A 115,343-nucleotide genomic window follows, 5' to 3' on the forward strand; every position below is an offset into this window, starting at 1 on the left:
TGGAAACCGCCGTCAACCGGATCGGCAACGACCTCAAGAGCCCGCCGATCGCCGAGAGCGGCAGCCGCGAGGTGCGCGCCGCCGCCAAGGCGATCAACGCCATGCAGGGGAGGCTGCGCGAATATGTCGAGGATCGTGAGCACCTGGCGGCGGCCCTCGCGCACGACCTGCGCACGCCGATGACCAGGATGCGGCTGCGCCTGGAGCTGTTGCGCAGATCACCGGCGCGCCAGGCCCTCGCCCACGATCTCGCCGACATCGAAAGCATCGCGAGTTCGGTGATAGACTTCGCCAAATTCGAGGTCACGGAAGAGAAGGCCGAACGGATCGATTTCTGGTCGCTCGTTGAATCGGTCGCCGACAGCTACGAGACGGTGTCCTTCGACAATGACGACATCCGCCCGCGCGGCCTGATCTGCATGGCGCGGCCTGTGGCGCTCAAGCGCTGTGTCACCAATCTGGTGCAGAATGCCGTCACCTACGGCAAGCAGGCGCATCTCAGCCTCAGCCGCTTGGACCGCACGATCACGCTCGCCATCCGTGACGAGGGACCGGGCATTCCCCAGGCCCAGATCGACGCCGTCTTCGGCTCCTTCGTCCGCCTCGAACAGTCCCGCAACCGCCAGACCGGCGGCCTCGGGCTTGGGCTGACCATTGCCCGCAACATCGCGCGCGCGGCGGGCGGTGAAGTGCGCCTGTCCAACCATCCGGACGGCGGCCTGCTGACGGAGTTGCGCCTGCCGATGGCGGTTTAGGACATAGCCGCCTAAGCGCATCGCGCCGAAGCGGATCAGGCGACGCGCTTTAGTCTTTGTTTTTGTGCATGTCTTCCCAAACCGAGGTCACGGTTGGGCGACATGCATCAGCGCCGCAGCACCGCGCTCAGCACATCGCGAATGCCGATCGCGCCGACGAAGCGCGACTGGTCGTCGAACAGCGCCACGGGTGCGGTCTGCGACCGGTGCATGGCCAGCATCACGGTCTTGAGCGAGGTGCCGGGATTGGCCCAGAACACCTGCGCCAACTCCTCCGGCTGGCTCTCGACATCGGCGCAGGACACCCACACGGCCGGCTTGCCATCGCGCTCGGCCGCCGCCACCAGCCCGTGCTCGTCGATCTTGAAGCGCGTCGTCTTGCGCCGGTCGAGCCACACCCAGCCGTCCTTGCCCTGTTCGAGATCGCGGCGGTCGCGCATCACGTTCCAGGCGGTCAGCACCGAGAGCGGGTTCACATTGGCGATAAAGTCGCGGACATAGTCGTTGGCTGGGCGCAGCACGATGTCTTCCGGTGCGCCGGTCTGGACAATACGGCCGCCCTCCATGATGGTGATGTGGCTGCCGATCTTCAGCGCCTCCTCGAGATCGTGGCTGACGAAGATGATGGTCTTCTTCAATTCCGCCTGCAGCTGCAAGAGTTCGTCCTGCAGCTTGGTGCGGATCAGCGGGTCGAGGGCCGAGAACGGCTCGTCCATCAACAGGATAGGCGCCTCGGTGGCGAAGGCACGTGCCAGGCCGACGCGCTGCTGCATGCCGCCCGACAGCTCATGGGCGTATTTGTTCGACCATTGGTCGAGATTGACCAGCTTGAGCTGGCGATGCACCCGCTCCTTGCGCTCTGCATCCGGCACCCCGGCGAGTTCGAGGCCGAGGCCGACATTCTCCTCCACCGTGCGCCATGGCAGCAGGCCGAACTGCTGGAACACCATCGCCACCTGCTTCTGCCGCAGCCGCCGCAAGGTCGGCTCGTCGCAGGTGACGACATCGACCGTGCGGTCACCGTCCTTGACCAGCACCTGGCCGCGCGACACCACGTTGAGCCGGTTGACCGCGCGAAGCAGCGTCGACTTGCCCGAACCGGACAGGCCCATCAGCACCGAGATCTCGCCTTCATGCACGGTGAGGCTGGCGCCGGCGCAGCCGAGCACATTGCCAGTCTTCTCGAGTATTTCGGCCCGGGTGGCGCCGTTGTCGATCATCGCCAGCGAGCCGGCCTGGTCGGCGCCGAAGACGATATCGACATTCCTGAAATCGACGGCGACGGTCATTTCTTGCCTCCAACGCCAATGCGGGTCATCCGGTCGAGCACGATGGCGAGCACGACGATGGCGAGACCGGCCTCAAGGCCCAGATCGATGCGGCGCGAACCGAGCGCCCGGTTGATTTCCGTGCCGAGCCCGCCGGCGCCGATCAGGGCCGCGAACACTACCATCGACAGCGACAGCATGATCGACTGCGTCAAACCCGCCATGATGGTGGGCAGCGCCGAGGGCAGCTCGACCTTCCACAACAGCTGGCTCTTGGTGGCGCCGAAGGCCTCGCCGGCCTCGATGATCGACTTCGGTACCGAGACGACGCCGAGATGGGTGAGCCGGACCGCGGTCGGGATGACGAAGATGATGGTGACGATCAGGCCGGGCGCGTTGCCAAGACCGAACAGCGTCAGCACCGGGATCAGGTAGACGAAGGTCGGCAGCGTCTGCATCAGATCGAGCACCGGCAGCATGATGCGATAGACCTTCGGCTTGTGCGCGGCCCAGATGCCGAGCGGCACGCCGATCGCCATCGCCGCCGCCGCCGCCGCGACAACCAGCACCAGCGTCTGCACCGTCTGTTTCCAAAGGTTCTGGTTGATGATGAAGATCAGCCCGAGGAAAACGCCGATGGCTAGCGGCCGCGAACGCTGCAGCAGCCAGGCGATGACGGCAATCACCAAAGCGAGCACCACCGGCGGCACCATCAGCAGAATGTTGACCAGCCCGTCGAGCAGGAAATTGAGGCCATTCGAGAAAGCCCTGAAGACCGTGTCGAAATTGTCGGTAAGGAAGCCGAAGAACGCCTTTCCCCAGGCGCCGATCGGGATCTTGTGATCGACCATGAACTTGGAAATCGGATCCATCTCACCCCTCGTTTGCCAGAGCTCTGCCTTCGGCCCCGTACTGTCGCGACGTCATCTTGTCACAGGATACGAAAAAGGGCAGCCTTTTCCACAAAGGCTGCCCTCTGTTTCGGTCACGCCGAAATCAAAAGTCGGCTCAGCTTCCGAGCGCGGTCTTGACCGCCGCCGCCGCGTCGCCGCCGTCGAAGGTGGTCACGCCGGCGATCCAGGGCTTGACCGCATCCGGGTTTTTCTTCAACCAGTCGGTTGCAACCTTGTTGGCATCGCTGCCCTTCAGGATGGCGTCCATCATCTGGCCTTCCATATCCAGATTGAACTTCAGGTTGGCGATGAACTTGCCGACATTCGGGCACTCGGTCATGTAGCCCTTGCGCACATTGGTCGAGACGGTGGCCGCGCCGAAGCCGCTGTCGCCCATGCCGTCGAGATAGGTGATCTTCATGGCGCCCATCACCGGATGCGGCGTCCAGCCGAGGAAGGCGATCCACTCATTGCTCTTCATCGACTGCTCGGCCTGCGTCAGCATGCCGGCCTCCGAGGATTCGACCAGTTCGAACCCGTCGAGGTTGTCCTTCGGGTTCTTGATCATGTCGAGGATGATGCGATTGCCGTCATTGCCGGCCTCGATGCCGTAGATCTTGCCATTGAACTTGTCCTTGAACTTGCCGAGGTCGGTCAGCGACTTGACGCCGGCATCCGCGACATAGGTCGGCACGACGATGCCGTAACCGGCGCCGGCCAGGTTCTGGCTGACGGTCTCGACCGAACCGTCGGCCGTATAGTCCTTGATGTCATTGGTCATCGACGGCATCCAGTTGCCGAGGAAGACGTCGAGGTCCTTGTTCTTCAGCGACGCATAGGTCACCGGAACCGAGAGCTGGATCACCTGCGGCTCGTAGCCGAGCGCGGTGAGCAGCACCGAGGCCAGCCCGGTGGTGGCCTGGATGTCGGTCCAGCCGACATCGGAGAGGCGAACCGCCTTGCAGCTTGCCGGATCGCCCGCGAAGGCGGCGCTCGTGGACAGGTAAGCGGCCAAGCCTAGGCCGGCTACGAAGGAATTCATACGCGACATCTGTATTCTCCCATTTCGATTCTTTGGCGACGCGAAGTTACGTTTTTTGTGCCCGCCTTGTTTCGTCAGCCAAACACCATTCTGGAGTGGTTTCAAGCGCTAAGACAATCACGATCAACGGCGCTGGCTGGCCCATCAGCGACACCGCTGACGCTTTCCGTGCCGAGCCCAAGCCCAATCTGGCTCGGCAACGGCGGCTTTTTCAGGGGAATGCGGCGCCGGCCCCTCCCCGAGGCGTGGCAAGTCGGCTTAAAAGGGCGGCATGGCCAAGCTTTACTTCCACTACGCGACGATGAATGCCGGCAAGACGACCATGCTGTTGCAGGCGTCGTACAATTACCGCGAGCGCGGCATGACGACGATGCTGTTCGTCGCCGGCCACTACNCATCGGTCTGGAAACGGAAGCCGAGATGTTCCGCGACGGCGACGACCTGTTCGCCCGCGTCGCCGAGCATCACCAGCACACGGCGGTACATTGCGTCTTTGTCGACGAGGCGCAGTTCCTGGAGGAGGAGCAGGTCTGGCAGCTTGCCCGCATCGCCGACCGGCTCAACATCCCGGTCATGTGCTATGGCCTGCGCACCGATTTTCAGGGCAAGCTGTTTCCCGGCTCGCGCGCGCTGCTGGCGATCGCCGACGATCTGCGCGAAGTGCGCACCATCTGCCGCTGCGGCCGCAAGGCGACGATGGTCGTGCGCCTCGGTCCCGACGGCAAGGTGGCCCGGCAGGGCGAACAGGTGGCGATCGGCAAGGACGTCTACGTCTCGCTCTGCCGTCGGCATTGGGAAGAGGAAATGGGCCGCGCGGCCCCCGACGACTTCATCGGCTTTATCAGCCGCTGAAGTGGCTCGCTGGGGCGTCGGCGTCTGGTAGCCGGCTGCCACCCCTTGCAGTCGCGCCGTTCTATGGTGCCTTTGTTAAGGTCAGCGCCCTATTTTCCCGTCCTCAGTCAGAGCTTCCCGGGGTTAGCCATGCTTCGAGCCGTCTTGTCCGCCAGCCTTCTTCTGCTTGCCACCTCCGTTACCGCCCAGGCCGGGGGCGACCCTGTGCTGGGCAAACATGTTTTTAACCGATGCATGGCCTGCCATGAGGCGGCGACCGACCGCGACAAGGTCGGCCCGCATTTGATGGGCGTCGTCGGCCGCAAGGCGGGAACCGCCGAAAGCTTCCTCGGCCATTATTCGGACGCCATGAAAAGCGCGGGGGCTGCCGGTCTCGTCTGGGACGAGGCAAATCTTGCCGAATACCTCAGATCGCCAAAGCTGAAGGTGCCCGGCAACAGGATGGCCTTTGGCGGCCTCAACAATGACGACGACATCGCCAACGTCATCGCCTATCTGAAGGCCGACCCCAAGCCCTGAGCAGACGCCGTTCGTCGTCGGACGGGCGGACTTGCGCCGCCGTGTGGGGCTGCAAATGGCCAGTTGTTGTCGGGGTTAGGAGCCATTCGCTTCCGCGTGGACTGATTGCTTTGCCGGCATCAAAGTTCAAAATCAGCTGAACAAGGTTCGGCCTGCCAGTTGATCACGCCATGACCACGGCTCCATTGGCTTTCAAGGGTTCGGCCGGATATTTGTTTTCGCGTCGTGCACTGTCTTCACGTCTTTCAATCCCCGGATACCCCACATATATTCGCCGCTGTTCGCAACCAGCGAGCGGAAGCCGAAGCGGGAGGCGCCTATGGCGACATTGCAGAATTTCGATGCCGAAATTGCCAAGACCAAGCAGGTCGTCCAGGACATGCGCACCAAGATCGAGCAATCCGGAACCGTGCTCGACACGCTCGCAACCGCCGACAAGAAGATCGGCGACGCCAATTTCGACATCGAGAACGCCCGCATCGAGGATGTACTGAAACAGCAGAAGGTGATGGAAGGCAACATCGCCGACCTGATCATCGGGCTGGAGGACGCCACCAACGTCTTCGGCGCCGAGTTCGAGAGCATGAAGAACTATACCGGCTGGGAAAACTTCGTCGGCGTTTTTTCGGCGCAGCGCAAGCAGCGCATGCGCACCGATCGCGTCCGCAACATGTCGCTCGCCGGCAACCTGCAGGAGCTGCTGGCCAAGTCCGATACCATCGTCGGCATATTGAAGGCGCAGAAGGAAATTCTCGACCATCGCTACAAGACCTCCGAGGCCAGCCTGTCGCAGGTGATCGAGCGCCGCAAGACCACCATGACCAACCTCGAAACCGTGCAGAAGCGCATCGAGGAGCTCAATCCGATGCTGCTCGACATCGAAAACAGGATCGCCGCCTCGACCAGCCAGAAGGACCGCACGCAGCTCGAGGGCGAGCGTTCCAAGCTCGCCACCGAATACAATGAAAAGCAGGCCAAGGAACAGGAACTGCTGGCCGAAAGCCAGACGCTGGAGCGCTATACCTCGATGTTCCAGACCTTCGTGGATTCGCTCAACAACCAGATCGCCGCGCAGTCGACGCTGATCAACAAGCTGACCATCGATACCGAACAGCGCATCGTGCTCTACAAGGCGCTCGAGGACTCGCTGAAGACCGCCGCCCAGCAGGACGTTGCCCACAAGATCAACACGCTGGGCAGCCAGGTCGACAACACGGCCGAGGAAACCATGGCCGGCATCGGCGCCGCCTCGCAGAAGCACATCGGCGATCTCTTGGAGATGCACGAAAAGAACATGGTCGCCAGCGCCGACATCCAGCGCCGCAAGAAGCTGGCCGACGATGCCTTTGCCCGCCGCTTCGACGAGGTGCTGAAGAAGCACAATTCGGCCAACTACGTGCAGTCATAATTGCCGCGCGCACCGGTGCGACAATCCCAGGACTGATAGCATGACCCCCGAAAACGACGCCGCGGCCCGGTATTTCTCGGCAATCACGGCCGCGCTCAGCGGCCTTGAAGTGTTCATGCGCGACGACCGCTCGCCGCTTTACCGGCACGGCATCGTCGCCAAGATCGTTGCCGAGTACATCGCTCGGCTCGACAAGTCCTTTTCCTGCTGGCGCAACCGGCTGGGCTTCATGGACACATTCCGCATTTCGCGCGCCGAGAGCGGCTACCCGGTGTTCCAGAACCTGCTTGAACTGGAAAACGACCGCCTGCAGGCCGACGCGCGGCTCGCCAACATCCCCCAGGCCGGCGAGCTGCGTGAGGAGATGGCCGACTTCATCCTGCGCCACAAGGAGTTCCCCGAGGCGCTGCAGAAATCGATGGCCGAGCGACTCTATCTCGAAGACGTCAAGAGCGAGCAGACCTTCGGTCCGTTCACGCTGGCGCAGACGGCCAAGGTGTCGGTCAATCCGAAGACGGCGCGGCCTTATTATCTCGTCCACTGGGCAACCTTCGACGGCAGCGCCAATCTGCCGCTGGTCTACATGGTGACGGTGGAGGATTCCTCGGAAAGCATGGTCCGCCAGCTTGTCGACCGGAGCGGCAAGCTCAATGACAAGGTCGACATTCCGCTGCCCGTCGACGGCCTGCTCAACCCCGAGCTTGCCCACCGCTTCGACGATTTCACCGAGAAGAATTCGGCCTATACGTTGTCGCCGGCGACCATCGCGGTCAATCTCGACAAGGATTTCGAGCCATTGCACCCCAAGCAGCTGAGGCGGGTGGTACTTGGCCCCTTCTACTCGGCAGGCATCACCGACAACAATTCGACGGTGACGGAAGTGCTGGCCAAGGTGCGCAGGCCCGAAAATGCCTGGCTTTTGACCTGGACCATCCAGGAAGTCTATTCCAAGGGCGAGAAGCCCGGCCGCAAGGGCCTGTTCTCCAGCGAGAAGACGACGCAGGAATTCTTCATCAACACCGACGACCTGGAAGCCGCGCGCCAGGGCGTGTCGAGCTATGAAAACCACGCGCTGATCCCGCACGAAGCCTACCAGGCGCTTTACGCCGCCGGCGAAGCACAGAAGATCTTTGGCGGCTACAAGGTTCACATCCTGTCGAATGGGCAGGTCATCTCAGACGTCTGACCGTCACACCACGGAGCACCCTTCATGGACACCGGCCTGACCACTATCCCGGAAGCGGCTATCGAAAAACACCGCGCCACCGCGCAGAGCTTCATCACCCGCATCGTCGTGCTGGAGGATCCATCACGCGAATCCGGCACGGCATTGGCCGGCACCAACCGCCGCTTCGTCTCCACCGTTTCGGTCGGTTCGGTGCGCCGCACCCGCGAGGTCGAGCTGTCGAAGACGGTCGGCGCCGTTCATCCCGACGACCAGTTGCTGACCATCCCGCAGCACACGCTTTTGTTTCGCGCCAGGCGCGGCACGGCAATTGCGCTGGCGGTATCGGACGTCTTCGCCGAAGGCACCGATCTCGAAAGCCTTCAGGCCAGGAATGTCCGCGCGCCACTTGAGGGCGATGACGCGTCCACCTTCAAGAAGCTTCTGTCGGCTTCGGCTTACATCTCGGCCTTCAGCCTGGTGTCCTATCTGTTCCAGCTCATCGACAGCGATGGCGAGGCGCCCAACGACATCCCCGAGCCGGATTTTCTCTTCGACACGCCACAGGATGCGGTGAAGTCGATCCTGGCCGGTCTCGACAAGGCGGTTACCGGCGCATCCGACGACACCGACCTAATGACCAGGTCGCGCGCCTTCGCCCGCGTCGCCATCGACGGGCTTTTGGCGCGCAAAAGCCGCTTCGACGGCATCGGCCCATTCGAGAACGCCCATATCCGCATCGACGCCGACGACTTCACCCTCGACGGCTTCGACGTCGCGCCCGGCAAGCGCTCCAAGCCGCTGGTGATGACCTTCAAGAAGCCGGAAGAGGTCGTCGGCAACCACATCGCCAAATACCAGTCGGTCAAGCTCGCCAAGATGCTGATGGCCTATGATTTCGAGCGAGAACTGAACCCGTTTGTCGAGCTCGGCGGCTTCCTGTTCACCTTCATCGGCGACGGCGCGCCCGGCACCGGCAAGACGACGCTGATCCAGATGATCGCCGGCCTCGTCAACGGCTATTGCCAGGTCGCCGGCTACCCTTTTGCCTATGAAAATTTCGGCGTCGACCAGATTTCGTCCTACCAGGGCAAGTCGGGCCAGAACTGCCGCCAGTTCATCAACAATGTCCTGAACCCGCGCGTCATCGGCTTCGGTACCATCGATGACATCGACCAGGTGGCCGCCCGCCGTTCCGACGACCGCGCCTCGGCCGGCCAGCAGGAGATCACCGGCGTGCTGATGGACGCCTTCGCCGGTGCTGCCACCGTGGTGCGCGGCAATTGCTCGTTCGGCATGTTTTCCAACTATCCCGAGAATGTCGACGATGCCCTGCGCCAGCGCGCCGGCGCCCGCTGGCTGGTCGACGGGCCGCAGACCCGCGACGACTATATCGACATTTTTGTGCTGCTCGCCGGCAAGAATCACGAAATCCCCGTGGGCAAGCACGAGCTCTACGCCGCGCAGGAGATCCAGCGCGCCGTGACCGAGGCCTATGAAGAGCATGAAAAGCCGCGGGAGGACGGACTGGTGAGGGTCTACGAGCGCTATATGAAGGAAAATGGCGCGCCCAAGACCATGGCCGACATTGGCACCTACCTGCACCTGATCAAGGATGCCGAGCCGCGCTTCACCGGCCGCGCCATCAAGAACGTCACCGACGCCANGCCTTCATGCACAAGGGCTACGACGACAAGAAAGCGATGATCGAGGAATTGCGCGGGCCGTTCTCGATGGACATGGTCATGCAGGAGATCAACCGTTACGCCGATTCCGAGTTCCGCTATTCCGACAAGTCCGACGATGCCGCGGTGGAGAAGCTGCTGCGCGACGCAAGGCTGCGCGAACGCGCGGCGCGTGAGATGGAGGAGATGAAGAAGAAGGGTCTGTGGAATGCGTGAATTTGCTTCGTTGCCCACGGGTGCCGAAAACTGTGGCTCCAACGTCGATGCCCCCCTCTCCCCGTCCTTCACGGGGAGAGGGGGACGTCAACGTTGGCGCTTCGCCTTGTCAGGCAAAGCCTTTCGGATTCTTTGACATGACCGTCCGCAAACCCGACCTTCTCCGTGACAACGAGCTCATCTATGGGCGGCTGCTCACGGTCGACGAGCCGCATCTCATCCAGCGCTACAACAAGGCGCTGACGGCTTTCGGTCTCAAGCCGACAAAGTTGAAGAGCTTCCAGATCGACCGCACCGGCTTTTCTCCTGATGTTGCGGAGGAATGCGGCGACCACGATTACCTCGATCCCAACGAGGTCAACCGCCGCTTCATCATCCTGACGCCNTCTCAAGCCGACAAAGTTGAAGAGCTTCCAGATCGACCGCACCGGCTTTTCTCCTGAAGTTGCGGAGGAATGCGGCGACCACGATTACCTCGATCCCAACGAGGTCAACCGCCGCTTCATCATCCTGACGCCTTCGCAGATCGACCTGCCGGTGGTGCACACGGCCTTCTCGAACACCTCGCAGTTGATGTTCGAATTCATGTCCACGAACCAGCGCGCCATAGACGCGCTGACCATCAAGGACGTGATCTATGGCGAGATCGAGGATTCCGTTCCCAAGGTGAACGACATCGAGGACCTGCTGTCGATCAGCCAGGTCGAGTTCAAGGTGCTGTCGGCCGAGGACGTGTTGGGCAAGGCTGCTGAACTCGGCAAGCTCGTCGACCGGCTGAAGCAGGAGCCCGACGCCTGGCGCGACAATGCCATGCTGACCCGCATGGTGGAACTTGCCAAGATCTGCGGCGACATCAGAGAGAACGCGCTGGTGCCCGACCAGGTGATCTTCCGCCACAACGCCTACTGGACCAGCCATTTCGGCGGCCTCTACGTGTTCGTCGATCCCGACATGACGACGGTGATCAGCGATCCGGCCGCCCCCGGTTTCCGCCGCTCGCGGCCCTGGCAGGTGAGCTATCTCTCCATCAAGGACGCCGACAAGGTGTTCAAATTCCTCGCCGCCACCGGCCGCATCGAACTGCCGCGCGCCTCCTGGATCGAAACCTCGGGCTATCTTGAGCACCGCGCCGAAATGGTGGTGCGCGCGCTGATCCGCGACGCCGAGCCGAACCGCAATTTGACCGATGTCGACAAGGTCTGGCTGCAGACCTGGATCCAGAGCCATGCCGACCTGATCACCAGGGACGGCAATTTTCCCTTCCTCAACGCCGCCAAGCGCGAGATTGCCCAGCTCGGCCATCTCAAGATCGAGGACGTCTTCCCGCAACAGCGCTTCCTGGTGGTCCGCGCCAAGCCTGACCATCCCGACGCCTGGCTGACCAACCGGCTGATCTCGGATTTCGTGCCGTCGGACTTCGTGTCCCGCTATATCTTCAACAAGGACGGCTTCTACAAGGACTATGACGGCTTCAGCGACGCCTGGCGATCTCATGTTGTGGACGTTCTGAAAACCACATATTTGAAGGAAAAGGCGGCGTTTCGCACACGCCTCTACGGCCTGACCGACTAGAACGATATGAACCGTCATTCCGTTCTAACTTGTTGTTTTGGTGCATGATGTTATCCAAAAAGTCTGCAACTTTTTGGCATCGTGCCGAGGGGGTGATACAGCCATGCTCGACCCGATCGTGAACTTCTTCGTCAGGCTGTTCCAGTGGATCGGCCGCGGCATCGGCCTTCTGATCGGCGTGATCCTGTGGCCCTTCATGTGGGCCGGCCGCTGGTACACGCAACGCGGCTGGATCCTGAAGGCCGTGGTCGGGCTGGCTCTTTTGGTGCTGATCGGCCTTTACGCCAACTTCTTCTACGCCACCCAGTGGTGGAACAAGTTCAATCCGAACTATCCCGACACCTACACGTTCGAGAAGCGCAACGTTTCCGCCGGTGAGCAGGTGTCCGCCGGCGCCGGCACCGACACGGCCAAGACTTGCGGCAACTCCGGCATCGCCCAGGTGGCGGCGGACCTGACTGACTTCAACGTCAACCAGAATGCCTGGATCTCGTCGATGATCCTCTACAAGCTCGGCCTGTTCGGCATCGACTGGGACAACACCCCGTGGATGGACAACAAGGCCTCTTTCCAGCGCGGCATCAACCAGGCGGTGCGACGCACGGCGACCGAGCTTGCCGACAATCTCGGCCGCGTGCGCACCACCTCGCAGATCGATGCCGACCTGCAGGACGCGCGTGGCAATCTGCAGTTCGACGAGTATACCTGGTATTTCGGCGTGAGCCCGTTTGGACCGAAGACACCGACGCCGAGCTACTATCGCGACGCCGTGCGCAAGCTGCGTTCGTTCAATGCCCGGCTCGCCACCTGCCAGGCCACTTTCGATGCCCGCGCCGACAATCTGAAGCAGTATATCGATCGCATTGCCAGTGACATCGGCTCGACCTCCGCCATCCTCAAGGAGCGTGCCGAGAACCACAACAATGGCTGGTTCGATACTCGCGCCGACGACCGCTACTGGTTCGCCTATGGCCAGCTCTATGCCTATTACGGCCTGATGAAGGGTGCCCAGGCCGACTTCGAGGACGTCATCAAGGAAAAGCACCTGCAGAGCCTGTGGGACACGATGGACGCGCAGTTCGTGTCGGCCTTGCGCATCCAGCCCTTCATCATCGCCAATGGCCGCGAGGACGGCTGGCTGCTGCCCACCCATCTGACGACGATGGGCTTCTACGTGCTTCGGGTGCGCTCGAACATGGTCGAAATCAGCAACGTGCTGACGCAGTAGCGCTGTCCCACAGCACACTCGCGATGGCGGATTTGCGTCGTCGCGTCTGTCGCATTCCGTGCATTGTGCGGCTGTTTTGAGACGGCGGAAGCGCCCCTGCTCTGGCTTCTATACGGCGCGGCAAGCGGAGCCATAAAGAACCGGGAATAGGTCGGCCCGCCGCAGAGGAATTTTCTCTATAGGAAACATAGTTGCATGAAAGTTGACGCCGCCGCAGCGACAGGGTTAGATGCCCCGCGCGTCCGGCTCCAGCCTTCTTGCGAGTAAGATCAACCCCGTCCCCTCCACCGTCCAATCCAGAGGAACGCCGTCATGGCCGAAGTGAAGTCCGACATCGAGATCGCGCGTGGCGCCAGGAAAAAGCAGATCCAGGAGATCGGCCAGAAGATCGGCATCCCGACCGAACATCTGCTGCCCTACGGCCACGACAAGGCCAAGATTTCGGCCGAGTTCATCAAGTCGGTGAAGGGCAACAAGGACGGCAGGCTGATCCTCGTCACCGCCATCAACCCGACTCCGGCCGGCGAGGGCAAGACCACCACCACCGTCGGCCTCGGTGACGGCCTCAACCGCATCGGCAAGAAGGCGATCGTCTGCATCCGTGAAGCTTCGCTCGGCCCGAATTTCGGCGTCAAGGGCGGTGCCGCCGGCGGCGGTTACGCGCAGGTCGTGCCGATGGAGGACATGAACCTCCACTTCACCGGCGACTTCCACGCCATCACCACGGCGCACAACCTTTTGTCGGCTCTGATCGACAACCACATCTACTGGGGCAATGAACTCGGCATCGACACCCGCCGCGTGGTGTGGCGCCGCGTCATGGACATGAACGACCGGGCGCTGCGCGAGATCATCTGCTCGCTCGGCGGCGTTGCCAACGGCTTTCCGCGCGAAGCCGGCTTCGACATCACCGTCGCCTCGGAAGTGATGGCGATCCTCTGCCTCTCCACCGACCTGAAGGATCTGGAAAAGCGCCTCGGCGACATCATCGTCGCCTATCGCCGCGACAAGTCGGCGGTCTATGCCCGCGACCTCAAGGCCGACGGCGCCATGGCCGTCCTGCTCAAGGACGCCATGCAGCCCAATCTGGTGCAGACGCTGGAGAACAACCCGGCCTTCGTGCATGGCGGCCCGTTCGCCAACATCGCGCATGGCTGCAATTCGGTCGTCGCCACCACGACGGCGCTCAAGCTTGCCGACTACGTCGTCACCGAAGCCGGTTTTGGTGCTGATCTGGGTGCCGAAAAGTTCTTCGACATCAAGTGCCGCAAGGCCGGACTGAAGCCGGCCGCCACCGTCATCGTGGCCACCGTGCGCGCCATGAAGATGAATGGTGGCGTCAAGAAGGAAGACCTTGGCAAGGAGAATGTCGAAGCCGTCAGGAAGGGCTGCCCGAACCTTGGGCGCCACATCGAGAACATCAGGCAGTTCGGCGTCCCGGCGGTCGTTGCCATCAATCACTTCTATTCCGACACCGAGGCCGAGATCCAGGCGCTCAAGGACTATGTCGCCTCGATGGGCGAGGAAGCGATCCTGTGCAAGCACTGGGCCAACGGCTCCGCCGGCATCGAGGAGCTTGCCAAGAAGGTGGTGGCGCTCGCCGAATCCGGCGCCTCGCAGTTCGCGCCGCTCTATCCCGACTCCATGCCGCTGTTCGAGAAAATCAACACTATCGTTCAGCGCATCTATCGCGGCTCGGAAGCCATCGCCGACAAATCGGTGCGCGACCAGTTGAAGGCCTGGGAGGATGCCGGTTACGGTAACCTTCCGGTCTGCATGGCCAAGACACAGTACTCGTTCTCGACCGACCCGAACCTGCGCGGCGCGCCGACCGGCCACACCGTGCCGGTGCGCGAGGTCAGGCTGTCCGCCGGCGCCGGCTTCGTCGTCATCATCTGCGGCGAGGTCATGACCATGCCTGGCTTGCCGAGCAAGCCGTCGTCGGAAAAGATCTTCCTCAACGAGGCCGGCCAGATCGAAGGCCTGTTCTGATCTTTTATCTCGACAAAACAAGAAGGGCGCCGCACCGCTGCGGCGCCCTTTGCGCGGATCGTGCTACGCGGCGCTGCGCGACAGCGCCCGCTGGTTGGACGCATGGATCGTGTCGCGTTCCGGCAGCGCGCCGGTCTTCAGGCAGTCGATCCATTCGGCGGTCTTGAGCACCGCGGCGAAGCGCGACTGCAGGATAATGCTCACCACGCGATGGATCTCCTCCGCGGAGGCGTAGCCCGCGCTGTTGGCATAAGGCACCGAACCGGTCGCGTCGGACAGGAACTCGACCGCGAAGCCCATGTGCACGGCATGGATGATGGTCGACAGGTCGCAATTATGCGTCATGTAGCCGACGACCGCGATCGTATCGATGGCGTTGGCGCGCAACCAGTCCTCGAGGTCGGTGCCGGTGAACGCGCTCGGCAAATTCTTCTCGACATAATGGTTGCGGCCACGCCTGGCGATCTCGGGATGCAGTTCGCCTCCATGGCTGCCCAGGGCGAAGATCGGCGACATCTCGGGCGCCATCTGCTTGACGACCACGACCTTGATGCCTGCTGCCGATGCGGCATCCATGGCGCGCGTCACGTTGACGACGCTGTCGCGGAACGGCGGATGCTGGATGGCCAGGTTACCGCCGTCATAGTCATTCTGGACGTCGACGACGATCAGCGCGCGGCGTGCCGCGGTGTTGGCTGGGGCAGACATGATGTTTCCTTTCAGGCTTGAAGGCGATGGGCCGAAAATAGCTTGCTGGCCTAGGCGCCGACAGTGGCCCGATTGACATCATCCGAAAGAATTGGGACAATCCTCTTACACACTGGAAACGCCTCATGACCGCCCCCATCATCGCCGTCCTCGCCTTCGACGGCATCAGCCCGTTCCATCTCTCCGTCCCGTGCCTGGTGTTCGGCGCCGACCGCACCAGGCTCGGCCTGCCGCGCTTCGACTTCCGAGTCTGCGGGCTGGAAGAAGGGTTGATCCAGACCGACGCCGGATTGAGCGTCCTGGTCCCGCATGGGCTTGCCGCGCTCCAAGACGCCGATATCGTCATCATCCCGAGTTGGAAGGATCTCGGAGCGCCTCTTGCCAAACCGCTCGAGGATGCGCTCGGCCGAGCCCACCGGCGCGGCGCGCTGATCGTGGGGCTCTGCCTCGGCACCTTTGCCATCGCCGCCGCCGGCCTGCTTTCGGGACGGAAGGCGACCACGCATTGGGCCTATACGGATCAGCTACAGGCTCTCCATCCCGACATTTCGGTCGATGCGGACGTGCTCTACGTCGACGGCGGCGACATCATCACCTCCGCCGGCGTCGCCGCGGGGCTCGACTGCTGCCTGCACATCGTGCGCGCCCGCTATGGCGCCGAGGCGGCACTGCGGCTCGCCCGGCACATTGTGCTTTCACCGCACCGGCAGGGCGGGCAGGCGCAGTTCATCGAGCGCCCGGTGGCGCCGAGCCCGGCCGCCGACCGCTTTACCCAGGCTCTCGACAAGGTGCGCGCGACCCTCGACGAACCGCACGGTCTCGATAGCGTCGCTGACGCAGCCGGTCTCACCCGCCGTACCTTTACCCGCCGTTTCCAGAAGACGACAGGTACCAGCTTCGGCGACTGGCTGGCCGACCAGCGCATCACGCTGGCGCAGAGGCTGCTGGAGACGACGGACAAGCCGGTGGACATGGTCGCCTTCGAGGCCGGCTTCGGCAGCGCAACATCCTTGCGCCAACATTTCGCCGCGAGGCTAAGGACATCGCCGGTGCAATACAGGCGCGAGTTTTCCAGGCGGGCCGGTGTCGGCGAGCGCAGGGCGCGCCTGCCGGCTGAATCGATTGGGCACGCAAGCGCGCTCAGCCCCGGCTGACCACCCGCGCCGGATTGCCGACCGCGGTCGTGTGTGCCGCCACGTCGTGCGTCACCACCGCCCCGGCGCCGACGATGGCGCCCTCGCCGATGCTGACGCCGCCAAGGATGACCGCGCTGCCGCCGATCCAGGCATTGTCGCCGATCGTGACCGGCCTGGCGATCTCCAGTCCCGCCTGCCGCCCTGCCGCCTCCTTATGGTGCTCGGCGCAATAGATCTGCACATTGGGGCCAAGCAGCGTCCCCTTGCCGAGGCGCACCGGTGCGGTGTCAAGAATGATGCAGCCGGCATTGAGGAAGGTGCCGGGGCCGAGAAAGATGTTGAAGCCGTAGGCGCAATGGAACGGCGCCTCGATGCGGGCACCCTCGCCCACGCCGCCCAGCAGCGCCCGCAGGGCCGGCCCGAGGTTCCCGCGTTGACGAGGCGGCAGCGTATTGTGCTCGAACACCGCATCCGCTGCCACGCCGCGCAACGCGCCAAGATCGTCGTCCAGGCACGCATACCATTCACCATCAGCCATTTTAGCGCGTTCGCTTTGAACCATGGCAGTGCCTTCGTTTTTTACATCATTGCGAACAGCGCCAAGGCGAGGACTAACGTCAAATCCATAAACCAGGATACGCGGCCTTGCTGATTGGCGGCCATTCGCGATCTGCTCCAGCAATGAAAATAGTTCAAGACCGATGTCGATTTCCGGGAAGCTCATTCGTCCTCGGTAGGAAGCTGAAAGAAATTCGCCCACGCAAGGAACAAATGCGATGACAATCACCATCACGGCATTTGAACGATCGCCCGATGGCGGCAAGGGACTGGCCCGCGATACGCGTGTTCGCTGGGCGCTGGAAGAAGTGGGGCAGCCTTACGCGGTCCGTTTTGTTTCCTTCGCCGGCATGAAGGCGCCTGACCATCTGGCCATCCATCCTTTCGGCCAGATCCCCACCTATGAGGACGGTTCTCTCTCGCTGTTCGAGACCGGCTCGATCGTCTTTCACCTTGCCGAGCAGCATGCGGGCCTGCTGCCGAAGGAGCGCGACGCCCGCGCGCGAGCGATCACGTGGATGTTTGCCGCGCTGAACACCATCGAGCCGCCGATCCTCGAACTGACCACGGCAAGAATTTTCGAAGCCGACAAGCCCTGGAGCGAGGCGCGCTTGCCGTTGGTAAAGGATCGTGTTCGCGCCCGGCTCGACCGCCTCTCGGCTCATTTGGGCGTCGCGGATTGGCTCGATGATGCGTTCAGCGCCGGCGATCTGTTGATGGTGTCAGTGCTGCTGCGACTGAGAATGTCAGGCATTCTGGACGAATACAAAAACCTGGCCGCCTACGTGGCGCGCGGAGAAGCTCGGCCCGCTTATATCAGGGCTTTCGCCGCGCAATTCGCGATCAACGCTCCATCAGCCAACTGACTCGCCTCGATCCGCTGTGGCTGTGCGCTTGTGAGTCTGCGGCCTAGCCAAATATCCGGCCTATGGTAGCTTGCCGTTTCAAGGCTGTACCGGCCTTCGAGGGGGATCGACCATGCTCTACATTCTTGCACTTCTGATCGGCGTCATTGCCGGACTGCGCGCCATGACGGCACCTGCCGCCGTTGCCTGGGGCGCCTATCTCGGCTGGCTGCCGGTTGCTGGCACCTGGGCGAGCTTCATGAGCCATTGGGCGGCTGTCGGCATCTTCACCATCCTGGCCATCGTCGAACTGGTCACCGACCAGCTGCCGTCGACGCCAAGCCGCAAAGTGCCGCAGCAGTTCGGCGCCCGGATCCTGCTCGGCGCCTTCAGCGGCGCGGTGATCGGCGCGACCAGCGGCGCCACCATCGTGTGCCTGATCGCCGGAGCGATCGGCGCCGTCATCGGCACGCTGGGTGGTGCCGAAGCGCGAGGCCGGCTGGCGGCCGTTTTCGGTAAGGATCCGCCCGCGGCCTTCATCGAGGATGCGGTGGCGATCATCGGCGGCTTGCTGATCGTGGCGGCGGTCGTATGACGGCCCAGACCTTAAACGCAAAGACCATAAACGCAAAGACCTTCGACGCCATCATCATCGGCGCTGGCCAGGCGGGATCGCCCCTGGCGGGCCGCCTGACCGCCGCCGGCATGAGCGTGGCGCTGATCGAGCGCAAGCTGGTCGGCGGCACCTGCGTCAACACCGGCTGCATGCCGACCAAGACCATGGTCGCCAGCGCTTATGCCGCGCATCTGGCGCGGCGCGCCGCCGACTATGGCGTGACGTTCCCGGGCCCCGTCGGGGTCGATTATAGCAGGATCAAGGCGCGCAAGGACAAGGTCACCGACGACGCCCGTGGCAATCTGGAAACCTGGATCGCCGGAATGGAGCGCTGCACGCTCTATCGAGGACATGCGCGCTTCGAATCCGCCAACACGGTGCGTGTCGGCGACGACCTGTTGACCGCCGAAAAGATCTTCCTCAACACCGGCGGCCGCGCTTCGGTGCCGGACCTGCCCGGCATCCACGACATCGACTATCTGACCAATTCGTCGATGATGGATCTTGACGTTTTACCGCGCCACCTGATCGTCGTCGGCGGCAGCTACATCTCGCTCGAGTTCGCGCAGATGTTCCGCCGCTTCGGCTCGGAAGTCACCGTCATCGAAAAGAGCCCGCGCCTGACCGGCCGCGAGGACGAGGACGTCTCGGCCGCCATCCTCTCGATCCTGGAAAATGAAGGGATCGCCGTTCATGTCGGCGCCGATGATATCGGCTTCGCCAAGCAGGGTGGGGACATTGCCGTGAGTTTCTCCGCGGGCCAGCCGCCCGCGGTCGGCTCGCATGTGCTGTTGGCGCTGGGCCGAACGCTCAATACCGACGATCTCGGTCTCGACAAGGCGGGCGTCGAGGTCGACGGGCGCGGCGCGGTTGTCGTCGATGACCAGCTGCGCACCAGCGTGCCAGGCATCTGGGCGATGGGCGACTGCAACGGCAAGGGCGCCTTCACCCACACCTCCTACAACGACTATGAGATCGTCGCCGCCAATCTGCTCGACAAGGATACGCGCAGGATCAGCGACCGCATCGAGGCGTACGCGCTCTACATCGATCCGCCGCTCGGCCGCTGCGGCATGACCGAGACGGCGGTGAGGAAATCCGGACGTCGCGCCCTGGTCGGCCAGCGGCCGATGACCCGTGTCGGCCGCGCCATCGAGAAGGGCGAGACGCAGGGATTCATGAAGATCCTCGTCGATGCCGACACCAGGGAGATCCTCGGCTGCTCGGTGCTCGGTCCCGGCGGTGACGAGGCGGTGCATTGCGTGCTCGACCTGATGTACGCCAAGGCGCCGGTCGACACACTGGCGCGCGCCGTGCACATCCATCCCACCGTCTCGGAGCTTCTGCCCACCATCGCCCAGGAGTTGAAGCCGCTGGCGTGAGACTGTCAGCCGACTTCCTGCCTCTTCAGTCCTCGCCTATGCCTGCCGAAGGCACCGTGATTTCACAGTCGTCATCACGCGATTATCGCTGGGGCCTCGGCCGGCTTCAAGATATCGTGTCGGCAGCAAACGGAACTGAGACGAAGCGACATCGTTTCAGCCCTTGAAGGATCGGCCTGCGTCGGGCTGGTGTAAGAGGAGAAGAGCATGATGAAGAAGAACTGGACGAAGCCAACAATGTGCCAGGTCGCCGCGAGCTTCGAGATTTCGCGCTATCTGCCGGCTGAAATTACGCGCAAGAAGTAGTTCCCGAAGGTGCATGCCCTTGGCGACACCGGCATGCACCTTTGTCGATCAGGTGAAAGCCAGGGCCAAGCGTATGCCGCGTGGCTCGTTGTGAAGCGCCTTTGGAGCAGAAAGCGCCATGCGCTTGAAGATCATCGGATCGGCGGCGGGCGGCGGTTTTCCGCAGTGGAACTGCAATTATCGACTGAGCAGCGCCGCGCGGACACGATCAAGCGGTCTGCGACCTCGGACCCAGTCGAGCCTCGCGGTCTCGTCGGATGGGGTGGGTTGGATCCTTTTCAACGCTTCGCCCGACATTCGCCAGCAGATCGCGCAGACACCGGAGCTACAGCCACCGCCGGATGGACCCGTGCGCTGCACCCCTATCCGCGCCGTGGTGCTGACGAACGCCGATGTCGACCACATTGCGGGCTTGCTCAGCCTGCGCGAGCGACAGCCCTTTGCCCTCTATGCGACCAAGGAGGCATTGGCGACGCTGGAGGCGAATTCGATTTTCAACGTTCTGGATCCCGAGATCGTGCCGCGACGGACACTGCCTCTAGCAGGCGAAACGGAGATTTGCGACGCGCAGGGGCGAGAGGCCGGCGTGACAGTGGAGAATTTCCCAGTCCCCGGCAAAGTGGCACTGTACCTCGAGGACAAAAGCCGTCCGGAGGCCAATTTCGGCTCCGACAGAGGAGACACGATCGGCGTTCGCATCAGTGGGGCGACAGGCAAGTCGGTTTTCTACATCCCCGGTTGCGCACGGATCGATGCGCTGCTGCGCGCTCGTGTCGAGGGCGCCGACTGCCTCTTGTTCGACGGCACCGTCTACACCGATGACGAGATGATCGCCGCCGGCGTCGGTGAAAAGACCGGGGCGCGCATGGGTCATCTGGCGATCACCGGGGATGCGGGCTCGATCGCCGGCCTGGCGAACGCGAACATTGCCCGCCGCGTCTTCGTTCACATCAACAACACCAACCCGGTTCTTGACGAGAACTCGGCTGAACACGCTGAGGTCAGGGCAGCCGGTTGGGAAGTTGCCCATGACGGCATGGAGTTGGAACTTTGAGCACCTTCCGCGATGCGGCCAAGGACGGCCTCTCCAAAGGCGATCTCGAAGCGGTTTTGCGACAGGTCGGCGTGGAGCGCTACCATCACCTGCATCCCTATCACCACAGGATGGTCGAAGGGGCATTGTCGAAGACGGAAATGCAGGCGTGGGCGCTCAACCGCTATTGCTACCAGGCGATGGTGCCGCGCAAGGACGCCATGATCCTGGCGCGTGCAACCGACCCGGCGTTTCGCGCCGCGTGGCGAATGCGCATCGAGGACCATGACGGCGACGATGGCTGGAGCGGCGGCATTGCGCGCTGGCTGCACCTGGCAACGTCGCTCGGCCTCGATACGGACAGTGTGAAGAGCGAAAGGCTGGCGCTGCCAGCCACGCGTTTTGCCGTCGGTGCGTATCTCACCTTCTGTACCGACAAGACCTTGCTGGAAGCGGTCGCGTCCTCTCTGACCGAAATGTTCTCGCCCGTCATCATCGGCGAGCGCATGTCCGCGATGCTGGCCAGATACGTTTACGTCACCGAAGACACGCTGGCCTACTTCAAGCATCGCCCGAAACAAGCGTCGCGCGATGCCGATTTCGCCCTCGCCTATGTGCTCGACCACGCCGACACGGCTGAGCGACAGCAGGCTGCCATCGACGCGCTGGTGTTCAAGTGCGACATCCTGTGGACGATGCTCGACGTGCTTCAGCATGCCTATGGCGAGGATGGCAACATACCGCCCGGCGCTTTCCGGCCGGAGCACGTGCAATGACGGCGTTGCGCGAAAGGACGATCGTCTCGCCGCATTCGGTGCCTTCGCTGCCGAAGCACGTTCGCATCCAGTACGATCCCGTACGCCAGGCCTTTGCGGTGCTTTCTCCCGAAAAGATCTTCTGGCCAAACGAAATCAGTCTCGACATCTTGCGGCACTGCGACGGAAACTCGACGGTCGCCCAGATCATCGCCGGCCTCTCCGCCGAATATGATGCTGGTCCCGAGGCTATTGCCGGCGACGTCGTCTCCTTCCTGCAGGAATGGTCCGACAGGCTGCTGGTGAGGTCATGACCGTGCCGCATCTTCCACCGATCGGCATGCTGGCGGAACTCACCCATCGCTGCCCGCTGCAATGCCCCTATTGCTCCAACCCGCTCGCATTGCTGAAAGCCAATCGTGAGCTCGACACCCGGGCTTGGCTCGACCTGTTTGGTCAAGCCGCGGATCTTGGCGTGTTGCAGGTGCATTTGTCCGGCGGCGAGCCGACATTGCGCCGCGATCTCGAACAGCTGATTGCCGGACTGGCGGATCGCAATGTCTACACTAACCTGATCACGGCCGGCGTCGGCATCGCGGACGGCCGCATCGAGGCTTTCGCCGAAGCAGGGCTCGACCATCTGCAGCTGAGCTTTCAGGGCGCGCGAGCGGCGACCACGGAACTCATCGGCCATCACCGCGGCAGCCATGAACAGAAACTGGAAACGGCAAGACGCGCCCGGGCGGCAGGGCTACCGCTGACCATCAACGCGCCGATCCATCGCCACAACATCGCGGAGGTTCCGGAACTCATCGAGCTGGCACTTTCGCTGGGCGCGGAGCGGCTGGAAATTGCCAACGTACAATATGGCGGCTGGGCGTTGGCCAACCGGGACATGCTGATGCCCGACCGGTCGGCGGTCGACCGGCAGGCCGACATCGTCGAGGCGGCAAGCCAACGGCTGAAGGGAATCATGAACATCGATTTCGTCACGCCAGACTATTTCGCCCACTATCCGAAGCCGTGCATGGGCGGGTGGGCGCGTGACGCCTTCATGGTGGCGCCCGATGGCACGGTCCTGCCGTGCCACGCCGCGCAGACAATTTCCTCTCTCCGTTTCGAGCGGTTCGGCGAGCGCTCGCTTTCGGAAATCTGGACAGATTCGCCGTCATTCAATGCGTTCCGCGGCACGGACTGGATGCAGGAACCTTGCCGCGGCTGCGACCGGCGCGAGATCGACTGGGGCGGTTGCCGCTGCCAGGCCATGGCGATCGCGGGAGATGCCGCCGCCGCGGACCCCGCATGCGCGAAGTCGCCGGTTCATGATCGTATGGCGGCACTCATCGATGAGGCTCGCCACGCTGCCGCCTCTCCCGGTGGAGGAAACGCCTTCCTCTACCGCCGCATGGGTACCGCGCCAAAACCCGTCTGATGGCTGGTTCGACCGGCGGCCCCATCCGCGGCGGCCGTCATTGCTCCGCCTCTTGGCGTCCGCTCCACGCTTTCTGCATTGCTGCATTGCGGCAATGTCTGTTGCCCCCGGCAGGGNGTCCTTCTGCATCGGCACCACCGAATTCGTCATCATGGGCCTGCTGCCCGAGGTCGCCGCCGATCTCGGCGTGACGATCCCCGCCGCCGGCCTGCTGGTCACCGGCTATGCGCTGGGGGTCGTCTTCGGCGCGCCTGTCGTGGCCATGGCCACCGCGCATCTGCCGCGCAAGCCCGTGCTGGTGGGACTTGCGGCCCTGTTCGTCGTCGGCAACCTCTTCTGTGCCATCGCGCCCAATTACTGGCTGCTGATGGCCGCGCGCGTCTTCACCGCTTTCGGCCATGGCGCCTTCTTCGGCATCGGCTCGGTCGTCGCGGCAAGCCTTGTGCCGCGCAACAAGCGCGCCAGCGCCATCGCGCTGATGTTCGCGGGCCTGACGCTCGCCAACATCCTCGGGGTTCCCGCAGGCACCGCACTCGGCGAAGCCTTCGGCTGGCGCGCCACCTTTCTGGCCGTGGTCGGCATCGGCCTGATCTCGGTCGCGGCCATCGCGTGGCTGGTGCCGTCCGACGTCACGGAACCGAGCGGCGGCGGTCTGCGCGCCGAAGTCCGCGTGCTCGGCAAGCTGCAGGTATGGCTGGCGATGCTGATCGCGGCGCTGACCTCGGCCAGCCTGTTCGCCGTTTTCACATACATAAAGCCATACCTCACCGACGTGTCGGGTCTGTCGAGCGCGGCCGTCACCTGGGTGCTTTTGCTGTTCGGCGCCGGCATGACCATCGGCAACATCATCGGCGGCAGGCTTGCCGACTGGAAACTGATGCCGACAGTGATCGCCACCTTGCTGCTGATGGCCCTGCTGTTCGTCGGCTTCATGCAGTTCGGGGCGATCGCCAGCATTGCCATCGGCATCGTCTTTCTCTGGGGCCTGCTCATCTTCGTCGTCGTGCCACCTCTGCAGATCCGGGTCGTCGAGGCGGCTTCCGAGGGACCGAACCTTGCAGCCACGCTCAATCAGGGCGCCTTCAATGTCGGCAATGCCGGCGGCGCATGGATCGGCGGCGTGGCGCTGTCATCAGGCGTTTCCTATGCCGATTTGCCGCTCGTCGGCGCCGTGCTAGCCCTGGTGGCGGTCGCCGTTGCGGTAGTGTCGGCGGCGCTGGACAGGCGCGCGCCTGTCCCGCTTCACGCTGCCGCGGAATAGGCCCTTGCGCCCATAGCGCGGCGGGCTGGACCAATCGACATCGGCACCTTCCAATGGGCATGTCTTCTCGCATTCATGGAGAATGTCATGCAGAAATCGATCGAACGCATCGCCGGCGACAGCGACGGCGTTTCCTACGAATTCCCGGTGCTCCGCTTGGCCGGCGCCGACAAGACAGCGCCTTCGGCCTACCTGCAGGCGGCGCTCCATGCCGGCGAATTGCCTGGCGTCGTCGCCATCGATGCATTGATGCCGATGCTGAACAAGGCCGAGGCCGAGGGTCGCATCAGGGGCAACATCACCATCGTGCCCTGGGCCAACCCGATCGGCCGCGCGCAATACCATTTCGGCGAGCACCAGGGTCGCTTTCATCTGGGCACCCGCACCAACTTCAACCGCGGCTTTCCGCTGCTGGCCGCGCCCGACGCCAAGCTCTTGCCGGACGCCACCTTTGGTGGCGCCGACCAGCAGCTGAAGTCGCGCCTGGTGCAGCTTTCGCTCGGCCATGACATCGTGCTCGACCTGCACTGCGACGATGAGGGCCTTGCCTATCTCTACGTCCACACCAGCCTGTGGCCTGAGATGGCTGATTGCGCCGCCGCCATGGGCGTCGAGGCCGTGGTGCTGTGGAGCGAGGACACCGACGGCACCTTCGAGGGCGCTTCGATCATGCCTTACCAGAACGCATCGGCCGATGTGGCGAAGTTCGACAGGCGCGTCGCCACCACTGTCGAATATCGCGGCATTCTCGATGTCGACGGCGCGCTGGCCAAGTCCGACGCCGAAGGCCTTTACCGGCTGCTGGCGGCGCGCGGCGTGATATCCGACACCGACCTGCCCGCGCCCGGCCCCTTCAAGGGCGTCGCGGCACCTCTGGAAAACATCGACATGATGCCGGCGCCCCGCGGCGGTGCGGTCCTCTACGACGTCAAGCCCGGCGACCGCGTCACCAGGGGCGCGCGGCTCGCCACCATCGTCCACGCGCCAGGCGAAGTTGATGGCCGCACGGAAGTGTTCGCGCCGCAGGACGGCATCATCCTGACCCGTCGCTCGCGCCGCATCATCCGCTCCGGCGAAGACCTGTTGAAACTGGTCGGCGACAGCAAGAGCGCCGATGCAAGGTCGGGTACGCTGGAGGATTGAGCCTGCGTCGAATCCAGTTGCGCGGCCGCCCAATCGCCGCTAAGGGAATCGCCATGAACATGCGTTCGATCAAGACCATTTGGTGGTGGGCCTGCTGACAGCGGCCTGTTCGAACGCGTGTGCGTGAAAATAGTGGGTGGCCGCAACGGAATGTCCGGGCGGCCATTTGTTTTTTAAAGCCATTCCCGGGTCCGTTGCCCAAGTAGCTGATGGAGACGGCAATGACGTTGAAGGTTCTGGAAAACGGCGCTGAAAGCTTCGTGACGGCGGGTGGCATCACCATCACCCGCGAGCGCCACGACCGCCCCTATGAAGGCGCGATCGACGCTTATGTCGAGGGGCTGAACTCGCGCCGGGGCGCGGTATTTTCCTCGAACTACGAATATCCTGGCCGCTACACGCGCTGGGATACGGCCATCATCGATCCGCCGCTGGTCATCTCGGCACGCGGCCGCGCCATGCGTATCGAGGCGCTGAACAGCCGTGGCGAGGCGCTGTTGCCGGTCATCGGCAGGACATTGGGCGGCCTCACCGAGGTCACGATCGCCGAGACCTCGAAAAAGCTGATCCGTCTCGACGTCGCCCAGCCTGGAAGGGTCTTCACCGAGGAGGAACGCAGCCGCGTTCCCTCCGTCTTCACCGTGCTGCGCGCTATCACCGCCCTGTTCAAGACGGCCGAAGACGCCAATCTGGGCCTCTACGGCGCCTTCGGCTACGACCTTGCCTTCCAGTTCGACCCGGTCGACCACACGCTCGTGCGCAAGCAAAGCCAGCGCGACCTGGTGTTGTTCCTGCCCGACGAGATCCTGGTCGTCGACCACTACTCGGCCAAGGCCTGGACCGACCGCTACGACTATGCGGGCGAAGGTTTTTCGACCGAAGGCCTGCCACGCGACCAAATCGCCGAACCGTTCAAGACCGCCGACCGCATCCCGCCACGCGGTGACCATGAGCCCGGCGAATATGCCAATCTGGTGCGCCGCGCGATGGACTCGTTCAAGCGTGGCGACCTCTTCGAGGTTGTCCCCGGCCAGATGTTCTACGAGCGTTGCGAGACCCAGCCCTCCGAGATTTCGCGCAAGCTGAAGTCCATCAACCCGTCGCCCTATTCCTTCTTCATCAACCTGGGCGAGAACGAATACCTGATCGGTGCGTCACCGGAGATGTTCGTGCGCGTCAACGGCCGCCGCGTCGAGACCTGTCCGATCTCCGGCACCATCAAACGCGGCGACGACGCCATCTCAGATAGCGAGCAGATCCTGAAGCTGCTTAATTCGAAGAAGGACGAATCCGAGCTCACAATGTGCTCGGACGTCGATCGCAACGACAAGTCCAGGGTCTGCGAGCCGGGCTCCGTACGCGTCATCGGCCGCCGCCAGATCGAGATGTATTCGCGCCTGATCCACACCGTCGACCACATCGAGGGCCGCTTGCGTGAAGGCATGGACGCTTTCGACGCGTTTCTCTCGCACGCCTGGGCGGTCACCGTCACCGGCGCGCCGAAACTGTGGGCCATGCGCTTCATCGAGCAGAACGAGAAAAGTCCGCGCGCCTGGTATGGCGGCGCGATCGGCATGGTCAACTTCAACGGCGACATGAATACCGGCCTTACCTTGCGCACCATCCGCATCAAGGACGGCATCGCCGAGGTACGTGCCGGCGCTACATTGCTCTTCGACAGCATTCCAGAGGAAGAAGAAGCTGAAACCGAACTGAAGGCATCCGCCATGCTCTCCGCGATCCGCGACGCCAAGACGGGCAATTCGACCAGCACCGAGCGCACCACGGCGCGCGTCGGCGACGGCGTCAACATCCTTTTGGTCGACCACGAGGATTCCTTCGTCCACACGCTGGCCAACTACTTCCGCCAGACCGGCGCCAATGTCTCGACCGTGCGCTCGCCGGTGCCGGAGGAAGTCTTCGACCGGCTGAAGCCCGACCTCGTCGTGCTGTCACCCGGACCCGGCACGCCGAAGGACTTCGACTGCGCGGCGACCATCAAAAAGGCTCGCGCGCGCGACCTGCCGATCTTCGGCGTGTGCCTCGGCCTGCAGGCACTGGCGGAAGCCTATGGCGGAGAACTCAGGCAGTTGCACATTCCCATGCACGGCAAGCCATCGCGTATCCGCGTCTCGAAGCCGGGCATCATCTTCTCCGGCCTGCCCAAGGAAGTCACCGTCGGCCGCTACCACTCGATCTTCGCCGATCCGGTACGCCTGCCCGACGATTTCATGGTTACGGCCGAGACGGAAGACGGCGTCATCATGGCCTTCGAGCACCGCAAGGAGCCGATCGCCGCGGTGCAGTTCCACCCGGAATCGATCATGACGCTCGGCCACAATGCCGGCATGCGCATCATCGAGAACATCGTCGCGCATCTGCCGCGAAAGGCCAAGGAAAAGGCAGCCTGACGCCAATGGCCGAAGCCGAGAACACGATGGCGATCGCAGCCAGGGCGGCCGCGAAGCGCAAGGTCGCCAACCTTGCCTTCTGGTCGATCGTGGTCGCTTTTGTCGTGCTCGCGCTGAAAGCCGCCGCCTGGTACGTGACCGGTTCCGTCGCGCTCTATTCGGACGCGTTGGAATCGATCGTCAACGTCATCGCGTCGATTGCCGCTTTCTGGGCGATCCAGGTCAGCCACAAGCCGGCCGACCAGGATCACCCCTTCGGCCATCACAAGGCCGAGTATTTCTCCGCCGTGCTGGAAGGCGTGCTGATCGTGCTCGCCGCGCTTTTGATTCTGAACGAAGTCTGGCGCTCCTGGCAGGCCCCGGCGCCGCTCGAACAGCCTTGTAAAGGCCTTGCCGTCAACGGCGTCGCCACCGCCATCAACGCCTTCTGGGCCTGGATGCTGATCCGCACGGGCCGGGCCGAGAAATCGCCGGCGCTGGTCGCCGACGGCAATCACATCATGACCGATGTGGTGACCTCGATCGGCGTCTTCGGCGGCCTGGTCGGAGCGATCCTGACTGGCTGGCAGATCCTCGACCCGGCATTGGCTGTCATCGTCGCGCTCAACATCCTGTGGCAGGGCTGGCATGTGATCGGCTCGTCGATGAACGGCCTGATGGACCGGGCCGTCGACACGGCGGAGCACATGCGCATCCGCGACATCATCTCGGCCAATTGCAAGGGCGCCATGGAGGTGCACGATCTCAAGACCCGCATCGCCGGCCGCGCCACCTTCATCGAGTTCCATCTGGTCGTCGACGCCGACATGTCGGTCGGTGCCAGCCATGTCATCTGCGATCGCATCGAAGACGCGCTGAAGGCCGACCTCCCCTCGGTGCGGGTGACCATCCATGTCGAGCCCGACGACGAAGCTAAGCTGCCCAAGGGCACGACCGCGGTGCCGTTCGCCTGAGGCGGGTCACTGTCGCGACCTTGGAGAGCAACTCCAGGAAAAGCGTGAGCGTTTTTCCGTCCGGAATTGCTAAAACAAAGAGCTAACCGGAGTTTCTCGACTTCGTCATCCTTGGGCGAAGCAGGAGCGCAGCTCCGTAGCGGAGACCCAAGGATCGCCATGAAGTGTGGCGGAGCAGAACTTTGCACCGTCGCAGCGCCTCGAAGTCACGGCATGGATCCCATGGTCCGCGCTGCGTCGCTTCGCTCCTTGCTCCGCCCTGGGAGGAGACGAAANTGAAGTGTGGCGGAGCAGAACTTTGCACCGTCGCAGCGCCTCGAAGTCACGGCATGGATCCCATGGTCCGCGCTGCGTCGCTTCGCTCCTTGCTCCGCCATGGGAGGAGACGAAACGCTGCTCACGGCGCGCAGGCGGATTGTGGCATTGGCTCCAGCCGATAGACCTTGTCGTCGGACGTCGTCTTGCCGTCGGCCGCCTTCGAGCACAGGTCGGCGATCGCCAGGCTGCTGTTGGGGTTCGCAAGCGTGATGGCGCCGTTCGCACCACGCTTGAGGAAGATCTCCTTTTGCGCGATGTCGCAGGAATAATTGCTCGTCTTTGAACTCGCGGCACAACGCCACTGGTCGGCCTCGCCCTGGCACGAATAAGTCTGCGTGACCTTGGCCCCCTTCTGCCGCGTCGTGACCGAGACCACGATGTCGGCGCCGTCGGGCCAGTTCGCGTCGTCGCCTGCCGAGGCGAAGGACGCCAGTTCCACCGGTCCTCGAAACACCCGGATCGACTGCGTCAGTTGGTCGGGATGCGAACTCATATGCGCTGCGTCATAGTCGCGCCCGTAGCAGAAGGCCTGGTCGGGCTTCAGCCGCTCGCGCAGCGGCGGCCCGAGCGCCGGGTCGATCGGATCGATGCGCGCGAATTCCGCCTTGCAGGTCGCCGCCGGCATCGGATCGAGGCGGAAATTGTCGTCTTCCTTGCCAAGCGCCTGCCTGTCGTATTCAGCCGCGCCGAGTTCTTCTTCCGAACCGGCGTCGAGGTAGATATCGGACGACAGGTCCGACAGGATCAACCGGCCCTTGCCGTCGACCTTCAGCGACGCCAGGGTACGGTCGCAGTCCATGCCGCAACGGATCGGGCCCGATTTGCCATCCTCGGACTCGTGATTGCACCAGCCTCCGGCCCATTCCGGCGCCTTGGCGCCACGCACCGTGGTGGTGAGGAATCCATTGTAGGAAGTATCGGAATTCGCGTTCGGTTCCTCATTCGGGCGGCTGACCGGATCATGGCCGTAGTAGAAGAAAATCCGCGTCACCTTCTGCTTCGGATGTGCCTTGAGGTGCGCCGCGTCATAGACCCGGCCGAAACAGGCGTCCGCCCTGTTAGGGCTGAGTTCGGTGAGTTTGAGCATATTGTCGGCAAAAGCAGAACCTATAAGTCCGACAATCAGTGCGGCGCCGAATCCGGCGCTGGCAAACGTCTTCCATTCCCTGGACGTCATGTGCCCCCCTCCGCGTCGACAAGACGTAACGTCAATTTATGCTAGTATTGGGGTCGCGGCCACGCAAATCGCGCTGAGCCGGCAAGCCAGGGAGGCACGCCATGCGCCGACGTGACATGTTCCACGCGGCTCTCGCCGGAGCCGGGACGCTTCTCGGCCTGCGGGCGGTGCAGGGGGCAACGACCGAGCCTGCCAGGCTGAAGGTCGCCTATCACCTCAGCGACCTCGACAAGGTCAATTTCGTGCTCGGCAACATCAAGAACCACTATGAGGGCACCGGCGGCAACGTCGATATCGCGCTGGTCGTGCATGGTCCGGCACTTGCCGGCTTCAAGTCGAAGGGCATATCGGCGGCGATTTCGGGGCGCTTTGCCGGTCTTGTCCAGCAAGGGCTCGAACCGCACGCCTGCGGCAACACCATGCACGGCATGGATATCACGCTCGCCGATTTGCTCGGCGGCTTCCATGCCGCCGACAGGGGCGGCGTCGTCAAGCTCGCCGAACTGCAAAGCCAGGGCCATGTCTATCTCAGGCCTTGAAGCGGCACTGACTTGAATGCAAGGGTGGCAACACCCGCCAAGAATCTCGGAAATTCCCCGGAGGAACAGAAGTGTCAGAGACAGCCCTTGGTCTTGTCATCCCCGATCTCGCCAGCAAGGCGGTGCTGGTCACCGGCGCCTCGACCGGCATCGGCGCGGCGCTCGCGCTCGCTTATGCCGAGCAGAAATGCAAGGTGGCGCTGCACTATAATTCCAGCCGCGACGCCGCCGAGAAACTCGGCCAGACCATTCGCGGCGGCGGCGGCGAGGTCTTCCTCGTCCAAGGCGACTTTTCTCTCCCCGCCGATGTCGAACGCGTCGTCGACGACAGCGCGCGGCAGTTCGGCCGGCTCGACGGGCTGGTCAACAATGCCGGCGGCATGCTTGGCCGCGTGCCCTATGCCGAGCAGACCGAGGCGCACTACGACGCGGTGATGGACCTCAACGCACGCTCGGTGCTGACCGCCTCGCGCAAGGCGATCCCCTGGCTGAAGAAACAGGGCGGCTTCATCGTCAACACCTCGTCGATCGCCGCGCGCAACGGGGCGGGCGGCGGCGCCGGCCTTTACGGCTCGGCCAAGGCCTTCGTCTCCAACGTGACGCGTGGCATGGCCAAGGAACTGATCGACTTCGGCATCCGCGTCAACGCCGTGGCGCCGGGCACCATCCTCACCCCCTTCCACGAACGCTATTCGACCGACGAGCAGATGAAGGGCATGGTCGCCACCATTCCGCAGGGCCGCGCCGGCACGGCGCAAGATTGCGTCGGTGCCTATCTGTTCCTCTCATCGGATCTGTTGAGCGGCTACGTCACCGGCCAGGTGATCGAGGTCAATGGCGGCCAGTTGATGCCTTGACCGGCGACCGGCATACTGGACACACTCCTTTCGCGCCAACCAAGGGGGAGACGAGGACATGTATGGACTGATCGGCAAGATGCGGGCGGCGCGTGGCCAACGCGACGCTGTCATGACCGTGCTGCGTGAGAGCACTGGCGCCCTGCCCGGCTGCCTGAGCTATATCATCGCCACCGACCCGGCCGACGCCGACGCGATCTGGGTGACCGAGGTGTGGACCGATCAGGCAAGCCACAAGGCCTCGCTGCAGCTTCCCGAAGTCCAGGCGGCGATCGCCAAGGCACGCCCCTTCATCGGCGGCTTCGAATTCCAGGTGGAAACGCATCCGGTGGGCGGCTTCGGCTTGGCTGAAGCCAAAACGGGCTAAGGCGGGCGCCCGAGGCGGAAACATGCTTTTCAGGCGCACTTGCGTTCGCATTTTTCGCGTCTGGGGTTAAGACCAGAACATGGATTCCGAGGCCGAGCAGCCATCTTCCGACCACCCCGCCATCGAGCGCATGAAGCGGCTGAGCAAGCCTTGGCAGTGGCTCTTCCTGCTGGTCATCTCCGCGCTCTTCGCCGGCGCGCTGGAACTCGCCGCTTTGCCGGCGGCGCTGCTGATCGGACCGATGCTAGCGGCCATCGTCGCGGGCACCAACGGCGCCACGGTGCGTGTGCCGCGGCTTCTGTTCGGCGCCGCCCAGCCTGTCGTCGGCTGCCTCGTCGCGGCTTCGATCTCGGCCGATATCTTTCCGGTCTTCTACAAGGAATGGCCGCTGTTCCTCGGCGTGGTGATCGCCACCGTCGCGGCCTCAAGCCTGCTTGGCTGGCTGATCAGCCGCTGGCGCATCCTGCCGGGCACCACCGCCGTCTGGGGCTCTTCGCCGGGGGCCGCCACCGCCATGGTGCTGATGGCCGGCGCCTTCGGCGCCGATCAGCGCCTTGTCGCCTTCATGCAGTATCTGCGCGTCATCCTCGTCTCGATGACGGCAGCCCTCGTCGCCAAGATGTGGGTCGACACCTCGGGCATCGAGGTCCCGCCCGTCGTCTGGTTCCCAGAGATCGATCCGCAACCCTTCGCCGCCACCATCGGCATGGCGCTCGTCGGCGGCCTCGCGGGCAGGCTTTGCCGGCTGCCTTCGCCCTTCTTCCTCGGCAGCTTCATCTTCGGCACAGTCATCCATCTCGGCCTCGGGGTGCCGATGCAATTGCCGCAATGGCTGCTGGCGGCCAGTTACGCGATGGTCGGCTGGGCGATCGGCCTGAACTTCACCAGGCCGATCTTGCGCCACGCGGCACGCGCTTTGCCGCAGATCATCGCTTCGATCGTCGCGCTGATCGCGTTTTGCGGCGGCCTTGCCTTCCTCATCAGCCGGCTCGCCGGCGTCGACCCGCTGACCGCCTATTTGGCGACCAGCCCTGGCGGCATGGACAGCGTCGCCATCATCTCCGCCGCCGCGCGGAACGTAGACATCTCCTTTGTCATGGCACTGCAGTCGGCGCGCTTCCTGATCGTGCTGCTTGTCGGCCCGAGCATTGCCCGGCTGGTAGCCAGAAGCATCAGGGAAGGATGAGGGCTGCCACCAGGGCACCGCTATCGCTCGGCTGCAAGGCGTTCGGGAAGAAAGTCGACGAAGACGCGCACCTTTGGCGACAGATGGCGATTGGAGGGCCATAGCATCCGGAACTGGCCGCGGCCGTCGACATGATCGTCAAGCACGGTGCGCAACCGGTCCTCGCGCAGCGCATCCCGCACCAGGAAATCGGGCATGCAGGCGATGCCGAGTCCGGCGATCGTGGCGCCTTTCAAAGCTTCCATGTTGTTGCAGGTCAGCATCGAACGGATCAGCGGTTGGGCGCTCCCGGTAATGAACGGCCAGCCCAGCAGCCTGCCGCTGTTGAGATAGCGGAAGTTTATGCCGAAATGCCTGATGAGATCCGCCGGCACGCTGGGAGTGCCATGGCGCTCGAGATAGGAGGGTGCCGCGCACAGCAGCATGCGGAAGGGCGCAATAGGTCTTGACACCAATCGTGAATCGGGCAGCTCGCCGCTGCGGATGGCGACATCGATGCCTTCCTCGATGACGTCGACGATCCGGTCGTTGAAATCGATATCGAGCTCGATCTCGGGATAGCGGGCCATGAACTCCGACAGCACCGGCAGCAAAAGATGGTAGGTGACGATCGGGGTCGAGACGCGCAACCGTCCACGCGGCGTCTCCCTTGTCCGCGACAGCATCGCCTCGGCATCGTCGATGTCGTCGAGGATGCGCCGCACGCGCTCGTTGAACAGCTTGCCCTCCTCCGTCAGTCCGATCCGCCGCGTGGAGCGCTGCAGCAGCCGAACGCCGAGTTCCTGTTCGAGCCGCGCGACGCTTTTGCCGACGGCCGAAGCAGAGATGCCGAGCGCCCGGCCGGCGGCGACGAAGCTGCCGAACTCGGCGGTGCGGGCGAAAGCCAGAAGGCCGCTGAGGCGATCCACCATGCTGCTCCATTCGAGCGTTTCAGTCCGTTATATCAGGATATTTAATAGTATTATTCCTGATCTGTCTCTGACCTATCTTGGTCCGCATGATCGGCGCCGCGGTTTCGCGCATGCCGGCGCGGACCGCTCAGATGGGAAAACCCATGACCTTGAAGACCATAACCGGCCCGGCCGATAGATGGCTCGTGCTCTTGTCGGTATGCCTTGCCGCTATGACGATGCCTCTGACCTTCACCGGCCCGGCCGTCGCGCTCTCCCGGATCGCGGCCGATCTCGGCGGCAGCCCGATCGCGCTCAACTGGGTGACCAACGCCTTTATGCTGACCTTCGCCGCCAGCCTGATGGCAGCCGGAGCGCTCGCCGATAATCATGGCCGCAAGCGAATCTTCCTCGTCGGTCTCGCCCTCTACATTCTCGCCTCGCTCGGCGCGATGCTGGCGTCCGACATCGCCTGGTTCGACATCTTCAGGGCCGCGCAAGGGCTCGGCAGTGCCTTGGCCTTCGCCGGCGGCGCCTCCGCGCTTGCCCAGGAATTCGAGGGACCATCGCGGCTGCGCGCCTTCTCCTTTCTCGGCACCAGTTTCGGCATCGGGCTGGCCTTCGGCCCGATCGCCTCCGGCCTGCTCATCTCCGCCTTCGGCTGGCGGTCGATCTTTGTTCTGGTCATGGCACTTGCGGCTGCCTCGGCAACCCTCGGCCTGCGCACCATCAGGGAATCGCGTGATCCGGATGCGACCGGCCTCGACTGGGCGGGCGCCGCCACGTTCACCTTCGCGCTGGCCTCGCTGACCTATGGCGTGCTCCAGGCGCCCCAGAGCCGCTGGGCCGATCCGCTGGTGGCAACGCTTCTCGTCGTCGCCGTCCTTTGCTTTGTGCTGTTTGTCGTCGCCGAGAGGCGCGCGCGCCGGCCGATGCTCGATCTCACCCTGTTTCGCTTTCCTCGCTTTGTCGGCGTCCAGTTTCTTGCGGCGGCGCCCGCCTATGGCTTCGTCGTCCTGCTCGTACTTTTACCAATCCGCTTCATCGGCATCGAGGGGATGAGCGAGATCAAGGCCGGGCAATTGATGATCTGCCTCTCCGGGCCGTTGCTGTTCCTGCCCTTGCTCGCCGGCCAGCTGGCGCGCTGGATCGCTCCGGCCACGATCTGCGGCGTCGGCTTGCTCGTCGCGGCGGCCGGCCTTGTCTGGCTGAGCCTGACGCCACCGGTTGACGTTGCGCTGGTCGCGCCGCTGACCCTGATCGGCGTCGGCATCGCCTTGCCTTGGGGGTTGATGGACGGGCTCGCCGTCAGCGTCGTGCCGACGGAGCGGGCCGGGATGGCGGTCGGCATCTTCAACACCACCCGTGTCGCTTGCGAAGGTGTGGCGCTGGCCATCGTCATGGCGACGCTGTCAGGCTTCACCGCCGCGCAACTCACCGGTCGAGGCGCTGCGTCTTCCAGCGACGCGGGCGGCGCGGCGCAATTGCTGGTGACCGGCAATGTCGGTGGAGCCGCGCACCATTTGCCGGCGGCCGGCGCCGTCGTGCTGGTCGAGGCCTACGAAACCGCGTTCGACAGGCTGCTGGTCGTGCTGGCGGCAATCACCATCGTCACCGCCCTCGTCGTCTTTCTCGGCCTGCGCCGCGGATCGGCGGCGGAGCACGACACCGAACCGCTGCCGGCCTGCCAGGAAGGGTAGGCGTCAGCCATTCTCAGGCCAGCTGAATATCAATGCACCTTAGTCCAGCCTGTGCATCAGATCGTCATCCAGCCAGCGGCCGAAGAAATAAGCCAGCTGCTTGTGCCACCACGGCCAGTCATGGCTGACGTCGCCGCCCCAATAGTCGACCCAGGCCGGAATGGATTTGTCGCGCAGGATCTGTTCCAGCTGGCGCGTCTCGACCAGCATGCGCTCCTCCCATGCGCCCTGCCCGCAGCAGAAGATCAGCCTGAGCGCCTTCAGCCGCGCCAGCAGTTTCGGGTCGACGATCCCTGGCAGATAATCCAGCGGCGAGTTGTAGAAGATGTCCCCGTCGAGCGCCTTGCCGAAAAAATCGCGGGCCGAATAGACCCCCGACAGCGAGATGACGCCGCTGGCGAGCTCGGGAAAACGGAAGACGAAGTTCGAGGAATGGTAGCCGCCCATCGAACAGCCCGAGAAGAGCGGTTTCAGCCGCCGTCCGCCATTGGCTTGCGCGGCGGTTTCCAGAAATTCCGGCAGCGCCTCCTCGCGCAGATAGCGGAAATAGGCCTCGTGCCGGTCGATGCGATGCACGGCATCGACATCCCTGGCGAAGAAGGATTCTGTATCGATGCCGTCGACGGTGAACAGCTGGATGCGGCCGGTATCGACGAACTCGGCGAGCGCCCCCACTCCGCCGGAATCCTCGAACTGGTAGAACCGGCCCTGAGAGGTCGGGAACACCACGACCGGCCGGCCGGCATGCCCGTAGCGCTTGTACTCCATGTCGCGGCCGAGATTACGGGCGAAAACCTTGTGATAGGAAATGTCCATGCCTCAAGCCTTTTCGGCGTGGATATAGGCCACCGCTTCGCGCAGATCAGCCTGATCCTTCGAGCGCATCTGGTAGGCGTAATTTCCCATGGCCCGGCTGAAAACCTCTTCTATCGGCTGATGATGGACGATCTTGTCGCGGTGGGCGGCTAGCACGTCCCCATGGCTGTGCAAATAGTCGATGTGGCGCTTGCGGCTGGCATAGGCGGTGAAATACTTGCCCTCATAAGGGCCGCCGGCAGCATCCTTGACCACCATGTCTGCCCATGCCGCGTAGACATCGATGTCGAAGGTGTAGTTGATCGCGTCGGTCATCCAGGCGCCGGGCGGCCGCATGTTGACCTCCAGCGCGATGATGCGGTCGTCCCTGGTCTCGAACAGTTCGATATGGAAAAAGCGTTCGCGCACGTCGAACGCCTTCAGAATCTTGCGGCCCGCCTCCTCGACGACGGGCCTGATCCGGGGAAAGCAGGTGTAGCTCATGTGGCGGTCCTTGTTGACCACGTCCATGACACTCTGGTCGTAGCGATGGCTGGCCGCCAGTACCACTTCGCCGTCGCGGTTGATCAATCCGTCATAGGTCACCACCAGCCCTTCGATGAACTGCTCCATGACGAAGGTCACGTCCTCCGGCTTGTCCCGGAAGAACTGGTCGAGCTCTTTCGCATTGGAGATCTTGAACGTGTTCGACGCGCCGGAGCCCGAATCCGGCTTCACCACCACGGGGTAGCCGACGCGGCGGATGAAGGTCATGGCGCCGGCCCGGTCGGAGCATTTGCGCTGCGCGATCGTCTCGACCCCGCTCTTGCGGAAGAAGGCGCGCATGCGGCTCTTGCGCTTCAGATTCTTCACGAAATCGAGCTTGGTGCCGTAGATGTTGAAGTCGGTGCGGATGTTGGCTTCCAGTTCCAGCCAGTGCTCGTTGAGCGATTCGAACCGATCGATGCGGCCCCATTTTTGGATGAAATGGCCTATCGCCCGGAACACCGGCTCGTAATCCTCCATGTCGGCAACGCGGTAGTATTCCGAAAGCGCCTGCTTCAGCTTGCCGTCGAGCGCATCATAGGGCGCATCGCCAATGCCGAGCACGGTCGCGCCGGCCTTCTTCAGCCGGTCGCAGAAATCGGCGCCATTGGCGGGAAAATGCGGCGAGAAGAACACGAAATTCATGAACGCCCCCTGCCGACGACACCCGCCGGTTCGCAAGTCTGGCCCATTTGCGGCGCGCGGGGAAGAGCATCCGCGCCAGGGATGATGTTCGACAGGGTCGGCACCGCTTGCCTCCCAAGGGCCGCTCCTGTATGAGAGCGGCCATGAACATGCGCGCCACCACCGCTTCCCGTCAGACCGGCTTTGCCGGCGAGACCGTGCGCGCGCTTGCCTCGACCCTGCTTCTTCTCGGCCTTATCGGCGATCGCCGGGTTCGCTGAAGGAGCGCCCGGCGGTCGAACCGCCGCGCAAGCGCATGCTCCTTGGCAGATCATATCAAGCGAACGAAATTCTGGTAAAGGCGCCGCTTGGCTCCACATCCGCCTGAAAGGTGGACCCGCCAGCCGCCGGGAGAAACGACGATGAACGCACGAGAAGACATCCGCGCCAGCGAGGCCGCGACCGGCAAGCAAATTGGCCGGGGCATGCCGGACGCAGCCCGAAAATATCAGCCCTACCCGACCGTCGGCCTCACCGACCGGACCTGGCCCTCGAAGGTGATCGACAAGGCGCCGATGTGGTGCTCGGTGGATTTGCGCGACGGCAACCAGGCGCTGATCGATCCTATGGGCCACGAGCGCAAGGCGCGCATGTTCGGCCTGCTGCTCGACATGGGCTTCAAGGAAATCGAGATCGGCTTCCCGTCCGCCTCGCAGACCGATTTCGACTTCGCGCGCTGGTGCATCGAGCAAGGCAATGTGCCGGCCGATGTGTCGTTGCAGGTGCTGGTGCAGTGCCGGCCCGAACTGATCAGCCGCACCTTCGAGGCGCTGAAGGGCGCCACCAACCCGATCGTGCATTTCTACAACTCGACCAGCGAGTTGCAGCGTCGCGTCGTCTTCGAGAAAGATGTCGGCGGCATCAAGCGCATCGCGACCGACGCGGCCAAGATGATCACCGACATGGCTGCCAGGGCTGGCGGCGGCTATCGCTTCGAATATTCGCCGGAGAGCTTCACCGGCACCGAACTCGAGGTCGCTCTGGAGATCTGCAACGCCGTCACCGAAATCGTCAGGCCGACGCCCGACAACAAGCTGATCATCAACCTGCCGTCGACGGTCGAGATGTCGACGCCCAATATCTATGCCGACCGCATCGAGTGGATGTGCCGCAATCTCGACAACCGCGAAAACCTGATCATCTCGCTGCATCCGCACAATGATCGTGGCACCGGCATCGCCACCACCGAACTCGGCCTGATGGCTGGTGCCGACCGGGTCGAGGGCACTCTGTTCGGCAATGGCGAGCGCACCGGCAATGTCGACATCGTCACCTTGGCGCTCAACATGTACACGCAAGGCGTCGATCCGGGCATCGACTGCTCCGACATCAACCGGATGAAAGATGTCTACGAGTATTCGAACCAGCTGAAGATTCCCGAGCGTCACCCCTACGTCGGCGAACTCGTCTACACTGCTTTTTCCGGCTCGCACCAGGACGCCATCAACAAGGGCATGAAGGCCTTGAAGAAGGCCAACACGCCGCACTGGGAAGTGCCATACCTGCCAATCGATCCGGCCGATGTCGGCCGCAGCTATGAGGCCATCATCCGCATCAACTCGCAGTCGGGCAAGGGCGGTATTGCCTATGTGTTGCAGGCCGATTACGGCCTCAATTTGCCGCGCAACCTGCAGATCGAATTCAGCCAGGCTATCCAGGCGATCACCGACGCCGAAGGCAAGGAAGTGCCGGCAAAGCGTATTCATGACCGCTTCCTCGAAACCTATGTCGACCAGCCTGGCGCCCGCCTGAAATTCCTCGATCATCACACTTATCCGGCCACCGAGGTGAAGGGCCGGCGCGTAGTCGAGGCGGTCATCCTCGACCACGGCAAGGAAGTGACGATATCGGGCACCGGCACCGGCCCGATCGACGGCTTCGTCGATGCGCTGTCACGCCATGTCGGCGTCGAGATGTCGGTGCTCGATTATTCCGAGCATTCGATGCAGCGCGGCTCGAATGCGTCGGCCATCTCCTATGTCGAGATGGAATATCCCGGCGGCAAGCTGTTCGGCGCCGGCATCAACACCAACATCGTCGCTGCCTCTCTGGAAGCGGTAACGTCAGCGGCCAATCGTATCGTCGGCCGCAACGCGCGATAGTTCGCCGTCGGCGCGAGAGCCGGGATTGCTCTCGCGCCGCTATTTTTCGGGCCTGAACAAGGTCTTGGCATCCATGGGATTCGATAAGGATTGCTCCGGCGTCCCTGGCCATCCTGTCGCGCGCTGCTCATTAACCACCGGCAAAATATCCGGTGGGGTAGGCGATCGCATAATGGGTGTATACTTGTATGGCGGTGCGGGCATTATATGATCAGCGCCTTAACCTGTGCCGACTTCGAGAGGATCGACACTTGCAGCATGCCACGCCTGCCGCCCCCGCAGTGCGCGAAACATTGGAGCGACTGCTTGCCAGCGAAACGTTCGGAAGATCCGAGCGGGCACGCAAGCTGTTGCGCTATCTTGTCGAGCGCGAACAGGCAGGCGAAGCCGACAGGCTCAAGGGCTTTTCCATCGCCATGGATGTCTTCGGCAAGGACGGCGATTTCGATCCTTCGACTGATGCGGTGGTGCGGGTTCAGGCCGGCCGGCTGCGTGACTTGCTGCAGCAATATTTCGCCAATGAAGGTGTTGCGGAGCCTGTCCGCATAGCCATTCCGCGCGGCGGCTACGTCCCGGCCTACGAGCTCAACGCGATCCGCTTGCCGGAGACGGCCGAACTCGCCACGCAGACGGGAGCGGCGGCGGCTCCATCGGCGCAACGCGGCACTGCCGAGAGCGCCACTCCGGCCCCTGCCTTATTGGCGCCGATTGTCGCGCCGGCGCCGTCGGTGGCACGTCACCTCCGATTCTTCTGGATGGCGATCGCTGTCGTCATCGCCATGCTTGGTGTTTTGATCCTGCGTCAGGGCGGCGGTGCGCTGCTGGCAGGCGGCGACTTTGCGGCCACGCTCGAGACCGCGGGCCTGGCCGGCGGCGTCGCGCCGTCTCCCGCCAGCGAGGCCTTGCCGCTCGTCTACATCGCCGACAAGGCCAGTGGCACGGATGCCAGCCGTGTCGCCGCATCGCTGCGCGCCGGCCTGAGCGGTTTCGATACGATCGATTTCATCGGTCGCGACGCGGTCGCCACAACCGATCCGGCCACCAATGCCACGAGCTTCATCTTCGATATTCTGCCTGGGCCGGATACGGGCGAAATCACGATTGAACTGCAGAGCGTGGCGACCGGACGGGTGCTTTTGTCGCGCAACCTGACCGCCGCCGACAGCGCACCGGCCGCCGTCGAGAACCGTATAGCCGGCATCTTGACGTCCACTCTTCCCGCTTCCGGCACAATCTACAGCTATCTCGAACAGAGCGGCATTCAGACCGTCCTCACGCAATGCCTGACGCTCAACGACAAATATTATCTCGACCAGAACGCCAGGACCCACGAAGCCGCCTATCGCTGCCTCGAAACCCTCGCCGAACGCGGCGCCAAGTCACCACTGGTCTATTCGGAACTCGCCTCGCTGCACCTGGAGGCCGTGAACGACCACTACGCCTATCCGCCGGATGCCACGATCGAGAAGGCGATGACATTTGCCCATCGCGCCGTGCAGATGGGACCGACCAGTCCTTATGCGCATCGCTCCTACGGCTACATCAACTCGCGTCTTGGCAACGCTGACGAGGCGCTGCGCTGGATGCGCAAGGCCTATGACCTCAATCCCTACGATCTCGCCATGGCCGCCGCTTACGGCTATGGGCTGATTTTCGCCGGCCGGTATGCCGAGGGGACGCCGATCCTGGCCCAGGCGGTGGACGCCTCCAGCGGTCATCCGACATGGTGGGATTTCGGACTTTTCGCCGGCGAACTCATGCTTGGCGACACGAACAAGGCCGCCATCGCCAGTTCCTCTTTGAGAACAACCGCAACCAAGTCGCACTATCTTGCCGCCCGGCTGATCGGCGCCAAGATCGCCGGCCGGGACAATCTGGCGCGCAAGCTGCTCGACGAGCTGACCGCCAAATTTCCGAAATTCGCCGCCGATCCGCGCGCGACCTTCGTCGAACGAAAATATCCGCCCGATCTGACCGAGCGGCTGGTTGGGGCCCTGCGCGCGGCGGGCCTCGGCAACGCGAGCTGACGTCCCACCAACGGGTTGTTTGGACCAACCGAATTGTTGCCCGCCGAAAGCAGGTGGCAAACCCCCGATTCGACTGATTTGCCGCCTTTGTCAGACGACTTCGCGAGGTCGAGAGCTCGCAACCGCCAGCCGTCGCGAAAATTTTACTGGCCATCGTGGACAAGGAGCAATCCAGCCGCATTCCCATCTTGCCGTCCCGTCATAAGCTTTCACATTTCATGATCGCATCGCTTCACGCCACCGAACAGGGTACTGGCTCGAAGGCCATCGCCTTGCTGCATGGTTTTGGCGGCTGCCATGGTGTCTGGCACGAAGTGATCCCGTCGCTGTCGCCTGCGGTGCGCACACTGGCTTATGATTTGCCGGGGCACGGGCTGTCGCTCGATCTGCCCGGCGCCGGCCCGGCCAAGGGGGCGGCAAGGGCCGTCCTGGCCGATCTCACCGCGCGATCGGTGAAGCGCGTTCATCTGGTGGGCCACTCGATGGGCGGCGCGGTGGCGACGCTGATGGCACTGGCGGAACCCGAGAGGGTGGCCTCGCTAACACTTCTGGCGCCGGGCGGCTTCGGCCCCGAGATCAACGGCCCGCTGTTGCGCCGCTTTGCCGCCGCAAGGGATTCCTCCGACATCCGGGCGTGCCTAAGCGCGATGTCGGGACCGCTGACGCGCCCTGTCGATGACACCGTGGACGCCCTCCGCGACATGCGCGGGCGACCCGGCCAGGTGGAGAAACTGATCGAGATTGCTGCCGCCATGACCAGCGACGACCGGCAGGGCGTCATCCCGCGCGACCGGTTGGACACACTGACCATGCCGGTGACGGTGGTATGGGGGAGCGATGACCCGATGCTACCCGTTACCCAAATGGATGGTCTGCCCGCGCGATTTCACGTGCACCACGTGCTGGAGGCTGGCCATATGCTGATCGAGGAGGCGCCCGATCTGGTCGCCATGATCATACAGCGCAACATGAACCGCCGCGCCAGGCCCTTGCGCCCGAAACTCGCCGCCACCGGCTGAGAGGTCCCGCGCGGCACCGAGCGGGAGCCCTGCCATTTTGATCTCGCCAGTGCATTTTGGCTTCGGCTGTGTTAACTGCCTGTTAACCAAAACCCCGCGAGGCCACGCCGATGAAGGACGCAGGCGAAAAGATCGATCCGTCAAAGAAACTGTCCGATGCCATCCGTGATGTGAAGAATGCCTTCGCTGACCGCGACGATGTCGTTGTCGACATGCGCGAGGCGCACCGCATGCGCCTGGACCTGCTGGCCGCGGACCTCGCGCCCATCTTTGCCGACGTTCCAGCCGACATGGACAATTTCGACTTTGTCGTCTCCTCGGGGCTGCAGCCGCGCCTGTGGATCGATGCCGTCAGCCATGTCGCGATGGGACGCGACCGTCGCACCTACCGTTTCCTCAAGGATACACGCATTGGCCGGGTCGTGCTTGCCGAGTCGACCGAGATGAAGCCGGTCGCCGATTCCGTGACGCGTTATGTGGCCGAGCGCATCGTCGAGCGCCAGAGGATGATGGAAGGTGGCGTCGAGCCGGCGGTCGCCGGTTTGAAACGCGCCGAGGTCGCGGAAGCCGAGCCACCGCTGCGAGCATCGACGCAAGGCAAGGGCTGGTGGGCCTTCCTGTCCGGGCTTGGGCTGGTCGCCGCCGGCGCGCTGGTTGGTCTGGCGTTGTCGGCCGCGCTGCTGTGGGACCGCATCTCGGCCATGGTTCTCAACTGGCGGCCATAGCCTCGCCGGGCTCGACCCCGAGTTCCAGGCTCTGCAGATCGGAAGGCGGTATCGACGGTCCGGTCAGACCGCGTCGCGTCAGGTGGATACGCCAGTTACCCTTTTCGCCGTCGATGTCGAACAGATTGTACTGTGCTGCCGGGTGATTGCCGCCCGGCGCCTGGCCGGCGGCCGCGACCCCGACGACCGGGATCTTTGCACCGCGAAGCCCAATCTGGAACAACGACGGCAGATGCGAATGGCCGTGCAGCACAAGCTCCGCGCCATGGCGACGGACGATTTTGTGGAAGCGGGCGATGCCGAACAGCCGCTTGTGCTGGGAGACGGCGCCCCGTAATGGCGGATGATGGATCATGATCGCGCGGAAAAGCCCTTGCTTCGCCGTGCTCTCGAGGATCTTGCCGAGCCGAGCCGCCTGCCCCTCCATGAAGAAACCATTGGCCATGAAGGGCGCCGTGGCGCGCGCCGTCGAGACCCCGATCAGCGCGATGTTGCCGCGCACGCGCAGATATGGGAAGGCATTGCGGTCGACCGGCGTGTTGACACCGTCGCCGCTCATCCACGCCGCCCACGACCGGCAGACCTTGTCGAAGGCGCCGGGCACATAGGCATCATGGTTTCCCGGCACGACCGAAACGTCATGCGGTGGCCCCAGCGTCTCGAGCCAGTGTTTGGCCATCTCGATCTCACCGTCGAGGGCGAGGTTGACGAGGTCGCCGGTGATGGCGAGATGGTCGGGGTTTTGCGCCTTGATATCGGCGACGATGGCGTCGATGACGGCATCGTGCATGTGGCGGCGGCGGTTGCGCTGCCAGTTGACGTAGCCGAGCACGCGCTTGGAGGCGAGATCGCGATAGGATACATCGGGCAGCGGCCCCAGATGGACATCGGAAATATGCGCGAGCCTGAACATCCCTCCTTCATAGGCGACGTGCGCGCCCCTTTCCACCCANGGTTTCGCTACTGATGGCGAGCGACGAGGAGGCTCCTTTCCGCCAGACCGGCTGGGCGGGTTTGAGGGCCTGGCTGTTCCACCTCTATTTCGTGCTGCGGCGGCCGATGACGCTCGGTGTGCGCGGCCTCATCCACGATGCCGGCACCAATTCCGTCTTCCTCATCCGCCATACCTATGTGCCCGGTTGGCAGCTTCCCGGCGGCGGCGTCGAGGTTGGCGAGACGATGGCCGAGGCGCTGGCGCGCGAACTTTACGAGGAAGGCAACATCCAGATCACGGACGCGCCCGTTCTCAAATCGATGCATTTCAACCGCCGTGCCAGCCGGCGCGACCATGTCGGCTTCTATCTCGTCGAACAGTTCAGCCAGACCGCACCGAAACTGCCCGACCATGAAATCGCCGAGGCCGGCTTTTTCCCGCTCGATCGCCTGCCGGAGGGCACGACGCCGGCAACGCTGCGGCGGATCGCCGAAATTTTCGCAAACGTGCCGGCATCGCCCTATTGGTAGTCAGGCGGCAGCCCTTCCAAAACGCGCCCGATCATGCGGCGCGCCATAGTCGAGCGCCGGCCCGACCGGCACGATCCGGGTCGGGTTGATGGTCTCGTGGCTGCCGTAATAATGCGCCTTGATGTGGCGCAGGTTCACGGTCCCGGCGACGCCAGGCACGCTATAGAGGTCGCGCAGATAGTTCGAGAGGTTCGGATAATCGGCGATGCGGCGCAGGTTGCACTTGAAGTGACCGACATAGACCGGATCGAAGCGCACCAGGGTGGTGAACAGCCGCCAGTCGGCCTCGGTGATGCGATCACCCACCAGGTAGCGTTGCCTGGAAAGGCGATGTTCCAGAGTGTCGAGCGCCGAAAACAGCGCGCCGAACGCCTCCTCATAGGCCGCTTGCGTGGTGGCAAAACCGGCACGATAGACGCCATTGTTGACGGCGGGATAGACCAGCGCGTTGATCGCGTCGATCTCGCCGCGCAGGGCCTCGGGGTAGAAGTCGAAGCTGGCGTTGCCCCATTCGTCGAAGGCCGAATTGAGCATCCGGATGATCTCGGAGGATTCGTTGGAGACGATCGTCTGTTCCTTCTTGTCCCACAGCACCGGCACCGTCACCCGGCCTGAATAGGCAGGATCGGCCTCGGTGTAAATCTGGTGCAGAAAGTCGAGACCATAGAGCGTGTCGCCGGTGGCGCCGTCCTCGGCGAGAAACGTCCAACCGTTCGCACCCATGAAATGGTGAACCACCGAGACGGAAATGATGCCTTCCAGCCTCTTCAGTGCGCGAAAAATTAGCGTCCGGTGCGCCCAGGGACAGGCGAGTGAGACGTAAAGGTGATAGCGGCCGGGCTCCGCCTTGAAGCCGCGGCTGCGGCCTTCGGCGGGTTTGCCGTCGTGCGTGATCCAGTCGCGCCATTGCGACTGCGCCCGCACGAACTTGCCGCCACTGTTCTTCGTGTCGTACCAGCGGTCCTGCCATTTGCCATCGACGAGCAATCCCATGAATTGTCCTTTCGCGTTTCCCGTCATGTAGGGCGCGCTACGGTAAGGCGGAAATCATCCAGGGCTGAACAGATCGTCAATCGGTAGTGCCGGCGAACGGGTCGATTGCGGCGGCGCAAAATTGATGCTAGCGGACACTCCGCATGTTCGACTTTGCCTTGATCCGGTTTGACCGACGACGAAAGGGCGCCCGCGCTTGATGAAGCGCTGACTGGCGAATGCTGCCGTTTGCAGCAATCTTTCCTCCTCTACCGGAACGCAAAGACCATGAGCCTTGCCGACGTGAAATACCTGCCGGAAACCCCGGCGCATGACCCTCAAATCGAAGCCATTAACGACGAGGCCTTCGGCCCCGGCCGTTTCGTGCTGGCCGCCTACAAGATCCGCGAGGCCGGCGGCCATGAGCGCGCCCTGTCCTTTGTCGCGGTCGACGGCGACCTCGTCGTCGCCTCTGTGCGCATGACGCGCATAGCGGCCGGGGCCGGCCGGGCGCTGATGCTTGGGCCACTCGCGGTACGGCCCGCCTTCAAGAACCTCGGCATCGGCCGCCGGCTGGTAGCGATCGCGCTGGAGGCGGCCGGCAAGGCTGGCGCGCCGGCCGTCATCCTGGTTGGCGACGAACCTTACTACGGGCCGCTCGGCTTCAAGCGCATCCCCCGTGGTCAGATTTCGATGCCAAGGCCTGTCGACCTCGACCGCCTTTTGTCGCACGAGATCACGCCGGGCGCGGTTGCCAGGCTTTCCGGCGAGGTTGGTCACGCCAGCCAGGCCAGGGCCGCCGAGCACGTCTAGGCGATGGCTTGACCTGGCCCGTCGATCCGGGCCTGATCCGTCCTATTTGATAGCAAGCCCATTCTCGCGGGAAGGATGACGCCATGAACCCCAGCGGCCAGATAGCAATCGTGACCGGCGGCGGCTCCGGCCTTGGCGAGGCAACGGCACGCGCGCTCGCCGCCAAGGGAGCCCGCGTCGCCATCTTCGACATTGGCATCGAGCGCGCGGCCAAGGTCGCGGCCGAGAGCGGCGGCATCGCCGTCCAGTGCGATGTCGCGAGTGCCGACAGTGGCGTCGCCGCCCTGGCCGAGGTTGCCGCCAAGCTGGGCGAGCCGCGCATCCTGGTCAATTGCGCCGGCATCGCCATCGGCGTGAAGACGATCGGCAAGGATGGACCGCATCCGCTCGACCAGTACCGCAGGGTGATCGAGGTCAATCTGATCGGCACGTTCAACATGATCCGCCTGGTCGCCGACCGCGCCGCGAAACTCGAGCCGCTACGGGGCGGCGAGCGCGGCGTCATCGTCAACACCGCTTCGGTCGCCGCCTATGACGGCCAGATCGGCCAGGCGGCCTATTCGGCTTCGAAGGGCGGCGTCGTCGGCATGACGCTGCCGGTGGCGCGCGATCTCGCCCGTTCCGGCATTCGGGTCTGCACCATCGCGCCCGGCATCTTCAAGACGCCGATGATGGCCGGCATGCCGCAGGACGTGCAGGATTCGCTGGGCGCCGCCGTGCCTTTCCCGTCACGGCTCGGCGAACCATCCGAATATGCCGCGCTTGCCCTGCACATCATCGAGAACCAGATGCTGAACGGCGAGACCATCCGCCTCGACGGCGCCATCCGCATGGCGCCGAGGTAAGGCGTGTCGCCCCAAGCTGCGAAGCGGTTTGCGCGGGTGGCTCCCCTTGCCAAGTCCGGCATCATCGGCTGACAAGCGGAATAGGAAATCAACTTGGCAGGGCGAGAACTTGGACGATCGAAAGAAGGATGTCATCCGCGAGACCGACGCCGAGGCGATCCGCTTGGCGAAAACGCTTCTGCGCAGTGCCCGTTTCGGCGCCCTGGCGGTGCTGGAACCGGGGACCGGGGCGCCGCTGGCCAGCCGGGTCGGCGTCGCCACCGACATTGGCGGCGCACCGCTCATCCTGGTGTCGATGCTCGCGGCGCACACGCCAGCCCTGCTTGCCGATCCGCGCTGTTCCCTTCTGCTCGGGGAGCCCGGCAAAGGCGATCCGCTGGCACATCCGCGGCTGACGCTGGTCTGCCAGGCATCGCGGCTGGAGCGCGGCTCGCAGGCGCATGCCCGCGCCGAGCGCCGCTATCTCAACCGCAATCCCGAGGCGAGTCTCTATGCCGGGCTCGGCGACTTTTCGATCTTCCGCCTCGACCCGCAGCGCGCCAGCCTCAATGGCGGCTTCGGCAGGGCTTATCTGCTCGACCGGTCCGATCTGGTCACCGCCGGGCCGATTGTCGAAGAGCTCGCGGCGAGCGAACAGTCGGCTGTCGAGCACATGAATGCGGACCATCTCGACGCGATCGCCAACTACGCCCATCACTTTGCCAAGGCGCCAGGTGATGGCTGGACCATCGCCGGGTTGGATGCCGATGGCATGGACCTGGTGTCTGGGAACGATGTTTGCCGAGTGTTCTTCCCGCAACCACTGGTGGACGCGAATGAATTGCGTCCCGCTCTGGTTGAAATGGCGAGGGCCGCCAGGGCGGCATCCTAGGCGCAAAGGGAGATTTAAATTGCATTTGATCAAAAGCAACGCTTGAGATTTGAAAGAAATGTTCTAGGCTTTAGGTGTGGTGCTGACTCGTTAGCATCTTCACAGTGAATTTATGGATTCAGGCACCATCGCCCCCATGGCGCCTCGATGAGCAAAAAGCATGGGGCATCAATGGTCTCGACAAAGCTAATCGCCAACGCCGAATCAGCTGCCGAATTTCTGATGCTGATGGGCAACGAAAAACGGTTGTTGATCATGAGCTATCTGATCGACGGCGAAATGTCGGTCGGCGCCATCGCCGAAAAGGTGATGCTCAGCCAATCCGCCCTCTCGCAGCACTTGGCCAAGTTGCGGGCGCTCGACCTCGTGGATACCCGCCGCGATCGCCAGATGATCTACTATTCCTGCAAATCCGATGCTGTACGCGAACTGCTTGCCATGCTGGAAGGCATTTTCGGTGGCGGTAAGGAGGATCTGTCCCAAATGGCGCAGAGGTTGCGCCGCGCCGGGACTTGACCGGGGGCTGCCGCAGCCATTTACCTCGCTGACGATTTCCGGAGCGTGGTTGGTGTGTCTTTCCCGGCGCACCAACCACGCTTTCGATTGTTGAGCGGGACATGGACCCAATTCGCATCGACGATCCACGCGATCCGCGTGTCGCAGCCTATCTCGATATCCGCGAGCGCGATCNGTGGAAGAGGTTCTGCGCAAGGCACAAGCGGACCTACCGGTCTACGTCGTCGCCAGTGGGGTGATGGACGCGATTGCCGGATTCCACATGCATCGCGGCGTCCTGGCCATCGGCCGCAAGGAGACGCCGCATCCGCCCGGGTCATTGCTGGATGCCTTGCCCGCTCAAGCCCTGATCGTCGTGCCTGTCGGCATCGCCAACCACGACAATATGGGTTCGATCTTCCGCAACGCCGCCGCTTTCGGGGCCGATGCGGTGCTGATGGACGGGACATGCTGCGATCCGCTGTACCGCAAGGCGATCCGAGTTTCGGTCGGCGCCGCGCTCAAGATCCCTTTTGCGTCCTTCACGGACACCGCGGACTTCACCGCGGAGCTCGACCGCCGGGGTTATCACCAGTTCGCATTGTCACCGCGCGGCCGGATCGACATACGCGATGCACGGCGCGGCGAGCGGCTGGCACTCTATCTCGGCACCGAAGGCGAAGGCCTGCCCGAAAGCCTGCTTGCCCGCTTGCAAACGGTGCGGATCACCATGTCGAAAGGCTTCGACAGCTTGAACGTCGCTGCCGCCTCAGCCATTGCCCTGCATCATTTCTCGCGCTGACGATCATGTGAGCCAGGACATGGCGAACGCGTCAGCCTGCACCGCGTCAGTTGGCTTCTGCTTTCTGCAAGGCGCGCACGCGATCGGCGAGGCTGCGGTCGTGGCCGGTGGAGCGGTTGTCCTGGGGTGCGGCGAGCACCTTGGCGATTGGTGAATCGGGCCCCTCGAGCTTGGCCGTCAGGTGGACCACCTCCGCCGCCAGCTCATTCATCTGCTCACGGAGCGCGGCACCATTGCCGTTCGTCAAACCCGACGATGCCGCGGCGCCGAGATCCGCCTTGAGGCGCTTGTTCTCGCGCGCCAGTGCCGTCAGCCTGGCCTCCAGCCGTTCGCGGTCGCCGTCAAGCTTGGCAATCGCCCGGTCCACGTCGTCGCGCCTGCCGGCCTCCTCGTGCCGGCCCGGGTCATCGGGCTTGCCGACCAGCCGCAGGGCCGGTGCGCCGTCCTCGGTTTTCGATTTTTCCCGCAACCGCGCCAATTCCTTTTCTCGCCGATCAAGCTTGTCCTCACGGTCAGCGAGCGCTGCCAGCAGCCGCTCGACCTTCTTGTCGAGCTCGGCGACCCTTTTCTTCTCGGCCTTCAAGGCATCGCGCGCGGCCTTGCTTTCGGCCGCGATCTCCTGGCTGCGCCGATCCGCTTCCTTGCGCTGGCCGCGCAGCAGCGAGATGTCGCTGGCAAGCTTCTGCAATTCGGATTCGCGGGCCACGAGTTCGATCTGGCGGCTGCTAGAGGCAAAACTGGCGTCGTCATACATGTGCTCCAGCTTCTCGAGATCGAGCGCCCGCCTTTCCAGCTTTCGTTCGGTTTCCTTGAGCCGCTCCGAAAGCTCATGCAGTTCCTCTTCGCGCTGTCGAAGAGCTTCGTTCTTGGCGCCGAGTTCGGCGAGCGCGTGGTTCTTGTCCGTGCGCTCCACCGCCAGCGCCTTCAGCGCCTCGCGGCCGCGATTGATCTCGACGAGTTGTTCGGCCGCCTTCTCGCGCAACGTCTTGACGTTGATTTCGAGGCGCCGGGTCGTCATGGCGTATTCGGCCCGGATCCGGTCCTTGTCGGCCTGAATCTCGGCTTGCGTCAGCGGAATGGAGGCTTCGATGCGCCTGCGGGTCAGGGCGACGGCACGCCGCCAGACGGCGGGAGCCACCATCAGCGCCAGAAAGCCGGCACAGAGAAAGCCGAGGGCAAAGAACAGGACCGACTGAACCAAAGGACTACCCGTTATCGACGACAACTTGGAAGGCTGGACCGTGCCATCTTGGCATGGCGGAAATCCGGCACCGCGGCAAGGGCTTGCCGCGGCCGATTCGGGTCGTAGGTTGAGGAATCCGATCGAACCGTCCGTGGCTCGCTCATGTCGGCCGGATCAGAACGGGTTCCAGGTCGCCCGCTCGGTCAGTTTCAGGTAGCCCAGATTGACGCCGAGCCGGGCGCCGACGCCGGTACGGATCGGCACCAGCAGCACATTGTTGTTCTTCAGCACGTTGAAGCCGACGCCCGCCACCACATAGGCCGATCCGGCGACGCCGCCATAGCGATTATAAAGGTTACCGACATCGTCGAGATTGTAGACCAGCATCATCACGCGTGACCCCTCGCCGCCGAAATCCCAGCCCAGCGACGGGCCTTGCCAGAACACTTTGTGATCGCCGGCATTCTTGGTGTAGAGCGTACCTTCCCCATAGGTCAGGCCGCCGATCAGCGCACCGGATCCCTCCTCCCCAAGCAGGTAGCCATTGGGCAGACCGTAGGAGGCGAAAATCTTCTCCACGACGGTGGCCAACCCGCCCGACGTCGCGCCGAAGAACTTGTGGCCGGAATCGACAATCTCCTGAGCGGTGTACTCCTGCGCCCGCAGGGGCGATGTCGAGAAGACGAGAACGCCCATGAGCGCGATCGCCATTGAGAGGACACGGAAAAAACTCCGGTCATAGATTCGGGAAAACATGCTTCCAATCTCCGTCATGAAGCACTTTCGCCGACGCCTCGCATCCGTGCGGCTCTTTTTAGGCGGCCGTTAAGGATGACTGTTAGGGGCAAACTATGCCGTAATCCTTTTTCAACCATTAAATTCCCACATGAAGATGGCGGTTCGAAGGCTCCTGGCCGCTCGAGGGACACGCAGCCTGCGTGAACGCGCCATATGCCACGACGACAATTTTGGATTTGTTGCTGCACGCGCGGGCGCTGTGTATTCAGAAAGCCTTGGGTTGAAGCGTGATTCGTGTGGGCAGGCGCGAAGATCGACCGCTCGGCCGTCAACTTGAAGATTTTGCAGGGATTTCGCCGATGGCCGATCTGTTCACCCTTACCGCTCCCGACCTGGCGGCGCTTTTGTGCAGTCGGGTCTGCCACGACATCATCTCGCCGGTCGGCGCGATCAACAACGGGCTTGAACTGCTCGACGAGGGCGGTGCCGACGAAGACGCCATGCGGCTCATCCGTCAGAGTGCAAAAAACGCTTCGGCCCGTTTGCAATTTGCCCGAATCGCCTTCGGTGCGGCCGGCTCTGCGGGCATGATGATCGACACCGGAGATGCCGAGGCCGTCGCCATTGCCTTCCTCAAGAACGAAAAGCCGGAATTGGTCTGGAAGGGAACCCGCGCGCTGCTGCCCAAGAACAAGGTCAAGCTGCTGCTCAACCTGCTGCTGGTCGCCAATGCCGCCATTCCGCGCGGCGGCAAACTGGTCGTGACGCTTGAGAATCTCGAAACCGAGCCGCGTTTTTCGCTTTCCGCAAGCGGTCCGATGCTGCGTGTTCCGCCGAAATTCCTCGAACTGCATTCCGGCCACAAGCCGGAAGAGCCGATCGACGCGCATTCGGTGCAACCTTATTACACGCTGCTGTTGGCCCGCGAGGCCAACATGACGATTTCGATCCACGCTACGCCTGAAGAAATCGTCCTCTCAGTGGCCTGAAAATCGGAGCCGGCAGCGCGACCGAATAAAGTATTTCAGTCTGAAATACTCATTGACGACGCAATCGCGGCGCGGTGACCTTTGCCCGCTCGTCAACACCGAAACATCCGCAAGGAAAAACCCGCCGAACGGCATCTTTGCAAAAATTTTACCTAACGGCTTTTCGGCTTCTTTACCAGATCGGTCTAGGCTGCGCCGTAGATGCCCCGCACGACCGGATCGCCCAACGGCAAAGAGGACGCGGAAATGAAGCGCTGCATGTTTGTCGACGATTCAAGCGTCATCAGGAAGGTTGCAAAACGCATCCTGGGCGGTTCCGACATGACTGTCATCGAGGCGGCCAGCGGGCTTGACGCACTGGAGATGTGCGCCGCCGACATGCCCGACATCATCGTCATCGACGGCGCCTTGCCGGACGTGCAGGCGGTCGACCTCATCCGGCGCGTGCGCGCCATGGAGAGCCCGATCAGGCCACAGATCCTGATCTCGCTGGTCGAACTCGATATCGCGTCGATCATGCGAGCCAAGCGCGCCGGCGCCCAGGGCTATCTGTTGAAGCCCTTCAATCGCCCGCAACTGCTCGAACGTTTTCGCGCCTTGAAAATCGCTGCCTGAACGGAAGCCGTTCCAGGCAAACCGCGCGGAGGTCTGTCGTCGGCACGCAAAAACAAATGATGGTCCACAATACAAAAACCCGGCCAAGCCGGGTTTTTTAGAAGTGCGCTGCCGACTGCGCTCAGGCGCTGACGCGGATATCTTCCGGTTCGCGCAGCACATAGCCGCGACCCCAGACAGTCTCGATGTAGTTCTGGCCCCCGGACGCGGCGTCGAGCTTCTTGCGCAGCTTGCAGATGAAAACGTCGATGATCTTCAATTCCGGCTCATCCATGCCGCCATAGAGATGGTTCAGGAACATCTCCTTGGTGAGCGTGGTGCCCTTGCGCAGCGAGAGCAGCTCCAGCATCTGGTATTCCTTGCCGGTGAGGTGCACGCGCTGGCCGCCGACTTCGACGGTCTTGGCATCGAGGTTGACCACCAGGTCGCCCGTGGTGATCACCGACTGGGCGTGTCCCTTCGAGCGGCGCACGATGGCGTGGATGCGCGCGACCAGCTCGTCCTTGTGGAACGGCTTGGTCATGTAGTCGTCAGCGCCGAAGCCTAGGCCGCGTACCTTGTCCTCGATGCCGGCCATGCCGGAGAGGATGAGGATGGGCGTCTTTACCTTGGAGAGGCGAAGCGTTCTCAGGACCTCGTAGCCGGACATGTCGGGCAGGTTGAGATCGAGAAGGATGATGTCGTAGTCGTACAGCTTGCCTAGATCGACACCCTCTTCGCCGAGGTCTGTCGTATAGACGTTGAAACTTTCCGATTTCAGCATCAGCTCGATGCTTTGTGCGGTTGCACTGTCATCTTCTATCAGCAGAACACGCATTTAATTCCCCTTTTCTGCCGCCGGACCATTTCACGACCCGTCCTGTCCCGGAGCAGTGGTTGCCTTGTGCAGAGGCTGCCATCGAATGGTTAACAAAACCTAATTTCCCGTCCAATACGGTATCAGATTTTTTAACCCCTTTCTACACCCTCTTGAATCCAATAACGAATCACAGACCAAATTCCTAATGCAGCACATTAATTACCTGGACTAAGTGACTCCAGGGACTCATCGACGCGGCTTCGCTTCGGCGGCCGGAATTTTTACCCGGCCTTAAGCCCTGACCCGTATGATTAACAATGCCCGTAAACGAATGGTTACCGTCGGCAAAAAACTTTAGGGTTTTGTTTCCCATAGTGCGGGGAAAGCCGGTGGATACGGGCAGCGCTTGGACCTTTCCAGGTGGTTTGGACGATATGTGCGGATGTGCGTTTCCGGGAGTACCGAATCATGAAGTCACGTGAAAACCTCGTTCGGCTGAAGCAATTTCAGGTGAATGAGAAGCGGCGCCAGCTGTTGCAGCTCGACATGATGATCGCCGAGTTCGAGCGCATGGCCGTCGAATTGGAGCTTCAGATCACCGCCGAGGAAAAGAAAGCCGGCATCACGGATATCAATCATTTCGCCTATCCGACCTTCGCCAAGGCGGCGCGCCTGCGCCGCGACAATCTCAGGAACTCGCAAGGCGACCTCGCCCAGCAGCGAAGCGCCGCCGAATCATTACTCGGCGAAGCTGAAGCGGAGCTTTCCAAGGCTGAGATGCTGGAATCACGCGATACCAAGGTCCGCGAGGCCGAAACAGGCGGCCGCAGCGCCATGATCGGCTGAGTCGGCCGACATCGGCGCTATCTGGCGCACAAGCGAGCCCTGTCGGGCGACAGCCTGAACCGGCAACAGCAAGCCGCCGCGAAAGCGTTGCTGGCACGCAAGACCTAGACCGCCCAATCCTCCTCATTTCTGGCGCTCGCCCTTGCCCGGGCATCCCTGATACCAGGCGCATGCTGCTCCGCCCATGATCTGATCTGGGTAAGCAGTCCGGCCAGGTTATGGCCGAGTTCGGTCAGTTCATATTGGACGCGTGGCGGAATGACCGGATAGATTTCGCGCCGCCACGCGCGCCGACGCCAGCTCGCGTAATATCAGGGTCGAACGCATGTGGGCGGTGCCCGACCGCGAGGGCCTGCTGGCGCTCGCCCGTTTGATCGAGGCGCAAAAGCTTGTCGTCCATGTGGCCAGGACCTTTCCGCTCGACCAGGCGGGAGCCGCCCACGCCTTTTTCGCCACCAAGCCGATCGGCAAGGTAGCGCTGACGGTCTGAGCGGCGACACTGACAGCAAAGGGCGCGGCATGCCGCGCCCTTTGCTTGTGGTGAGACCGGGCTAGTGCCGGTATTGCTGGATACGCGTCGTGCGCAGCCCGGCAAGGCCATATTCGTCGATCGACGCCTGCCAGGACAGGAATTCCTCCGTGGTCAGCTTGTAGCGCTGGCATGCCTCTTCAAGGCTCAAAAGCCCGCCGCGCACCGCTGCAACCACCTCCGCCTTGCGCCGGATAACCCAGCGACGCGTGTTCGTCGGCGGCAGATCGGCAATCGTGAGAGGGCTGCCGTCAGGCCCGATAACATATTTGACTCTAGGTCTAACCAGATCGGTCATCGTACTCTCTACAAAAAACTCAAAGACCCAATCCCCGCCACGTTACCGCCACAGCTTTAAAAATTGCCTAAGCAGACCCTAATGACTAGGTAAGGATCGTGAACGCCGCGTTAGTCTTTTAGCGGGCATTTGAAATATACGGCCGGAAGCCCTGTTTTAGCCGGGAGAAATGTGTCCCTCACAGCGTCCGCCACGCCGGTGTCGTCCTGCAAGCTGGCGCCGCATGAAAGCTTGACCTATATTCTCGACATTGGCATTTGAGCTGCCGCGAAATGAAAGCACCATGAACAGTCTCGACCTTCCCAGACGTCCCGAAGAGACCCGCGTCGTCGTCGCCATGTCGGGCGGCGTCGATTCATCGGTGGTCGCCGGCTTGTTGAAGCGCGAGGGCTACGATGTCGTCGGCGTCACCTTGCAGCTCTACGACCATGGTGCGGCAACGCATCGGGCCGGCTCATGCTGCGCCGGCCAGGACATCGACGATGCCCGCCGCGTTTCCGAGACGCTGGGTATTCCCCATTATGTGCTCGATTACGAGGAGCGGTTCCGCAAGGCGGTCATCGATCCCTTCGCCGAGAGCTATGTCGCCGGCGAAACCCCCATTCCTTGCGTTTCCTGCAACCAGACGGTCAAGTTCGCCGATCTCCTGGCCACGGCCAAGGATCTCGGCGCCGACGCGCTGGCCACTGGCCACTACATCCGCTCCGGCGCCAATGGCGCCCACCGGGCGCTTTACCGGCCGGTCGATGCCGACCGCGACCAAAGCTACTTCCTGTTCGCCACCACGCAGGCGCAGATCGACTATCTGCGCTTTCCGCTCGGCGGCCTGTCGAAGCCCCAGGTTCGAGCCATCGCCGAGGAGATGGGGCTGACGGTCGCCGCCAAGCAGGACAGCCAGGACATCTGCTTCGTGCCGCAGGGCAAATATTCCGACATCATCGCCAAGTTGAAGCCGACCGCGGCTAACCCGGGCGACATCGTTCATATCGACGGCCGCGTGCTCGGTCGCCACGAGGGCATTTTGCGCTACACGATCGGCCAGCGCCGTGGCATCGGCATCGCGTCCGGCGAACCGCTCTATGTCGTCCATCTCGACGCCGAGCGCGCCCGTGTCGTGGTCGGCCCGCGCGAGGCGCTGGAGACGCACAAGATCTATCTGCGCAACATGAACTGGCTGGGAGACGGAGGCCTCGCCGATGTGCCCGCCAGCGGTATCGAGCTGTTCGCCAAGGTGCGCTCGACCAGGCCGCCACGGCCCGCCGTGCTGCGTCACGAGGCAGGTGTGGCCTCGGTCGAATTGGCCGACGGTGAATCCGGCATCGCGCCTGGACAGGCCTGCGTGCTCTATTCGGACGACGGCAACGAGGCCCGTGTCTTCGGCGGCGGCTTCATCGTGCGCTCCGAGCGCGGCGCCGAAGCCGAAGCGATGCTGAGCCGGCTGGCCGCGAAGCCGGCGCAAGTTCCCGCCGAGTAGCTCTCCCCGGCCCGCCGTGCCAGGAGTGCGACGTACCAGGAGTACGACCTAGCCTTCCCCCTCAGGCCGTGGATTTGGTGTGGGTGACGGTGCCAGCCGTCAGGATGCGCAGCACCCTGATCGCTTCCTCGCCGCTGGTGCGCGGTTCGGCACGCGTTTCGATACAGTGGATGAAGTGCTCCAGCTCGCGCGTCAGCGGCATGCCCTGGGCAACCGCGACATAGGACGGCTCATTGGTGGTGAATGCCCACTGGCCGCTGTCCTGCCACACGGCGTGGCGGTAGACCGCAAGCTTGCGCTCCCATGGCTCGACATCGTCGAACACCGCCATCGCCTTGGTGCCGACCACGGTCAGCCGCCGCTCGCGATAGGGGTTGAGCCGCGACGTGAAAAGATGGCTGCGCAGTCCGTTGGGAAAGCGCATGTGCAGATGCGCGAAATCGCTGAGATTGTCGAGGAGTGCCGCTCCCTCCCCGCGCACCTCGATCGGCTCGGTGCCAGTGATGGCCAGGATCATCGACAGATCGTGCGGCGCCAGGTCCCATAGCGCATCGTTCTCGGTATGGAACTTGCCGAGCCCCAGCCGGTGCGAATGGATGTAGCGGACCTCGCCGAGCTCGCCCTTGTCGATCAGCCCTTTCAACGTCTCGAAGGCAGGATGGAAACGCAGGACATGGCCGACCATGAACACGCGCCCATTGTCCTTGGCCGCCTGAACCGAACGCTCGGCATCGGCCACCGTCAGCGCGATCGGCTTTTCCACCAGCACGTCCTTGCCGTTCTCGACGGCGCGCACGGCGAGATCGGCATGGAACTGCGGCGGCAAGGCCATGATGATGGCGTCGATGTCATCGCGGACGAACAGTTGGTCCGGCTCGATCGCCAGGCAGTCCTGTTCGCTGGCGAAGCCTTCGGCGCGAGCTCGATTGGTGTCGGAAACCGCGTGCAATGCGCCGAGCGCCTTGAGGGTGCGGATGTGGTTGGAGCCCCAGTATCCGCAACCGAGGACTGCAATGCGCGGCTTCATCTGTTTCAAACTCTAAAAACTCGTGGCCGAGACATAGCGACGTGCCCCGTCGAACTCAACCCCGGCGGCGCCAACCAGCTGTTCGTGCGGCAAAGCTTTTCCCCGTCGAGAATAGCCCCGATGTCGAATGCATCGAAGCTTGACAGGCTCGCCCTCCCAACCTTATATCCGCGCGACCTTGGCGAACGCCTCGAAATGCCTTTCGATTTAAGGCGGATTTTCGGGTCTGTCGCCGCCCTGGCGGGGTAGCTCAGTTGGTTAGAGCACGGGAATCATAATCCTGGGGTCGGGGGTTCAAGTCCCTCTCCCGCTACCATTACTTTCTGCAACGAACCCAACGATTTGACAGAGCGCTGGTCTTCTTAGCTGGCCGCTTTCATGTGGCGTCATGTTGCAATCGGTTACCGTTGATTTCCAAGGGTTTCCTACGACTCTCGGCAAGTCGACGCGACATGAAACGCGACGCGTGGCGAGGAACAATGTGAAACGCAATCGACCGGCGTCGAGGAGTTGATTGCGCGAATGGCCTGATCGGCCGAAAGGCCGGTCCCTCCGTCGCTCGCACCAGTGCATCAGGATCATCCAGACATCTGCGCTGGATCCGCTTCAACGTCAGCTACACTCGCAGCCGATGAGGCCTTGAAGGCGCAAAGGCCGGCAGCAGACCCGGTTGGGCCGAACGGTTAAGGCACCGGTCTTGAAATTCGCTTGTGGCCGTCCCGCTTTGTACCATCGCCTGCCCTACAAGCCCGGCCTTTCCGGCGTTTGGGCCGGTTTGCTGCCGTTCTGTCCCGCCTTGATTTAAGCATACCGTAGCGTTGCCTTGCTAAAAGCGTAGCAAGGTGTTTTGACATGTTCTCCCCTGACGGTTTCCGATAAAAAGGCCCGGTGCCCCGCCAAGTCAGACACACGCAAGCGCCGCGGTCGACCATGTAGCGGAACGCGTCTTCCTTGGTCTCGAAGGTATCCACGATGGTGCTGCCGTCGACCACCTGCCGGCCGCGTTGATATGCGAGACGAACCTTCAGGCGCTCGCTCATCCCCGGAACCTTTCGGTGTACCAGGTGATCTTGCCATCTACCTTCATCGGCTTGTGGATCATCAGCCTCTTGGGAAGGTGCTCGGGATGGACCTCGAGGAGCGTGATCTTGATCGATGGCTTGCACCGGTTGCAGTCGAATTTCAGCTTCATGGGATCGATGCCGCCGCCATAGACCATCATGAGATCGGCTGATCCGCAGTAGCGGACATTGCCGCAGTTGCATTCCACTTTCACAAGCATATTGTGCCGGGCCGCCTTACCCAGCGTGTCGATCGGATCGTGCGCCATGAGAACAGAAAAGGAACAAATTCCTTGTTCGTCAAGCCGTCCTGTGGAGTCTATCCGCGGATGAGTGACGAACCGATAAAGCTTGCCGAAGGCACAACGGCGGCACCGCGCGAGCGCCAGGGTACTCGGTCATGGCTGCGAGCATGATGGATGCGGCAGGCATGCCGGCTTTGGCTTTGCCCGGCCGCGTCAAGAACAGCACTGGTTCTGTTTCGAGCACAAGGCAGACGTTGAGCGGTACCTGTGAGGAGGATAGCGGCAGACCTAGCGGGGGTTGCGATTGGCGCAGTTGCAAGTTGTAGAGTGTTGCGCAGCTGCAACGCGCCGGACTGTTTGCCGAACGCTACCAGAATCCGGGTTGGCTACGCCTCTGAAGGAAGGTACTAGGCTGCTAACTGCATTCGATCGAAGGGGCTTTTCCATGAAAACCATTCTGCTTGCGACCACCATTCTGGCCGTAGTGTCCGGCAGCGCTTATGCGGCCGATGCCATAGTCTCGGAGCCTGTACCGGTTGCTGCCTCTTTTGACTGGACTGGCGCTTACATCGGCGTGAACGCAGGCGGCGGTTTTGGCACGTTTAATCTTGCTCCTTCTGGCGGCGCCCCTGGCTCGATCGACATTGATGCGAGCGGCTTCCTGGGCGGCGTTCAGGCCGGTTACAACTGGCAGGTTGGCCAATTCGTCTACGGCGTCGAAGCCGACTTCCAGGGTTCCGACATTAAGGCCGACCTATCTTTCGGCGGCCCCGGTGGTCTCGAAACAAAGGTTGACTGGTTCGGCACGGTGCGTGCTCGCCTTGGCTACACGCCCGTCGATCGTTTCATGGTCTATGGCACTGGCGGCTTGGCCTACGGTCACGAAAAGATTTCTGCCCCTGGGCTCGACTTGTCCAAGACCAGGGTCGGCTGGACCGTTGGCGCGGGCGCTGAATACGCCATCACCAACAATTGGTCGTTCAAGTCTGAGTATCTTTACACGGACCTGGGTAAAGAGACGTTCAACCCCGGCGGTTTGGGTGGTGTTGACGTCAAAGTCCCCTTCCACACCGTTCGCGTCGGTCTGAACTACAAGTTCTAGTACGTCGGCAAGCACGATAGATGGCCCCGGCACACCGCCGGGGCTTTTTCTTTTTGTGATCCCTTGCGTGAGTGTTCGTCGCGATATGGCGCATGCTTGCTCGCCTGTGCGCAGGCGCGATACTCCTTACCGACCGCCATCCTCGAAAATCCTGCATTGACGCATGGCGTAGGTCCTCCTCGCCGCGCAAGTGCTTCACACGGCCGATAAGGCCCGACTTCACCCATTGCGTCCGGGCCGCTTCAACCCTTTCGGAGGCGGCCCGGCACGCTCCTGCACACGCTTCCACAGCCGTTCTCGGATGGATCGCGAAGTACGGCAACGACCGCGACACGCTGGAACGTGAGGCGAAGAACCTCAGGGGTCGCTGAGCACCCAAATGACGAAGTATCAGGTGGAAGAGATCTACGGCGACACGGTCGTGTCATTGGGCATCGTGGTGGAGAACGATCCCATGAAGGCCGCCGAAGCGACGCCAGAGCCAAAGGGTCTCGCCGAGGGCACTGCAGGACCATTGGTTCTGGGTGATCATGAAGAGCAAACCGCCGTATACGAGTACAGCTTGGCCGGACCCGATCAGCGCCTAGACCTCTTGGAACGGAATGAGCTCACCGACCTTGGCCCGCCACTCCCCGGCAAACTGCACGGCGCCCCGGTGCGGGATGAGCGAGACCATTTCTATGCTTGCCCGAGTTGCGGTCAAAAGGTCGACATGCGCGATCTGCGGCAAGTTATCTGGCATGAAGAGCCGGGGCACGAGCCGCTGGAGCCGCAGCCTGAGGCGAAGGTGATCGAATTCCCAAAGCGGAAATAACAAAGTACGGGAGGTTAGTCCCCAGTGTCGCGCGGACCGGCACCCAACCTGAAAATCTCAAGTTCTTCTCCGTGTCAATGCGAGGTTGGACGCCGAGCAATGAGATTGACGACGTGACCTTTGCGGCAAATTGCCCGCCGCCCCATTCACGGCAGCGGCGGGCGTCCCTAGGGATGAATCAAGGGACTGCCCGGGCGTTGGTGACCCGGGCCGAGGATAGGATGCAATTCGGTGCACTCGAAACTGTGCCGCGATGAAACTGCGTCACCAGTTCGGCGGCAAGCGAGTCGCCGCAGCCTGAAACTCGGAACGAACCGGTATGCAGTGAGTTAACACCTAATGATGAACAGCACGAAACCCGACAAAGTCGACACATTGGCGTTGGAACAGCGCATTAGCCGGACTGAGCTCGCAATCGAACGCTCTGAAAAAATGCTGGCCGACAATATCGCCCTGCGCAACAGGATGCGAACTGTAGTCGAGGCCGCGGGCCGCTCCGTAAGGAAGACTTACAGCAATCGCGCGGGTTGACCCTCCAGCCCGGTCTCTCGTTTGTCGCGCCCGTTCGGGAAGCGCCTATGCCCTGTTCCAGCACCGCTGCCAGCGGCGTGCGCCTAGCGTCAAGGGCTTGGTCCATCCATATTCCAGTTGCCTGATAGGCGGCAAAAACCGCTCGCCTAGAACAGCAGCACCACGATTTCGAATAGAATGGTTGGCCTACGAGACCCGTCCGAAAAAGCCCGCTGGCTCGGCCAGCGGGCAGGTGACTTGGGAAGGCCGCTGGAGAGGGACGGCCCGCTCCCGAACCTTGGTCTCTGATATATGTTCCGCAGCTAAATTAGCTATCCATGAATCCGGGTTGCGTGCGCCGCGATGAAACAGCATTAAGAAAGCCCGCCGCGCGCGCTCCGGCGACGGGCCTCCTTATGGAGTGGCTACATCCCGGAGGGAATCGACCACCGTATGGTTTAACCTTCCTACGGGACAATGTTCCCGCACGTGAAAAAGCCCGCTGACCGGAGCCAGCGGGCCTAATTGATTGCATTATCGATCGGGTCAGACCGCGCTCGGGCCGGATAGGATGACCAGGGCTGCTGCGATGCTGCCCAAGCGCTCCGGCTTCTTCAGTTCTGGCTTTTCGTATTGCTTTTTCAAATGGTGCTGCCCGCGTTTTCCTGGGAGAGAAAATGCCTTGCGTCTGCGCTGTCTGTCAACCGCCAGCGATCAGGAGTTCGACCGCCACCAAAAGCCGCTTGCCATGAAGAGCAGCACCGCGATTGCGAACAGAACGATCCGCATGACATGCGTTCCTAGTTAGCACGCCCGAAACAAAAAGCCCGCCACCTTTCGGCAGCGGGCTCTTCGCAAGGCTTTGGAGAGTGCTGATAAGGCCCTGCGTGTGGTGTGCCTATCGGCGAGCGATCAACAGACAGAGCTGGCGCAGGTCGCGGTCATAGGTGCTTTCGCTGCTGAGTACGTCAGCGCAGCGCTTTTTCATACGAGCAACCTTGCTATCCGACATTTGAGCCACGACGGCTGTCAGGTGCGTGGTTGGGGTGGAAGGGTTGCTCGGGTTCGACGGATTGGACGGATTGCTTGGAGTGGTGACCCCACCGACCCCCAGGCCTATGCCGGTGCCGATGCCGCTGGTTCCGCCGACATCTGCGCCGAGCCCGGCAGTCACGCCACCAGCACCGCCAACGTTGGCACCCGCGCCGGCACTGACACCACTATTGCCACCGACCGATGCTCCAAGACCGGCTCTGACGCCACTCGCGCCGCCAACCGACGCACCTGCACCAGCCCTCAGGGTGGTGGGACCTCCCACTGTTGCGCCAAGTCGGGCCTTTAAGACCTTTGGGCCGCCCACCGTCGCGCCAGCGCCAGCAGCAATGCCATTGCTGCCGCCCACCGATGCTCCAACGCCAGCGTTGACGCCACTCGCCCCGCCGACTGAAGCACCCAAACCAGCGTTGACGCCGCCCGAGCCACCAACCGATGCTCCGACACCCGCATTCACACCGCCGCTACCACCCACGGAAGCACCTGCACCGACGCTTAGGCCGCCGGCGGTCACTGGAAGCGACAAGGAAATAATGAAAGCACTGCTAGCCAGAGTTCTGGCGAAGGTCTTCATGAAAGGCTTCATGATACTCTCCTGTTGCGTTGCCTCGACAGTCGGAATGTTGACTGTGCATTAGCAACGATGCAGAGAGCAATTCGGGTGCAACACAGCCGTGTTTACTGGGAACACAGCTTATCAGCAGTGAAGGCGACCGCTAAACTCTTAATGAGATTCACAGCGAAGGCGGCGGCAAATCGCCTTGCGAGAGCCAGCCTGTCAACTGTGGGCAATCACCATCTCGGAGGCGAGCGACAGCCGGTCTGCAACAAAAAAGAGCGGCTACTGCAACCAATCTCGGCCTGAAAAGTTTGCAGGGCCTATCGCCGTCAAGGAGGATTGACATTGAGCGCTTTCCTGCCTGTGCGGATTGCATTTATGAACCTCCAAACGACGACGGCCATCTCGTCGGTGGCCGAANTTAGTCGCACTGACGCTGGAAACAGCCATCAAGCGGACAGCCGACCAGCACAGATCAGCCTCCTCAAATGGCTACGTAGCATCATGGCGCGGTATCAATTAACGCCTCGCGGCCCAACAACATGAACGGGGAGCGAGTAATGTTGCTGGCTGTGATAATAGGGCAACCGCTATCTCGTGGTTGCGAGCAAAAGGCGCGGCTACTGCAACCAATGGCGGCCTGAAAAGCTTGCAGGGCCTATCGCCGTCAAAGAGGATTGACATTGAGCGCTTTCCTGCCTGTGCGGATTGCATTTATGAACCTCCAAACGACGACGGCCATCTCGTCGGTGGCCGAAGCCAGAGCGGCAATGAATGGCGAATGGAAGAACAAGAACTTGCATTCTTATCGACAGGCATTGCGTTTGCTGGAGGAGGCTCAGGCAGGAACCTGCCGGCAATCCGTCGCGTTTGCAGCCTTTGTCAAAGCCGCGAGAGATCAGGACATGGTTGGTCAGATCAGCCGAGTGAGGCGCTCAAGCGCCTAGACGTGCTGGCCATCCATGCCCAGGATCGCCAGTTGCCGCGCTCGGTTTGAGCGCGCGCCCTGCGACCCCGGAAGCCCGCGCCCCTCGGCAGAAAAGCGCGGGCCGACCAAGGTTATGCCGAACGTTGGCCAGCAGCCGGCCGCTGAAGCACCTGCCGCCTCTCCCGCCACCAATTTCTACAATGTTCTCAGATATCTAATGAGCTTGGGCGGAAGGTGGCTTGGTTTGTTATCCACGCAGCCATACCCGTTTGAGCGCCTAACGATCGAGTTCGCGGCGAATTTCCGCGCCGCCGTGTCAGCATCGGCGTGCTCAGGCTCTTGCCCTGCGGATCCCGCGCCAGCGACCGCATCACCTCGCCACCCAGCGGCAGATATCCGAACAGTTCGGCATGTCGCCGCGCGGCGTGCGCGCTAACAAAGGCTACAGGCTGTCCAGCGACGTAGCCGATGGAGGGCCGACACCGCGTATGGTTTGCCGGACTCGAACTCGATCCTGACGGAGTGATGGCCCCTGGCGTGCTCCTACTTGGCAAGGCGCGCGGCGTGCCATTTCAAATGGTCGTCCATGAAGGTCGAGATGAAATTATAGGAGTGATCGTAGCCTTCCTGCATGCGCAAGGTGAGCGCGATGCCGGACTTCTTGCAGACGTCTTCGAGAAGCCATGGCCGCAGGCCGTCCTTGAGGAAGCCATCGGCGGTGCCCTGATCGACCAGGAATTCGCCGAAGCGGTGCCCGTCTTCGATCAGCGCTGTTGCGTCGTAGGCGCGCCAGGATTTCTCGTCCTTGCCGAGATATTTTTCCAGAGCCGGTCGCGACCAGTCTGCCGTCATCGGCTGAACGATCGGCGCGAACGCCGAGCAACTTCTGAAGTGCTCGGAGTTCTTCAGCGCGATGGTCAGCGCGCCATGCCCGCCCATGGAGTGGCCAAAAATCGACTGGCGCTCCATGTCGGCGGGGAACTGGCTGGCGATCAGGGCCGGCAGCTCGTCGACGATATAAGAGTACATCCGGTAGTTCCCGGCGAATGGCTGCTGCGTCGCGTCGACATAGAAGCCGGCGCCCGAGCCGAACTGCCAATTATCCTTTTCGTCGGCCACGCCCTCGCCGCGTGGGCTTGTGTCCGGGCAGACCACGATCAGCCCGAGCTCGGCCGCCATGCCCCGGTATTCGCCCTTGTCCATGACATTGGCATGAGTGCAGGTGAGGCCCGACGATACCAAAGCACCGGCAGCGGCCCATCCTTGGCCTGCGGCGGCACGAAGACGGCAAAGGTCATGTCGCAGGCGCAGGCTTCGGAAGCGTGCGAATAAACACCTTGCACGCCGCCATGCGACTTGGACGTGGAAACAACTTTCATCAGCTCTGCCTTCTCGTCAAGAGATCCCGGCCCGGCATAGCGGCCGGATGCATCGCTCGCAACCGCGCGCCGCTAATCAGTCCCGGCGGCGTTATCGAGGTGCACCCTGATAACGCCGCCGGTAGACGCAAGGCTTTGGGACACGCTGACCTAGCCGGGAGGCTGGGGGCCAACGAAAAGCCAGACGTTTCGATGGCCGGCCATTCTAGGCCGGCAGGGCGCCGACTTCTTGGCCGTCCAGGTGGCGATGTAGTCCATCAGGCCCGGATTGAGGCAGTCATAAGGCTCCAGCCCGATCGTCCTCAGCCTGCCGCGTGAGCTTGTCGCCTCTCTCGGTGTCGGTGACATCGCCGGTGCCGGCGACCGCCGTCACCGAGGATACAGCACCTTCGGCTTCCAGCATTTTGGTGCAGCCGCAGGCGTGGTTGTGGGCGCTCAGGCGGTAGCAGCGAAGCCGGAACGGACGGTTCGAAGAGGGTGGGAAGGGCGGTAGCGCGATCTCGCTACCGAAACATCGCTAAATCTGACGATTGCCCTTAGTGCCTGATCATCCCGGCGTCGACATTCAACGTCTGGCCGGTGATCCAGCGGGCGTCCTCGCTGGCCAGGAACGACACGACATCGGCGATATGTTCGGGCTGGCCCTTGCCCTTCATCGCCTGCAGCATCTCGACGAAGCCGAACGCCTCGTTGTGCGGGCTCGCCTTGACGCCATCGCTCTCGATCAGGCCGGGTGTCACCGCATTGGCCGTGATGTTGTACTTGCCAAGCTCGGTGGCCAGCGCCCGGGTGAAGCCGATGACGCCTCCCTTGGCCGCGACATAGGCCGCCATGTTCGGCGTGCCGGCGAAGAAGGTGTTGGAGGCGATGCTGATCACGCGTCCGGCCTTTCCCGCCGCCCGCATCTGGTCGGTCGCCGCGCGGGTGACGATGAAGGTTCCCGTCAGGTTGACGTCGATGATCTTGCGCCAATGGTCGAGGTCGACATCGTCCCAGGCGACGAACGGCACGATGCTGGCATTGTTGACCACGATGTCGACGCCGCCGGTGAGCGACTGTATCTCGCCAAACAGCGCTTTCACCGAGGCCGGATCGGCGATATCGGCTGCAATCGCCTTCGCCTTGCCGCCGATTTCGGCGGCCGCGGCCTTGGCGCCCTTGGCATTGATGTCGCTGACGATGACAGTCGCGCCGTCGGCCGCCAGCCGCGCCGCGATCGCCTTGCCGATGCCCTGTGCCGCCCCCGTCACCAGCGCCGTCTTTCCCGCAAGCCGTTCAGTCATGAAATTTCTCCCTCGATGCGTAGTCTGTTGATGTCTGTTCAGGCGTCGGCGTCGATCACCGCCAGCGCCGCGTCTATGCCCTTGCCGACCGCAAGCTTCTGGCCAGCCGCGTTCATGGCGCCGCCAAGCGCCGTCAGCGCCGCGATCGCATAGATCGGCTGTGCCGTCGGGCCCATATGGCCGATGCGTGTAAGCTTCCCCAAAGTTTCGCCGCGACCCGACGAAAACACCACGCCGTAGCGGGCGCGCGCTGCCTGGCGAAGTGCTTTCTCGTCGACGCCATCGGGTGTGCGAACGGCCGTGGTGCTCGGCGAGGCGATTGCATCGCTGGCGGCCCAGATCGACAGGCCCATGGCGACGACGCCGGCCCGCATGGCCTTGGCCGTCAGTGCATGGCGCGCCCAAACCGCTTCCGGCCCCTCGTTGAGATAAAGATCGAGCGCCACATCGAGGCCGTTCACTTCGGCCACCGAGGGCGTGAAGGGGAATGGCTTGTCACGCGACCAGGCGTTCTCCCAGTCGACGATGCTCAGCATCGAGGCCCGGGGCGCCGCCTTGTTGGCCTTCATCTTGGCCCAGGCGCGGTCGCTGACGCCCATGATCGTAAGCGCCGGCGGCGCGCCAAGACATTTGCCCGGGCCGGTCACATAGATATCCGCCTTGCAGTCCTCCGGATGCGTCTTCATGCCACCGAAAGACGAGACGGCATCGACGATCAGGTAGCCGCCATGCGCCGACACCAGCGCGCCGATGGCATCGATCGGGTTGATCGTGCCCGACGGGGTGTCATGATGGCAGACGGAGACGACAGTGATTTCCGGATGCGCCTTCAGCATGGCGGCAACCGCCTGTGGGTCGATCGCCTCATTGTAGGGCACTTCGATTTCGAGGAGATGCGGTGAATAGCGCTTCGCCCAATAGCCGAACCCCTTGCCGTAGACGCCCGAGGCAAGGTTGAGCACGACGTCGTCCGATGTGATCAGCGACGCCGCCGCCGCCTCGAGACCCAGCACCGGCTCTCCGTGCAGGATGACCGGCTTGTTGGAAAGCCGCATCGCTTTTTGAGCCTTGTCGACGACCCTCTCGTAGAAGAGCTGGAAGGCCGGGTCATAGTCGTAGAGCACCGTGCGGCCGAGGCCCCGCAGCACCTCGGCATAGGCATTGACTGGCCCCGCCGTCAGCGTGAGGACCGGATCCGCGTGATCGGGATAGCGCATGGTCTTGGTCTCCGGGATTGGCGGCGATCAGCCGTAGAACTGTGTGCCGGTTTTGTAGGTCTTGAAGTTGTCCATGTCGTGCGAGTACATCAGCTCGGCGCCGTGATCCTCGGCAAGTTTCTTCACCCTGCGCATCGAATTGACGCCCGCGACCGGGTCGATATGGAAGGCCGCCTGGCAAAGCGTTTCCAGGCTCTTCTGCGTGTAGGCGGCGTCGATCGTGAACATGATCGGCTTGCGCTTGGGAAACTCGACCAGAAGGCTGTAATGACCGATCGAGTGGCCGGGGGTCGAGATCAGCCTGACCCCTTTGGCAAGCTCGACGTCGCCGTCTATCCCCTCGAAAGTTGAGTTGGCGCGTGTCGTGCCTTCCAGCAGCTGGGCGGTCGCGCCGCGCGCTTCGGCGGCCTCGGCCGAGAAGCTGAGGTCCGAATAGCCGAGATGTTCGAAGGGCTGCGGATTGCAGGCCTGCGGCACCTCCGAACGGTGGCAGATCTTCTTGGCATGCGGAAAATACTTGTTGCCGCCGCAATGGTCGAAATGGAAGTGCGAGTTGACGACGACGTCAATGTCCTTCGGCTCCAGCCCGAGCAGCGCCAGCGCGCCGGGAATGGTCTGGTGCTTTTCCTGGATCGGCTTCTCGAAGGGCAGCACCTTCATGACGTGGTCGTAGTCATAGCCGGTATCGATGAGGAAGCGGCCCTCGGCATGCTCGATCAGGATCGAATAGACAGGGAAGCGCACTTCGCCGCCTGGGCCGCGGTTCCAGAACACATGATAGCCGTCGAGGACAAGCGAGCCGCCGTCGAGCAGGTAGACCTTGGTATCCGACATTGTTGCCTCCTTTTTCCGGCGCGGGTTCATCCGCGCGTCTGGTTTTTCTCAGCGCGCGCCGCGCTCGTATGGAATGCCCAGTGCCGCAGGCAGGCTGGCTCGCCGCCCGAACAGCACCAGCATGATCATCACCGCCAGGAAGGGCAGCATCTGGATGACATCGGTCGGTATGTTGATGCCGGCCACCTGCATGGCCGTCGTCAGCGACAGGCACACGCCGAACAGAAGAGCGCCGAACAGCACCCAGATCGGCCGTCCCCGCGCCAGCATGGCCAGCACGATGCCGAGGAAGCCGGCGCCGTTGGTGATGAACGGAATGAACAGGCCAGCTCCGACATTGGCGAGATAGGCGCCGCCAAGCCCAGCCAGCGCGCCGGTCGTCAGCACGGCGGTGGTGCGTGTCCTGATGACGTCGATGCCGGCGACATCGAGGGCGGCCGGCTTGTCGCCCGCTGCCTGCAGATTGAGACCGAGCTGCGTGCGGCGGTAAAGGTAGCTCATGGCGAACACCAGGGCGACCGCCAGGTAGACGATCAGGTGATGCCTGAACAAGGCCGGGCCGATCACCGGAATGTCGGACAGCAGCGGAATGACGGTTGCGTCCGCCGCCGGCAGGCGGGGATAGCTGCGCGAGAACTGGAAATGATGGAGCAGCGCCGTCAGGCCTTCGAGACCAAGCGTCAGCGCGATGCCGATGACGATCTGGTTCAGCCCGATGCGCACGCAAAGCAGCGCCATGATCAGCGCTACCGCGATGCCACCCGCAGCGCCAGTGAGGAAGCCCAGCCACAGCGATCCCGAATAGAACGCGCCGACGAAGCCGAGATAGGCGCCGGCCAGCATCATGCCCTCGATGCCGATGTTGAGCACGCCGGCCTTTTCCGACATCTGCTCGCCAAGCCCGGCAAGCAGCAGCGGGATAGCGGCCGTGACGGCGCCAAACAGCAATGCGCTGAGAAAGACTTCGCTGAAGAGCCCGGTCATGCCCTAAGCCTTTCTCGACTGATGATAGCGGTGATCGACATATTCGGCCAAGGCGAGCACGATCAGCACGATGGAGACCAGCACCAGCGTGAAGTGATTGGGCACGCCAAGCCGCCGCGCCGCGCTCTCGCCGCCGATCGACAGCACGGAAAGCAGAAACACGAAGCCAATCGCGGCAAAGCCGTTCATGCGGGCGAGAAACACGGCCGGAATGACCGCCAGCCCATAGGCCGGATTCCAGTCGGCGCGAACATTGCCTTGCACGCCGATGATGTCGACGGCGCCGGCAAGGCCGGCGAGCCCGGCGGAAATGGCAAAGACGGCAATCGTCAGGCCGGGCACGCCCAGCCCCGCATGAACCGCGGCGCGCGGATTGGCGCCAACGATCCGCAATTTCAGCCCAAATGCCGTTCGCGTCATCACCAGGTGCACGATGATGATTGCCGCCAGGCCGAGCAGCAGGCCACTGGTAATGGTGGTTTCGAACAGGCGCGGAAGCCGGTCTTCCACCGGCAGCGTGCGGGTCTGCGGCACGGTCGTGCCGGGATCGCGAAACACCAGCTTGACCAGCACGTTGGCGAGCGACGTGCCGAGGAACGTCATCATCAGCGTGGTGATGATCTCGTTGACACCCTGATAGGCGCGCAGCAGCGCCGGCACCAGCGACCAGATCATGGCGACCACCATTGCGATCAGGAACGCGCAGAACAACGCCAGCCAGGCTGGCATGACCTGCACCAGCACCGGAGCACTGGCCGCCGCCGTGACCGCGCCGAGCAGGAACTGGCCGTCCCCGCCGAGATTCCACATGCCCGCACGGAAGGCCACGATCAGGCCGGCGGCGAGAAACAGCAGTGGCGCCATGCGCGTCAGCGTCTGCTGGATGCCGAGCGGCGAGAACAGGCCTTTTTCCAGCACGTAGCCATAGTAAGCGAGCGGGTCGACACCGACGGCAAGCAGGATGCAGCCGGCGATGACGAGAGCGGCAAGGATCGGCCCAAGCGTCATCAGCAGCCGGCGCACTATGTCTCGCCGCGTGGCGGCGGCGCTTGTGGCATCGAGTGCGGTGGCGCCGCCGGTGGGTGCTGTGTCGATGCTCATGCGGCAAGTCCGATCATCAGGCGGCCGACCCTGGTACGGACGTCGTCGGCATTCGCCACGGCGCCGACCAGCGCGCCATTGGCGATGACGGCGATACGGTCGCACATGCTGAGCAGTTCCTCGAGGTCGGTGGAGATCAAGAGTACGGCGAGGCCCCGCGCCGCCGTGTCGCGGATGCGCTGGCGCGAAGCCAGTGTGTTGGCAAGATCGAGCCCATAGGTCGGCTTGTTGAAGATCACCACCTTCGCGCCTTCAGCCAGTTCCCGCGCCAGCAGCACCTTCTGGATATTGCCGCCGGAGAGCCGCGCAACGGGCGTCTTCAAGCTTGGCGTGCGCACATCGTATTCGCGCACGAGCTCGGCGGCACGCCTGTCGATCTCGGCGCGCTGCTCGACGCCGCTGCGCCAGAAGGGCGCCGCCCCGACCTGCTTGAGGAAGAAGTTGATGGAGACCGGGAACGTGCCGACGGTGCCCTCGCCCAGCCGGTCGTCGGTCAGGTAGCGAAGGCCGCGCTGGCGGCGTTCGCCGACACTCAGCGCTTCGATGGCGATGCCCTCCAGCCGGACCGAGCCGCTGGTCGCCGCCCGTTGACCGGCCAAGGCTTCCGCCAGTTGTTTCTGGCCGTTGCCATCAATTCCCGCGATGCCGAGTATCTCGCCCGGGCGAATGTCGAAGGAGATCGACGACAGGCCGGGTGCATTGTCGGTCGGCGCGACCGTAAGATCCGCGACCTGAAGCAGAGGCGCGGCACTGGCATCGACCGCGCGGGGCGGACGTTCGACCGCTTCGGGATCGTCCTCCTGCTTGCCGAACATCAACTCCACGATCTCGGAAATGATCTCCTGCTCGTCGTGTGCGCGAAACCGCTCGGGCGGGATCTCGCCCACCTTGCGACCGAGCTTGAGAACCGAGATGCGGTCGCCGAAAGCGGCCGCCTCCTTGAGCTTATGGGTGATGAAGACGATAGCCAAACCCTGTTCGACGAGGCGGCGCATCAGCGCGCCAAGTTCCTCGATCCCCTTCGGCGTCAGCATCGAGGTGGATTCGTCGAGGATCAGCAGTCGGCTGTTGCGCACCATGGCGCGCAGGATTTCGACCTGCTGCTGCTCACCCAGCGAAAGTTCCGAAACCTTGGCATGCAGTTTTACCGTGATGCCGAGGCTGCTGGTGATCTCGGCGACGCGGGCCGCAAGCTCTTCGGTCCTGGGGCGCTGCCACCAGGGCCCGCCAAGAAGCAGGTTCTCGGCGACCGTCAGGGTGGGCACCAGCATCATGTGCTGGAACACCGTTCCGATGCCAAGCGCCAGCGCATGGCGCGGCGACGTGATCGGCGTCGGTTTGCCGTCGACAAGGATGCGCCCCTCGTCCGGCTGCTGCAGGCCAGACAGCATGCCGATCAAGGTGGATTTTCCCGCGCCGTTCTCACCGAGCAGCACATGCACCTCGCCAGGGCGGATCGACAGGTCGATGCTGTCGTTGGCGATAATGCCGGGAAAGCGTTTGGTCACGCCTTCAAGCGCGACGATGTCGCGGCTGTCGAGGGACGATGAAGAACGACTGCTCATGAAAGCCCAGCACTGGAAACGGGAATGGTCCGGAGGGGCGGACCGATCGCCCCTCCGGCAGTCGACTTCTGATCGCCCTACTGGGCGACGCTTGTCATCAGCGCCCTGACGGCGGCAGCGTCAAAGACTGGCTCGACCTTGATCTTGCCGGAGATGACGTCCTCGCGCAGCGCCTGGATTTCGCTCCAGACCTTGTCGGGGATGGCGGCGGTCTTCAGGAGCTGCACGGAATCGTCCTTGAGGCCGATCGAATAATGCTTGGTACCGAACGTGTCGGCCTTCAGGTCGGCGATCATCGCCGCGTAGACCGGTTCGATGTTCCACACCACCGACGACAGCAGGAAGCCCTTGTCGATTGGCGACTTGTCGCCGATGACGTCGATGAAATAGACCTTGCCGCCATCCGCTGCCTTGGTCGTCTCCACCGCCTGCAGCATGCCGAAGCTGGAGCCGTTGCCCTGGCCGAAAATGATGTCGGCGCCCGAGGCGATAACGCTTTCGGTGACGCGCTTGCCGCCGGCCGCGTCGCTGTAGGCGGCCGGCCCGATCACCGCATAGGTGATCTTGACGTCCGGGTTCTCCGCCTTCACCCCTTGCGCGAAAGCCGCTGACTGCGAGTTCCACGATGGCGGTTCGCCGGAGACGACGATGCCGACCGACTTCGAGCGCGACATCTTGGCGGCGAGACGGCCGGCCAGATAGGCACCCTGGTGACCGCTCAGCGTGTAGTCGGCGATGAGGCCTTTCTCCAACCCGTTCGGCGTGTCGACGATCGCTACCGGAACCTTCAGTTCCTTGGCGATCTCGGGCGCCGAGGTGTTGTAGCCGCTGGCATGCGCGATCAGCAGGCTGGCGCCGTCGGATGCGAGTTCGCGCAGCGTCGGACGGACATCGCCATAGCCGAGGCCCTGGGCCACGACCACCTCGACGCCGGCTGCCTTGCCGGCTGCTTTTGCAGCATCGATGCCTTGCTGGTTCCAGCCATAGTCGGTGCCTTCTTCAGGCGTGAGGATGGCGATCGACTTGACTTCGCCGGCAAGCGCGCCGCCCATCAAGATACCAGACAGTATTAATGCACTTACGCTGCTCTTCAGGATCTTTAACATGTTACCCTCTCTGTTTGCTTTTCCAATCAATATTTTTATTGTTATTGCGCACGAGCGAGATAGACTGCCTGAGAAAACTACCCATGGAGCTCAGGCAAAGTGAAAATCCGTTACGTTCTCCCCGTGATGTTGGCGTTCACATCGCTTGCCAACGCGGTTGAGTTGCACCAGGTGATCGTCCGCAAGGGCACCGATGGGCTCGACATGGTGCCGTTGACGATTTCGAATGCCGGCCAGGAAGGCGTGTCCTGCAACGCCGATTTTGCCCACTGGTATTCAGAAGGGATCGCCACGATAGAGCCGGGCATGAGCGCTTGCCTCGAACTCTGGTTCGATCCCAAGACCGGCACCTTCACCATTCTCAACGTCAAGCGCGAAAACCTGCCGGTCGAGCGCCTGTGGTGTGGCCTGGCGGGTCGCGCATATGCCACGCGCGTGCAGATCGCGCTCGACCGAACCGACGCCGCCAAAGGCGAGCGCGAGGTGTCCTGCGGCATGGAGCAGGACAGCCTGGCATGCCGGTAGGGGCTCATTGATCGGTCGGTCCGCGCCATCGTGCCCTATTCCTTCGCCAGGAACTTGTCGGTGAAGACATCGTCGGCCGACAGCGCCGCTTTGAGCACGCCCTGGTCGGTGAGCGTCTTCAGCGTTTCCTCCCACTGCGTCTTCGTCATCCAGCCGAGGCCATGGTCCTTGGTGTCGGGGCTGGTGAAGGTGGAGGCGATATCGGCGTTGATCTGCGCCAGCAGCACATCTTTCTTGTCGGCATAGCCTGGAGCAGCCTTTGCCGTGATCTCGGCGGCTTCTTCCGGATGGGCGACGACATAGTCGAAGGCTTCCCTGTAAGCCTTGACGAAACGCGCAACGACGTCCGGCTTGTCCTTGATGATTGTCTCCGAGGTGAACAGGCCGGAGCCATAAGCCTTCCAGCCATGGTCGGCGCCCATCATGATGCTGAGCGAACCGGGACCACCCGCCTTGGCCTCCAGTTCGGGAACCTCGGCGTCGACATAGCCGACCACCGTCTGGACCCGGCCGAGAAGCAGATAGCTTTCATAGGGCGGCGAGACACTGTTCAGCGTCATGTCCTTTTCGGTCAGGCCGTTAGCCGCCAGGAAACCCTTGAAGAAGATGTAGGTCGAGCCAGCTGGATGAATGCCGATGGTCAGGCCCTTGAGATCGGCCGGCTTGGTGAGTTTCACCGTCTTGGCGAGCGACATGATTGCCAGCGGCGAGTGCTGGTTGACGGCGGCCAACGCCACCACCGGAACGCTCTGCGAGCGGGCCACGGCGAGCGTGGGAAGATCGCCGAAACCGAAATCCGCGTTCCCGTTGCCCACCAGCCGCATGGCATCCGGCGAGCCCGAACCCTTGCGGATTTCGGCGACGTCGATGTCGTTCTTGGCGAAGAAGCCTTTTTCCTTGCCGACGAAGAACATGGCGTGGTTGCCGCGCACCACCCAATCGAGCTGGACGGTGACCTTGTCAGCCGCCAGCGCCGCGTTCGAGAAGCCAAGCGCGCCGGCAAAGGCCGCGAGCGTGGCTACCTTGATAAGTGAGCGTCTCAGCATTTTTGTTCCCTTTTATTGACGATGGTTGATCGAGAGGCCTAGGCCTGGCTGAATTTCGGTGCCCATGGCACCACGATGCGTTCGAGGATTTCGGCGGCGTAGTAGAAGGCGATGCCAAGCACGGAGACGAGCAGCAGCGCCGCGAAGACCAGCGCGGTGTCGAGTTGGGTCGAGGCGAACTGGATGACGTAGCCCAAGCCGTCCGAGGCGCCGGCGAATTCGCCGACAATGGCGCCGATCACGCTCAGCGTGGCCGCGATCTTGGTTCCCGCCATCAGGTTGGGCAGCGAATGCGGGACGCGGATCCTGAACAGGATCTGCGTCGGGCTGGCGCCGACCGAATTCATCAGCGACAGCAGCGAACGGTCAACCGACTGCATGCCCGCCAGCATCGACAATGTCACCGGGAAGAAGGCAATGACCAGGATCAGCCCGATCTTGGGCGCGAGCCCATAGCCGAACCAGAGAATGAAGATCGGCGCGAGCGCCACCTTCGGCACGTTTTGGAACAGCACCACCAGCGGATAAAGCGCTCGCCCCAGCCAGTCGAAGCGCACGATGACCAGCGCAATGGCGACGCCGACCACGACGGAGACAAGGAACCCGAACAGGATCTCGCCGGCCGTCACCAGTGTCGCCTGCATCAGCGTAGCCCATTGCGCGACCAGCGATTGCGCGATCTCCGACGGGGCGGGAATGATGAAGGCGGAGATAGCGAAAATCCGCACCACGGCCTCCCATACGACGATCGTCGCCAGCAAAAGTATGACCGCCGGCAGCCAGCTCCCGGTCGCGGCCACCCAGCCGGGGGCGCGCCGCGAGTCGGAGGGGTGGGTGAGGGGTTGATCGCTCATGACGCGCCTCCAGGTTGGTGGCTGGCGCGCAGCATCGTGCGCAGTTGAACCACCAGCCTGACGAACTCCGGATCTTCCGTCACCGACAGATCGCGCGGATAGGGCAGTCCAATGTCGAGGGTTTCGGTGATCCGGCCTGGCTTGATCCCCAGCACATGAACATGGCGAGACAGGTGAATGGCCTCGTCGATGGAGTGGGTGACAAGAACGATGGTCTTGCCGGTGCGCTGCCAGATCTCCAGCAGCGACTGACCCATCTGGTCGCGGGTGATGGCGTCGAGCGCGCCGAACGGTTCGTCCATCAGCAGCACCGCCGGATCGAGCGCCAGCGCCCGCGCGATCGCGACGCGCTGGCGCATGCCGCCCGACAATTCGTTTGGTCGCTTGTGGGCGCTGTCTCCCAGGCCCACCAGCTCAAGCATCTCCTGGCCGCGCGCCCGTAGTTGCGCGCGCGAAAGCGACTTGTCGGCGATTCCGAGCAGCATGGAAGCGTTGTCGACAGCGTTCTTCCACGGCAAAAGGTTGGCGTCCTGGAAGACGAGGCCGATCATGCGCTTGCGCGCCGCCTCGACCGGCGCAAGCCCGGCGATCGAAACGCTGCCGCTTGTCGGAGTTACAAGTCCGGCCAGCACCTTGAGCAAGGTGCTCTTGCCACAACCGGAAGGCCCAATGAGAGAAAGAAACGAGCCCTTCGGTACCGAAAGATCGATGTTCTCAAGCACCAATTGCCTGGCCATGACAACCGAAACGCCTTTGGCGGAGATCAGGTCGTCGTGACGTATATGGGCCGGCCGGCCGCCGGCTGCCCGGATGGTTTCAACACGCATGGCTTGGCCCTCCATGCGGCGCCCCAGCCCGACCGGCCTTGTGAGCACGATGTGCCATGGCTACTCCCGGCCCTCCAGGATGCGCCGCACCGCGACGAGCTTGCGCGCCCGTTCGCCTTGCAGCGCCTTTGTCTGCTCGGGCGTGTAGGAGAACATGCCCTCCCCCGACTTGATGCCGAGCTTCGACGCGTTCGTCTTTTCCAACACCATCGGCGCGACATCGTCGCGATTGGAGAGATCGGCGTTGAGGAAGGACGAGACGGACTTGTAGATATCGAGGCCCGCCATATCGAGCAGCGCCATCGGCCCGATCACGGCGATCTTGTAGCCGATGCCCCAGGACACGCAGGTGTCGAGATCTTCCGGCTCGATGACACCGCGCTCGACAAGGTCGACCGCTTCGCGCAGCAGCGCATAGAGCACGCGGTTTTCGACGAAGCCCGGAACATCCTTCTTCACCACCACCGGCAAGAGGCCGATCGAGCGGATCAGGTCGCGAATCGTCGTCACGATATGCGGCGCGGTCTTTTCACCGGCGATCACCTCGATCATCGGGATGATATGCGGCGGGTTCGACCAGTGCATGCCCACCATCCGCTCGGGATGGGAGATGTGCGCCTGCAGCTTGGTGATCGGGATGCCCGACGTGTCGGACGCCACGATCGTGTCCGATGCGATCAGGCTGTCGATCGTGCGATAGACATCGGCCTTGATCGAAATGTTTTCAGGAACGTTCTCGATGACGAGGTCGGCGCCCGATACCGCGTCTGCAATGTCATCCGTGAAGCGGACCGTTCCGGCGCCGGCCGGAGGCACCGCGATACCCAGGGCGTCGAGAACGCCCTCGGCCACGCCCAGCATGGACCCCGCGCGCTCGATCGCGCCCGGGGCAACATCGTAGGCGACGACCTGCAGGCCGCCCCTGGCGAGCCGAGCGGCCATGCCAGGCCCCATCGTACCCAGACCGATGATGGCGATACGCTGGATCATTATGCTGCCCTGCTTTGCGTTGCTGCTTTTGATGCCGCGATGAGATCGGCCGCTTTCTCGGCGATCATGATCACCGCCGCATTGATGTTTCCGCAGACCAGGTCGGGCATGACGGAAGCGTCCACCACCCTCAGGCCCTCGACGCCGCGAAGCCGCAATTGCGGATCGACGACCGAGGCCGCGTCGGCGCCCATCCGGCAGGTTCCCGCCGGGTGATGCACGGTGATGGAGGTCTTGCGGATATGCTCATCGATCTCGTCGTCGCTCTGGCACTTCGGGCCAGGGAAAAACTCCGCCTCGATGAAGGGCTGCATGGAGGGCTGCGACGCGAGGTCCCTCGCCACTCGGAAGCCGGCCCGAAGCGACTCCCAATCCTTCGGCGAGGCGAGGAAATTCTGGTGGATCAACGGCGCCGCGAGAGGATCGGCCGAGGCCAATTTCACCGCGCCCCGGCTTTCAGGCTGTGTCGCCACGATCCGTGTGGCGAACCCGTCCGGAAATGGCGCCTTGAACGGCTCGAAATACGGCCACGCGGCGAGCGGGGCGGCCGTGAACAGCAGTTGCACATCCGGCAACGGACGCTCCGGGCCGCTTTTCAGGAACGCGACCACCCCGCCTGGCACATCTCCCGAGAACCCTCGTCCCGTGAAGTAGGTCTTGGCGAAATCGAACCCGATCCGATCGGCACGCATGTTGCGAAGGAAAGGGCCGACCGGCCCGCGGCGCCGGTACATGAGGATGACCGAGACGTGATCCTGCAGGTTCTTGCCGACAGCCGGCAGGTTAACCCGCGTCTGGATACCGTGCGCCGCGAGTTCCTCTGGCGCCCCTATGCCGGACAGCATCAGAAGTTGCGGCGTGTTGACGACGCCGCCCGAGAGCAGGACTTCCTTGCGGGCGACGACCGACCGTTGGCCGCCGCCATGGTTCACAACCACCCCGGCGGCGCGCGTGCCCTCCAGCGTGATCTTTGTCGCCATCGCTCCGGTCAGGACAGTCAAATTGGGCCGCTTCAGGGCCGGCCGCAGATAAGCGGACGCGGTCGAGCTGCGCCGACCGTTCGAGATCGTCATCTGGAGGCGGCCGAAACCTTCCTGTCGCTCACCATTGTAGTCGTCCGTCTGTGGATATCCTGCCTGCACGCTCGCTTGCGCAAAGGCGTCGATCAGCGGGTCCTTGTAACGGCAGAACTGGGTGCTGACCGGGCCAGTGCCGCCGCGAAAGTGGTTCGCGCCTCCTTCCCAGCTTTCCTGCTTGCGGAAATAGGGCAGGACCATGTCGTATGACCAATCACGGAGCCCACTGGCCGCCCAACGGTCGTAATCGCCGCGATTTCCCCGCACATAGGCCATGGCGTTGGTCGATGAAGACCCGCCGATCACCTTGCCGCGGGCGCACTCGACCCTGCGTCCGCCGACATTGTCTTCCGGTTCGCAGAAATACATCCAGTCGTGGCGGCGCTCGGTCAGGATCTTGCCCCAGCCAAGCGGTATGTGGATCATGGGGTCGCGATCCCAGCCGCCGGCCTCGAGCAGCAGCACCGAACATCCGGGGTCGGCGCTCAGCCGGTTGGCGAGCACGCAACCGGCCGATCCGGCGCCAACGATGATGTAGTCGTAACTTTCCGTGTGCGGCATGGTGCGTTTCATTGCCTTGGTCCGGCGCTCCTGCGCCAGGGAACTATTGAAGCCGAGCCTGGACCATCCCGGCCACGGCCGGATGGACTAGGTATTCCTCAAGGCGGCCGGCACTAGGCCAGGCCGGCCTCTCTCAGACGCTGCGACCAGTGATTCCATCCTCGATCGATCTGGGCGCCGACGAGTTTTCCTGCCGTCTTTATCTCGCCCCGCGATAGATATTTGACATTGCCGATCCGCAGGCCGGCCGTGAGCGCTGCCGCTTCCTGCTCGAGATAGAACGCCCGGAAGACGACCTCACGCACGGAGTTGCCGACATTGACCACGCCATGCCGAGCCATGAGCACCACTGTCTGGTTGCCGAGACTTTCGGCGATATCCGCGCAAATCCCAGGGCTGCCGCCGAAGAGATCCGTCTCGTCGCCATTCTTGTCGCGAATCTCGTAGACCGGGACTTTCTCGCCGATGAAAGCTCCCATGTGGGTGACCGGCCGAAGCGGCGTATCGACGAAGCAGTACGGCAGGACAGCCGGAGAATGGGTGTGGAGCACACACTGAACGTCGGGCCGCGCCTTGTAGATCTCGCTGTGAATGTAGCGCTCAAGATAGGACGGGCGATTGTCCGACGTCTCGCCGTCGAGATTGAAACGCTGGATGTCGTCGACGGTTATCAGGCTCGGAGCAAGCTTCTGCGCCAGGAAGAAGCTTTGGGGATCCTGGGGGTCACGGGCACTGATATGCCCGAACGTATCCATGATGCCTTCGTTCAGAAGGATCTTCGTCGCCGTGACCAGCTCTTCGAAGACCGTCTGGTGCGCTGGGCTGTTGTCTTTCATTTCCAAATTCTCCCATTGCGCGGCGCTGGCGACTATTTTTGTTGTTGTTATCGGTCGCCGATGCCGCGGACTTCACTTGTTTTCGTAGAGGCCGACGATCCGATTTTGCTCGATGATGTTTCCGGCATATTTCTGCAGGAACTCCTCCCTGGTAGGCGTCCCTTCGACCTTGGTGTCCAGGGCATAGACCCAGAAGTAATAGTGATGTTGTCCATGGCCTACAGGCGGCTGGGGCCCGTAATACTGCTTGCCGCCGGCGCCGTTTGGCCCGACGCGAAATTTCTCCTGCGCGTCCGAAAGATCGGTCGTCGACGGATCGATGCCGTAGACGACCCAATGCGTGAAGCCGTTGGGCAAGGGAGCGTCGGGATCATGGCAGATGACCGCGAGTTCCTTCGTGCCTGCGGGCACGCCGCTGACCGTAAGCCTGGGCAACACATTACCTTTGTCGCCGGCATGCTCGTCGCGCAACTTCCCGAGCGGCTTGAAATCCGCCGACGTAATCTTGAGGTCCTTGATGTTCAGGGGCATGGAATTCGTCCTTCGCCAATTTCGATCGAACTAGACACCGGCCTTGAGGTCGGCGACGGATTTGCCCCCAACGCGCTGATGAACGCGCGGACCCGATGCGACGGCCACGCAGATCAAAAGCTCATCGGGGCGCGGGCCATCCGGCACGGAAAATGTGACGGCATCATAGTGGGAACGGATGTAGAGCTCGTCCTTATGGGCAAGCGGGATATCGATGGATGTGCCGGCTGCGGCGACCTTGCTGACCGACGAGATCCAGGCCTTGCCGCCGCCCACTTGCTGGCGAAGCGGATCTCCGAACACCGTGGTGATGCAGGCCACGACATGTTCCTGCTCGCCGGATGTGCCAGCAATACCGCCCTTGCCATAGCTTTCGACCGGCCTGTTGCCGAGCAGCGCCACGGCCCGCTCGCCGAGCGCATGACCGATGGCTGAACTGGGATTGGTAAGGTCGGACAGTTCGGCGACGAACTTTCCGGCGAACGGATTGCGGATGACCACGCCAGTCGCGACTTTGACGAGAGTCTCGCCAGGCTCGCCGCCATCATGCCGGCTTTCCTGGACCGAGGCGTACCAACCCCTGACATCGTAATCCCGTTCGACTTCACTGGAATAGTTCATCTTGGTNTTTCCTGGACCGAGGCGTACCAACCCCTGACATCGTAATCCCGTTCGACTTCACTGGAATAGTTCATCTTGGTCTCCTGAAGGGAGCGCAGCTTGCGCGCGCGCCGATTAATTCGTTGAGCGGCTCGTCCGATGCTACTGCGGCCATGAGAAGACGCCGCGCAGCGGGTCGTAGCGGGCTGCTTCCAATGCCGCCGGCGTGAACATGTTTCCCTTCGAGAGCGAGCGGTTCGCCGCATAGTCGCCGGACAGGGCCTGGCAGCGATCGGTGATCGGGCGAATGCGCTTTTCCCACGCGACGAGCGCGTCCTCGACCGAAGAGCCAGTCTCCAAATCTTGCGACAGGCTGAAGGCATTGACCATCGCGCAACCGGCGCCCTGGGCAAGAGCCGGACACATCGCATGGGCGGCATCTCCCACCAGGGCGACCTTGCCTCTTGTCCAGCTGTCAAGCTTGGTCGTTTCGTACTTGTCGTACCTGGCGGTTTTCAGCTTCGCCGCCTCGACCAGGCACGGCTCCAGGAAAGGGAACATCTCGACCCAGACCTCAAGGTCGATCGGCACCTGCGATCCCCGCGGATCGGCGGCTGGCGCCATGAGGCCGAGATAAAGTTCATTCTCGTTGCAGGGCGAGTAGAGTATCCGCTGAACGCGCGGCCAGAAGTTCCACATGTCTATTGTGTTGTCCCACTCGCCGTGACCGAGTTCCTTCTTCTTGCGAGGCACGATCAGCCGGATGAGGCCGTCCTTGGAAACCCATCGGTCCTGCTTGAAACCTATGGAGTCCCTGACCTTGGAGCCAACGCCGTCGGCACCGACGATCAGGTCGGCTTCGAGGACCTCTCCGCTCTGAAGCGTCATGCGGCCTTCCGGATCGGCGGCGACCGCTTCCGAGTTGACCGATATGTCGACGCCCAGCGCGCGGGCGCGGTTGACCAGGGCATCATGCAGGTGGCTCCGGGTCATGATGCGCCAAGGGAGACCGTTGAACGTCTCCTTGGAAACCGACTTGTTATGCATCCAGGTCTCGTAGGTCGGGGGCGTGTGCGAACCTTGGAGAACATCATCCAGGGCGCCCAGTCCTTCGAGCACGCGAAGACCATTGTGCCAGAGATAGATGCCCGCCCCGAATGCCCGCAGCTCCGAGCTCTTTTCGTGCAGCCTGACATCCCAACCGTTCTGCCTCAGAGCGATGGCGGCCGTCAGGCCGGCAAAGCCGCCGCCAGCGACCTCGGCACGGCGCGCCTTACCCTGGGTTTTATTTACATTGGCCATTTTCTATCCTGATGCTGCGTACAAGAAGACGGCATGCTGCGCCGTCAGGCGTCGATGAAATTCGTGATCGCTTTCAGCGTGATCTCGGGAGATACCTCATTGACGTAATGGTCGGCGCCCGGAACGACGACCACGGGCAGATCGGGCCGCAGCCGGCTTGTTTTCGCCAGCGCCGCCGCCGAAACCAATTTGCTCGCCTCGCCTCGAACGATGAGGACGGGCTTCGCCACATCCCGATAGGCGGGCACTAGGTCTGATCGCAGGCCCTTGGCCGTCTGGGCCATGGCCGCGGGTGACGCCAATGGCCGCAGCCCGCCGTCGACCCGATGATAGCCGCTCTCGGCTCGGATCCTGATGGCGTCGCCGGGAATGTTCGGATAACGGCCGGCAAGATATGCTTCTACGGCCTCGGTATCCTCGAAAAGCTGGCTTCCCGCGTTGACCCGGGCTTCCAATGCATCCAACGCTTCGGTCTCGATGTAGGGCGTGAAGTCGATTGCGATGACCGACCGCACCAGATCTGGATGTCGCACGGCGGCCGTGACGGAGTTTCTCGCGCCAAGCGAATGTCCGACGAGGATTGCAGGACCCCGGTCGAGGGTACGGATCAAGCCGGCAATGTCGTCGGCGTAGTCATTCGCCTCGTAACCGCCTTCCGGCTTGTCGCTGAGGCCGTGCCCCCTCTGGTCGACGGCCACGGTCGTGAAGCGATCCAAAAGCCGAGCCATCAACGGCGTGAAGACCGCGGAATTGGAGGTAATACCATGGAACAACAGCATCAACGGGCCGCTGCCCGCCTCGCGCACATTCAGGGCAATACGGCCGGTGTCGATGCGTCGCGAACCAAATTCGTCGCAAGCTATCTCCGCCGCAATGTTCATGATCCTCACCGTCACTGCCCGTCTCGGTCAAAAGGATCATACAGCCAGAAGGACGTCAAGCCGATTGTCTGACATTCTTGCAATCTTCAGATTTGACAATCTGGCTATTTCCCACGGCGTGACGTATGCTGCTTGGGAGATTGCGACTCAAACCGATGAGACGTTAGAGATGCCTCCAGATTTGAATTTGCGAATTTCCCCACGAACAGTTCAACGAGAGACCGTCGACAAGTTACGGCTCGCCATCTTCTCCGGATTGTTCCAGCCGGGAAGCCGCCTCATCGAAAGTCAGCTGTGCACGCAACTCGGAATCAGTCGCCCTTCGTTGCGTGAGGCCTTGCGCAGTCTCGAGGCCGAGCGCCTGATCGAAATCGTCCCCAACCGCGGGCCGTCGATACCGTCGCTTACGTGGGAGGTGGCAACCGCCATCTACGAGGTTCGAGAGCTGCTGGAAGTCGAGGCCGCGGGACGATGCGCGTCGAGAATTTCCCCGGAGCAGTTGCGCGAACTCGAGAAATCTCTTTCCGCATTCGAAGCGGCCGCGTCCAGCAATGACAGCCTGGCGCAGGTCATGACCGCCGCGGACTTCTATTCGATCATACTGGCCAATTGCGGCAACCCGATCCTGGAGGAGGTCCATCGGGGCCTGGTGGCCAGGATCAGCTTCTTTCGCGGACGATCGATGTCATTGGATGGCAGGGCACAGAGCAGCCTGGCGGAGATGAAGGAGATATACGAATCCATCGCTGCCGGCGACGAGAAGGCCGCCCGCAAAGCCTCCAAAAATCACCTGTTGAAGGCCAAAGCGGCAGCGAAGATGTCCATGGACAGCGCGACTTGAGTTTTGCGAAAGACAGTTGCTCCGCCTGAGACCCGAAGCCTTTGACGAGGTCGCGGAACGACTGTCCGCGAACAGCTCGATACGGGGGCCCACCTCGTGTCAGGCGCCACCCTTGCCGACCATCCAAATACGCAAGCGTCAGTTGGAGTGATGATGACCTGGGCGAGTTTTGAGCGCGAACGGGATGCCGATATCGTCATCGTCGGCGGCGGGTCGGCGGGCGCATTGCTTGCAGCGCGACTGAGCGAAAAGCCGGACAGCCGCGTTCTGCTGATCGAGGCAGGCGAAGAAGCGGCGGATCCCGATATCTGGAACCCCGCCGCATGGCCGGCACTTCAGGGTCGCGGCTACGATTGGGACTATCGCACGGAGCCGCAGGCTGGGACCGCGGGCCGGGTGCATCGCTGGGCGCGCGGGCGGGTGATCGGCGGTTCGAGTTGCCTGCACGCGATGGGCTACATGCGCGGTCATCCCCGGGACTTCCAGGCATGGGTCGACGCGACTGGCGATAACAGATGGAGCTGGGATGAATTGCTGCCTGTGTTTCGGGCTATCGAGGATCACCCGCTCGGCGGTAACGGCCTTTACGGCAAGGGCGGACCAATGCCCGTCCATTTGCCGACCGACGAGGTGAGTCCGGTCGCGCGCGCGTTCGTCGAAGCCGGCGCTTCGCTCGGCCTGCCGCGTCTTGAAGGTCACAACAGCGGAGAGATGATCGGCGTCACCCCGAACTCCCTGAACATTCGGGATGGGCGGCGGGTTACGGTGGCGGACGCCTGGCTCACGCCGGCTGTTAGAGGCCGCAAGAACCTCACCATCCTCACGGCAACGCGAGTGCGGCGGCTTAAGCTGGCGAGCAATCGGGTCCGCGGTCTCGAAGTCGTGGGGCGACAGGGTCCCGTCGAAATCCTCGCGGATCAAATTGTGCTTTGCGCCGGCGCGCTGGAAAGTCCCGCTTTGCTGATGCGCTCGGGCATCGGTCCGCACGACATGCTCGATGCCGCCGGCGTTGGCTGCCTGATCGATATGCCGCAAGTCGGTCGAAACCTTCAGGATCACCTGCTTGGCGCCGGCAACCTTTATGCGGCCCGCAGGCCCGTTCCTCCATCGCGGCTCCAGCACTCGGAATCGATGGCCTATATGCGCGCCGACGGGTTCACCGGTACCGGTCAGCCCGAAATTGTCGTTGGTTGCGGCGTCGCGCCGATCGTCTCCGAAAGCTTTCAGGCGCCTGCCGCCGGTACGGCATATACGCTGCTGTTCGGGATCACCCATCCAGCGAGCCGCGGCAGCGTGCGCATAAGCGGACCGGAGCTCGATGATCGGTTGATCATCAACCCCGCATATTTGCAAAGCGGCCGGGACCGCGTCTTGTTTCGCCAGGCGCTCGAGGCAGCCCGGACGATCGGACATCGGGATGAACTCGCCGGCTGGCGCGAGCGCGAACTCCTGCCAGGCAGCCTGAACAGTGCGGCTGACATGGACGACTTCATCGCGCAGTCGGGCATCACGCACCATCATCCCTGTGGCACTTGCAGGACGGGCAAGGACCCGGACGCCGTCGTCGATGCGGATCTGCGGCTCAAGGCGCTCGACAATCTTTTTGTCGTCGACGCTTCGATCATGCCCAGTCTCACCGCCGGACCTATACACGCCGCGGTTCTCGCGATCGCCGAGACCTTCGCGCGATCCCGCGCCTGAGAAATATCATATGGCCGGCAAAGCAAGAACCACCTGGCGACACGGCACAACGGCATTTCAGAGATTGCTAACGGAACCGAATGGCGATCGTTGAATTTTGCTTCATGCGGATTACGGAAGGGACCCCGTTTCTGGAGCACCTGCATGAGCAACATAAGCGCCGAAGTCTCTGGGAAACAGAGCAACCTTCGGGCAAAGGGGCCGTTCCAGCGATTGTTGCGCACAATCGGGCCCGGTTTCATCACTGGCGCTTCGGACGACGATCCTTCGGGCATCGGCACCTACAGTCAGGCGGGCGCCCAGCTGGGCTTCAATGTCGGCTGGACCATGGTCTTCACATTTCCGCTCATGGTCGCGATCCAGGAGATAGCAGCGCGAATAGGCCGGACGACAGGTCGAGGTATTTCCGGCAACCTCGCCCGGCACTACCCGTCTCCGCTGATGTATTTTGTAGCCTTGCTTTTGTTCGCCGCCAACGTGATCAACATCGGGGCGGACCTGAGCGCGATGGCTGACGCACTGCGATTGCTGGTGGGCGGCCCAAGCTCGCTCTATGTCGTTGCGTTTGGCGTGGCATGCGTTTTGGCCATCGTCTTTCTCGACTACAGCCGCTACGTGACGGTCCTGAAATGGACAACGCTGAGCCTCTTTGCCTACGTGGTGGCCGCGTTTCTGGCTGATATTCCATGGGCCGAGGCGTTCAAGGGAATCTTTGTTCCTCACGTGGAATGGAGCCGGGCGTTCTTCACGACGCTTCTGGCCATACTCGGCACCACGATTTCTCCCTACCTGTTCTTCTGGCAAGCATCGCAAGAGGTCGAAGAGGAGAAGATCGACCCAAAGGCCAAGCCGCTGAAATGGGCGCCGTGGCAGGCGCCGCGCGCGTTCCAGCGCATTCGCGCCGACACCCTGGTGGGCATGGCCTTTTCGAACCTGATCGCCCTTGCGATCATCGTCACGACGGCCGCCACCCTGCATAAGGCGGGGGTGACCGATATCGCTTCCTCCACCGACGCAGCCAAGGCCCTGGAGCCGGTCGCGGGCAAATTCGCCTTTGTGATTTTTGCGATGGGGATTATCGGCACTGGCCTTCTTGCCGTGCCGGTTCTCGCCGGCTCGGCCGCCTTCGCCGTCGGCGAGGCGCGCCGCTGGCCAGTGGGACTGGAGCGCAAGCCGAAGCAAGCGATGGCATTCTATGCCACCTTGGCCGCCGCGGTAGCGCTGGGAATGGGGATCATGCTGACGCCGATCGATCCCATCAAGGCGCTATACTGGAGCGCCGTCATCAACGGCATATGCGCGGTCCCCGTAATGGTCGTCATGATGCTGATGACCGGGCGTTCCGACATCATGGGCGAATTCCCCGTTGAGGGCTGGCTGCGCTTGCTCGGCTGGCTCGCGACAACAGCAATGGGACTGTCCGTTATCGGCCTCGCGCTGCAATGGATCTTTTGAAATGACGCGATCGGATCAGGCTCCGGTATGATGCTGAGCGCCTGCGGGGAACCAGGACCTTGGGTATCGGCCGGCAGTCGCGTACCGGCACCATCGTCGGTGACGGGCCGCTGAGCATCTTCTCGTCAACGTGCGCTCAGCGCGACCATGCGATCGAGGGCGGCGCCAAGGCCTTTCAGCGACACCGGAAAACTCAGCTTGGTGTCGGCCGCGGTGGTGACGTCGAGTTTCAGCTCGCTGCCCGCCTTGAGCTTCTGCATCAGCGCCCGGTCGATCGGAAACAGCGCCACGCAGCCGTTCGGCAGGCAGGTCCTGAACTTCAACGGCCCGACGGGCGGCTGGTCGTCGATCTGAGGCATCACGCCGGGCTCGAACAGGATGCCGAAGGGCAGCAGCAGGGTTCCGATCAGCCCGCCCTTCTGCCCCACGCGCAGTTCCACGGCCAGAAGCCTCTGGCCGTTTTTCTGCGTCTGGTCCTGCGTGACCGTGCAGACCCGGGCATTGTCCTGCATGCCGCAGGCCAGCTGCCAGTCCTGATAGGTTTCCTGGAGCGACGATGCGCCATTTGGAAGCGACGCCTGCTGCTGTTGCGCAAAAACGGCCGGCACCGGAGCTGAGAAGGCAGACGCGCAGATCACGGCTGCCTTCAGGAAAAGCTGTCTACGAACCAATGAATGCTGCCTTCTCTTGGGTGCCGGGCAAGTGCCCCGAAGTTGCGGCTTCCAGGGCCGTGTTTACCGTCACGTACAGACCCATTCGCGGATCTTGCATTGGGTCCCCCCTGCCTCGCAGGCTTGCAGGGCGAGATCCTCCGCTTCCCGGCGGGTTTCGGCTGAGTTGACGCCCCAGGGGGTGAACCGATTCTCCACCTTTTCGGCCACGGCGAGCGCGCCGCAATGCTTGTAGGGGAATCCGGTCCTGTCATCGTCCTTCCAGTGGCGGTGATTGCGGAACACCGTAACGACGTTGCAGGCCTTTCCACCAGCATTCTCGCAATATTTCTGCGCTATGTCCTTCGCTTCCTGCCGTTTGTCGGCGCCCCAGAAGAAGCCGTATTTGGTATCGGTTTGGGAGTAGGCGATTGCCGCCCAGATGCCTTTCTCCTCCTGCGGTGGCTCGGACGGCTCCGCCAGATCGGCCGAGACGACCTGTCCGCTCCACAGCAAGGCCATGCACAAGACTGTCAACCGTCGCGATTTCATGGTCCGCAATCCTTTCCAGGGCGCCTCGCCCATTCGCCTGACATTCTCACTTGGCCGCCGATGCGATGGAAATCACCACGCATGTGTTGCCCGTCGGCAGCAGAAGGGCTTCGCCCGTGTTGCCACCAAGCTCGTACACTTCGACCTGTCCGAGATGATCCGTGATCTTGCTGCCCTGCGGAAGAACCGACGGAATGTCCGCGCACGGGCTGGCGAATGGCGCCACCCGCACCATCGCCCCCTCGCAGCCCGAAGCGGTTGGCGAAGCGAAGACCACGCCGGCGGCCGGCCCGCTGTAACGGTCCGTGGCATAGTCCATGCCGACAAAAGCCTGGACAGCGTGCTTGTCGGCGGCCTGGTCGTTCCACAGGGATTTGACGCTATACTTCGTGCCGGTCGTCAAAAGCTGCCCGAGCACCGGAAAGACGGTCGAGCAGGCCTGCACGCCAGCCTGCTTCACGTGCTGGAGGAAGGGCGAGTCCGGCAGCGCGGGAGCGGCGGCAACCTCGGCCTGTGCGGCCGTCGGACTGCCGACCAGACCGGCGATCGCGGCATAGTTCGCGCCGGCAAAACCGATGCCGATCATGATCAGCCCCAACAGCGACAATCCGACGATGCGCGGCCAACGCCGCGGCGGCTCGACGGTCCTCTTGCGGTCCGGTTCGACGGTCGGGTTGCTGCGCGTAGCGGAGATGAACGGGTCTTGCTGGCTCACGGTGCTGCCTCGGTTATTTGACTGGCGCAAGGGCCTCGGACAGCCCCTTGAGCGTTGCGGTTACGGTAATGGTCTGGCCATCGACGGTCGGATAGGAAATCGCCGGCGTCGCCTTCTGCGCTATCTCCTGGCGCATCAGGGGTCCCACCGGCAGCATGCCGACACAGACCATTTCGTTGCAGCCGTTCAAATGCACGTCGATGGATTCGGCGCGCCCCTCGAACTTCAGCGATACCAGCCCATCGCTCCTGGCGTTTGGGGCGGTGCGCAGGATCATGTAGGGTTTGCCGTCCTGAGTGGCGGCGAGCGACCAGCTGAACGCCATCTTGCCCGCCCCGTCCTCGATCACCTGCGAGACGTTGCAGACCTTCTTGCGCGCCTTGAGGTTCTCGTCGCAGATCAGCGTCCAGTTCTCGAAGGGACGGATGGTGCGCTGGTATTGTCCGAGCTTCACGCCCGGCGGCACCACCACGTCGGACGGCTTGACCCTATAGGGCGAAGCCGCCTGCGCGGCAGCCGGCGCCAGCCCGCCGGCAAGCGCCAAGCAGGTCAGGAATGCCATGGCTAGTCCGGGAAAACCAAACGGGTTTCCCGGATTCGCGCCTGGCCTGTCATGGCCGGTTCGCCTGTTCATTCCCGCCCCGGGTCCCGCATCAGTTCAAGGTAAAGCTCAGCCCGGCGCCGACACCGACATTTCCACCCGCCGCCGTGCCGGACACATTGCCACGGATGCGGCCGTCCTCGCTGGTGTAGCCGGCGCCGAAGGCAAAGGCGCTCGAGTCCCGCCAGAAGCCACCGCCGGCCGCCACGCTCAGCTTGCCCGGGCGGTCGTCATAGCGCAGCGAGGCCGCCGCCAGTCCGATTGCCGCCGCCTGCCGTGCTTCGTCCCTGATGCCGCTTATGTCGGAATTGAGCTGGCTGAATTTCTGGTCGGTATAAGTGTTGGCCTGTTGCAACGTCGTGACAGCCACCTGGTCGGTATAGGTCTTGCTCTGAGCCAGGTTCAGGTTCAGCTGGTTGACATTAACCGCGTCGGTGCCGGCAACACCGGGGCCGACATTAGAGATGACGACAGGCGCATTCGGATCGCCGCCCTGCAGCGTGATCTTGTTGGTCTTGGTCGTCGATCCGTCCGGATTGGTGACGGTGTCGTATTGCACGGTGTTTTGGACGGTGCCGCCGATGCCGCCGATCGTTTTGGTCAGGTCTTCGATCGCCGTGTTGGTGGCGTAGAGCTGCGAACCGTTGATGGCGTCGGTACTGCCGGAGGAAATGCTTCCGGCGGCGACATTGGTGATCGTCCTCTCCGCGCCGGCATCGCCGACGCTGACGGTGCCGACCGGGGCCGTGCCGGCAAAGGCGTAGGTCTTGCCGTTGATTGTGGTGCTGGGGGTGCCGACGGCGGTCTGCGAAACCGAGCCAGAGCCGAGCGCCACATCGTTGGTGTTGTTGGCCTTGGCGCCCTGGCCTAGCGCGACCGCGCCCTGCCCGGTAGCCGTCGAGCCATGCCCAGCGGCCAGGCTGTCGGTGCCGCTCGCCACGCTCTCCGGCCCGATCGCCACCGCGTCGGTGCCGCCGGCGATGCTGTCGGCCAGCGTCGAATTGGCGTGGAAGTATTTGATGCCGCCGCCATTGTTGATGGTGGTCAGCGCATTGTCGACGGCGGTGAAGCCGTCATAGACGGTCGAGTAGTTGTTGCCCTGGATATTGTAGGTCGGGCCGGTGATCGAGCCGTCGGGATTGACCGTGGTGCCGCCGCCGAACAGATTGGTCACGTTCTGCGACACGCCGCGCAGCTGCGAGACGTTGACGCCGTCGGTATCGGCCGAGCCGGCCGCGACATTGGTGAGCTTGCGTTCGGCCCCGGCGGCGCCGAACGACACCTCGCCGGCCGAGGTCTGCGCGGCGGTCAGGGCAAAGGCCGTATAGCCGGCCTGCGCGCCAACCGTCGTGATGGACGAGGCGCCCAGCGCCACGCTGTTGGCGAAGGTGCTTTGCGCGCCAGCGCCGAGTGCCACCGATTGGACGCCCGCCGCGAGAGAATCGGTGCCGAGCGCGATACCGTCGGCCAGCATGACATGGGCGTTCTGGCCGATGGCCGTTCCGCCGGGCGCCGTCTGATCGACGATAGCGCCATTGCCGATCCCAACGCCATTGTCGCCGTTGACGACGGTGGTCGGGCCGACCGCGACCGACTCCGCGCCCACCGCAAGCGAATCGCCCGCCGTCGAATTTGCATGGAAGTATTTGGTCGAGGTGGCCGACACGGCAGCGATGGCGCCGGCGAGCTGGCGCACCGTCACCGCATCCTGATCCTGCGTGCCGTCGGCGACATTGGTGATCTGGCGGTACGAAGTGCTGGTGCCGACCGACACGGCGCCGAGCAGCGTCTTGTCGGTGGTGTTGTACTGGATGAAGTTCGATGGGCCGGCCGCGATCTGCCCGGAAGCGGGAGCGATCGCGCGATCCGAGACCGAACCGGAACCGAGCGCCACGCTGTCGTCGATGCTGGCCAGGGTGCCGCGGCCAAGCGACAGCGCGCTGTCCCCGGTTGCGGTCGCCGCGTAGCCGACGGCGGTGGAGCCGACGCCTTGTGCGAAGGAGTCCGTCTGCGCCAGCCCGGCCTCGTTGGTGCGGGCGTAGCGGATGCCGATGCCATTGGCATCGGTGTAGGCGGTCGAAGTGTCGCCGGCGATGTTGTCGATGATGTTGCCGAGATTGGTCACGCCACTGCCGATATTGGCGATGTCGGTGGTGTTCTGCGTCACCTGCTGGTTGGTGGCGAAGAGCTGCGAGCCGTTGACGGCATCGGTCGAACCGCCGTTCAACTGCCCAGCCGCGACATTCTGGATCTGGCGTTCGGCGCCGGTCGAGCCGACCGAGAAGGCGCCGGCCGGCGAGCCGCCGGCGAAGGCATAGTTGACGCCGCCGATGGTCGCGCCGCCGGTCGCGGTGGTAGCGCCAGACGTCGAATTCAGGCCGATCGCCACATCGCCGGCATTGTTGGCCACCGCATTGGGGCCAACCGCGACGGAATCGGTGCCCAGCGCCTGGGAGTCCGCCAGGGTCGAGTTGGCATGGAAATATTTGATGCCGCCGCCGACATTGATGTTGGTGATGGCGGCACCGATGGCGTCGACGGCCTGGTTGGTTGCGGCGAGCTGCGAGCCGTTGATCGCATCGGTCGAGAGCGCGCTGATCCGCCCCGCGGCGACGTTGGTGAGCGTGCGTTCGGCGCCGGGTGCGCCGACGCTGACCGTCGAAGTTGGGGTGGTGCCCTGGAAGACGTAGGTCGTGCCGTTGATGACCGCATTAGGCGTGCCGACCGCCACCGCGGTCACCGAGCCGGAGCCAAGCGCCACGTCGCCGGAGCTTGCCGCCGCCGTCGCGCCATTGCCTAGCGCGACATTGCCGGCGAGACCGGCGGCGCCCGCCGTCGAGCCGTTGCCAAGCGCCACCGAACCTTGCCCAATGGCCTTGTTGTTGTTGCCGACGGCAACCGCGCCAGCGGCCATGTTGGCGGCGGTGGCGCTCGCCGTGCCGTCGCTGTTGGCGATGTTGTTCGCGCCGCCGGTGAAGGCGCCCGTGCCGCTGGCGTAGCTGGGATCACCGATGGCGACCGCACCGTCACCATAGGCTTCGTTGCCGGCACCGATGGCGACCGCCTTGCCGCCGTCGGCCACCGCGCCCGTGCCGATGGCGACGGAATCGGCGGTGATCGCGCTGGCGGCGGTGCCCATGGCGACCGCGTTTACGTCTTGTGCCACCGCGCCCGCTCCAACTGCCGTCGAGGCTGCCCCTGAAGAGACGGAAGTCGTGCCGATGGCGATGGAATCGTCGCCTGCGGCCGTGACCGAACGGCCGCCCGCGAAGGCACGGGCACCGGTGGCCTTGGCTGCGGAACCCGTGGCGACCGAATAATCGCCGCTGGAGTTGGCACCGGCGCCGGTAGCAACCGAACTGACGCCGCTGGAATTTGCGTTGTTGCCAACGGCGACGCCCGAGGTCGCGGTGCTGGCAACGATTGCGCCCGAGCCTACCGCAACACCACCACCGGCAGCGAGCGCCTGTGCCTGGTTGCCCAAGGCGACGCCGAAGGCTCCCGACGCAACGGTGCTGGAGCCGACGGCGACAGAGTTAATCGCCGATGCAGCGGCTGACTTGCCGAGGGCAGTGGCACTGTCCGCACTGGCGACGGAGGACCAACCTCCTGCAAAGCCATAGGTACCGGTGGCTTGGGCCGCTGTTCCGATCGCAACTGCGTTGTCGGCTCCCCCGTTCGCGTTGATGCCCAGAGAGACCGCTTGAAGCCCGCTGGAGACCGACCCACCGCCAATTGCTGTGCTGTTCACACCTTTGGCAGTGGAGGCCTCACCCAAAGCCAGACCGTTTACCTGGTTCGCGACCGCGCCCTGGCCCAAGGCGATTGCATTAACGGCGCTGGCTTTGGCGAGGTACCCCATGGATACGGCCCCCGTCGCCGAGGCGGCCGCTCCGTTGCCAATCGCTGTGGACTGATTGGCCGACGCCGTGGCAGATGTGCCGAAGGCGCTGGCTCCGGTCGCCGTTGCAGACGCGCTCGAACCTACGGCGGCGGACCATGCCCCCGTCGAGGCCGCGGCTGTGCCGAGCGCAACGGCCTCGAACGTGAAGCCGACAGGAGCGGTGCCGCTCGCATTTGCATTCGTGCCAATGGCAACGGGAGAACCGCCGCCAGTTCCGGCGTTTGCCTTGGCGCCGACCCCCATGGCTATGGCCGCACCATTTGAAGATGAAGCGTTGGACGACAACCCAATCGCCACCGAGGCCCCACCCGAAGCGCTGGCCGTTGAACCGAGAGCGACGGCGTTCGCGCCGTTTGCGGTGCTGTTGACACCAAAGGCTGACGCTCCGTCCACCAGCGCGCGGGCGTTCCCGCCCACCGCGAGCGCGTTGACACCGGTCGCGTTCGCGAAGACACCGATGCCTATGGCGTTGAGGCCATTGACACCCATCGAATAGCCGATCGCGATCGAAGCATCGCCGGTAGCGGTGATAGCGGTGCCCAACGCCACGCCGTTGTTGCCATTCACGTGGGCGTTAGAACCTATGGCGGTTGAGGCGGCGCCGGGAGCGGTGCTAGCGCAACCGATAGCAATGCTTTGCCCCCCTGCGGAGGGAGTCGTGCAGTTCGCGACGTTGGTCACAACACCGTTGCCAATGGCGACCTGCGCGAAAGCTGATTGCGGGATCATGATCCCCACCACGGCAAGCTGCACCCCGAGCATCCCGCCGACGCCCAGCGTTCCCAGCCCCAGGCGCTTGCGCCGCATGCCGAGCACGCAATGGGCCATCCGCAGCACCGCCATCAGGCGGCGGCGAGCCGAGCGAGAGCGGGGATCGGCGTTCGCGATCCACTGACTGGCGAAGTGCGCCGCGCGATGCCGAACAGGAAGCGAGCCGCTCGAAATGCGATTGTCGGTCATGGGTCCCTCCGCTGGCCGGCACGAAAATCAATTCCAATGCCATCAGAAAGACATGATTCCTCTCAGCCGTATTTCACGAAATTGCTGCCTTGTCAGCAAAGAGCCGAGCAACCCGGGGGAGGTTAACGGCTAGTTACTTTAGCTGATGCTTTAAAACAAAGTAATCAAGAAGAGATGTGAGCGACGCCTCATCTATTGTTGGCGTTAAGCTTCCGCACCCGCGCCTGCAATGGGGTCACCTGCCGGTATTTCTTCATCACGGTGGTAAAATGGCTCTGGCTTGAAAATCCGCTGGAGTGAGCGATGTCGGCGATCGTCATACGGCTGTCGGCAAGCAGCCTTTCGGCGAGGTCCAGCCGCAGGTCGAGAATGTATTGATGCGGCGGCACACCGAAGGTCCTGGCAAACGCCCGCACAAAATGAGAGGGCGAAAGCCCGCACACCGAAGCCATCTCGGCAAGCGCAAGCTTGCGGGTGAAGTTCTCGTGCAGGAAATCCTGCACCTTGCGTGCGGCCCGGGGAGAAAGCCCGCCTTTTGCAGTGAGCGCCGGCTGCCGTGCCGCATTGATTCGGGTAACCGACCCGGGGAAACCATCATCGCCCGGCATTCTTCGGCCTCCTGATAAGTCCCAGACAAAGTTCAACCCGAGGCCTCCCTGCCCGTTCCCCCCAAAAACAATTCGTGATTGCCCGATGCGGGCCTGCGTCTTCGTTGGGCCCGTTCCTGTGATCGGTCCGTCCGGACGGCGAACGATGCGCAGGCTGCATGGGCGCAAGCACGATTCCTACCGAGTATTCCTTGGCAAGGAATGTCTGGGAGCCGAGCCCGCGAACGGAACAAATCACGTTTTCTTGCGCTGTGGCCCTGAGCGGACCTGCACTTTCAGGAATGATGTTTAGGACGTATCGAGTTGTCCGCTCTCGATCGATGCCTCGGAAAACGCCGCTTTCCCGTGCCTCGTCCGCATTTTTCATTCGCACTGCCTCAGCCGTCTCGACGACGCCTCAAATCCTCTTTCCCGGCCCGGAGACAGCGTAACGCAGCCACCTTCGCTTGGGAAGAAGTTCCACGCGCAAAGAAAAACCTTTATTCGAGACAAGAAAGAAAGAATGGCGATGAATGGGAGTTGACGAGCGTTTCATTTTCGCTCGGCGCAAGGTTTTCGCCATCCAGGAGTTCGCCAATCGGGTGCTGACACGCCCGGTCGAGCGCGATTCTGTATTCTCGTCAACCAGTGATGGCAAGTGCCTGGCGCAGCCTGCGATGATCCATAGCTTGCCGGCGAAGTCGAGCATGGGAGCCGCCGCTCGGAGCCGGTGATGGCAGCCATGGCTACAGATCACCGCGCGGGTTCTCGTACAGATCCCAGGCGAGTTCCACGAAAGCCAGAAGAACATCGTCCCGGTTCCAGCCGGCCGCCACCGCAGCCTGGACAATCTCATTGACGAGAGGCAGCAACTGGTCCTGGCAATCGGCCGGCGCATCGCCGTCGCCCACTGGTGGACCCTCGAAGTTGAACGTCATCATTCGGCGCCCCCCTCGCCAGCAATCGAAGTGTTACATCGCTAATTTCATTCCCTCTGATATACAATGGATGCGGCACCAAAGTACAGGAAGCCCTCGAGGACCAAAGCAGCACGGGACGACGCCGGATCGCACCGGCTCTCTGCTTTCCCGCGCGGTCGGGCTGGGCTCTCTCAGGTGGGATTTATCGCGGATTGATCGAGCCAACGGCTCAATCCTGAAACGAACGTTCCCACCAGCGGAAGAGCCACGCTTGGCGGCTCTCGCGATCAGCGGCGGCCTGCCCTGCGCCGCCTCGTGACGGTTGGTTACGGTCCGGTGCCGTCGCCGATGCTTTTCGATCAACCGCCAAACCGCGGTTCGGCGATGCCCTTGATGTCAAGACCGGTGATCGCGAACAGGCTGCCGCGCAGGACGCCGTCGCCCGGAAAGCGCGGCATCGCGCAGCTTGGCCGGCACCTGGCGGCCACTCGAACAGGCCAACGCGGCGGGAGACGTCAAATCCCACCCTCGCGCCAACTACGCCTTTCATTTCTCCATCTATCGGGCGGCGGGCTCCGAGAACATCTCAAATAGCCGTGCGCCGGCCGTTCTCGCGCTTGCAGAGACGTGGATTTGGCCGGCTGCATTGCCTTCCGAGGGCGCTCGCTGGATAGTCCCGGCAATGTTCGAGACCCTGGCGATTCACTGGCCCCAAATACTGGCGATCATCTCGGTGGTGATGGCGACCATCGGCATTGCCCATGCTGTCATGACCAAGGAGGACGTCCGCGCCGCCACCGGCTGGGTCGGCATCATGGTGCTGTCGCCGATCGTCGGCGTGCTGATCTATGCCGTGGCCGGCATCAATCGCATCCGCCGCGCCACGATCAGCGCCCAGCGCCCGCTCGCCGATGGGCTGGTGTCGGCCAAGCATGAGCGCGACGTCGCCCTTGAAGAGGCGTTGATCATCGAGCGCTATGGACAGCGGTTCACCGGCCTTAGGACGCTGGGCGACAGGGTGGCGCGGCGGACGCTCAACCCGGGAAATGCAATCGAGGTGCTGGAAAGCGGCGGCGAGGCCTATCCGGCGATGTGCGCGGCGATCGATGGGGCCGAGCGCAGCGTTCTGCTCGAGACCTATATTTTCGACAACGACGCCGTCGGCCTGCTTTTCGTCGAAGCGCTGGCCGGCGCTGTCCAGCGCGGCGTCACAGTCCGTGTGCTGATCGACGCCGTTGGCGCCCGCTACTCCGTCCCCAGCATCCTGGGCCACCTGCGCCGCGCCAACATCACGGCGGACGTCTTCAACGGCAACATCGTCATGGGCCTGCGCTTGCCCTATGCCAACCTGCGGACCCACCGCAAGATCCTGGTGGTCGACGGCACCGTTGCCTTTACCGGCGGCATGAACATCCGCAAGGGTTTTTCGGCGGAGTTCGCCGGGTCGAAAAGCGCCAGGGATACGCATTTCCAGGTCACCGGCCCCGTTGTCGCCGATCTCTTCTCGGTAGCCGCTGAAGACTGGCGCTTTGCCACCAAAGAGGCGCTGAAGGGCGATACCTGGCGGATCACACCGGTTTCGCCACCCGCCGGCCAGCCGATGCTGGTGCGCGCGGTCGCGTCCGGACCGGATGCAAGCAACGAAACCAACCACAAACTGCTGATCGGCGCCTTCTCGGTCGCGCGCAAGTCGATACGGCTGATGTCGCCCTATTTCCTGCCGGACCGGGAACTGATCAGTGCCTTGATCACCGCGGCCAGGCGCGGCGTCGAGATCGATGTCGTGGTGCCGGCGGTGAACAACCTCTTCCTTGTCGACCGCGCCATGACCGCGCAATTCGACCAGATCCTGAAGAATTATTGCCGGATATGGCGCACGGAAGGGCCCTTCGACCATTCCAAGCTGCTTGCGATCGACGGCGTGTGGGCCTTTGTGGGGTCCTCCAACCTCGACGCCCGGTCGCTGCGGCTCAACTTCGAGATCGATCTTGAGGTCCTCGACGCGGGTTTTGCCACCGAGATCGAGACCCGGATCGGATCGGCGATCGAAACGGCGGTCCCAGTCACGCTGGCCTCCTTGCGGGCGCGTCCCTTCATCATCCGGCTTTTCGATCGCATGCTCTGGCTGGGATCGCCCTATCTCTAGGAAAACCATTTCTGGGAAAAAATCTGTCTTTAAGAAAACGACGTGTTTACCGGATAGCGTGTCGCCAACCATGGAACATCGGCCGAAAGACTCTATTTCTAGGTGCATGGTGAGAACAGCAAGGACGATCGGCGCGCGATGCGAATGAACGGGCGCAGCCTGCCGGCCAACATGCTCCTGTCCATTCGCGACCGGCGGATGCGCAGGGCCAACGCCTTCTCGGCGAAGAAGGACGGCGTCACCGGGACGCTAGTCGCCTCCTACAACGTCCACAAATGCATCGGCGTCGACCGCAAGTTCGATCCCGACCGTACCAGCCGCGTCATCCGCGAGATCGCCCCCGACGTCATCGCCCTGCAGGAGGCCGACAATCGTTTCGGCGACCGTGACGGGCTTCTCGACCTGCACCGTCTCGAACTCGAAACCGGCCTCGTGCCGGTGCCCATTTCCGCAACGGGCAAAGGCCATGGCTGGCACGGCAATGTCCTGCTGTTCAAAAGGGGCGTCGTTCGCGACGTGCATCAGATCAGGCTCCCGGGTCTCGAACCGCGCGGCGCGGTGGTCGCGGAAATCGATCTCGACGGAAATCAGTCCTTGCGCATCATCGCGGCCCATCTGGGCCTGCTGCGCCGCTCCCGCTCGCAGCAGGCCCAGGTCGTGCTGGATATCATGAACAGTCCCGACGAGAAGCCGACGCTCCTGCTCGGCGACCTGAACGAATGGCGGCTCGGCAACCGCTCCGCGCTGAATACGCTGCACGCGAGCTTCGGCCCGCAGCCACCTGCGGTCCCTACCTTTCCCTCCAATTTGCCGCTGCTGGCGCTCGACCGGATCATGGCCAACCGGCACGGCATGATCGCGACCGTCGAAGCGCATGACACACCGCTGTCGCGCGTGGCCTCCGACCATCTGCCGCTGACCGCCTTCGTCCACTTGTAGTATGTGACCGATAACGGCTTGATGTCGCCAGCGTCGCAAAGCGTGTGGATGTGAGCGGAACACCCGGTTCTTCCGCGAGTTTATGTGTGTTGAACAACCAGGAGGATGGAATGAAAAAGTTGATTTTGGCTTCGGTGCTGGCGTTTGCCGCGACCGCCGCGGCGATTGCGCCCACGCAGGCCGCCAGTGTGACTATCCAGTCCGACGACGGCAACCAATATTCCTCGGACGACGATTCGGGAATTGTCGTGCGCCGTCATCACGAGCGCCGCTATGACAACGAGTATGATGGCGACCAGAGCGTTCAGTATGACGGTGAATACCGGCGTCACCACCGCTATCACCGCTATCACCGCTGCCACATCGAGACGGTCGTGCATTGGCGCCACCACCACAGGGTGGTGGAAGACGTTCGCGTCTGCGGCTGATCGGCGTCTCCTGCCAGGCTATACTTTTCGCCGCTAGGCATTCTGGCATAGCCCCCGACCTTCTAAGGTCGGTGGCTATGCTGCATTGCACAAATTTGCGGCCTTGCTCATAATGCGGGCATGGTCCGAACTTCCCTCGCCGTCCTGGTGATCGACGAAAACCGCATCCGCGCTTCGATAATCGAAGCCGGATTGCGCGAGGCCGGCCATGAGCGGGTCACCGTCATCCATGACGTCTCGGGCATTGCGCGCCGCATTGCCGAGATCGAACCCGACGTCATCGTCATCGACCTTGGAAATCCCAACCGCGACATGCTGGAAAACATGTTCCAGCTGTCGCGGGCCGTAAAGCGCCCGATCGCCATGTTCGTCGACCGCTCGGACCAGGCCTCGATCGAGGCCGCGGTCGATGCCGGCGTTTCGGCCTATGTCGTCGACGGGTTGAGGCAGGAGCGCGTCAAGCCGATCCTCGACATGGCGGTGAGCCGCTTCAACGCTTTCTCGCGAATGGCACGTGAACTGGAAGAGGCGCGCAGCGAACTCGAGAGCCGCAAGGTGATCGACCGCGCCAAGGGCATCTTGATGAAGTCGCGCGGCCTGACCGAAGAGGCCGCCTACACGCTGCTGCGCAAGACCGCGATGAACCAGAACCGCAAGATCGGCGACATTGCCCAAAGCCTGGTGACTGCCGCCGGGCTTCTCGGACCGGCGGAGGACGAATGAGCATGGGCGCCGAGCACCAGATCACCGCCGGCTTCATGCCGCTTTTCGATAGCGCCGTGCTGGTCGCGGCCGGCGAACTGGGCTTTGCCGCGCGCGAAGGCATCGATCTCACCCTGCACCGCGAGACCTCCTGGGCCAACATCCGCGACCGCATCGCCATCGGCCATTTCGACCTCGCTCACATGCTCGGACCGATGCCGCTCGCCTGTAATCTGGGCCTCACCCCCCTCGCCTCCGAGACCATCGTGCCCTTTTCGCTGGGGCTCGGCGGCAACTGCGTGACCGTCTCCAACGCCGTCTGGACCGGTATGGCGGCGCACGGTGCCGTACCCGATCTCGATCCGGCCCGTGCCGGCGCGGCACTTGGCGCCTTCATCCGCGAGCGGGCCGATGCCGGCCGCGACCCACTGCGTTTTGCCGTCGTGCATCCGCATTCCGGGCACAATTACGAACTCCGCTACTGGCTTGCTGCCTGCGGCGTCGATCCATCGCGCGAGATCGACATCGTCATCGTGCCGCCGCCGTTCATGGCCGACGCGCTGGCCGCCGGCCGCATCGACGGCTATTGCGTCGGCGAGCCCTGGAACAGCGCCGCGGTGGNCGACGCGCTGGCCGCCGGCCGCATCGACGGCTATTGCGTCGGCGAGCCCTGGAACAGCGCCGCGGTGGCGGCCGGCACCGGCCATATCGTCACCGTCAAGGCGCAGATATGGCGCAATAGTCCGGAGAAGGTGATTGGCGTGCGCAAGGCTTGGGCCGAGCAGGTCCCCGAGGCGCTGGCGGCCCTCTTGCGCGCATTGCATCACTCGGCGCGCTGGTGCCAGGATCCGGCGAACCGCGACGAATTGGCCGCGGTGATGGCGCAGCGTGGCTTCCTTGGGCTGCCACCGGCCGTGCAGATGCCGATCCTGACCGGCCATCTTCGGCTGGGCGGCGGGGCGGAGCTGGACATCGACGATTTCTTCGTGCCGTTCGATAAGGCCGCCAACTTTCCCTGGAAAAGCCATTCGCTATGGTTCTACACGCAGATGGTCCGCTGGGGCCACGTCGCGCACACGCCCGACAATCTCGCCATTGCACGCGACTGCTACCGGCCGGATCTCTACCGCTCGGCACTGAAGCCACTCGGGGTGGCGCTGCCCGGCGCCAATGCCAAGGTCGAGGGCGCACTCAAGGCCGCGACCGCGGTAGGCGCGACAGGAGCCGGCCTCATGCTCGGACCGGACGGCTTCTTCGATGGCCAGATCTTCGATCCAGACGAGATCGACGCCTATATCGAGGGGCAAAAATCAGCTCTCGGGGAAGCCTGATCATTTCAGCGCCATGCTTGTGCATTGCACAAAAATTATGCGCCCGGAAGGTGAGCTGACCAATGTTTGACCTCAATCGCGACGGATGGGGTCGCCGCATAATGCTCCGATCATCTTGAATCCATTTGGAATTTTCTTCCAGAGGTAAACTGGCACGGTTCCTGCTTTGAAATAAACAAGCCCTTCACGGGCAACTGAACAGGCGTCCAATGGCGGGCGCTACAGGCAAAGCTGCCGCTCANTCGGACCGGACGGCTTCTTCGATGGCCAGATCTTCGATCCAGACGAGATCGACGCCTATATCGAGGGGCAAAAACCAGCTCTCGGGGAAGCCTGATCATTTCAGCGCCATGCTTGTGCATTGCACAAAAATTATGCGCCCGGAAGGTGAGCTGACCAATGTTTGACCTCAATCGCCACGGATGGGGTCGCCGCATAATGCTCCGATCATCTTGAATCCGTTTGGAATTTTCTTCCAGAGGTAAACTGGCACGGTTCCTGCTTTGAAATAAACAAGCCCTTCACGGGCAACTGAACAGGCGTCCAATGGCGGGCGCTACAGGCAAAGCTGCCGCTCAGGTCACTGCGCAATCCCAGGGATGCGCGAAGGCCTGGACGGCGGCTTTTTTGTTTTTGGCCGAACACGCAATCGACGGCGCTTCCAAGGCGCCCAACCGGAGACGACGATGACGAAACGGATCGGAACTGGCACGTCCCTCAAGGATTTCACCCGCCGCGATTTTCTGGCCAGCAGCGCGCTGACGGCGGGACTGTTCCTCGCCGCGAAGACATTGTTTCCCGCTGGCGCTCATGCCGAAGGGAAGGGCCCCGAAGTAACCGGCGCCAAGCTCGGCTTCATTGCGCTGACCGATGCCGCGCCCCTGATCATCGCCAAGGAGAAAGGCCTGTTCGCGAAATTCGGCATGCCTGATGTCGAGGTCCTCAAACAGGCCTCGTGGGGCGCGACGCGGGACAATCTGATGCTCGGCGGCGAAGCCAACGGCATCGACGGCGCCCACATCCTGACTCCGATGCCTTACCTCATGCACACCGGCAAGGTGACGCAGAACAACCAGCCGCTGCCGATGGCGATCGTCGCCCGTCTCAACTACGACTGCCAGGGCATTTCGGTCGCCCAGGAATATGCCGCCACCGGCGTCGGCCTCGATGCCGCCAAGCTGAAGGACGCCTTTGCCGCCAAGAAGGCCGAAGGCAAGGAGGTCAAGGCCGCCATGACCTTCCCGGGCGGCACCCATGATCTGTGGCTGCGCTACTGGCTGGCGGCCGGCGGCATCAACCCGGACAAGGACGTCTCGACCATCGTCGTGCCGCCGCCGCAGATGGTGGCCAACATGAAGGTGGGCAATATGGACGTGTTCTGCGTCGGCGAGCCGTGGAACGAACAGCTTGTCCATCAGGGCGTCGGCTTCACCGCCGCCACGACCGGCGAACTCTGGAAGGGCCATCCGGAAAAGGCGCTCGGCCTGCGCGCCGCCTTCATCGAAAAATACCCCAATGCCACCAAGGCGATCGTCATGGCGGTGATGGCGGCACAGCAATGGTGCGACACCAAGGAAAACAAGGACGAGATGGCCACCATCATCGGCAAGCGTCAATGGATGAATGTGCCCGTCGCCGACATCATCGGCCGTCTCAAGGGTGACATCAACTACGGCAATGGCCGGGTCGCCACCGCCACCGACCTCTACATGAAATTCTGGAAGGGCGGCGTCTCCTACCCGTTCAAGAGCCACGACAGCTGGTTCCTCGCCGAAAACATCCGCTGGGGCAAGTTCGCGCCGACTACCGACATCAAGGCGTTGGTCGACCGGGTCAACCGCGAGGATATCTGGCGCGAGGCGGCCAAGGAGCTCGGTGTCGCCGCGAGCGACATCCCAGCCTCGTCCTCGCGCGGCGTCGAGACCTTCTTCGATGGCAAGACTTTCGATCCGGCCAACCCCTCGGCCTATCTCGACAGCCTGACCATCAAGGCATCGGCTTAGTCAGGCCGTTTGTACCCAACGCAAACGGCGCCAGCGCCGTTCGTCGCTCAGTACCGCACCAGCACGCCACGGAGTATCCCAAGGACATGTCCATCCAAGCCGTCGAGGACACCAAGGTGAAAGCATTCCCGGCCAAGCCAGCCGAGGTGGTCGCCTTCACCGCCAAAGCGCGGCGCCGTATCGATCCGGTGGGGGTCGCCACCAAGGTGGCCAGCGCTCTCGTCCCGCCCGCCATCGTCATCGCCCTTCTGCTTGTCGTCTGGCAGGTCGCCTGCTCGTCGCCGACGGCAAGCCTGCCGCCGCCGAGCCAGGTGTGGAACGAGGCCTATGACCTGATCGCGCATCCATTCTTCGACAACGGCCCGCAGGATATCGGTCTTGCCTGGCGCGTGCTGATCTCGCTGCAGCGCGTCGCCATCGGCTTCGGCATGGCGGCGGTCGTCGGTGTGGCGCTCGGCGCGCTGGTCGGCCAGTCGATCTGGGCGATGCGCGGCCTCGATCCAGTCTTCCAGATCCTGCGAACCGTGCCGCCGCTCGCCTGGCTGCCGCTGTCGCTCGCCGCCTTCCGCGACTCCAACCCGTCGGCTCTGTTCGTGATCTTCATCACTTCGATCTGGCCGGTCATCATCAACACCGCCGTCGGTGTGCGCAACATCCCGCAGGACTATCGCAATGTCGCCCGCATCCTGCGGCTGAACCAGCTCGAATTCTTCATCAAGATCATGGTTCCAGCCGCTGCGCCTTACATCTTCACCGGCCTGCGCATCGGCATCGGCCTGTCCTGGCTCGCCATCGTCGCGGCCGAGATGCTGACCGGCGGCGTCGGCATCGGCTTCTTCATCTGGGACGCGTGGAATTCGTCACGGCTGCCCGACATCATCGTCGCGCTCGCCTATATCGGCGTCACCGGTTTCTGCCTCGACCGCCTGGTCGCGGCTGTCGGCGCCTTTGTCACCCGCGGCACGACGGCAAAGTGAGGAGAGCGCCATGACCGCCTATCTCAAGCTCGACCATATCGACAAATACTTCGCTCGTGGCAGCCAGGTCAGCGATGTGCTGAGGGACATCCGACTGACCATCGACAAGGGCGAATTCGTCTCCATCATCGGCCATTCCGGTTGCGGCAAGTCGACCTTGCTCAACCTGATCGCCGGCCTGACCAAGGTTTCCGCCGGCGCGGTGTTGCTGGAGGACAAGGAGGTCGACAGCCCCGGCCCCGAGCGCGCCGTGGTGTTCCAGAACCACTCGCTGCTGCCATGGCTGACCGTCTACGAGAACATCAATCTGGCGGTGTCGAAAGTCTTCGGCCGCTCGAAGAGCAAGGCCGAGCGGCATGACTGGATCATGCGCAATCTCGACCTCGTGCAGATGGCGCATGCGAGCGACAAGCGGCCGGCGGAAATCTCCGGCGGCATGAAACAGCGCGTCGGTATTGCTCGCGCGCTCGCCATGGAACCCAAGATCCTGCTGCTCGATGAGCCGTTCGGCGCGCTCGACGCCTTGACCCGCGCCCATCTGCAGGATGCGGTGATGGACATCCATTCCAGGCTGGGTTCGACGACGATCATGATCACCCATGACGTCGACGAGGCGGTGCTGCTGTCCGACCGCATCGTCATGATGACCAACGGCCCGGCGGCGACCATCGGCGAGGTGCTGCCGGTGCCTCTGGCGCGGCCGCGCCGACGCATCGAACTTGCCTCCGACCGGACCTTCCTGCGTTGCCGCGAGGCGGTGCTGAAGTTCCTCTACGAACGCCACCGCTTCGTCGAAGCCGCGGAGTAACCCCATGACCGAAAAACTCGTCATCATCGGCAATGGCATGGCGCCCGGGCGCATGCTGGAGCATCTGCTGGAACAGGCGCCGGGCCGCTACGCCGTCACCATCTTCAACGCCGAGCCCAGGGTCAATTACGACCGCATCATGCTGTCGCCAGTGCTCTCCGGCGAGAAGGCCTATGAGGAGATCATCATCCACGGCGACGGCTGGTACATCGCCAATGACATCACCCTCTACAAGGGCCACAAGATCATTGCCATCGACCGGCAGGCGAAGACCGTCACCTCCGACCACGGCGTCACCGAGCCTTACGACAAGCTTGTCATCGCCACCGGCTCGGTGCCGTTCATCATCCCGGTGCCCGGCCACAATCTGCCGGGCGTGCTGACCTATCGCGATCTGGACGACGTTCAGGCGATGATACTCGCCGCTCAGTCGCGCGCCAAGGCCGTCGTCATCGGCGGCGGCCTGCTCGGATTGGAGGCGGCGGCCGGCCTTAACGCGCAAGGCATGGATGTCACCGTGCTGCACGTCATGCCGACGCTGATGGAGCGCCAGCTCGATCCGGCCGCCGGCTACCTCCTGCAGCGCGCGGTGGAGCAACGCGGCATCAAGGTCATCACCAAGGCCAACACGCAGGCAATCGCCGGCAATGGCAAGGTCGAGCAGGTGGAACTCGCCGACGGCACAATCATCCCGGCGACGCTGGTCGTCATGGCGGTGGGCATCAGGCCGAACGCCGCTCTTGCCAAGGATGCAGGCGTTGCCGTCAACAGAGGCATCGTCGTCGATGCCGGCATGCGCAGCAACGACCCGGATATCTACGCACTCGGCGAATGCGCCGAGGTGGGCGGCATGGTCTACGGGCTGGTGGCACCGCTCTATGAGATGGCGCGTGTCGCCGCTCATCAGCTTGCCGGCGACGAGACCGCCGCCTTCGTCCACATGGACACGCCGACCAAGCTGAAAGTCACCGGCATCGACCTCTTCTCGCTCGGCGACTTCGCCGATGGCGACGACCGCCAGGAGATCGTGCTGCGCGACGCCTCGGCCGGCGTCTACAAGCGGCTGGTGCTCAGGGATGACCGCATCATCGGCACCGTGCTCTATGGCGAGACATCGGACGGCGCCTGGTTCAACGATCTGAAGAAGAAACAGACCGACATATCGCGGATGCGCGATACGTTGATCTTCGGCCAGTCCTACCAGGGGGGTGCCNGTGCTCAGGGATGACCGCATCATCGGCACCGTGCTCTATGGCGAGACATCGGACGGCGCCTGGTTCAACGACCTGAAGAAGAAACAGACCGACATATCGCGGATGCGCGATACGTTGATCTTCGGCCAGTCCTACCAGGGGGGTGCCCCGCTGGACCCTATGGCGGCCGTTGCAGCCTTGCCGGATGATGCGGAAATCTGCGGCTGCAACGGCGTCTGCAAGGGGAAGATCACCGGCGCGATCACGGCCAAGGGCCTGACTTCGCTGGACGACGTGCGCGCCCACACCAAGGCGTCGGCGTCTTGCGGCTCCTGCACCGGGCTGGTCGAAAAGCTGATGGTGCTGACCCTCGGCGACACCTACAACCCGGCCGCCGTGCAGCCCATGTGCTCCTGCACCATTTTCGGCCATGACGACGTGCGCAGGCTGATCAAGGCCAAGGGGCTGAAGACCATTCCGGCGGTCATGCAGGAGCTGGAGTGGAAGACTTCCTGCGGCTGCGCCAAATGCCGGCCGGCACTTAACTACTACCTCGTCTGCGATTGGCCGGACGAGTATGCCGACGATTACCAGTCGCGCTTCATCAACGAGCGCGTTCACGCCAACATCCAGAAGGACGGCACCTATTCGGTGGTGCCGCGCATGTGGGGCGGCGTCACCAATGCGGCCGAACTGCGAGCCATCGCCGACGTCGTCGACAAATTCGAGATTCCGATGGTCAAGGTCACCGGCGGTCAGCGTATCGACATGCTGGGCATCCGCAAGGAGGACCTGCCGGCGGTGTGGGCCGACCTCGGCCAGGCCGGCTTCGTTTCCGGCCATGCCTATGCCAAGGGGCTGCGCACGGTGAAAACCTGCGTCGGTTCGGACTGGTGCCGCTTCGGCACGCAGGATTCGACGGGCCTCGGCATCCGCATCGAGAAGTTCATGTGGGGCTCGTGGACGCCTGCCAAGGTCAAGATGGCGGTGTCGGGCTGCCCGAGGAATTGCGCCGAGGCAACCTGCAAGGATGTCGGCGTCATCTGCGTCGATAGCGGCTACGAGATCCACTTCGCCGGTGCCGCCGGTCTCGACATCAAGGGCACGGAAGTGCTCGGCCTGGTCAGGACCGAGGACGAGGCGTTGGAGCATATCGTAGCGCTGACGCAGATGTACCGCGAGCAGGGCCGCTATCTCGAACGCATCTACAAATGGGCCAAGCGCATCGGCATCGCCGAAATAAAGCGTCAGATCATGGACGATGGTGAGAAGCGCAAGGCCTATTACGACCGCTTCATCTTTTCGCAGAAGTTCGCCCAGGTCGATCCATGGTCCGAGCGCGTGTCCGGCAAGGACAAGCACGAGTTTCGGCCGATGGCCTCGGTCGGGTTTGCGCAGGCGGCGGAGTGATGGAGATGTCGGTGCGAGGCACCCCCTGGGCGCGTTCCTATCAAGCAAAGGCAGCGCTATGAACTGGATATCTATCGGCACCGTCTCCGATATTCCCCGGCGCGGCGCGCGCTGTGTGGTCACTCCGCAAGGCAAGATCGCCGTCTTCCGCACAGCGGACGACGATATCTTCGCCATTGAGGACCACTGCCCGCACAGAGGCGGACCGCTGAGCCAGGGCATCGTTCATGGCGCGGCCGTGACATGCCCCTTGCACAATTGGGTCATCTCGCTTGAGACGGGCAAGGCGCTTGGCGCCGACGAAGGCGCCGTGCGCACGATTCCCGTGAAGCGGGAGGGCGAGCGCCTGTTCATCGCGCTGGAAGCGCTGGCCAGCCGCGCGGCCTGACCCATGGAGATTGACGCAGCGCGCGAGGTGAGGACCACTTGCCCCTATTGTGGGGTCGGCTGCGGCGTGCTGGCGAAGATCGCCGCGGACGGGCAGGTATCTGTCCGTGGGGATCCCGATCATCCCGCGAATTTCGGCCGGCTCTGTTCCAAGGGCTCCGCACTGGCCGAGACCATCGACCTGGACGGCCGGCTGCTCCATCCACAAATCCACGACCGGCCCGCCGGCTGGAACGAGGCGCTCGACCTCGTCGCCTCGACCTTCCAGCACACCATCGCCGAACATGGCCCCGACGCGGTCGCCTTCTACGTCTCCGGCCAGTTGCTGACCGAGGATTACTATCTCGCCAACAAGCTGATGAAGGGATTCATCGGCTCGGCCAACATCGACACCAATTCGCGGCTCTGCATGGCTTCGTCGGTTGCCGGCCATCGCCGCGCGTTTGGTTCGGACACCGTGCCGGGAACCTACGAGGATCTGGAACTAGCCGACCTGATCGTGCTGGTCGGGTCCAATCTCGCCTGGTGCCATCCCGTGCTCTATCAGCGCATCGCGGCTGCCCGGGAAAAGCGACCCGAGATGAAGATCGTGCTCGTTGATCCGCGCCGCACCATGACATCTGACATCGCAGACATGCATCTGGCGATCGCGCCGGATGGCGACGTCGCCCTGTTCACCGGCCTGCTCGCCTGGCTCGGCCAGTACAATGCGCTCGATCGTGCCTATATCACGGCGCATACGGCCGGATTCGGACAAGCCCTGTTCGCCGCTTCGACGCTCGATCTTGCCGGCGTCGCTGCCGCCACGGGCCTCAGCGAAGACGAACTTAGCCGTTTCTACAGCCTGTTCGCCAGGACCGAAAAGACCGTCACCGTCTACAGCCAGGGCGTCAACCAGTCGTCCCAGGGTACCGACAAGGTCAATGCCATCATCAACTGCCATCTCGCCACCGGTCGCATAGGAAAACCGGGCGCCGGCCCGTTCTCGGTCACCGGCCAGCCCAACGCCATGGGCGGCCGCGAGGTCGGCGGCATGGCCAACATGCTCGCCGCCCACATGGAGATCGAAAACCCCGGGCACCGTGAACGCGTGCAGCGCTTCTGGAAGGCACCGGCGATTGCCGGAAAGCCCGGCCTCAAGGCGGTCGAGATGTTCAAGGCGGTGGCCGATGGGCGCATCAAGGCGATGTGGATCATGGCCACCAACCCGGTCGATTCCATGCCGGATGCAGGTGCAGTCGAGGCGGCGATCAAGGCCTGCCCCTTCGTCGTGGTGTCGGACGTTCTTGCCAAGACCGACACAATCCGCCACGCCCATGTCCGGCTGCCGGCCACTGCCTGGGGCGAGAAGGACGGCACGGTCACCAATTCCGAGCGCCGCATCTCGCGCCAGCGCGCGTTCTTGCCGGCCCCCGGCGAGGCGCGGCCCGACTGGTGGATCATTGCGGAAGTGGCAAGGCGGATGGGCTTTGGCGAGGCGTTTGCGCGTGAGAGCGCGGCGGGGATCTTTGCCGAGCACGCCGCGCTGTCGGGGTTCGAGAACGACGGCGAGCGGGATTTCGACATTGGCGCTTATGCTGCGATCGATGTTGAGGATTACGAAGGATTGGCTCCGTTCCATTGGCCAGCGCCGAGCCCGGGCACCCCCCTCCGGCCTGCCGAGAGGGGTGGTCACGCTCGACGTCAGTCAGAGAATGACGTTCAAGCTGACCCTCAACCGCGGAAGAATACTCAATCTGGGCACGCCCCAATCACCACCCGCTTCTTCGCCGACGGCAACTTCTACACGCCCGACCGCAAGGCCCGCTTCATCGCTCTGCGCCCAACCGTCGAAACCCGCATCACCGCCGCCTTCCCGCTCGTCCTCAACACCGGCCGTATCCGCGACCACTGGCACACCATGACGCGTACCGGCAAAAGCCCGCGCCTGTCCCAGCACATCGCCGAGCCCTTCGTCGAAATCCATCCCGAGGATGCACAGCGTTACGGCATTGGCGACGCCGACATCGCGCGCGTTTGGACTCCACGCGGCGAGGTGCTGGTCCGCGTGCTGGTGACCACGCGCCAGCGCCCGGGCAGCCTGTTCGCGCCGATGCACTGGACCGACCAGTTCGCCGCCAGGGGCCGCCTCGACACGTTGACGGCATCGCTTACCGATGCCGTGTCGGGGCAGCCGGCGCTAAAGCATGTCGCTGCCCGCATCGAGAAATTCACCGCTGGGGCCTTTGGCTTTGCCGTGACACGCAAAAGGCCCGTGACGATGGCCGCCGACTACTGGGCGATCGCCAGGTGCCGGGGCGGCTGGCGGGTCGAGTTGGCCTTTGCCAATGACGATGCCGACTGGCCAGCCTTCGCCGGCTCGCTCTTCGATGCCGCGGATGCCGAAATGCTCGCCTACCACGACCGCGACGCCGGCCAGCACCGCATCGCCGCTTTCCAAGGCGAGCAGCTGGCGGGCGCCTTGTTCGTCGCCCCCGGTCCAGTCGCGGTGTCGCGCGGCTGGGCCGCCGAGCAGCTCGGCGAGGTTCACGCCAGCCAGCGCGAACGCTTCAGAATCGTCGCTGGCCGCGCCGGTGCCGATAGACCCGATGCCGGCGCGACCGTTTGCTCGTGCTTCAGCGTCGGGGCCAACCAGATCGTGGCCGCAGTGGCGGCCGGCTGCGCCAGCGTCGAAGCCATCGGCGCCGCGCTGAAGGCAGGCACCAATTGCGGTTCCTGCCGATCGGAAATACGCGCGATCATAAAAACCGGTCGGGTGCAGGCGGCTGAGTGAAGGCGTCCGTCCCACCTGGCAAAGTGGCACGGCCTACGAAATCGGCGAAACCCGCAAGGGCTCCAACCTGTCCAACAGCTAATTCGACCTGGCCGGGGTTCCCTCATATTGGTTCATGCGAGTGAAAGATGGCGCCATGGACCAGAACTGGAGACGCCCTTGACGACCGTTGCGCCACGCTGCGGCTGGATCTCGCCGTTCGGCTAACAATTCGGGAAGGGCTTCTCAAGCCATAGCAAACGAGACGCATAACCGTTGCCGTGGATCTGTGTCTCTGCTGGCCCTGTTCTTCGTAGTTGATCCGTCTGGACATAGATGTTGAAGACTGGAAAATGGGGAACGCAATCTCGCCATGCGAGTTGATCCAAGGCATCGGGAGATCAGTGCTGAATCTGCAAGACATAGCCGGCCATCCAGCCTTGCACCGCTACGTTCAGGAACAGTCGCAGTCCCTGATCCGCATCTATGAGGAAAGCCCGCGACTGGCTTCCATCTTTGCCACGCAGCAACGCTGGCTGTTGGGCCATGTCGGCCTTGCCATGCACTTCAGGCGCGACCCCAACGACCGCCGCAAGGACCTGACGGTATCGCGTTTCATCGAGGTCGTGCACAAGAACGCGGTGGCCAGCCGCAACACGGCGGACGCCTTCATCAAGGAGATGCTGCACTACAACATCGCCGAGTATGTGGCTGGTGGGGACGGCCGCACGCATCCCCTGCAACCGACGGCGGCGACGATTGAGCGATTCACCGGCTGGGTTACAGCCCATCTGCGCACGCTCGACCATATCGATGGCGGCAACCGGCTGGCCAGGTTTCTTGAGCGGCCCGACATGCTTGCCACGCTGCAGCCCCTGGTGGCTGACGGCTTGCTTGCCTCAAAGCCGGTGCGTGAACCCAACCAGACCTTTTCCCTGTTCATCTGGCTCAACAATGGCGGCATCGTCATGGACTGGCTGATGTCAGGCATCAACCCTGACCATGCCGGGCTGGAGCGAATTCCGACCGGCGTGGTTTCGATCGGCGACTTCGCCAAATGGCTCAAGCTGTCGCGGACCCATCTCGGCCGTAAACTGCGCACGGCGGAGGAACTCGGCAGCATTGGCTGGCTTGGTCAGCGCGGCAATTCGGTGATGTGGGTGTCGCACGGATTCTATGACGAATACATGATCGTCCAGGCCGCCAAGCTGGCCGTCGTCGACAGCGCCTTCGCAGCGTGTTTTTCCACCGACCGCCGAGTCCCGCCACCTCCCAACTTGTGAAGGTGATACAGGCTTATTTAAAGCGTCGAATCGCGCGGGCGCGGCGCTGGTCAGACTGGTTGCGCCTCTTCGGCGCATCTCGGCACCATGTGAAAGATGTTCGGGTGCGCAAAGACACCCGAACCGGGCCGGCGTTCTCAATCGATGTCGAACGAGACGCCCTGTGCAAGCGGCAGCGCCTTGGAATAATTCACGGTGTTGGTGGCGCGCCGCATATAGGCTTTCCACGCATCGGAGCCGCTCTCGCGGCCGCCACCGGTTTCCTTTTCCCCACCGAAAGCGCCCCCGATCTCGGCGCCGGAAGTACCGATATTGACGTTGGCAATGCCGCAATCCGAACCGTCGACACCGAGGAAGCGCTCGGATTCCTGCAGGTCGCGGGTGAAGATCGACGACGACAGGCCGGCGCCGACCGCATTGTGCTCGTCGAGCACAGCGTCGAAATCGGAATACTTCATCACATAGAGGATCGGCGCGAAGGTCTCTTCCGTCACCGGTGCAACCTGCTTCGGCATTTCGACTAGTGCCGGGTGCACATAATAGGCATCGGGATGACCGTTCTCGACTCGGCTGCCGCCAGTCACCTTGCCCCCATGCGCGGCCGCTTCCGTCAGCGCCTTCTGCATGGCATCGAAGGCGGCCTTGTCGATCAGCGGACCGACCAGTGACGAGGTCTCCAGCGGATTGCCGACCGAGACACTCTGATAAGCCTTCTTCAGCCGCGGCACCAAGGCATCATAGACGCTGTCATGGACGAACAGGCGGCGCAGCGTCGTGCAGCGCTGGCCCGCGGTGCCCATGGCGCCGAAAGCGATGGCGCGCAGCGCCATGTCGAGATCGGCCGTCGGGCAGACGATGCCGGCATTGTTGCCGCCCAGTTCCAACACGGCGCGGGCGAAACGCTTGGCCAGGCGCGGACCGACATCCCGGCCCATGCGCGTCGAACCGGTGGCCGAAACCAGCGGCACCCTGGGATGGTCGACCAGGATTTCGCCGACCGCACGGTCGCCGATCAGAACCGGTGCCAGGCCTTGCGGTGCGTCGGTACCGAAGCGCTTGACCGCACGCTTGAAGATCGCCTCGCAGGCAAGCGCGGTCAGCGGCGTCTTCTCCGACGGCTTCCATACCACTGCATCGCCGCAAACCAGCGCAAGTGCTGCGTTCCACGACCACACCGCGACCGGGAAGTTGAATGCGGAGATGACACCGACGACGCCAAGCGGATGCCAGGTTTCCATCATGCGGTGGCCCGGGCGCTCGGTGGCGATGGTCAGGCCGTACAATTGCCGGGACAGACCAACGGCGAAATCGCAGATGTCGATCATCTCCTGAACTTCGCCGAGCCCTTCGGACGGGATCTTGCCGACCTCGATCGACACCAGCCGGCCAAGCTCGGTCTTGTGCGTGCGCAGTTCTTCGCCCAGCAGCCGCACCAGTTCGCCGCGCTTGGGACCCGGCACCAGTCGCCAGGACTGGAACGCCTTGTGGGCTGCATCGATGGT

General features: G+C 63.1%; 100 protein-coding genes, 1 tRNA gene and 9 pseudogenes (2 of these 110 only partly in view). 63 read left to right on the forward strand and 47 right to left on the reverse strand.

Annotated elements, in window-relative coordinates; all coding sequences use genetic code 11:
• Positions 1-755, forward strand: partial view of an ATP-binding protein gene (locus tag X742_RS165260; protein ID WP_023770317.1) — the 3' portion only. The gene continues 655 nt to the left of window position 1, outside the view; the window shows 755 of its 1,410 coding nt (coding positions 656-1,410); the start codon falls outside the window, past its left edge; the stop codon is at positions 753-755.
• A gap of 107 nt (positions 756-862) precedes the next feature.
• Here X742_RS165260 and choV read toward each other — a convergent pair whose 3' ends face one another.
• The 3 genes from choV to X742_RS165245 all read right to left on the reverse strand — a co-directional run bounded on the left by choV (position 863) and on the right by X742_RS165245 (position 3,967).
• Positions 863-2,044, reverse strand: coding sequence for a choline ABC transporter ATP-binding protein (gene choV / locus X742_RS165255; RefSeq protein ID WP_023770318.1), 1,182 nt, complete (start codon positions 2,042-2,044; stop codon positions 863-865).
• Positions 2,041-2,895: a choline ABC transporter permease subunit gene (choW, locus tag X742_RS165250; RefSeq protein ID WP_023770319.1), complete on the reverse strand. Its 855-nt coding sequence runs from the start codon at positions 2,893-2,895 to the stop codon at positions 2,041-2,043. Before choW ends, choV begins: the two co-directional genes overlap by 4 nt.
• Before the next feature lie 136 nt (positions 2,896-3,031).
• Positions 3,032-3,967: a choline ABC transporter substrate-binding protein gene (locus X742_RS165245; protein WP_023770320.1), complete on the reverse strand. Its 936-nt coding sequence runs from the start codon at positions 3,965-3,967 to the stop codon at positions 3,032-3,034.
• A 262-nt stretch (positions 3,968-4,229) separates the two neighbouring features.
• Here X742_RS165245 and X742_RS01000000169610 point away from each other — a divergent pair.
• The 9 genes and pseudogenes from X742_RS01000000169610 to X742_RS165220 all read left to right on the forward strand — a co-directional run bounded on the left by X742_RS01000000169610 (position 4,230) and on the right by X742_RS165220 (position 14,595).
• Positions 4,230-4,810, forward strand: a pseudogene (locus X742_RS01000000169610) (thymidine kinase).
• Between the two features lie 129 nt (positions 4,811-4,939).
• Positions 4,940-5,329 carry a cytochrome c family protein gene (locus X742_RS165240; protein WP_023770321.1) on the forward strand — a complete coding sequence of 130 codons (390 nt, stop codon included), beginning with the start codon at positions 4,940-4,942 and terminating at the stop codon, positions 5,327-5,329.
• 319 nt (positions 5,330-5,648) lie between these two features.
• Complete coding sequence (locus X742_RS165235; RefSeq protein WP_023770322.1) at positions 5,649-6,737, forward strand: hypothetical protein; 1,089 nt, start codon at positions 5,649-5,651, stop codon at positions 6,735-6,737.
• Positions 6,738-6,777: 40 nt separating this feature from the next.
• A complete protein-coding gene (locus X742_RS165230; protein WP_023770323.1) occupies positions 6,778-7,923 on the forward strand; it encodes a hypothetical protein in 1,146 nt (381 codons plus the stop codon).
• A 24-nt stretch (positions 7,924-7,947) separates the two neighbouring features.
• Positions 7,948-9,803 (forward strand): annotated as a pseudogene (locus tag X742_RS01000000169615) (ATP-binding protein).
• A 137-nt stretch (positions 9,804-9,940) separates the two neighbouring features.
• Positions 9,941-10,246, forward strand: a complete 306-nt coding sequence (locus tag X742_RS1000000176685; RefSeq protein ID WP_031247655.1) for a DUF6638 family protein — start codon at positions 9,941-9,943, stop codon at positions 10,244-10,246.
• A pseudogene (locus X742_RS0135880) lies at positions 10,191-11,375 on the forward strand (DUF6638 family protein); the annotation flags it as partial. The gene X742_RS1000000176685 and the pseudogene X742_RS0135880, both read left to right, overlap by 56 nt.
• Before the next feature lie 103 nt (positions 11,376-11,478).
• Positions 11,479-12,603, forward strand: a complete 1,125-nt coding sequence (locus X742_RS165225; RefSeq protein WP_023770324.1) for a DUF2333 family protein — start codon at positions 11,479-11,481, stop codon at positions 12,601-12,603.
• 312 nt (positions 12,604-12,915) lie between these two features.
• Positions 12,916-14,595, forward strand: a complete 1,680-nt coding sequence (locus X742_RS165220; protein WP_023770325.1) for a formate--tetrahydrofolate ligase — start codon at positions 12,916-12,918, stop codon at positions 14,593-14,595.
• Between the two features lie 63 nt (positions 14,596-14,658).
• Here X742_RS165220 and X742_RS165215 read toward each other — a convergent pair whose 3' ends face one another.
• Positions 14,659-15,303, reverse strand: a complete 645-nt coding sequence (locus X742_RS165215) for a cysteine hydrolase family protein (RefSeq protein WP_023770326.1) — start codon at positions 15,301-15,303, stop codon at positions 14,659-14,661.
• Between the two features lie 125 nt (positions 15,304-15,428).
• On the opposite strand from X742_RS165215, the gene X742_RS165210 reads away from it, so the two are divergent.
• On the forward strand, positions 15,429-16,457 hold the full coding sequence (locus X742_RS165210) for a helix-turn-helix domain-containing protein (protein WP_023770327.1): 1,029 nt from the start codon (positions 15,429-15,431) through the stop codon (positions 16,455-16,457).
• On the opposite strand, the gene X742_RS165205 is transcribed toward X742_RS165210, so the two are convergent.
• Entirely contained in the window at positions 16,444-17,001 is a 558-nt protein-coding gene (locus X742_RS165205) for a sugar O-acetyltransferase (protein WP_023770328.1), read from the reverse strand. The two genes, X742_RS165210 and X742_RS165205, sit on opposite strands and share 14 nt — an antisense overlap.
• A gap of 214 nt (positions 17,002-17,215) precedes the next feature.
• Here X742_RS165205 and X742_RS165200 point away from each other — a divergent pair, with 214 nt between their 5' ends.
• The 11 genes from X742_RS165200 to X742_RS165150 all read left to right on the forward strand — a co-directional run bounded on the left by X742_RS165200 (position 17,216) and on the right by X742_RS165150 (position 29,134).
• Complete coding sequence (locus X742_RS165200) at positions 17,216-17,863, forward strand: glutathione S-transferase family protein (RefSeq protein ID WP_023770329.1); 648 nt, start codon at positions 17,216-17,218, stop codon at positions 17,861-17,863.
• Between the two features lie 112 nt (positions 17,864-17,975).
• A complete protein-coding gene (locus X742_RS165195; protein WP_023770330.1) occupies positions 17,976-18,437 on the forward strand; it encodes a membrane protein in 462 nt (153 codons plus the stop codon).
• Between the two features lie 26 nt (positions 18,438-18,463).
• On the forward strand, positions 18,464-19,840 hold the full coding sequence (locus tag X742_RS165190; protein WP_023770331.1) for an FAD-containing oxidoreductase: 1,377 nt from the start codon (positions 18,464-18,466) through the stop codon (positions 19,838-19,840).
• Positions 19,841-20,264: 424 nt separating this feature from the next.
• Positions 20,265-21,200 (forward strand): pyrroloquinoline quinone biosynthesis protein PqqB, encoded by a 936-nt coding sequence (gene pqqB, locus X742_RS165185; RefSeq protein ID WP_023770333.1) that lies wholly within the window; start codon positions 20,265-20,267, stop codon positions 21,198-21,200.
• A complete protein-coding gene (gene pqqC / locus X742_RS165180) occupies positions 21,197-21,955 on the forward strand; it encodes a pyrroloquinoline-quinone synthase PqqC (protein ID WP_023770334.1) in 759 nt (252 codons plus the stop codon). The genes pqqB and pqqC overlap by 4 nt, the downstream gene beginning before the upstream one ends.
• Entirely contained in the window at positions 21,952-22,248 is a 297-nt protein-coding gene (gene pqqD, locus X742_RS165175) for a pyrroloquinoline quinone biosynthesis peptide chaperone PqqD (protein ID WP_023770335.1), read from the forward strand. Before pqqC ends, pqqD begins: the two co-directional genes overlap by 4 nt.
• Positions 22,245-23,366: a pyrroloquinoline quinone biosynthesis protein PqqE gene (gene pqqE / locus X742_RS165170; protein WP_023770336.1), complete on the forward strand. Its 1,122-nt coding sequence runs from the start codon at positions 22,245-22,247 to the stop codon at positions 23,364-23,366. The genes pqqD and pqqE overlap by 4 nt, the downstream gene beginning before the upstream one ends.
• 94 nt (positions 23,367-23,460) lie before the next feature.
• On the forward strand, positions 23,461-24,627 hold the full coding sequence (locus X742_RS165165; RefSeq protein WP_031247657.1) for an MFS transporter: 1,167 nt from the start codon (positions 23,461-23,463) through the stop codon (positions 24,625-24,627).
• Between the two features lie 87 nt (positions 24,628-24,714).
• Positions 24,715-25,770: a succinylglutamate desuccinylase/aspartoacylase family protein gene (locus tag X742_RS165160; RefSeq protein ID WP_023770338.1), complete on the forward strand. Its 1,056-nt coding sequence runs from the start codon at positions 24,715-24,717 to the stop codon at positions 25,768-25,770.
• 221 nt (positions 25,771-25,991) lie between these two features.
• Complete coding sequence (locus X742_RS165155; protein ID WP_023770339.1) at positions 25,992-28,181, forward strand: anthranilate synthase; 2,190 nt, start codon at positions 25,992-25,994, stop codon at positions 28,179-28,181.
• A gap of 5 nt (positions 28,182-28,186) precedes the next feature.
• On the forward strand, positions 28,187-29,134 hold the full coding sequence (locus X742_RS165150) for a cation diffusion facilitator family transporter (protein WP_023770340.1): 948 nt from the start codon (positions 28,187-28,189) through the stop codon (positions 29,132-29,134).
• A gap of 397 nt (positions 29,135-29,531) precedes the next feature.
• Here X742_RS165150 and X742_RS165145 read toward each other — a convergent pair whose 3' ends face one another.
• Entirely contained in the window at positions 29,532-30,629 is a 1,098-nt protein-coding gene (locus tag X742_RS165145; protein WP_023770341.1) for a hypothetical protein, read from the reverse strand.
• A 101-nt stretch (positions 30,630-30,730) separates the two neighbouring features.
• Here X742_RS165145 and X742_RS165140 point away from each other — a divergent pair, with 101 nt between their 5' ends.
• The 4 genes from X742_RS165140 (at position 30,731) to X742_RS165125 (ending at position 33,578) form a co-directional block, all read left to right on the forward strand.
• Positions 30,731-31,168, forward strand: a complete 438-nt coding sequence (locus tag X742_RS165140) for a DsrE family protein (protein WP_023770342.1) — start codon at positions 30,731-30,733, stop codon at positions 31,166-31,168.
• A gap of 71 nt (positions 31,169-31,239) precedes the next feature.
• A complete protein-coding gene (locus X742_RS165135; RefSeq protein WP_023770343.1) occupies positions 31,240-32,025 on the forward strand; it encodes an SDR family oxidoreductase in 786 nt (261 codons plus the stop codon).
• Between the two features lie 58 nt (positions 32,026-32,083).
• Complete coding sequence (locus tag X742_RS165130) at positions 32,084-32,392, forward strand: putative quinol monooxygenase (protein WP_023770344.1); 309 nt, start codon at positions 32,084-32,086, stop codon at positions 32,390-32,392.
• Between the two features lie 79 nt (positions 32,393-32,471).
• Positions 32,472-33,578: an AbrB family transcriptional regulator gene (locus X742_RS165125; RefSeq protein WP_023770345.1), complete on the forward strand. Its 1,107-nt coding sequence runs from the start codon at positions 32,472-32,474 to the stop codon at positions 33,576-33,578.
• A 20-nt stretch (positions 33,579-33,598) separates the two neighbouring features.
• On the opposite strand, the gene X742_RS165120 is transcribed toward X742_RS165125, so the two are convergent.
• Entirely contained in the window at positions 33,599-34,486 is an 888-nt protein-coding gene (locus X742_RS165120) for a LysR family transcriptional regulator (RefSeq protein ID WP_023770346.1), read from the reverse strand.
• Positions 34,487-34,632: 146 nt separating this feature from the next.
• Between X742_RS165120 and X742_RS165115 the strand changes: the two genes are divergently transcribed.
• The gene (locus X742_RS165115; RefSeq protein WP_023770347.1) at positions 34,633-36,168 is read left to right on the forward strand and encodes an MFS transporter; all 1,536 of its coding nucleotides are present in this window, start codon (positions 34,633-34,635) and stop codon (positions 36,166-36,168) included.
• A gap of 39 nt (positions 36,169-36,207) precedes the next feature.
• On the opposite strand, the gene X742_RS165110 is transcribed toward X742_RS165115, so the two are convergent.
• A complete protein-coding gene (locus tag X742_RS165110; protein WP_023770348.1) occupies positions 36,208-36,984 on the reverse strand; it encodes an alpha/beta hydrolase-fold protein in 777 nt (258 codons plus the stop codon).
• A gap of 3 nt (positions 36,985-36,987) precedes the next feature.
• Positions 36,988-38,154, reverse strand: coding sequence for an ATP-grasp domain-containing protein (locus tag X742_RS165105; RefSeq protein WP_023770349.1), 1,167 nt, complete (start codon positions 38,152-38,154; stop codon positions 36,988-36,990).
• Between the two features lie 401 nt (positions 38,155-38,555).
• On the opposite strand from X742_RS165105, the gene leuA reads away from it, so the two are divergent.
• The 4 genes from leuA to X742_RS165085 all read left to right on the forward strand — a co-directional run bounded on the left by leuA (position 38,556) and on the right by X742_RS165085 (position 44,066).
• Positions 38,556-40,295 carry a 2-isopropylmalate synthase gene (leuA, locus tag X742_RS165100; RefSeq protein WP_031247659.1) on the forward strand — a complete coding sequence of 580 codons (1,740 nt, stop codon included), beginning with the start codon at positions 38,556-38,558 and terminating at the stop codon, positions 40,293-40,295.
• 251 nt (positions 40,296-40,546) lie between these two features.
• Positions 40,547-42,322: a hypothetical protein gene (locus X742_RS165095; protein WP_023770352.1), complete on the forward strand. Its 1,776-nt coding sequence runs from the start codon at positions 40,547-40,549 to the stop codon at positions 42,320-42,322.
• 218 nt (positions 42,323-42,540) lie between these two features.
• Positions 42,541-43,341 (forward strand): alpha/beta fold hydrolase, encoded by an 801-nt coding sequence (locus X742_RS165090; protein WP_023770353.1) that lies wholly within the window; start codon positions 42,541-42,543, stop codon positions 43,339-43,341.
• A 110-nt stretch (positions 43,342-43,451) separates the two neighbouring features.
• Positions 43,452-44,066 carry a hypothetical protein gene (locus tag X742_RS165085; protein WP_023770354.1) on the forward strand — a complete coding sequence of 205 codons (615 nt, stop codon included), beginning with the start codon at positions 43,452-43,454 and terminating at the stop codon, positions 44,064-44,066.
• On the opposite strand, the gene X742_RS165080 is transcribed toward X742_RS165085, so the two are convergent.
• Positions 44,050-44,979 carry a metallophosphoesterase gene (locus X742_RS165080; protein WP_023770355.1) on the reverse strand — a complete coding sequence of 310 codons (930 nt, stop codon included), beginning with the start codon at positions 44,977-44,979 and terminating at the stop codon, positions 44,050-44,052. The genes X742_RS165085 and X742_RS165080 overlap by 17 nt on opposite strands.
• 53 nt (positions 44,980-45,032) lie before the next feature.
• Here X742_RS165080 and X742_RS165075 point away from each other — a divergent pair, with 53 nt between their 5' ends.
• Positions 45,033-45,530, forward strand: a complete 498-nt coding sequence (locus X742_RS165075; protein ID WP_023770356.1) for an NUDIX domain-containing protein — start codon at positions 45,033-45,035, stop codon at positions 45,528-45,530.
• Here the strand turns inward: X742_RS165075 and X742_RS165070 are convergent, their stop codons facing one another.
• Positions 45,531-46,523, reverse strand: coding sequence for a glutathione S-transferase family protein (locus X742_RS165070; protein WP_023770357.1), 993 nt, complete (start codon positions 46,521-46,523; stop codon positions 45,531-45,533).
• 267 nt (positions 46,524-46,790) lie between these two features.
• Between X742_RS165070 and X742_RS0135890 the strand changes: the two genes are divergently transcribed.
• From X742_RS0135890 to X742_RS01000000169620, 5 genes and pseudogenes are all read left to right on the forward strand, one after another.
• Positions 46,791-47,315 carry an N-acetyltransferase gene (locus X742_RS0135890; RefSeq protein ID WP_031240082.1) on the forward strand — a complete coding sequence of 175 codons (525 nt, stop codon included), beginning with the start codon at positions 46,791-46,793 and terminating at the stop codon, positions 47,313-47,315.
• 83 nt (positions 47,316-47,398) lie between these two features.
• A complete protein-coding gene (locus X742_RS165065; protein WP_023770358.1) occupies positions 47,399-48,160 on the forward strand; it encodes a 3-hydroxyacyl-CoA dehydrogenase in 762 nt (253 codons plus the stop codon).
• A gap of 109 nt (positions 48,161-48,269) precedes the next feature.
• Positions 48,270-49,031, forward strand: a complete 762-nt coding sequence (locus tag X742_RS165060) for a HugZ family protein (protein WP_023770359.1) — start codon at positions 48,270-48,272, stop codon at positions 49,029-49,031.
• 171 nt (positions 49,032-49,202) lie between these two features.
• Positions 49,203-49,547 (forward strand): metalloregulator ArsR/SmtB family transcription factor, encoded by a 345-nt coding sequence (locus X742_RS165055; protein WP_015316000.1) that lies wholly within the window; start codon positions 49,203-49,205, stop codon positions 49,545-49,547.
• A 101-nt stretch (positions 49,548-49,648) separates the two neighbouring features.
• Positions 49,649-50,328 (forward strand): annotated as a pseudogene (locus X742_RS01000000169620) (RNA methyltransferase).
• A 46-nt stretch (positions 50,329-50,374) separates the two neighbouring features.
• Here the strand turns inward: X742_RS01000000169620 and X742_RS165050 are convergent.
• Both X742_RS165050 and X742_RS165045 read right to left on the reverse strand, forming a co-directional pair.
• A complete protein-coding gene (locus X742_RS165050) occupies positions 50,375-51,529 on the reverse strand; it encodes a hypothetical protein (RefSeq protein WP_023770360.1) in 1,155 nt (384 codons plus the stop codon).
• A 156-nt stretch (positions 51,530-51,685) separates the two neighbouring features.
• Entirely contained in the window at positions 51,686-52,222 is a 537-nt protein-coding gene (locus X742_RS165045) for an EipA family protein (protein ID WP_224530344.1), read from the reverse strand.
• A gap of 386 nt (positions 52,223-52,608) precedes the next feature.
• Between X742_RS165045 and X742_RS165040 the strand changes: the two genes are divergently transcribed.
• Complete coding sequence (locus X742_RS165040) at positions 52,609-53,238, forward strand: histidine phosphotransferase family protein (protein WP_023770362.1); 630 nt, start codon at positions 52,609-52,611, stop codon at positions 53,236-53,238.
• Between the two features lie 246 nt (positions 53,239-53,484).
• Positions 53,485-53,853 (forward strand): response regulator, encoded by a 369-nt coding sequence (locus X742_RS165035; RefSeq protein WP_023770363.1) that lies wholly within the window; start codon positions 53,485-53,487, stop codon positions 53,851-53,853.
• A gap of 121 nt (positions 53,854-53,974) precedes the next feature.
• Here the strand turns inward: X742_RS165035 and ctrA are convergent, their stop codons facing one another.
• On the reverse strand, positions 53,975-54,670 hold the full coding sequence (gene ctrA / locus X742_RS165030; protein ID WP_006203583.1) for a cell cycle two-component system response regulator CtrA: 696 nt from the start codon (positions 54,668-54,670) through the stop codon (positions 53,975-53,977).
• Positions 54,671-55,120: 450 nt separating this feature from the next.
• On the opposite strand from ctrA, the gene X742_RS165025 reads away from it, so the two are divergent.
• Complete coding sequence (locus X742_RS165025) at positions 55,121-55,498, forward strand: flagellar export protein FliJ (RefSeq protein ID WP_023770364.1); 378 nt, start codon at positions 55,121-55,123, stop codon at positions 55,496-55,498.
• Positions 55,499-55,602: 104 nt separating this feature from the next.
• Here X742_RS165025 and X742_RS1000000172050 read toward each other — a convergent pair whose 3' ends face one another.
• Entirely contained in the window at positions 55,603-55,770 is a 168-nt protein-coding gene (locus X742_RS1000000172050; protein WP_084056216.1) for a winged helix-turn-helix transcriptional regulator, read from the reverse strand.
• Positions 55,771-55,793: 23 nt separating this feature from the next.
• Here X742_RS1000000172050 and X742_RS1000000172055 point away from each other — a divergent pair.
• Positions 55,794-55,988, forward strand: a pseudogene (locus X742_RS1000000172055) (zinc-binding dehydrogenase); the annotation flags it as partial.
• A gap of 61 nt (positions 55,989-56,049) precedes the next feature.
• On the opposite strand, the gene X742_RS165020 reads toward X742_RS1000000172055, so the two are convergent.
• Entirely contained in the window at positions 56,050-56,325 is a 276-nt protein-coding gene (locus tag X742_RS165020; protein ID WP_006203587.1) for a DUF1153 domain-containing protein, read from the reverse strand.
• A gap of 283 nt (positions 56,326-56,608) precedes the next feature.
• Here X742_RS165020 and mnmA point away from each other — a divergent pair, with 283 nt between their 5' ends.
• Positions 56,609-57,799: a tRNA 2-thiouridine(34) synthase MnmA gene (gene mnmA, locus X742_RS165015; protein WP_023770366.1), complete on the forward strand. Its 1,191-nt coding sequence runs from the start codon at positions 56,609-56,611 to the stop codon at positions 57,797-57,799.
• A gap of 61 nt (positions 57,800-57,860) precedes the next feature.
• On the opposite strand, the gene X742_RS165010 is transcribed toward mnmA, so the two are convergent.
• Positions 57,861-58,826: a Gfo/Idh/MocA family oxidoreductase gene (locus X742_RS165010; RefSeq protein ID WP_023770367.1), complete on the reverse strand. Its 966-nt coding sequence runs from the start codon at positions 58,824-58,826 to the stop codon at positions 57,861-57,863.
• 239 nt (positions 58,827-59,065) lie between these two features.
• On the opposite strand from X742_RS165010, the gene X742_RS165005 reads away from it, so the two are divergent.
• A tRNA-Met gene (locus X742_RS165005) sits at positions 59,066-59,142 on the forward strand.
• 720 nt (positions 59,143-59,862) lie between these two features.
• Here the strand turns inward: X742_RS165005 and X742_RS165000 are convergent.
• On the reverse strand, positions 59,863-60,108 hold the full coding sequence (locus X742_RS165000; RefSeq protein WP_245273805.1) for a hypothetical protein: 246 nt from the start codon (positions 60,106-60,108) through the stop codon (positions 59,863-59,865).
• Positions 60,109-60,577: 469 nt separating this feature from the next.
• Between X742_RS165000 and X742_RS164995 the strand changes: the two genes are divergently transcribed.
• On the forward strand, positions 60,578-61,234 hold the full coding sequence (locus tag X742_RS164995) for an outer membrane protein (protein ID WP_023770370.1): 657 nt from the start codon (positions 60,578-60,580) through the stop codon (positions 61,232-61,234).
• A 379-nt stretch (positions 61,235-61,613) separates the two neighbouring features.
• The gene (locus X742_RS1000000175460; protein ID WP_023770371.1) at positions 61,614-62,048 is read left to right on the forward strand and encodes a hypothetical protein; all 435 of its coding nucleotides are present in this window, start codon (positions 61,614-61,616) and stop codon (positions 62,046-62,048) included.
• Positions 62,049-63,456: 1,408 nt separating this feature from the next.
• On the opposite strand, the gene X742_RS1000000172065 is transcribed toward X742_RS1000000175460, so the two are convergent.
• Positions 63,457-64,197: a hypothetical protein gene (locus tag X742_RS1000000172065; RefSeq protein WP_084056166.1), complete on the reverse strand. Its 741-nt coding sequence runs from the start codon at positions 64,195-64,197 to the stop codon at positions 63,457-63,459.
• A gap of 656 nt (positions 64,198-64,853) precedes the next feature.
• On the opposite strand from X742_RS1000000172065, the gene X742_RS164985 reads away from it, so the two are divergent.
• On the forward strand, positions 64,854-65,117 hold the full coding sequence (locus X742_RS164985) for a DUF982 domain-containing protein (RefSeq protein WP_156939343.1): 264 nt from the start codon (positions 64,854-64,856) through the stop codon (positions 65,115-65,117).
• 524 nt (positions 65,118-65,641) lie between these two features.
• On the opposite strand, the pseudogene fghA reads toward X742_RS164985, so the two are convergent.
• The 9 genes and pseudogenes from fghA to X742_RS164950 all read right to left on the reverse strand — a co-directional run bounded on the left by fghA (position 65,642) and on the right by X742_RS164950 (position 74,567).
• Positions 65,642-66,477, reverse strand: a pseudogene (gene fghA, locus X742_RS01000000169625) (S-formylglutathione hydrolase).
• Positions 66,478-66,627: 150 nt separating this feature from the next.
• Positions 66,628-66,910: pseudogene (locus X742_RS1000000172070) on the reverse strand (hypothetical protein); the annotation flags it as partial.
• A gap of 103 nt (positions 66,911-67,013) precedes the next feature.
• Positions 67,014-67,760 (reverse strand): SDR family NAD(P)-dependent oxidoreductase, encoded by a 747-nt coding sequence (locus tag X742_RS164980; RefSeq protein WP_023770375.1) that lies wholly within the window; start codon positions 67,758-67,760, stop codon positions 67,014-67,016.
• Positions 67,761-67,798: 38 nt separating this feature from the next.
• Positions 67,799-68,977, reverse strand: a complete 1,179-nt coding sequence (locus X742_RS164975; protein WP_023770376.1) for an alanine--glyoxylate aminotransferase family protein — start codon at positions 68,975-68,977, stop codon at positions 67,799-67,801.
• 27 nt (positions 68,978-69,004) lie between these two features.
• Positions 69,005-69,811: a 4-pyridoxolactonase gene (locus X742_RS164970; protein ID WP_023770377.1), complete on the reverse strand. Its 807-nt coding sequence runs from the start codon at positions 69,809-69,811 to the stop codon at positions 69,005-69,007.
• 48 nt (positions 69,812-69,859) lie between these two features.
• Positions 69,860-70,795 (reverse strand): ABC transporter permease, encoded by a 936-nt coding sequence (locus tag X742_RS164965; RefSeq protein ID WP_023770378.1) that lies wholly within the window; start codon positions 70,793-70,795, stop codon positions 69,860-69,862.
• Positions 70,796-70,798: 3 nt separating this feature from the next.
• The gene (locus X742_RS164960; protein ID WP_023770379.1) at positions 70,799-71,896 is read right to left on the reverse strand and encodes an ABC transporter permease; all 1,098 of its coding nucleotides are present in this window, start codon (positions 71,894-71,896) and stop codon (positions 70,799-70,801) included.
• Positions 71,893-73,461 carry an ABC transporter ATP-binding protein gene (locus tag X742_RS164955; protein ID WP_023770380.1) on the reverse strand — a complete coding sequence of 523 codons (1,569 nt, stop codon included), beginning with the start codon at positions 73,459-73,461 and terminating at the stop codon, positions 71,893-71,895. Before X742_RS164955 ends, X742_RS164960 begins: the two co-directional genes overlap by 4 nt.
• Positions 73,462-73,538: 77 nt before the next feature.
• The gene (locus X742_RS164950) at positions 73,539-74,567 is read right to left on the reverse strand and encodes a BMP family protein (RefSeq protein WP_031247661.1); all 1,029 of its coding nucleotides are present in this window, start codon (positions 74,565-74,567) and stop codon (positions 73,539-73,541) included.
• A gap of 99 nt (positions 74,568-74,666) precedes the next feature.
• Here X742_RS164950 and X742_RS164945 point away from each other — a divergent pair, with 99 nt between their 5' ends.
• Positions 74,667-75,092 carry a hypothetical protein gene (locus tag X742_RS164945; RefSeq protein WP_023770382.1) on the forward strand — a complete coding sequence of 142 codons (426 nt, stop codon included), beginning with the start codon at positions 74,667-74,669 and terminating at the stop codon, positions 75,090-75,092.
• Positions 75,093-75,127: 35 nt separating this feature from the next.
• Here the strand turns inward: X742_RS164945 and X742_RS164940 are convergent, their stop codons facing one another.
• The 10 genes from X742_RS164940 to X742_RS164895 form a co-directional block, all read right to left on the reverse strand.
• Complete coding sequence (locus X742_RS164940) at positions 75,128-76,138, reverse strand: ABC transporter substrate-binding protein (protein ID WP_023770383.1); 1,011 nt, start codon at positions 76,136-76,138, stop codon at positions 75,128-75,130.
• A 38-nt stretch (positions 76,139-76,176) separates the two neighbouring features.
• On the reverse strand, positions 76,177-76,992 hold the full coding sequence (locus tag X742_RS164935; protein WP_023770384.1) for an ABC transporter permease: 816 nt from the start codon (positions 76,990-76,992) through the stop codon (positions 76,177-76,179).
• Complete coding sequence (locus X742_RS164930) at positions 76,989-77,819, reverse strand: ABC transporter ATP-binding protein (RefSeq protein WP_023770385.1); 831 nt, start codon at positions 77,817-77,819, stop codon at positions 76,989-76,991. Before X742_RS164930 ends, X742_RS164935 begins: the two co-directional genes overlap by 4 nt.
• Positions 77,820-77,879: 60 nt before the next feature.
• The gene (gene fhmpcd1 / locus X742_RS164925) at positions 77,880-78,809 is read right to left on the reverse strand and encodes a 5-formyl-3-hydroxy-2-methylpyridine 4-carboxylate 5-dehydrogenase (RefSeq protein WP_023770386.1); all 930 of its coding nucleotides are present in this window, start codon (positions 78,807-78,809) and stop codon (positions 77,880-77,882) included.
• The gene (locus X742_RS164920) at positions 78,809-80,446 is read right to left on the reverse strand and encodes a choline dehydrogenase (protein WP_023770387.1); all 1,638 of its coding nucleotides are present in this window, start codon (positions 80,444-80,446) and stop codon (positions 78,809-78,811) included. Before X742_RS164920 ends, fhmpcd1 begins: the two co-directional genes overlap by 1 nt.
• A gap of 113 nt (positions 80,447-80,559) precedes the next feature.
• Complete coding sequence (locus tag X742_RS164915) at positions 80,560-81,282, reverse strand: class II aldolase/adducin family protein (protein WP_023770388.1); 723 nt, start codon at positions 81,280-81,282, stop codon at positions 80,560-80,562.
• Between the two features lie 72 nt (positions 81,283-81,354).
• Complete coding sequence (locus tag X742_RS164910) at positions 81,355-81,813, reverse strand: YbhB/YbcL family Raf kinase inhibitor-like protein (RefSeq protein WP_023770389.1); 459 nt, start codon at positions 81,811-81,813, stop codon at positions 81,355-81,357.
• Between the two features lie 30 nt (positions 81,814-81,843).
• The gene (locus tag X742_RS164905; RefSeq protein ID WP_023770390.1) at positions 81,844-82,434 is read right to left on the reverse strand and encodes an amino acid synthesis family protein; all 591 of its coding nucleotides are present in this window, start codon (positions 82,432-82,434) and stop codon (positions 81,844-81,846) included.
• Positions 82,435-82,575: 141 nt separating this feature from the next.
• On the reverse strand, positions 82,576-83,715 hold the full coding sequence (locus X742_RS164900) for an NAD(P)/FAD-dependent oxidoreductase (RefSeq protein WP_023770391.1): 1,140 nt from the start codon (positions 83,713-83,715) through the stop codon (positions 82,576-82,578).
• Between the two features lie 44 nt (positions 83,716-83,759).
• Positions 83,760-84,596, reverse strand: coding sequence for an alpha/beta hydrolase (locus tag X742_RS164895; RefSeq protein ID WP_023770392.1), 837 nt, complete (start codon positions 84,594-84,596; stop codon positions 83,760-83,762).
• Here X742_RS164895 and X742_RS164890 point away from each other — a divergent pair.
• The 3 genes from X742_RS164890 to X742_RS164880 all read left to right on the forward strand — a co-directional run bounded on the left by X742_RS164890 (position 84,595) and on the right by X742_RS164880 (position 88,593).
• Entirely contained in the window at positions 84,595-85,437 is an 843-nt protein-coding gene (locus tag X742_RS164890; RefSeq protein WP_245273804.1) for a GntR family transcriptional regulator, read from the forward strand. The two genes, X742_RS164895 and X742_RS164890, sit on opposite strands and share 2 nt — an antisense overlap.
• A gap of 153 nt (positions 85,438-85,590) precedes the next feature.
• Positions 85,591-87,138, forward strand: a complete 1,548-nt coding sequence (locus tag X742_RS164885; protein ID WP_031247663.1) for a GMC family oxidoreductase — start codon at positions 85,591-85,593, stop codon at positions 87,136-87,138.
• A 144-nt stretch (positions 87,139-87,282) separates the two neighbouring features.
• Complete coding sequence (locus tag X742_RS164880; RefSeq protein WP_023770395.1) at positions 87,283-88,593, forward strand: Nramp family divalent metal transporter; 1,311 nt, start codon at positions 87,283-87,285, stop codon at positions 88,591-88,593.
• A 125-nt stretch (positions 88,594-88,718) separates the two neighbouring features.
• On the opposite strand, the gene X742_RS164875 is transcribed toward X742_RS164880, so the two are convergent.
• The 8 genes from X742_RS164875 to X742_RS164840 form a co-directional block, all read right to left on the reverse strand.
• Positions 88,719-89,264 (reverse strand): invasion associated locus B family protein, encoded by a 546-nt coding sequence (locus tag X742_RS164875; RefSeq protein WP_023770396.1) that lies wholly within the window; start codon positions 89,262-89,264, stop codon positions 88,719-88,721.
• A 69-nt stretch (positions 89,265-89,333) separates the two neighbouring features.
• Positions 89,334-89,795 (reverse strand): DUF4189 domain-containing protein, encoded by a 462-nt coding sequence (locus X742_RS164870; RefSeq protein ID WP_023770397.1) that lies wholly within the window; start codon positions 89,793-89,795, stop codon positions 89,334-89,336.
• A gap of 46 nt (positions 89,796-89,841) precedes the next feature.
• On the reverse strand, positions 89,842-90,510 hold the full coding sequence (locus tag X742_RS164865; protein WP_023770398.1) for a hypothetical protein: 669 nt from the start codon (positions 90,508-90,510) through the stop codon (positions 89,842-89,844).
• A 13-nt stretch (positions 90,511-90,523) separates the two neighbouring features.
• Entirely contained in the window at positions 90,524-91,072 is a 549-nt protein-coding gene (locus tag X742_RS164860) for an invasion associated locus B family protein (RefSeq protein ID WP_023770399.1), read from the reverse strand.
• 91 nt (positions 91,073-91,163) lie between these two features.
• Entirely contained in the window at positions 91,164-95,975 is a 4,812-nt protein-coding gene (locus tag X742_RS164855; RefSeq protein WP_023770400.1) for a YadA-like family protein, read from the reverse strand.
• A 188-nt stretch (positions 95,976-96,163) separates the two neighbouring features.
• Positions 96,164-96,583, reverse strand: a complete 420-nt coding sequence (locus X742_RS164850; protein ID WP_023770401.1) for an AraC family transcriptional regulator — start codon at positions 96,581-96,583, stop codon at positions 96,164-96,166.
• Positions 96,584-96,980: 397 nt separating this feature from the next.
• Complete coding sequence (locus X742_RS1000000173795; RefSeq protein WP_156939344.1) at positions 96,981-97,271, reverse strand: hypothetical protein; 291 nt, start codon at positions 97,269-97,271, stop codon at positions 96,981-96,983.
• A gap of 37 nt (positions 97,272-97,308) precedes the next feature.
• The gene (locus tag X742_RS164840; protein ID WP_023770403.1) at positions 97,309-97,503 is read right to left on the reverse strand and encodes a hypothetical protein; all 195 of its coding nucleotides are present in this window, start codon (positions 97,501-97,503) and stop codon (positions 97,309-97,311) included.
• A gap of 661 nt (positions 97,504-98,164) precedes the next feature.
• Here X742_RS164840 and X742_RS164835 point away from each other — a divergent pair.
• The 13 genes and pseudogenes from X742_RS164835 to X742_RS164785 all read left to right on the forward strand — a co-directional run bounded on the left by X742_RS164835 (position 98,165) and on the right by X742_RS164785 (position 113,841).
• Positions 98,165-99,628, forward strand: a complete 1,464-nt coding sequence (locus X742_RS164835; protein ID WP_023770405.1) for a phosphatidylserine/phosphatidylglycerophosphate/cardiolipin synthase family protein — start codon at positions 98,165-98,167, stop codon at positions 99,626-99,628.
• Between the two features lie 138 nt (positions 99,629-99,766).
• The gene (locus tag X742_RS164830) at positions 99,767-100,567 is read left to right on the forward strand and encodes an endonuclease/exonuclease/phosphatase family protein (protein ID WP_023770406.1); all 801 of its coding nucleotides are present in this window, start codon (positions 99,767-99,769) and stop codon (positions 100,565-100,567) included.
• A 110-nt stretch (positions 100,568-100,677) separates the two neighbouring features.
• Positions 100,678-100,995, forward strand: coding sequence for a hypothetical protein (locus X742_RS164825; protein ID WP_023770407.1), 318 nt, complete (start codon positions 100,678-100,680; stop codon positions 100,993-100,995).
• Between the two features lie 120 nt (positions 100,996-101,115).
• A complete protein-coding gene (locus X742_RS164820; RefSeq protein WP_023770408.1) occupies positions 101,116-101,718 on the forward strand; it encodes an ANTAR domain-containing response regulator in 603 nt (200 codons plus the stop codon).
• Positions 101,719-101,720: 2 nt separating this feature from the next.
• Positions 101,721-103,028: a CmpA/NrtA family ABC transporter substrate-binding protein gene (locus X742_RS164815; protein WP_031247665.1), complete on the forward strand. Its 1,308-nt coding sequence runs from the start codon at positions 101,721-101,723 to the stop codon at positions 103,026-103,028.
• Between the two features lie 686 nt (positions 103,029-103,714).
• On the forward strand, positions 103,715-105,031 hold the full coding sequence (locus X742_RS164810; RefSeq protein WP_023770410.1) for a CmpA/NrtA family ABC transporter substrate-binding protein: 1,317 nt from the start codon (positions 103,715-103,717) through the stop codon (positions 105,029-105,031).
• 86 nt (positions 105,032-105,117) lie between these two features.
• Positions 105,118-106,008, forward strand: coding sequence for a nitrate ABC transporter permease (ntrB, locus tag X742_RS164805; RefSeq protein ID WP_023770411.1), 891 nt, complete (start codon positions 105,118-105,120; stop codon positions 106,006-106,008).
• 10 nt (positions 106,009-106,018) lie between these two features.
• Positions 106,019-106,816 carry an ABC transporter ATP-binding protein gene (locus X742_RS164800; protein WP_023770412.1) on the forward strand — a complete coding sequence of 266 codons (798 nt, stop codon included), beginning with the start codon at positions 106,019-106,021 and terminating at the stop codon, positions 106,814-106,816.
• A gap of 4 nt (positions 106,817-106,820) precedes the next feature.
• A pseudogene (locus X742_RS0135920) lies at positions 106,821-108,029 on the forward strand (FAD-dependent oxidoreductase); the annotation flags it as partial.
• 1 nt (position 108,030) lies between these two features.
• A pseudogene (locus X742_RS0135925) lies at positions 108,031-109,419 on the forward strand (NAD(P)/FAD-dependent oxidoreductase); the annotation flags it as partial.
• A 58-nt stretch (positions 109,420-109,477) separates the two neighbouring features.
• Positions 109,478-109,807 carry a nitrite reductase small subunit NirD gene (nirD, locus tag X742_RS164795; protein WP_023770413.1) on the forward strand — a complete coding sequence of 110 codons (330 nt, stop codon included), beginning with the start codon at positions 109,478-109,480 and terminating at the stop codon, positions 109,805-109,807.
• A 3-nt stretch (positions 109,808-109,810) separates the two neighbouring features.
• Positions 109,811-112,579 (forward strand): nitrate reductase, encoded by a 2,769-nt coding sequence (locus X742_RS164790; protein ID WP_023770414.1) that lies wholly within the window; start codon positions 109,811-109,813, stop codon positions 112,577-112,579.
• 332 nt (positions 112,580-112,911) lie between these two features.
• Positions 112,912-113,841: a hypothetical protein gene (locus tag X742_RS164785; RefSeq protein ID WP_023770415.1), complete on the forward strand. Its 930-nt coding sequence runs from the start codon at positions 112,912-112,914 to the stop codon at positions 113,839-113,841.
• A gap of 137 nt (positions 113,842-113,978) precedes the next feature.
• Here X742_RS164785 and X742_RS164780 read toward each other — a convergent pair whose 3' ends face one another.
• Positions 113,979-115,343, reverse strand: the 3' portion of a protein-coding gene (locus X742_RS164780) for an aldehyde dehydrogenase family protein (protein WP_023770416.1). The gene runs 150 nt beyond the window's last position; only the last 1,365 of its 1,515 coding nucleotides appear in the window; the start codon falls outside the window, past its right edge; it ends in the stop codon at positions 113,979-113,981.

The organism is Mesorhizobium sp. LNHC229A00 (assembly GCF_000502415.1).
GTDB lineage: Bacteria > Pseudomonadota > Alphaproteobacteria > Rhizobiales > Rhizobiaceae > Mesorhizobium.

What these genes read in the sequence shown, in the direction of transcription:
- choV (WP_023770318.1), bottom strand. Translation starts at nt 2,044, where the DNA reads ATGACCGTCGCCGTCGATTTCAGGAATGTCGATATCGTCTTCGGCGCC.
- choW (WP_023770319.1), bottom strand. Translation starts at nt 2,895, where the DNA reads ATGGATCCGATTTCCAAGTTCATGGTCGATCACAAGATCCCGATCGGC.
- X742_RS165245 (WP_023770320.1), bottom strand. Translation starts at nt 3,967, where the DNA reads ATGTCGCGTATGAATTCCTTCGTAGCCGGCCTAGGCTTGGCCGCTTAC.
- X742_RS165240 (WP_023770321.1), top strand. Translation starts at nt 4,940, where the DNA reads ATGCTTCGAGCCGTCTTGTCCGCCAGCCTTCTTCTGCTTGCCACCTCC.
- X742_RS165235 (WP_023770322.1), top strand. Translation starts at nt 5,649, where the DNA reads ATGGCGACATTGCAGAATTTCGATGCCGAAATTGCCAAGACCAAGCAG.
- X742_RS165230 (WP_023770323.1), top strand. Translation starts at nt 6,778, where the DNA reads ATGACCCCCGAAAACGACGCCGCGGCCCGGTATTTCTCGGCAATCACG.
- X742_RS165225 (WP_023770324.1), top strand. Translation starts at nt 11,479, where the DNA reads ATGCTCGACCCGATCGTGAACTTCTTCGTCAGGCTGTTCCAGTGGATC.
- X742_RS165220 (WP_023770325.1), top strand. Translation starts at nt 12,916, where the DNA reads ATGGCCGAAGTGAAGTCCGACATCGAGATCGCGCGTGGCGCCAGGAAA.
- X742_RS165215 (WP_023770326.1), bottom strand. Translation starts at nt 15,303, where the DNA reads ATGTCTGCCCCAGCCAACACCGCGGCACGCCGCGCGCTGATCGTCGTC.
- X742_RS165210 (WP_023770327.1), top strand. Translation starts at nt 15,429, where the DNA reads ATGACCGCCCCCATCATCGCCGTCCTCGCCTTCGACGGCATCAGCCCG.
- X742_RS165205 (WP_023770328.1), bottom strand. Translation starts at nt 17,001, where the DNA reads ATGGTTCAAAGCGAACGCGCTAAAATGGCTGATGGTGAATGGTATGCG.
- X742_RS165200 (WP_023770329.1), top strand. Translation starts at nt 17,216, where the DNA reads ATGACAATCACCATCACGGCATTTGAACGATCGCCCGATGGCGGCAAG.
- X742_RS165195 (WP_023770330.1), top strand. Translation starts at nt 17,976, where the DNA reads ATGCTCTACATTCTTGCACTTCTGATCGGCGTCATTGCCGGACTGCGC.
- pqqB (WP_023770333.1), top strand. Translation starts at nt 20,265, where the DNA reads ATGCGCTTGAAGATCATCGGATCGGCGGCGGGCGGCGGTTTTCCGCAG.
- pqqD (WP_023770335.1), top strand. Translation starts at nt 21,952, where the DNA reads ATGACGGCGTTGCGCGAAAGGACGATCGTCTCGCCGCATTCGGTGCCT.
- pqqE (WP_023770336.1), top strand. Translation starts at nt 22,245, where the DNA reads ATGACCGTGCCGCATCTTCCACCGATCGGCATGCTGGCGGAACTCACC.
- X742_RS165160 (WP_023770338.1), top strand. Translation starts at nt 24,715, where the DNA reads ATGCAGAAATCGATCGAACGCATCGCCGGCGACAGCGACGGCGTTTCC.
- X742_RS165155 (WP_023770339.1), top strand. Translation starts at nt 25,992, where the DNA reads ATGACGTTGAAGGTTCTGGAAAACGGCGCTGAAAGCTTCGTGACGGCG.
- X742_RS165150 (WP_023770340.1), top strand. Translation starts at nt 28,187, where the DNA reads ATGGCCGAAGCCGAGAACACGATGGCGATCGCAGCCAGGGCGGCCGCG.
- X742_RS165145 (WP_023770341.1), bottom strand. Translation starts at nt 30,629, where the DNA reads ATGACGTCCAGGGAATGGAAGACGTTTGCCAGCGCCGGATTCGGCGCC.
- X742_RS165140 (WP_023770342.1), top strand. Translation starts at nt 30,731, where the DNA reads ATGCGCCGACGTGACATGTTCCACGCGGCTCTCGCCGGAGCCGGGACG.
- X742_RS165130 (WP_023770344.1), top strand. Translation starts at nt 32,084, where the DNA reads ATGTATGGACTGATCGGCAAGATGCGGGCGGCGCGTGGCCAACGCGAC.
- X742_RS165125 (WP_023770345.1), top strand. Translation starts at nt 32,472, where the DNA reads ATGGATTCCGAGGCCGAGCAGCCATCTTCCGACCACCCCGCCATCGAG.
- X742_RS165115 (WP_023770347.1), top strand. Translation starts at nt 34,633, where the DNA reads ATGACCTTGAAGACCATAACCGGCCCGGCCGATAGATGGCTCGTGCTC.
- X742_RS165110 (WP_023770348.1), bottom strand. Translation starts at nt 36,984, where the DNA reads ATGGACATTTCCTATCACAAGGTTTTCGCCCGTAATCTCGGCCGCGAC.
- X742_RS165105 (WP_023770349.1), bottom strand. Translation starts at nt 38,154, where the DNA reads ATGAATTTCGTGTTCTTCTCGCCGCATTTTCCCGCCAATGGCGCCGAT.
- leuA (WP_031247659.1), top strand. Translation starts at nt 38,556, where the DNA reads ATGAACGCACGAGAAGACATCCGCGCCAGCGAGGCCGCGACCGGCAAG.
- X742_RS165090 (WP_023770353.1), top strand. Translation starts at nt 42,541, where the DNA reads ATGATCGCATCGCTTCACGCCACCGAACAGGGTACTGGCTCGAAGGCC.
- X742_RS165085 (WP_023770354.1), top strand. Translation starts at nt 43,452, where the DNA reads ATGAAGGACGCAGGCGAAAAGATCGATCCGTCAAAGAAACTGTCCGAT.
- X742_RS165080 (WP_023770355.1), bottom strand. Translation starts at nt 44,979, where the DNA reads ATGTTCAGGCTCGCGCATATTTCCGATGTCCATCTGGGGCCGCTGCCC.
- X742_RS165075 (WP_023770356.1), top strand. Translation starts at nt 45,033, where the DNA reads ATGGCGAGCGACGAGGAGGCTCCTTTCCGCCAGACCGGCTGGGCGGGT.
- X742_RS165070 (WP_023770357.1), bottom strand. Translation starts at nt 46,523, where the DNA reads ATGGGATTGCTCGTCGATGGCAAATGGCAGGACCGCTGGTACGACACG.
- X742_RS0135890 (WP_031240082.1), top strand. Translation starts at nt 46,791, where the DNA reads ATGAGCCTTGCCGACGTGAAATACCTGCCGGAAACCCCGGCGCATGAC.
- X742_RS165065 (WP_023770358.1), top strand. Translation starts at nt 47,399, where the DNA reads ATGAACCCCAGCGGCCAGATAGCAATCGTGACCGGCGGCGGCTCCGGC.
- X742_RS165055 (WP_015316000.1), top strand. Translation starts at nt 49,203, where the DNA reads ATGGTCTCGACAAAGCTAATCGCCAACGCCGAATCAGCTGCCGAATTT.
- X742_RS165045 (WP_224530344.1), bottom strand. Translation starts at nt 52,222, where the DNA reads ATGGCGATCGCGCTCATGGGCGTTCTCGTCTTCTCGACATCGCCCCTG.
- X742_RS165040 (WP_023770362.1), top strand. Translation starts at nt 52,609, where the DNA reads ATGGCCGATCTGTTCACCCTTACCGCTCCCGACCTGGCGGCGCTTTTG.
- X742_RS165035 (WP_023770363.1), top strand. Translation starts at nt 53,485, where the DNA reads ATGAAGCGCTGCATGTTTGTCGACGATTCAAGCGTCATCAGGAAGGTT.
- ctrA (WP_006203583.1), bottom strand. Translation starts at nt 54,670, where the DNA reads ATGCGTGTTCTGCTGATAGAAGATGACAGTGCAACCGCACAAAGCATC.
- X742_RS165025 (WP_023770364.1), top strand. Translation starts at nt 55,121, where the DNA reads ATGAAGTCACGTGAAAACCTCGTTCGGCTGAAGCAATTTCAGGTGAAT.
- X742_RS165020 (WP_006203587.1), bottom strand. Translation starts at nt 56,325, where the DNA reads ATGACCGATCTGGTTAGACCTAGAGTCAAATATGTTATCGGGCCTGAC.
- mnmA (WP_023770366.1), top strand. Translation starts at nt 56,609, where the DNA reads ATGAACAGTCTCGACCTTCCCAGACGTCCCGAAGAGACCCGCGTCGTC.
- X742_RS165010 (WP_023770367.1), bottom strand. Translation starts at nt 58,826, where the DNA reads ATGAAGCCGCGCATTGCAGTCCTCGGTTGCGGATACTGGGGCTCCAAC.
- X742_RS165000 (WP_245273805.1), bottom strand. Translation starts at nt 60,108, where the DNA reads ATGCTTGTGAAAGTGGAATGCAACTGCGGCAATGTCCGCTACTGCGGA.
- X742_RS164995 (WP_023770370.1), top strand. Translation starts at nt 60,578, where the DNA reads ATGAAAACCATTCTGCTTGCGACCACCATTCTGGCCGTAGTGTCCGGC.
- X742_RS1000000175460 (WP_023770371.1), top strand. Translation starts at nt 61,614, where the DNA reads ATGACGAAGTATCAGGTGGAAGAGATCTACGGCGACACGGTCGTGTCA.
- X742_RS1000000172065 (WP_084056166.1), bottom strand. Translation starts at nt 64,197, where the DNA reads ATGAAGCCTTTCATGAAGACCTTCGCCAGAACTCTGGCTAGCAGTGCT.
- X742_RS164980 (WP_023770375.1), bottom strand. Translation starts at nt 67,760, where the DNA reads ATGACTGAACGGCTTGCGGGAAAGACGGCGCTGGTGACGGGGGCGGCA.
- X742_RS164975 (WP_023770376.1), bottom strand. Translation starts at nt 68,977, where the DNA reads ATGCGCTATCCCGATCACGCGGATCCGGTCCTCACGCTGACGGCGGGG.
- X742_RS164970 (WP_023770377.1), bottom strand. Translation starts at nt 69,811, where the DNA reads ATGTCGGATACCAAGGTCTACCTGCTCGACGGCGGCTCGCTTGTCCTC.
- X742_RS164965 (WP_023770378.1), bottom strand. Translation starts at nt 70,795, where the DNA reads ATGACCGGGCTCTTCAGCGAAGTCTTTCTCAGCGCATTGCTGTTTGGC.
- X742_RS164960 (WP_023770379.1), bottom strand. Translation starts at nt 71,896, where the DNA reads ATGAGCATCGACACAGCACCCACCGGCGGCGCCACCGCACTCGATGCC.
- X742_RS164955 (WP_023770380.1), bottom strand. Translation starts at nt 73,461, where the DNA reads ATGAGCAGTCGTTCTTCATCGTCCCTCGACAGCCGCGACATCGTCGCG.
- X742_RS164950 (WP_031247661.1), bottom strand. Translation starts at nt 74,567, where the DNA reads ATGTTAAAGATCCTGAAGAGCAGCGTAAGTGCATTAATACTGTCTGGT.
- X742_RS164940 (WP_023770383.1), bottom strand. Translation starts at nt 76,138, where the DNA reads ATGCTGAGACGCTCACTTATCAAGGTAGCCACGCTCGCGGCCTTTGCC.
- X742_RS164935 (WP_023770384.1), bottom strand. Translation starts at nt 76,992, where the DNA reads ATGAGCGATCAACCCCTCACCCACCCCTCCGACTCGCGGCGCGCCCCC.
- X742_RS164930 (WP_023770385.1), bottom strand. Translation starts at nt 77,819, where the DNA reads ATGCGTGTTGAAACCATCCGGGCAGCCGGCGGCCGGCCGGCCCATATA.
- fhmpcd1 (WP_023770386.1), bottom strand. Translation starts at nt 78,809, where the DNA reads ATGATCCAGCGTATCGCCATCATCGGTCTGGGTACGATGGGGCCTGGC.
- X742_RS164920 (WP_023770387.1), bottom strand. Translation starts at nt 80,446, where the DNA reads ATGCCGCACACGGAAAGTTACGACTACATCATCGTTGGCGCCGGATCG.
- X742_RS164915 (WP_023770388.1), bottom strand. Translation starts at nt 81,282, where the DNA reads ATGAAAGACAACAGCCCAGCGCACCAGACGGTCTTCGAAGAGCTGGTC.
- X742_RS164910 (WP_023770389.1), bottom strand. Translation starts at nt 81,813, where the DNA reads ATGCCCCTGAACATCAAGGACCTCAAGATTACGTCGGCGGATTTCAAG.
- X742_RS164905 (WP_023770390.1), bottom strand. Translation starts at nt 82,434, where the DNA reads ATGAACTATTCCAGTGAAGTCGAACGGGATTACGATGTCAGGGGTTGG.
- X742_RS164900 (WP_023770391.1), bottom strand. Translation starts at nt 83,715, where the DNA reads ATGGCCAATGTAAATAAAACCCAGGGTAAGGCGCGCCGTGCCGAGGTC.
- X742_RS164890 (WP_245273804.1), top strand. Translation starts at nt 84,595, where the DNA reads ATGATCCTCACCGTCACTGCCCGTCTCGGTCAAAAGGATCATACAGCC.
- X742_RS164895 (WP_023770392.1), bottom strand. Translation starts at nt 84,596, where the DNA reads ATGAACATTGCGGCGGAGATAGCTTGCGACGAATTTGGTTCGCGACGC.
- X742_RS164885 (WP_031247663.1), top strand. Translation starts at nt 85,591, where the DNA reads ATGACCTGGGCGAGTTTTGAGCGCGAACGGGATGCCGATATCGTCATC.
- X742_RS164880 (WP_023770395.1), top strand. Translation starts at nt 87,283, where the DNA reads ATGAGCAACATAAGCGCCGAAGTCTCTGGGAAACAGAGCAACCTTCGG.
- X742_RS164870 (WP_023770397.1), bottom strand. Translation starts at nt 89,795, where the DNA reads ATGAAATCGCGACGGTTGACAGTCTTGTGCATGGCCTTGCTGTGGAGC.
- X742_RS164860 (WP_023770399.1), bottom strand. Translation starts at nt 91,072, where the DNA reads ATGGCATTCCTGACCTGCTTGGCGCTTGCCGGCGGGCTGGCGCCGGCT.
- X742_RS164855 (WP_023770400.1), bottom strand. Translation starts at nt 95,975, where the DNA reads ATGACCGACAATCGCATTTCGAGCGGCTCGCTTCCTGTTCGGCATCGC.
- X742_RS164850 (WP_023770401.1), bottom strand. Translation starts at nt 96,583, where the DNA reads ATGCCGGGCGATGATGGTTTCCCCGGGTCGGTTACCCGAATCAATGCG.
- X742_RS1000000173795 (WP_156939344.1), bottom strand. Translation starts at nt 97,271, where the DNA reads ATGCTCGACTTCGCCGGCAAGCTATGGATCATCGCAGGCTGCGCCAGG.
- X742_RS164840 (WP_023770403.1), bottom strand. Translation starts at nt 97,503, where the DNA reads ATGATGACGTTCAACTTCGAGGGTCCACCAGTGGGCGACGGCGATGCG.
- X742_RS164835 (WP_023770405.1), top strand. Translation starts at nt 98,165, where the DNA reads ATGTTCGAGACCCTGGCGATTCACTGGCCCCAAATACTGGCGATCATC.
- X742_RS164830 (WP_023770406.1), top strand. Translation starts at nt 99,767, where the DNA reads ATGCGAATGAACGGGCGCAGCCTGCCGGCCAACATGCTCCTGTCCATT.
- X742_RS164825 (WP_023770407.1), top strand. Translation starts at nt 100,678, where the DNA reads ATGAAAAAGTTGATTTTGGCTTCGGTGCTGGCGTTTGCCGCGACCGCC.
- X742_RS164820 (WP_023770408.1), top strand. Translation starts at nt 101,116, where the DNA reads ATGGTCCGAACTTCCCTCGCCGTCCTGGTGATCGACGAAAACCGCATC.
- X742_RS164810 (WP_023770410.1), top strand. Translation starts at nt 103,715, where the DNA reads ATGACGAAACGGATCGGAACTGGCACGTCCCTCAAGGATTTCACCCGC.
- ntrB (WP_023770411.1), top strand. Translation starts at nt 105,118, where the DNA reads ATGTCCATCCAAGCCGTCGAGGACACCAAGGTGAAAGCATTCCCGGCC.
- X742_RS164800 (WP_023770412.1), top strand. Translation starts at nt 106,019, where the DNA reads ATGACCGCCTATCTCAAGCTCGACCATATCGACAAATACTTCGCTCGT.
- nirD (WP_023770413.1), top strand. Translation starts at nt 109,478, where the DNA reads ATGAACTGGATATCTATCGGCACCGTCTCCGATATTCCCCGGCGCGGC.
- X742_RS164790 (WP_023770414.1), top strand. Translation starts at nt 109,811, where the DNA reads ATGGAGATTGACGCAGCGCGCGAGGTGAGGACCACTTGCCCCTATTGT.
- X742_RS164785 (WP_023770415.1), top strand. Translation starts at nt 112,912, where the DNA reads ATGGGGAACGCAATCTCGCCATGCGAGTTGATCCAAGGCATCGGGAGA.